This is a genomic window from Agrobacterium sp. CFBP2214, assembly GCF_030209895.1.
Taxonomy (GTDB): Bacteria; Pseudomonadota; Alphaproteobacteria; order Rhizobiales; family Rhizobiaceae; genus Agrobacterium; species Agrobacterium radiobacter.
The window spans coordinates 54546-169888 of record NZ_JARVRC010000008.1; the positions used below are offsets into that span (position 1 = coordinate 54546).

At 57.9% G+C, this 115343-nt stretch carries 104 protein-coding genes and 4 pseudogenes (2 of these 108 cut by a window edge); 69 read left to right on the plus strand and 39 right to left on the minus strand.

The window, feature by feature from the left end; genetic code table 11:
* A protein-coding gene (locus QRN60_RS20720) for a hypothetical protein (RefSeq protein ID WP_080865387.1) crosses the window boundary here: on the plus strand, window positions 1-85 show its end. It extends 131 nt beyond the left edge of the window; 85 of the gene's 216 nt are visible here — the last part of the coding sequence; the start codon falls outside the window, past its left edge; the stop codon is at window positions 83-85.
* A 284-nt stretch (window positions 86-369) separates the two neighbouring features.
* Here the strand turns inward: QRN60_RS20720 and QRN60_RS20725 are convergent, their stop codons facing one another.
* From QRN60_RS20725 to QRN60_RS20740, 4 genes are all read right to left on the minus strand, one after another.
* Window positions 370-621, minus strand: coding sequence for a YMGG-like glycine zipper-containing protein (locus tag QRN60_RS20725; protein WP_111785170.1), 252 nt, complete (start codon window positions 619-621; stop codon window positions 370-372).
* A 330-nt stretch (window positions 622-951) separates the two neighbouring features.
* Window positions 952-2019 carry a lipocalin-like domain-containing protein gene (locus tag QRN60_RS20730; protein WP_111785169.1) on the minus strand — a complete coding sequence of 356 codons (1068 nt, stop codon included), beginning with the start codon at window positions 2017-2019 and terminating at the stop codon, window positions 952-954.
* Complete coding sequence (locus QRN60_RS20735) at window positions 2009-4417, minus strand: ABC transporter permease (protein ID WP_111785168.1); 2409 nt, start codon at window positions 4415-4417, stop codon at window positions 2009-2011. Before QRN60_RS20735 ends, QRN60_RS20730 begins: the two co-directional genes overlap by 11 nt.
* A complete protein-coding gene (locus tag QRN60_RS20740) occupies window positions 4414-5073 on the minus strand; it encodes an ABC transporter ATP-binding protein (RefSeq protein WP_087747312.1) in 660 nt (219 codons plus the stop codon). Before QRN60_RS20740 ends, QRN60_RS20735 begins: the two co-directional genes overlap by 4 nt.
* Before the next feature lie 300 nt (window positions 5074-5373).
* Between QRN60_RS20740 and QRN60_RS20745 the strand changes: the two genes are divergently transcribed.
* Window positions 5374-6525: a glucoamylase family protein gene (locus QRN60_RS20745; protein WP_111785167.1), complete on the plus strand. Its 1152-nt coding sequence runs from the start codon at window positions 5374-5376 to the stop codon at window positions 6523-6525.
* 245 nt (window positions 6526-6770) lie between these two features.
* Here the strand turns inward: QRN60_RS20745 and QRN60_RS20750 are convergent, their stop codons facing one another.
* Complete coding sequence (locus QRN60_RS20750; protein WP_111785166.1) at window positions 6771-7754, minus strand: alpha/beta fold hydrolase; 984 nt, start codon at window positions 7752-7754, stop codon at window positions 6771-6773.
* Between the two features lie 81 nt (window positions 7755-7835).
* On the opposite strand from QRN60_RS20750, the gene QRN60_RS20755 reads away from it, so the two are divergent.
* The 3 genes from QRN60_RS20755 (at window position 7836) to QRN60_RS20765 (ending at window position 9361) form a co-directional block, all read left to right on the plus strand.
* On the plus strand, window positions 7836-8243 hold the full coding sequence (locus QRN60_RS20755; RefSeq protein WP_020808177.1) for an RrF2 family transcriptional regulator: 408 nt from the start codon (window positions 7836-7838) through the stop codon (window positions 8241-8243).
* A 231-nt stretch (window positions 8244-8474) separates the two neighbouring features.
* Window positions 8475-8927, plus strand: coding sequence for a GNAT family N-acetyltransferase (locus QRN60_RS20760; protein ID WP_111785165.1), 453 nt, complete (start codon window positions 8475-8477; stop codon window positions 8925-8927).
* Between the two features lie 338 nt (window positions 8928-9265).
* The gene (locus QRN60_RS20765; RefSeq protein ID WP_111785164.1) at window positions 9266-9361 is read left to right on the plus strand and encodes a phosphoribosylamine-glycine ligase; all 96 of its coding nucleotides are present in this window, start codon (window positions 9266-9268) and stop codon (window positions 9359-9361) included.
* A gap of 614 nt (window positions 9362-9975) precedes the next feature.
* Here QRN60_RS20765 and QRN60_RS20770 read toward each other — a convergent pair.
* Complete coding sequence (locus QRN60_RS20770; RefSeq protein WP_111785263.1) at window positions 9976-10974, minus strand: LysR family transcriptional regulator; 999 nt, start codon at window positions 10972-10974, stop codon at window positions 9976-9978.
* Window positions 10975-11059: 85 nt separating this feature from the next.
* On the opposite strand from QRN60_RS20770, the gene QRN60_RS20775 reads away from it, so the two are divergent.
* From QRN60_RS20775 to QRN60_RS20795, 5 genes are all read left to right on the plus strand, one after another.
* Window positions 11060-11554, plus strand: coding sequence for a DMT family transporter (locus QRN60_RS20775; protein ID WP_111792139.1), 495 nt, complete (start codon window positions 11060-11062; stop codon window positions 11552-11554).
* A 17-nt stretch (window positions 11555-11571) separates the two neighbouring features.
* Window positions 11572-12012 (plus strand): VOC family protein, encoded by a 441-nt coding sequence (locus tag QRN60_RS20780; RefSeq protein ID WP_020808182.1) that lies wholly within the window; start codon window positions 11572-11574, stop codon window positions 12010-12012.
* A 350-nt stretch (window positions 12013-12362) separates the two neighbouring features.
* Window positions 12363-13013 carry a LysE family translocator gene (locus QRN60_RS20785; RefSeq protein WP_020808183.1) on the plus strand — a complete coding sequence of 217 codons (651 nt, stop codon included), beginning with the start codon at window positions 12363-12365 and terminating at the stop codon, window positions 13011-13013.
* A 512-nt stretch (window positions 13014-13525) separates the two neighbouring features.
* Window positions 13526-14002: an Hsp20 family protein gene (locus QRN60_RS20790; RefSeq protein ID WP_020808184.1), complete on the plus strand. Its 477-nt coding sequence runs from the start codon at window positions 13526-13528 to the stop codon at window positions 14000-14002.
* Between the two features lie 69 nt (window positions 14003-14071).
* Window positions 14072-14371: a DUF982 domain-containing protein gene (locus QRN60_RS20795; RefSeq protein WP_020808185.1), complete on the plus strand. Its 300-nt coding sequence runs from the start codon at window positions 14072-14074 to the stop codon at window positions 14369-14371.
* A gap of 71 nt (window positions 14372-14442) precedes the next feature.
* Here QRN60_RS20795 and QRN60_RS20800 read toward each other — a convergent pair whose 3' ends face one another.
* The 9 genes from QRN60_RS20800 to QRN60_RS20840 form a co-directional block, all read right to left on the minus strand.
* Window positions 14443-15282, minus strand: coding sequence for a MurR/RpiR family transcriptional regulator (locus QRN60_RS20800; protein WP_020808186.1), 840 nt, complete (start codon window positions 15280-15282; stop codon window positions 14443-14445).
* A gap of 101 nt (window positions 15283-15383) precedes the next feature.
* On the minus strand, window positions 15384-16061 hold the full coding sequence (locus QRN60_RS20805; protein WP_111785265.1) for an aspartate/glutamate racemase family protein: 678 nt from the start codon (window positions 16059-16061) through the stop codon (window positions 15384-15386).
* Window positions 16062-16133: 72 nt separating this feature from the next.
* Window positions 16134-17105 (minus strand): ABC transporter ATP-binding protein, encoded by a 972-nt coding sequence (locus QRN60_RS20810; RefSeq protein WP_111785266.1) that lies wholly within the window; start codon window positions 17103-17105, stop codon window positions 16134-16136.
* Window positions 17102-18163 (minus strand): ABC transporter ATP-binding protein, encoded by a 1062-nt coding sequence (locus QRN60_RS20815; RefSeq protein WP_087747322.1) that lies wholly within the window; start codon window positions 18161-18163, stop codon window positions 17102-17104. The genes QRN60_RS20810 and QRN60_RS20815 overlap by 4 nt, the downstream gene beginning before the upstream one ends.
* Window positions 18160-19050, minus strand: coding sequence for an ABC transporter permease (locus tag QRN60_RS20820; protein ID WP_087747324.1), 891 nt, complete (start codon window positions 19048-19050; stop codon window positions 18160-18162). Before QRN60_RS20820 ends, QRN60_RS20815 begins: the two co-directional genes overlap by 4 nt.
* Before the next feature lie 2 nt (window positions 19051-19052).
* Entirely contained in the window at window positions 19053-20006 is a 954-nt protein-coding gene (locus tag QRN60_RS20825) for an ABC transporter permease (RefSeq protein WP_020808191.1), read from the minus strand.
* Window positions 20007-20082: 76 nt separating this feature from the next.
* Entirely contained in the window at window positions 20083-21645 is a 1563-nt protein-coding gene (locus tag QRN60_RS20830) for an ABC transporter substrate-binding protein (RefSeq protein WP_236760611.1), read from the minus strand.
* Window positions 21646-22132: 487 nt separating this feature from the next.
* Complete coding sequence (locus tag QRN60_RS20835) at window positions 22133-22552, minus strand: DUF736 domain-containing protein (RefSeq protein ID WP_236760601.1); 420 nt, start codon at window positions 22550-22552, stop codon at window positions 22133-22135.
* A gap of 219 nt (window positions 22553-22771) precedes the next feature.
* Entirely contained in the window at window positions 22772-23698 is a 927-nt protein-coding gene (locus tag QRN60_RS20840) for a DMT family transporter (RefSeq protein ID WP_284766577.1), read from the minus strand.
* 63 nt (window positions 23699-23761) lie between these two features.
* Between QRN60_RS20840 and QRN60_RS20845 the strand changes: the two genes are divergently transcribed.
* The 3 genes from QRN60_RS20845 to QRN60_RS20855 all read left to right on the plus strand — a co-directional run bounded on the left by QRN60_RS20845 (window position 23762) and on the right by QRN60_RS20855 (window position 26668).
* A complete protein-coding gene (locus tag QRN60_RS20845) occupies window positions 23762-24343 on the plus strand; it encodes a TetR/AcrR family transcriptional regulator (RefSeq protein WP_111785270.1) in 582 nt (193 codons plus the stop codon).
* 152 nt (window positions 24344-24495) lie between these two features.
* A protein-coding gene (locus QRN60_RS20850) for an IS3 family transposase (RefSeq protein ID WP_111817888.1) occupies window positions 24496-26033 on the plus strand; the annotation gives its coding sequence in 2 pieces (ribosomal slippage) (window positions 24496-25132 and window positions 25132-26033; 1539 coding nt in all).
* Window positions 26034-26272: 239 nt separating this feature from the next.
* Window positions 26273-26668, plus strand: a complete 396-nt coding sequence (locus QRN60_RS20855) for a YybH family protein (protein WP_111785272.1) — start codon at window positions 26273-26275, stop codon at window positions 26666-26668.
* Between the two features lie 176 nt (window positions 26669-26844).
* Here QRN60_RS20855 and QRN60_RS20860 read toward each other — a convergent pair whose 3' ends face one another.
* Window positions 26845-27528 carry a DAPG hydrolase family protein gene (locus QRN60_RS20860; protein ID WP_111785273.1) on the minus strand — a complete coding sequence of 228 codons (684 nt, stop codon included), beginning with the start codon at window positions 27526-27528 and terminating at the stop codon, window positions 26845-26847.
* Window positions 27529-27617: 89 nt separating this feature from the next.
* Here QRN60_RS20860 and QRN60_RS20865 point away from each other — a divergent pair, with 89 nt between their 5' ends.
* From QRN60_RS20865 to QRN60_RS20875, 3 genes and pseudogenes are all read left to right on the plus strand, one after another.
* Window positions 27618-28262: a TetR/AcrR family transcriptional regulator gene (locus tag QRN60_RS20865; RefSeq protein ID WP_111785274.1), complete on the plus strand. Its 645-nt coding sequence runs from the start codon at window positions 27618-27620 to the stop codon at window positions 28260-28262.
* Between the two features lie 642 nt (window positions 28263-28904).
* Window positions 28905-29956, plus strand: a pseudogene (locus tag QRN60_RS20870) (sensor histidine kinase).
* A 66-nt stretch (window positions 29957-30022) separates the two neighbouring features.
* The gene (locus QRN60_RS20875) at window positions 30023-30415 is read left to right on the plus strand and encodes a response regulator (protein WP_111785275.1); all 393 of its coding nucleotides are present in this window, start codon (window positions 30023-30025) and stop codon (window positions 30413-30415) included.
* Window positions 30416-30575: 160 nt separating this feature from the next.
* Here the strand turns inward: QRN60_RS20875 and QRN60_RS20880 are convergent, their stop codons facing one another.
* Window positions 30576-32123 carry an MFS transporter gene (locus tag QRN60_RS20880; protein ID WP_502871954.1) on the minus strand — a complete coding sequence of 516 codons (1548 nt, stop codon included), beginning with the start codon at window positions 32121-32123 and terminating at the stop codon, window positions 30576-30578.
* Window positions 32124-32254: 131 nt separating this feature from the next.
* On the opposite strand from QRN60_RS20880, the gene QRN60_RS20885 reads away from it, so the two are divergent.
* Complete coding sequence (locus QRN60_RS20885) at window positions 32255-33151, plus strand: LysR family transcriptional regulator (RefSeq protein WP_111785276.1); 897 nt, start codon at window positions 32255-32257, stop codon at window positions 33149-33151.
* 180 nt (window positions 33152-33331) lie between these two features.
* Here QRN60_RS20885 and QRN60_RS20890 read toward each other — a convergent pair whose 3' ends face one another.
* Window positions 33332-34711, minus strand: a complete 1380-nt coding sequence (locus QRN60_RS20890) for an enoyl ACP reductase FabMG family protein (RefSeq protein ID WP_111785277.1) — start codon at window positions 34709-34711, stop codon at window positions 33332-33334.
* A gap of 420 nt (window positions 34712-35131) precedes the next feature.
* Window positions 35132-35488, minus strand: a complete 357-nt coding sequence (locus tag QRN60_RS20895) for a cupin domain-containing protein (RefSeq protein ID WP_020808200.1) — start codon at window positions 35486-35488, stop codon at window positions 35132-35134.
* 446 nt (window positions 35489-35934) lie between these two features.
* Here QRN60_RS20895 and QRN60_RS20900 point away from each other — a divergent pair, with 446 nt between their 5' ends.
* The 3 genes from QRN60_RS20900 (at window position 35935) to QRN60_RS20910 (ending at window position 39105) form a co-directional block, all read left to right on the plus strand.
* A complete protein-coding gene (locus tag QRN60_RS20900; protein WP_111785278.1) occupies window positions 35935-36264 on the plus strand; it encodes an ArsR/SmtB family transcription factor in 330 nt (109 codons plus the stop codon).
* Window positions 36265-36320: 56 nt separating this feature from the next.
* Complete coding sequence (locus tag QRN60_RS20905) at window positions 36321-37616, plus strand: FAD-dependent oxidoreductase (RefSeq protein WP_334427701.1); 1296 nt, start codon at window positions 36321-36323, stop codon at window positions 37614-37616.
* Between the two features lie 667 nt (window positions 37617-38283).
* Window positions 38284-39105 (plus strand): alpha/beta hydrolase family protein, encoded by an 822-nt coding sequence (locus QRN60_RS20910; protein WP_209687815.1) that lies wholly within the window; start codon window positions 38284-38286, stop codon window positions 39103-39105.
* Window positions 39106-39283: 178 nt separating this feature from the next.
* On the opposite strand, the gene QRN60_RS20915 is transcribed toward QRN60_RS20910, so the two are convergent.
* Window positions 39284-39850, minus strand: a complete 567-nt coding sequence (locus QRN60_RS20915) for an ATP-binding protein (RefSeq protein ID WP_111785279.1) — start codon at window positions 39848-39850, stop codon at window positions 39284-39286.
* Between the two features lie 724 nt (window positions 39851-40574).
* Window positions 40575-42269, minus strand: a complete 1695-nt coding sequence (locus tag QRN60_RS20920) for an IclR family transcriptional regulator (RefSeq protein WP_111785280.1) — start codon at window positions 42267-42269, stop codon at window positions 40575-40577.
* Window positions 42270-42553: 284 nt separating this feature from the next.
* On the opposite strand from QRN60_RS20920, the gene QRN60_RS20925 reads away from it, so the two are divergent.
* The 8 genes from QRN60_RS20925 to QRN60_RS20960 all read left to right on the plus strand — a co-directional run bounded on the left by QRN60_RS20925 (window position 42554) and on the right by QRN60_RS20960 (window position 53098).
* Window positions 42554-44164 carry an ABC transporter substrate-binding protein gene (locus QRN60_RS20925; protein ID WP_111785281.1) on the plus strand — a complete coding sequence of 537 codons (1611 nt, stop codon included), beginning with the start codon at window positions 42554-42556 and terminating at the stop codon, window positions 44162-44164.
* Between the two features lie 72 nt (window positions 44165-44236).
* Window positions 44237-45178 carry an ABC transporter permease gene (locus QRN60_RS20930; RefSeq protein ID WP_111785282.1) on the plus strand — a complete coding sequence of 314 codons (942 nt, stop codon included), beginning with the start codon at window positions 44237-44239 and terminating at the stop codon, window positions 45176-45178.
* Window positions 45179-45207: 29 nt separating this feature from the next.
* Window positions 45208-46065, plus strand: coding sequence for an ABC transporter permease (locus tag QRN60_RS20935; RefSeq protein ID WP_162686301.1), 858 nt, complete (start codon window positions 45208-45210; stop codon window positions 46063-46065).
* Window positions 46062-47732 carry an ABC transporter ATP-binding protein gene (locus QRN60_RS20940; protein WP_129567472.1) on the plus strand — a complete coding sequence of 557 codons (1671 nt, stop codon included), beginning with the start codon at window positions 46062-46064 and terminating at the stop codon, window positions 47730-47732. Before QRN60_RS20935 ends, QRN60_RS20940 begins: the two co-directional genes overlap by 4 nt.
* An 18-nt stretch (window positions 47733-47750) precedes the next feature.
* Complete coding sequence (locus QRN60_RS20945; protein WP_111792145.1) at window positions 47751-49253, plus strand: M81 family metallopeptidase; 1503 nt, start codon at window positions 47751-47753, stop codon at window positions 49251-49253.
* Window positions 49254-49286: 33 nt separating this feature from the next.
* Complete coding sequence (locus QRN60_RS20950; protein ID WP_080865340.1) at window positions 49287-50447, plus strand: M20 aminoacylase family protein; 1161 nt, start codon at window positions 49287-49289, stop codon at window positions 50445-50447.
* Window positions 50448-50532: 85 nt separating this feature from the next.
* On the plus strand, window positions 50533-51663 hold the full coding sequence (locus QRN60_RS20955; RefSeq protein WP_111785286.1) for a M20/M25/M40 family metallo-hydrolase: 1131 nt from the start codon (window positions 50533-50535) through the stop codon (window positions 51661-51663).
* A gap of 10 nt (window positions 51664-51673) precedes the next feature.
* On the plus strand, window positions 51674-53098 hold the full coding sequence (locus QRN60_RS20960; protein ID WP_111785287.1) for an amidase: 1425 nt from the start codon (window positions 51674-51676) through the stop codon (window positions 53096-53098).
* A 629-nt stretch (window positions 53099-53727) separates the two neighbouring features.
* Here the strand turns inward: QRN60_RS20960 and QRN60_RS20965 are convergent.
* Window positions 53728-54384, minus strand: coding sequence for a hypothetical protein (locus tag QRN60_RS20965; RefSeq protein WP_162686297.1), 657 nt, complete (start codon window positions 54382-54384; stop codon window positions 53728-53730).
* A gap of 262 nt (window positions 54385-54646) precedes the next feature.
* On the opposite strand from QRN60_RS20965, the gene QRN60_RS20970 reads away from it, so the two are divergent.
* Window positions 54647-56080, plus strand: coding sequence for a sensor histidine kinase (locus QRN60_RS20970; protein WP_111785289.1), 1434 nt, complete (start codon window positions 54647-54649; stop codon window positions 56078-56080).
* The gene (locus QRN60_RS20975; RefSeq protein WP_080865335.1) at window positions 56077-56721 is read left to right on the plus strand and encodes a response regulator; all 645 of its coding nucleotides are present in this window, start codon (window positions 56077-56079) and stop codon (window positions 56719-56721) included. The genes QRN60_RS20970 and QRN60_RS20975 overlap by 4 nt, the downstream gene beginning before the upstream one ends.
* On the opposite strand, the gene QRN60_RS20980 is transcribed toward QRN60_RS20975, so the two are convergent.
* Entirely contained in the window at window positions 56718-57212 is a 495-nt protein-coding gene (locus QRN60_RS20980) for a hypothetical protein (RefSeq protein ID WP_162686298.1), read from the minus strand. The genes QRN60_RS20975 and QRN60_RS20980 overlap by 4 nt on opposite strands.
* Window positions 57213-57826: 614 nt before the next feature.
* On the opposite strand from QRN60_RS20980, the gene QRN60_RS20985 reads away from it, so the two are divergent.
* On the plus strand, window positions 57827-58234 hold the full coding sequence (locus tag QRN60_RS20985) for a lysozyme inhibitor LprI family protein (protein WP_020808206.1): 408 nt from the start codon (window positions 57827-57829) through the stop codon (window positions 58232-58234).
* A 129-nt stretch (window positions 58235-58363) separates the two neighbouring features.
* Here QRN60_RS20985 and QRN60_RS20990 read toward each other — a convergent pair.
* Window positions 58364-58810 (minus strand): annotated as a pseudogene (locus QRN60_RS20990) (P-loop NTPase family protein); the annotation flags it as partial.
* Window positions 58746-59444, minus strand: a complete 699-nt coding sequence (gene traI, locus QRN60_RS20995) for an acyl-homoserine-lactone synthase (RefSeq protein WP_111785292.1) — start codon at window positions 59442-59444, stop codon at window positions 58746-58748. The gene traI and the pseudogene QRN60_RS20990, both read right to left, overlap by 65 nt.
* Window positions 59445-59817: 373 nt before the next feature.
* Between traI and repA the strand changes: the two genes are divergently transcribed.
* The 3 genes from repA (at window position 59818) to repC (ending at window position 63478) form a co-directional block, all read left to right on the plus strand.
* The gene (gene repA / locus QRN60_RS21000) at window positions 59818-61041 is read left to right on the plus strand and encodes a plasmid partitioning protein RepA (RefSeq protein ID WP_162686299.1); all 1224 of its coding nucleotides are present in this window, start codon (window positions 59818-59820) and stop codon (window positions 61039-61041) included.
* Complete coding sequence (gene repB, locus QRN60_RS21005) at window positions 61038-62066, plus strand: plasmid partitioning protein RepB (protein WP_111785294.1); 1029 nt, start codon at window positions 61038-61040, stop codon at window positions 62064-62066. The genes repA and repB overlap by 4 nt, the downstream gene beginning before the upstream one ends.
* A gap of 197 nt (window positions 62067-62263) precedes the next feature.
* Complete coding sequence (gene repC, locus QRN60_RS21010) at window positions 62264-63478, plus strand: plasmid replication protein RepC (protein WP_111785295.1); 1215 nt, start codon at window positions 62264-62266, stop codon at window positions 63476-63478.
* 968 nt (window positions 63479-64446) lie between these two features.
* Here repC and QRN60_RS21015 read toward each other — a convergent pair.
* The 4 genes from QRN60_RS21015 to QRN60_RS21030 are packed head-to-tail and all read right to left on the minus strand — an operon-like array spanning window position 64447 to window position 69048.
* Window positions 64447-65574 (minus strand): NAD(P)/FAD-dependent oxidoreductase, encoded by a 1128-nt coding sequence (locus tag QRN60_RS21015; RefSeq protein ID WP_111817886.1) that lies wholly within the window; start codon window positions 65572-65574, stop codon window positions 64447-64449.
* 44 nt (window positions 65575-65618) lie between these two features.
* Window positions 65619-66626 (minus strand): Gfo/Idh/MocA family protein, encoded by a 1008-nt coding sequence (locus QRN60_RS21020; protein WP_284766594.1) that lies wholly within the window; start codon window positions 66624-66626, stop codon window positions 65619-65621.
* Between the two features lie 19 nt (window positions 66627-66645).
* The gene (locus QRN60_RS21025) at window positions 66646-68154 is read right to left on the minus strand and encodes an amino acid ABC transporter permease/ATP-binding protein (protein ID WP_060723580.1); all 1509 of its coding nucleotides are present in this window, start codon (window positions 68152-68154) and stop codon (window positions 66646-66648) included.
* 60 nt (window positions 68155-68214) lie between these two features.
* Entirely contained in the window at window positions 68215-69048 is an 834-nt protein-coding gene (locus tag QRN60_RS21030; RefSeq protein ID WP_087747355.1) for an ABC transporter substrate-binding protein, read from the minus strand.
* A 228-nt stretch (window positions 69049-69276) separates the two neighbouring features.
* On the opposite strand from QRN60_RS21030, the gene QRN60_RS21035 reads away from it, so the two are divergent.
* On the plus strand, window positions 69277-70341 hold the full coding sequence (locus tag QRN60_RS21035) for a LacI family DNA-binding transcriptional regulator (protein WP_111785298.1): 1065 nt from the start codon (window positions 69277-69279) through the stop codon (window positions 70339-70341).
* Between the two features lie 679 nt (window positions 70342-71020).
* Here QRN60_RS21035 and QRN60_RS21045 read toward each other — a convergent pair.
* A complete protein-coding gene (locus tag QRN60_RS21045) occupies window positions 71021-71512 on the minus strand; it encodes a DUF72 domain-containing protein (RefSeq protein WP_236760599.1) in 492 nt (163 codons plus the stop codon).
* Between the two features lie 762 nt (window positions 71513-72274).
* On the opposite strand from QRN60_RS21045, the gene QRN60_RS21050 reads away from it, so the two are divergent.
* From QRN60_RS21050 to QRN60_RS21060, 3 genes are all read left to right on the plus strand, one after another.
* Window positions 72275-72727: a hypothetical protein gene (locus QRN60_RS21050; protein ID WP_111785299.1), complete on the plus strand. Its 453-nt coding sequence runs from the start codon at window positions 72275-72277 to the stop codon at window positions 72725-72727.
* A gap of 797 nt (window positions 72728-73524) precedes the next feature.
* On the plus strand, window positions 73525-73782 hold the full coding sequence (locus QRN60_RS21055) for a hypothetical protein (protein WP_020808218.1): 258 nt from the start codon (window positions 73525-73527) through the stop codon (window positions 73780-73782).
* 739 nt (window positions 73783-74521) lie between these two features.
* Window positions 74522-74896 carry a VOC family protein gene (locus tag QRN60_RS21060; protein WP_080865324.1) on the plus strand — a complete coding sequence of 125 codons (375 nt, stop codon included), beginning with the start codon at window positions 74522-74524 and terminating at the stop codon, window positions 74894-74896.
* A 12-nt stretch (window positions 74897-74908) separates the two neighbouring features.
* On the opposite strand, the gene QRN60_RS21065 is transcribed toward QRN60_RS21060, so the two are convergent.
* Window positions 74909-76057, minus strand: coding sequence for a site-specific integrase (locus tag QRN60_RS21065; RefSeq protein ID WP_162686925.1), 1149 nt, complete (start codon window positions 76055-76057; stop codon window positions 74909-74911).
* Window positions 76058-76247: 190 nt separating this feature from the next.
* Here QRN60_RS21065 and QRN60_RS21070 point away from each other — a divergent pair, with 190 nt between their 5' ends.
* The 5 genes from QRN60_RS21070 to QRN60_RS21090 all read left to right on the plus strand — a co-directional run bounded on the left by QRN60_RS21070 (window position 76248) and on the right by QRN60_RS21090 (window position 85804).
* Entirely contained in the window at window positions 76248-77393 is a 1146-nt protein-coding gene (locus QRN60_RS21070) for an RHE_PE00001 family protein (RefSeq protein ID WP_129567338.1), read from the plus strand.
* Between the two features lie 122 nt (window positions 77394-77515).
* A complete protein-coding gene (locus QRN60_RS21075; protein WP_284766602.1) occupies window positions 77516-79477 on the plus strand; it encodes a toll/interleukin-1 receptor domain-containing protein in 1962 nt (653 codons plus the stop codon).
* A complete protein-coding gene (locus tag QRN60_RS21080) occupies window positions 79474-81027 on the plus strand; it encodes an argonaute/piwi family protein (protein WP_129567339.1) in 1554 nt (517 codons plus the stop codon). The genes QRN60_RS21075 and QRN60_RS21080 overlap by 4 nt, the downstream gene beginning before the upstream one ends.
* A 248-nt stretch (window positions 81028-81275) precedes the next feature.
* Entirely contained in the window at window positions 81276-82100 is an 825-nt protein-coding gene (locus tag QRN60_RS21085) for an aminotransferase (protein WP_350225279.1), read from the plus strand.
* A gap of 272 nt (window positions 82101-82372) precedes the next feature.
* Window positions 82373-85804, plus strand: a complete 3432-nt coding sequence (locus QRN60_RS21090; protein WP_284766603.1) for a DEAD/DEAH box helicase — start codon at window positions 82373-82375, stop codon at window positions 85802-85804.
* A gap of 25 nt (window positions 85805-85829) precedes the next feature.
* Here QRN60_RS21090 and QRN60_RS21095 read toward each other — a convergent pair whose 3' ends face one another.
* Genes QRN60_RS21095 through QRN60_RS21105 form a run of 3 tightly spaced genes read right to left on the minus strand, consistent with a single transcriptional unit; the run spans window position 85830 to window position 88785 of the window.
* The gene (locus QRN60_RS21095) at window positions 85830-86702 is read right to left on the minus strand and encodes a hypothetical protein (protein WP_129567341.1); all 873 of its coding nucleotides are present in this window, start codon (window positions 86700-86702) and stop codon (window positions 85830-85832) included.
* Between the two features lie 9 nt (window positions 86703-86711).
* Window positions 86712-87584, minus strand: coding sequence for a restriction endonuclease (locus QRN60_RS21100; RefSeq protein WP_284766608.1), 873 nt, complete (start codon window positions 87582-87584; stop codon window positions 86712-86714).
* Window positions 87523-88785, minus strand: coding sequence for an NAD(P)/FAD-dependent oxidoreductase (locus tag QRN60_RS21105; protein WP_129567343.1), 1263 nt, complete (start codon window positions 88783-88785; stop codon window positions 87523-87525). Before QRN60_RS21105 ends, QRN60_RS21100 begins: the two co-directional genes overlap by 62 nt.
* Window positions 88786-89343: 558 nt before the next feature.
* On the opposite strand from QRN60_RS21105, the gene QRN60_RS21110 reads away from it, so the two are divergent.
* The 3 genes from QRN60_RS21110 (at window position 89344) to QRN60_RS21120 (ending at window position 91540) form a co-directional block, all read left to right on the plus strand.
* Complete coding sequence (locus QRN60_RS21110; RefSeq protein ID WP_129567344.1) at window positions 89344-90180, plus strand: alpha/beta fold hydrolase; 837 nt, start codon at window positions 89344-89346, stop codon at window positions 90178-90180.
* 98 nt (window positions 90181-90278) lie between these two features.
* A complete protein-coding gene (locus QRN60_RS21115; RefSeq protein WP_063947574.1) occupies window positions 90279-90740 on the plus strand; it encodes a Rid family hydrolase in 462 nt (153 codons plus the stop codon).
* Between the two features lie 68 nt (window positions 90741-90808).
* A complete protein-coding gene (locus QRN60_RS21120) occupies window positions 90809-91540 on the plus strand; it encodes a gamma-glutamylcyclotransferase (protein WP_129567345.1) in 732 nt (243 codons plus the stop codon).
* Here the strand turns inward: QRN60_RS21120 and QRN60_RS21125 are convergent.
* Window positions 91527-92426, minus strand: coding sequence for a LysR family transcriptional regulator (locus QRN60_RS21125; protein WP_129567346.1), 900 nt, complete (start codon window positions 92424-92426; stop codon window positions 91527-91529). The two genes, QRN60_RS21120 and QRN60_RS21125, sit on opposite strands and share 14 nt — an antisense overlap.
* 116 nt (window positions 92427-92542) lie before the next feature.
* On the opposite strand from QRN60_RS21125, the gene QRN60_RS21130 reads away from it, so the two are divergent.
* The 8 genes and pseudogenes from QRN60_RS21130 to QRN60_RS21165 all read left to right on the plus strand — a co-directional run bounded on the left by QRN60_RS21130 (window position 92543) and on the right by QRN60_RS21165 (window position 100248).
* Window positions 92543-93475 carry a VOC family protein gene (locus QRN60_RS21130; RefSeq protein WP_129567347.1) on the plus strand — a complete coding sequence of 311 codons (933 nt, stop codon included), beginning with the start codon at window positions 92543-92545 and terminating at the stop codon, window positions 93473-93475.
* A 278-nt stretch (window positions 93476-93753) separates the two neighbouring features.
* Entirely contained in the window at window positions 93754-94443 is a 690-nt protein-coding gene (locus QRN60_RS21135) for a hydrolase (protein ID WP_129567348.1), read from the plus strand.
* 77 nt (window positions 94444-94520) lie between these two features.
* On the plus strand, window positions 94521-94808 hold the full coding sequence (locus QRN60_RS21140; RefSeq protein ID WP_129567349.1) for a XapX domain-containing protein: 288 nt from the start codon (window positions 94521-94523) through the stop codon (window positions 94806-94808).
* A gap of 98 nt (window positions 94809-94906) precedes the next feature.
* A pseudogene (locus QRN60_RS21145) lies at window positions 94907-96778 on the plus strand (amidohydrolase).
* A 250-nt stretch (window positions 96779-97028) separates the two neighbouring features.
* Window positions 97029-97361, plus strand: a pseudogene (locus tag QRN60_RS21150) (DoxX family protein); the annotation flags it as partial.
* Complete coding sequence (locus tag QRN60_RS21155; RefSeq protein WP_129567350.1) at window positions 97358-98956, plus strand: MFS transporter; 1599 nt, start codon at window positions 97358-97360, stop codon at window positions 98954-98956. The pseudogene QRN60_RS21150 and the gene QRN60_RS21155, both read left to right, overlap by 4 nt.
* A 193-nt stretch (window positions 98957-99149) precedes the next feature.
* Window positions 99150-99830, plus strand: coding sequence for a YoaK family protein (locus QRN60_RS21160; RefSeq protein WP_129567351.1), 681 nt, complete (start codon window positions 99150-99152; stop codon window positions 99828-99830).
* A 22-nt stretch (window positions 99831-99852) separates the two neighbouring features.
* On the plus strand, window positions 99853-100248 hold the full coding sequence (locus tag QRN60_RS21165) for a DUF1622 domain-containing protein (RefSeq protein ID WP_129567352.1): 396 nt from the start codon (window positions 99853-99855) through the stop codon (window positions 100246-100248).
* Between the two features lie 341 nt (window positions 100249-100589).
* Here QRN60_RS21165 and QRN60_RS21170 read toward each other — a convergent pair whose 3' ends face one another.
* Window positions 100590-101027, minus strand: coding sequence for a MarR family winged helix-turn-helix transcriptional regulator (locus QRN60_RS21170; protein WP_129567353.1), 438 nt, complete (start codon window positions 101025-101027; stop codon window positions 100590-100592).
* A 38-nt stretch (window positions 101028-101065) separates the two neighbouring features.
* Between QRN60_RS21170 and QRN60_RS21175 the strand changes: the two genes are divergently transcribed.
* A complete protein-coding gene (locus QRN60_RS21175; RefSeq protein ID WP_284766620.1) occupies window positions 101066-101464 on the plus strand; it encodes an SDR family NAD(P)-dependent oxidoreductase in 399 nt (132 codons plus the stop codon).
* Window positions 101465-101628: 164 nt separating this feature from the next.
* Window positions 101629-102003: a Rossmann-fold NAD(P)-binding domain-containing protein gene (locus tag QRN60_RS21180; protein ID WP_284766622.1), complete on the plus strand. Its 375-nt coding sequence runs from the start codon at window positions 101629-101631 to the stop codon at window positions 102001-102003.
* A 335-nt stretch (window positions 102004-102338) separates the two neighbouring features.
* On the opposite strand, the gene QRN60_RS21185 is transcribed toward QRN60_RS21180, so the two are convergent.
* Complete coding sequence (locus tag QRN60_RS21185) at window positions 102339-103124, minus strand: alpha/beta fold hydrolase (RefSeq protein WP_129567354.1); 786 nt, start codon at window positions 103122-103124, stop codon at window positions 102339-102341.
* Between the two features lie 192 nt (window positions 103125-103316).
* Here QRN60_RS21185 and QRN60_RS21190 point away from each other — a divergent pair, with 192 nt between their 5' ends.
* The 3 genes from QRN60_RS21190 (at window position 103317) to QRN60_RS21200 (ending at window position 105669) form a co-directional block, all read left to right on the plus strand.
* Window positions 103317-103856 (plus strand): sigma-70 family RNA polymerase sigma factor, encoded by a 540-nt coding sequence (locus QRN60_RS21190; protein ID WP_236760597.1) that lies wholly within the window; start codon window positions 103317-103319, stop codon window positions 103854-103856.
* Complete coding sequence (locus tag QRN60_RS21195) at window positions 103849-104496, plus strand: NrsF family protein (RefSeq protein ID WP_087747378.1); 648 nt, start codon at window positions 103849-103851, stop codon at window positions 104494-104496. Before QRN60_RS21190 ends, QRN60_RS21195 begins: the two co-directional genes overlap by 8 nt.
* Window positions 104497-104682: 186 nt before the next feature.
* Window positions 104683-105669 carry an alpha/beta hydrolase gene (locus tag QRN60_RS21200; RefSeq protein WP_087747380.1) on the plus strand — a complete coding sequence of 329 codons (987 nt, stop codon included), beginning with the start codon at window positions 104683-104685 and terminating at the stop codon, window positions 105667-105669.
* Window positions 105670-105714: 45 nt separating this feature from the next.
* On the opposite strand, the gene QRN60_RS21205 is transcribed toward QRN60_RS21200, so the two are convergent.
* Entirely contained in the window at window positions 105715-106524 is an 810-nt protein-coding gene (locus tag QRN60_RS21205) for an SDR family NAD(P)-dependent oxidoreductase (RefSeq protein ID WP_129567355.1), read from the minus strand.
* A 46-nt stretch (window positions 106525-106570) separates the two neighbouring features.
* Between QRN60_RS21205 and QRN60_RS21210 the strand changes: the two genes are divergently transcribed.
* The 5 genes from QRN60_RS21210 (at window position 106571) to QRN60_RS21230 (ending at window position 110940) form a co-directional block, all read left to right on the plus strand.
* Entirely contained in the window at window positions 106571-106951 is a 381-nt protein-coding gene (locus QRN60_RS21210) for a winged helix-turn-helix transcriptional regulator (RefSeq protein ID WP_034499614.1), read from the plus strand.
* Window positions 106952-106960: 9 nt separating this feature from the next.
* The gene (locus QRN60_RS21215; protein ID WP_284766629.1) at window positions 106961-107641 is read left to right on the plus strand and encodes a TetR family transcriptional regulator C-terminal domain-containing protein; all 681 of its coding nucleotides are present in this window, start codon (window positions 106961-106963) and stop codon (window positions 107639-107641) included.
* A gap of 80 nt (window positions 107642-107721) precedes the next feature.
* A complete protein-coding gene (locus QRN60_RS21220) occupies window positions 107722-109140 on the plus strand; it encodes an MFS transporter (protein ID WP_129567356.1) in 1419 nt (472 codons plus the stop codon).
* A gap of 88 nt (window positions 109141-109228) precedes the next feature.
* The gene (locus tag QRN60_RS21225; RefSeq protein WP_013637163.1) at window positions 109229-109984 is read left to right on the plus strand and encodes an SDR family oxidoreductase; all 756 of its coding nucleotides are present in this window, start codon (window positions 109229-109231) and stop codon (window positions 109982-109984) included.
* Window positions 109985-110250: 266 nt separating this feature from the next.
* Complete coding sequence (locus QRN60_RS21230) at window positions 110251-110940, plus strand: aspartate/glutamate racemase family protein (protein WP_022557128.1); 690 nt, start codon at window positions 110251-110253, stop codon at window positions 110938-110940.
* Window positions 110941-110991: 51 nt separating this feature from the next.
* Here the strand turns inward: QRN60_RS21230 and QRN60_RS21235 are convergent, their stop codons facing one another.
* Window positions 110992-111903 (minus strand): AraC family transcriptional regulator, encoded by a 912-nt coding sequence (locus QRN60_RS21235; RefSeq protein WP_087747385.1) that lies wholly within the window; start codon window positions 111901-111903, stop codon window positions 110992-110994.
* Window positions 111904-111996: 93 nt separating this feature from the next.
* Between QRN60_RS21235 and QRN60_RS21240 the strand changes: the two genes are divergently transcribed.
* From QRN60_RS21240 to QRN60_RS21260, 5 genes are all read left to right on the plus strand, one after another.
* A complete protein-coding gene (locus tag QRN60_RS21240; RefSeq protein ID WP_111792152.1) occupies window positions 111997-112824 on the plus strand; it encodes an oxidoreductase in 828 nt (275 codons plus the stop codon).
* Window positions 112825-112879: 55 nt separating this feature from the next.
* Window positions 112880-113470: a TetR/AcrR family transcriptional regulator gene (locus QRN60_RS21245; protein ID WP_020808320.1), complete on the plus strand. Its 591-nt coding sequence runs from the start codon at window positions 112880-112882 to the stop codon at window positions 113468-113470.
* 66 nt (window positions 113471-113536) lie between these two features.
* Window positions 113537-114163 carry a hypothetical protein gene (locus tag QRN60_RS21250; protein ID WP_020808321.1) on the plus strand — a complete coding sequence of 209 codons (627 nt, stop codon included), beginning with the start codon at window positions 113537-113539 and terminating at the stop codon, window positions 114161-114163.
* Window positions 114164-114273: 110 nt separating this feature from the next.
* Window positions 114274-115128 carry a cytochrome b/b6 domain-containing protein gene (locus QRN60_RS21255; protein ID WP_031233276.1) on the plus strand — a complete coding sequence of 285 codons (855 nt, stop codon included), beginning with the start codon at window positions 114274-114276 and terminating at the stop codon, window positions 115126-115128.
* On the plus strand, window positions 115125-115343 hold the beginning of the coding sequence (locus QRN60_RS21260; protein WP_020808323.1) for a molybdopterin-binding protein. Its footprint extends 558 nt past the window's final position; only the first 219 of its 777 coding nucleotides appear in the window; it begins with the start codon at window positions 115125-115127; its stop codon lies beyond the right edge, outside the window. Before QRN60_RS21255 ends, QRN60_RS21260 begins: the two co-directional genes overlap by 4 nt.

The following is a 115343-nucleotide window of genomic DNA, read 5'->3' on the forward strand; positions in this document are numbered from 1 at the left end:
GATGCGGCTTAGCGAACTGGATGAGGATTTGACAAATCTGAGGAGCAAGGAGAATGGTTCAGCAGAGAATCTTGCCGCCAGCTGAACCTTTGTCAGACGATCCAGCAAGCATTCACCGAAAGACAGCGATGCGTCCTTTGCCGTCACAGCGCATGCGGGTCACTGGCACGCTCTATGGCGTTGCCCCCGGGCCGGTCGATTGGTGCCATTCCGGTATCGACGAGCACGCCCACACTAGCTTACTCCGAAGCACCCATCAGGCCGGGGATTGAAGCCAACAGATATAAAAATCAAGGCTACAAGCCGCTGTCATACGGCGCGGCTTCGTAGCCGACCGTCAGCTATGTTCGATGATAGAGGCCGGACAGATCAGCATCGATCAACGTAGCGGTTTCCGTCGCTGTCGCGATAGTAACAACGGCCGGGCTGTCCTGCTACGTTTCCGATCAAGGCGCCGGATACGCCACCGATAGCAGCACCGACTGCGGCGCCGCGAACGTTGCCTGTGGCTACGCCACCGACGACGGCGCCTGTTGCAGCGCCAATCCCGGCACCTTTTTCTGTCGATGCGCAAGCTGTCAGACACAGTCCTACGCATCCGATGACGAGAAATTTGTTCAATTCAACCTCCGTTAAAGTTTGCTCCCGGCAGAGACTTCCCCGGCCTGACCATGTTTGGGCTTTGACCGGATCGCCATGCGGGAATCATCTAACCAGCATCGGCGCCCAATGTTCCGAAAACAATGAAAAGCGGGCTGAAACGTGTCGGACTTTTCCGCGGGGCCGGGAACCGGTGCACGCGCTGGACGCGGGCCTGGCGGCGACCAACGAACCTCCCCACACAACACTTTTCCCTTTTTCTGGCCCCGCCGCTATCTGTCCCGCATACGGCATTCGCACCGGAGGCATCGCTCAAAACGAAGACCATCATCTCCCGGGAGGTCGTGAGGTTTAATAACCGGTCATCTCCAGATAGCCTTGTCCCGAAATGCTCCCTTTAAACTCTATCGGTCCTTCCCAGTAGGGTGTCGATGTCGCCATCCATGCCTGCTCGTTAAGGGGCAGTGTTTTAATGTCGAGGCCGCGCCCCGGTATCCTGATGCTCCACTCGACCGGGACTGCCTTGCCCTTCACGTCAGCGGTCCGCAAAGGGGTGAGGATGATGTCCCCCGGATCGATGGTTGTCGTCTTGCCATCTGCTGAAATCCAGTTGGCGGAAATATAGCCGCCATTGTCATCGCGCAGCCGGAATGCCATGAGTTTTTCGCCTGACGTCAGGTGGAGCGAAAACCAGTCCCAGCCCGTCTGATTGGCAGCAAGTGGCTGGGACGACCACTCCCGATCGAGCCATGCCTTGCCGGTTACCTTTTGAATATCGCCGTCGACACGAACGCTGCCGCTGACATCGTAGAAGGGTTGAGAATAATAATAGCTTGCCTGCCCTTCCGCCGATTTCACGGAGTATCCACCGTCTCCCTGGCGTATCAGCGGCCCGAGCGCCCGAAGCTTCAGGTTATATTGGAAGTGGTTGCCGTCAGCGTTGAGTTCCAGTTGGTCGAGTGGGTCGTGGAGATCCGTACCCGTCGATTTCATTTGCCAGTTGTCAATCCAGGCTTCGAAGGGTTCAACGTCGACACCCGCCTGGCCGACCCCTCCCCTTGCCAGCCTTTCGGTAAGGTAGTGACCACTGGCAGTGGTGACGGCTGCGTGCCCGATCCATATGTGCGGATCGGTCCACCCCGCGCGTTCGGTTGGTTGAAGCGCGGAACGAAAGAGCGTCCATTGAGCGCCCATCCGTTGTCCATCTGCCTTCTGGAGATTTGCGGTAACATACCACCATTCGATCCTGAAATCAGGATGCGCCCCGTGATCTCCTGGAAAAACAAGCGGCACCCCGCGTTTCGGAATACTGAAGCCTTCGGCATTCGACCCCAGGCCCGCAAAGCCTTGGGCCAGTATGCCGGTCGGCGCCAAAATGCAGTTTGCGGAAAGGAGCAGAAGGAGAATTTTAGCGTTCACTGGCGAATATCCTCAGAAGGTCGGCCGGTTCCGTCTTGGCCAGCCGGCGGACCGGTATCAGAACCGAAACAAAGGCCGCAAGCAGAGCGGTGAAGCCGAGCCTGAGCCAGTCCAGCGGAAACAGGATCAGGGGCAATCGCCATCCGAAGGCCTCTACATTAATGATCGCCAGCAGAACCCAGGCCAGTCCCAGCCCGACCGGGATGGACGCGACAAAGGTGGCCAGCCACAAGGCAAGCGTTCGCAGGACCTCAAGCATGGCAAGATGGCGACGACGAAGGCCAAGCGCCCAGACAGGGGCAAGCTGGGGCAGGCGGAGCGAGGCAAGCGTCAGCAGGCTCGAAAACATGGCGAAACCCGCCACCGCAAGCGTCAGGACGTTGAGCGCGCCGGTAACCGCAAATGTCTGTTCGAAGATCGCGGCTGACTGACGTTTCAGCGAAGCCTGATCGACAATGTTCGCGTCCGGCAGGCCGAAATCCTTCATCAGGCGGCGCCTGAAATCCTCGACCATTCCCGGTTCCATGCGGAGGCCGTATCGAAGTTTTTCGATGTCCGGATAATGCTGAACCAAAGCATCGATACCGATGATAACCTGGCCTGTCGGGTTGCCGTAGTCGGAAAAGATACCAACGACCGTAGCGCTCCAGCCTCCGGGCAATTCGATTTGTTCGCCGAGCGAGGCCTTCCCTGTCCTCCAGAACTGCTCGTTGACCAGTGCGCCTCGTCCTGCCGCGATTTCGTCCCAGGTCGCGGCGGAGCCCAGGATCAACGGCCAGTGATCCCTGTATGTAGCGTCATCAGCCACGCCGAAAATCTGGACCTGTTGCCCGGAGATTTCACCTTTCGTGCTCCAGACAGGCAAAACCGCTCTTGTGTGGTCCGGAAACCATTGCCGCAGGCGTGCCGCTTCGCCCTCGTCGCGCGCCGTCACATAGACTTCCGCCGCCAGGCGCTGGTCGAGCCAGCCCAGGAATGTTTGCCGGAAACTGGAAACCATGGTCCCGACGCCGATATTGGCTGACAACGCCAGCAGCAATGCCATCAGGGCGAGAGAAAGCCCGGGCAGTTGCTGGCGTGTATCGGCAAAAAACCACCCCGCCAACACATGTCGGGATACATCTTCGCCGACTTTCAGTCCGAGCGCCAAAAGGGCCGGAAGAATGAATGCTGCGCCGAGAAGCAGTGTCCCCAATACCGCAAAACCTGAAACGAGCCCGTGTCCCAGCGATGCAAGCACGCCGGACAAAATAAGCAGCAACATTCCAGCGCCTGCCTGAAACGTCAGCCCTCGGGTAGATGCCATGGTCCAGGCCCTGCTCTGTGCCGCCGACAAAAGCGGCATGCGCCAGACGTGCCAGAAATGTTGAAGCGAGGATAGCAGCGTCCCGATCAATGCAATGACAATTCCCGCCAGCCACCATTCCGGACGGAATGACAATGAGCCGGCGACAGTTGCGCCGTAAAGGCCGCGCAAGCTCGCGGCAACACCCGGCAAAAGTGCCGACGCAACGACATAACCGAGCACAACACCAAGGGCACCCGACACCAGCGCAAAAAACGTTGTCTCGATCACGAGCATCACCATGAGGGAACTGTGCGAAACCCCAAGCGATCTCATGGTTCTGAATGTACCGCGCCGCTGTTCGAACGAGAGGCCTGTCGCGGAATAGACGATGAAAAGACCGACAACAAAGGCAAGAAATCCAAATGCTGTGAGACTGAGATGAAAGCTGTCGGTCAGCCTTGCGATATCGGACCGGCTGCCGGCTTTTCTCAGGGAAAGGTCGGGCGGAAGGGGCCCGGGCGTCTGATAATCGGCGTTTCGCGAAGCGACAATGACGATCCTGCTCAGGTCGCCATTTCGTTTCAACAGTCGGTCCGCCGTTGAAATATCGACAAAAGCTGCATCGTCCGGGATGTCTTTCGCCGTCCTGATTAAAAGGCCGGAGGTATCGTTGAGTCTGGCAGCCGTTGCCGGCGAGACAATCATCTGGCCGGGCTCCCGCATGAAATCAATCAGAGCCGACGGGTCGGAGGGCGGAAGAACGATTTGCCCCGAGGGCATTGTCAATGGATCGATACCGACGAGCCTGAGACGCGTCGTACCAAACCTGTACTCGCCTTCGATCACCGGGGAGACATCCAGACCCGCCCTGCGAAGCCGGACATATGTCTGCAACGGAATCTTCCCGCCGTCCTTCGCCACAAGCTGATCAAGCTGGTTCTGTGCCAGGACCGAGGCTGCCCGGTCATAACTTGCCCGCGCTTCGGCGTTGATTGCCTGGACGGCCGACCAAAGGCCGGTCGCCAGCGCAACACCCAGAATGAGGGTGAAAAACTGGAGCGGCCTGTAGCGCCAGTGGGAGAGCAGCGCCCGGAAGGCGGTATGGTTCATGGCAAAACCTTCCCGCCGCTGAGGATGATGCGCCGATCGAGTTTTGCCGCCAGGCGATTTGAATGGGTAACGAGGAGAAGCGCGATCCTTGCTGATCTTGTCAGGCTCAGCATGATTTCTATGACGAGGTCAGCCGTCGCCTCATCGAGATTGCCGGTCGGCTCATCGGCGAGGATGAGGGACGGTCTTGCCGCAAGTGTGCGTGCGATTGCAACCCGCTGCTGCTGACCGCCGGAGAGTTGCTCGGGGTAACGCCCGAGCAACTCTCCGATTCCCAGTACCCCGACGAGTTCTTCCTGCCATGACGGGTCGAACCGCCCTGCCAGTCTCGCGTGGAACGAGACGTTCGAGCTGACATTAAGGCTCGGGATGAGATTAAACTGCTGGAAGATAAGCCCGACCTCCCGGCGCCGGAAACTTGCGCGACCTGCATCATCGAGGCCGCTGACAGACCTGCCGCTCACCGCAATAGTGCCGCTGTCCGGCAGATCGAGTCCGCCGGCCAGATGCAGAAGTGTACTCTTGCCGCTGCCGGATTCTCCTGTCAGGGCCAGGCTTTCGCCGGCCTGTAGCGAAAGATCAACGCCCTTCAGCACCGGGACGTTGCCTTCCGCTGTCTGATAGGACTTCCTGATGTTGGACATTGAGAGGATCATTGGTCTTCTGTCTCTTGTTCGCCCTGCCCATTTCACCACGCAAAATTTCCGGTGTTCCCGTGGAGCTGCCAAGGTTCTCCCAGGTTCTATTCCGATGTGCATACCCGCTCAATCTGCCTCCGGTTGGAAACAGAGGCCGAGTCGGATAAGCCTTGGCCGAGTATTGCCCTCGATCACAGGGTTCTCCCGAGGTCGGAAGTGACAGACGAATTATCCAGTCAACTTGACAGCTTGCATCGCAGTACCTTCGACTATTTCTGGTCCGGAAGCCATCCCGAAAGCGGGCTGCCAAGGGACCGGATGCGAGCCGACGGTTTGCCGATCCATGAGATCACATCAATCTCCGGGGTGGGGTTTGGTTTCCTGTCGCTCATCGTTGGCGTTCATCGTACCTGGATAACACGCCGGGATGCTATTGCGCGGGCCGGCCGCATGCTGGAATCGCTGGCTGCGGTCAAGCGGTTCCATGGCGCTTTTCCTCACTTCGTCAACGCGTCCAGCGGAAAGACGCTTCCCTTCGCGAAATTCGACGACGGCGGTGATCTCGTTGAAACCGCGCTTCTGGTTCAGGCGCTGATCTGCGTGCGTGAGTTCTTTGGCGGGCAGACATCCGCCGAGATCAAGCTTCGCCGATCCATTGAAGAAATCGTCGAAACGGTGGAGTGGAGCTGGTTTACCAGGGGTAAGACCGGGCCGCTTTTCTGGCACTGGAGCCCGCGATATGCATGGTCGAAAAATCTGCCGATCGCCGGCTGGAACGAGGCTCTGGTTTGTTATGTGCTGGCGGCAGGTTCAACGGCGCATCCGGTCGGCCGGGAAACTTATCATTCCGGGTGGGCACGCGATGGCGCAATCAGGAACGGATCGTCATATTTCGGTGTGCGGCTCCCGCTTGGCGAGCCTTTTGGAGGTCCGCTCTTCCTGTCGCACTATTCGTTCTGCACGCTTGATCCGAGAGGTCTCGGTGATGCCTATTGCAGCGACTATCTGGAACAGGTTCACGCACATTGCCTGATCAATTACCGGTACTGTCGCACGCGCTATGCAGGTGAAGCAGGATGGGGCTTGTCCGCCTGTGACGGGCCGAAAGGTTATCTCGTGAACTCTCCAACCGATGATCATGGCATCATCGCAACAACGGCTGCCCTCTCAAGCATGCCGTTCCTGCCGCAGCGTGCACGCCAGGCGGCGCTGCGCTTTCTGCGATGGCATGGCGGGGCGCTCGTCGGCCGCTTTGGCCTGATGGATTCTTTTCAGCCATCAACAGGCTGGGTCTCCAAAACGCATCTTGCGATCAATCAGGGGCCAGTCGTCGCCATGATGGAGAACGACCGGAGCGGTCTGATTTGGGAACTGTTCATGAACGCGCCGGAAGTCATAGCCGGACTGAACCGGCTGGGTTTCCACCGCGACAGATCGCACGAAAGGACGAAGCAGCAAGAGGCCGGATGAGTGACCGGACACAGCATCGTGCCATCTTCGGGCGGGGTGTTCCTGGTCACGGGCGTTAACCCCGACCGGTCATATTGCGATCGGCTGAGGGGTGCCGGCGCGTGGGTTTAGCGAGCCGTCGGAAGAACTGGTGACGGCCAGCGTCTCCCACCCAATCCCTCCGCGCTTTGCTGGCGGCTGCAGTCATCACCTGTTGCACCGGGTGAGGTCCTGGCGCAAAGGGCCAACGGGTTTGGGCGGCATCGTTATTTGCAATTTTGCAAGGACCTCGCAAATGCAATGATCGCTTCACTAACCTCATGCGGTTTCTCCTGAGGTGCCCAGTGTCCGCAATCCGGTATTATGAAGCTCCGCGTCAGGTTGGGAACAAGCTCGGGCATGGCGTCAATGATCTGTCGCATGGCAGGCATGCTCAATCCCGGATCCTGCTCTCCCACCATATAGACCGCCGGAACCTCCACTTTCAGACCGTGAAGCGAACGTTGCAGGTTCCAGTTGGCGTCGAGGTTGCGATAGTAGTTAAGCCCGCCGCTGAAACCGGTTTGGCCAAAGGCGTCGACATAATGGGCGAAATCAGTCTCGCTCAACCATTGCGGCAGGATGTCGGGCGCCGGCAAGGGCGCGAGCATCCCCTTCATGGGCGATACCATGCCGAACGGATCAGGCGTCCCGTCGCCTTCCTCGCGTGCTCCCGCCTCCCGCGATGCGGAAAACAAAATCTTGCGAAGCGTCGCGCCGATATCCCGCTCAAATTCAGCTTCGGCGATCCCGGGCTCCTGAAAATAAAGGGTGTAGAACAATTCGGTGTCGGATTGTGGAAAGAGACTTGTCGGCGGTACCGGCGGGGAGCCCATCATGGGAACGCCTATTGCAACAACGCCTCTGAAGCGGTCCGGGCGCATAAGGGCTGCCTGCCAGGCCACTGTACTTCCCCAGTCGTTGCCCACAATGACAGCCCTGTCGCAGTTCAGTGCATCGAGCAGGCCCACAAGATCGCCCACCAGGTCAAAAATGGAATACCTGCTGAGTGACGTTGGACTTTCTGTTTCTCCATAGCCCCGCATATCAGGTGCGACGGCGCGAAAGCCAGCTCTTGCCAGTGCGACAAGCTGGTGTCTCCAGGCGTAGGAGGTTTCGGGAAATCCGTGAGCCAAAAGGACAACCGGTCCTTCCCCCTCCTCCTCAACATGCATCCTGAGTCCGTTGGCGACCAGCTTGCGAGACGGCATGGCGAGCTCCTCTGTTATTCCGAAACAATTTATGTTACGGAAAACTTCACGTCAAGTTTCCGAAACAAGGAAAGTTACGAAATGTCAGACACCCGACTTTCCCGCATGCTTCACGTACTTGTTCACATGCATCTGCTCGGCGGGAGTGAAACTTCCGAAACAATCGCGAAAATGCTGAACACCAATCCGGTCGTGGTGCGCAGGACAATGGCTGCCCTGAAGGAGTACGGGATCGTGAAATCAGCGGGAGGGCGAAGCGGTGGCTGGCGGTTTGCAAGGGGAGCCGACCAGATTACCGTCGAGCAGGTCCACGATGCGCTGACGATCGGATCGGCGTTTTCGATTGCCCTTTCGAACGACCATAGCGCCTGTCCTGTCGAGGGTGCTGTGAATATGTTTCTGGGCGAGGCGATGACAGACGCCGAACACACCCTTCGAACCCGTTTTGCGGCGACAACGATTGTTGATCTGGCCAGTGCCTTCGCCTGATATTGTCGGTTCTCCCCGGCCCGGGTTGTGGTGACTCATCACGAGGACTGCTGGCGGTGTCGATCCGGCGACCCGACATGGAAATTGACCATCATCTTTCAGGGCTCTAGAAGAGCTCATCAGCAGAAGGAGGATTATGCGCAGAGGCAGCCATTGTAGCCGCACGTAGCGGTCTTGCCCGGCACCGTAGAGGTTGCCGGACCTCTTGGCATATTTTTCTTCGGAGTTCTCATGAAGAACCATGATGTATTGATCCGGCCTTATGCGCCGGCAAAGGACACACAAGAGCTCTCACTCATCTGGCTGGAGGCGTCACGCGTGGTCCATCCGTTTATAGGCGAAGCGCGTTTGGTCGAGCAGCGAGCGCTCATTGAAAATCAATATCTGCCCAGCGCCGAAACCTGGGTGGCGACCATTCACGATCTGCCCTGCGGCTTCATCAGCCTGCTCGACACATTCGTCGGAGGAATATTTGTTTCTCCAAACCGTCAGGGCCGTGGAATCGGACGCCGGCTCATTGCTCATGCTCTCGGTCTCAGGGGAGAACTTTCTCTCGATGTTTACATCGAAAACCGGCAGGCAATGTCCTTCTATACCGGACTGGGTTTCAGGGAGCTCTCACGCCGTCCTGTCGACGATGATGGCTATCCGTTTGAAAACGCGCGTCTGCGTCTGACGGGCTAATGGATTGCCGGGCGGCCCAAGGCCGCCCTGATTGCCGCGTTTGAACAGGACTGCCCAGGCCGTCCATCCCACAAGGCGCATTGCCCATTCCTGTCTTCCCGCCCTACGATGCTCGGTTGATCTCGCCAATGGGCAAGCAGGCTCGCGCCTGTCCGTTCATCATAAAACCGGTTTTCAGTCGCCGGACCCACGACCAGCCCCACCGATCACCGGGGAGCGGACTTCGCCCTCCCCCTTCGTTCCGGAGGATGTGAGAGCACATCCACCGGAACGGTGGGTAAAGGCTTCACCCACTGCGGGGCTTGCTCCTGAACTGTGGCAACAACGGAGAGCCTGTCATGACCGTATACCCCAGCACCGCATGTTTCGACACCGGCCGCGCCTTGACCGAAGACGAACTGCGCAAGACCGCGCCATCGATCTTCGCAACGTAGGCACACGAAAGCAGATCAGAGCGCTTCCGGCCAATTCATGGCCGCCGCCGGCGTGTCACATCCCGCGCCGTTTACCGGCATCGATCAGGACATCAAGCTCAACAAGGCGCTCTGGCTCCTTGGAGCCGAGAAGGCCAGGCTGAAGGGTGCACATTGATGCGCCCCGCCTCGTCACTCTTTTCGGCGGAGCTGTTCAATTGCTGCACGGCTTTGAAGGAGACGGATTGGAGCAGGTTCACAACTCTTGAAGCTGCTGACGAGGGTGCGGACTGTATCGAGGGCGGATATTCTCCCAAAGAGGCTTCGTTCTTCACAATTTATGGGCGCCTCAAAGAGGGTGGTTGCGAAGCCATCACGGATTGCCCTGATTCTAACAGCGCCAGTCGTGTTGCCTCACAACTTTGCGCCCTGAGTGGATTGACGCTTGAAATTGTTTGCTAGATGCCACCAATGGCAACGCCGGGAGATGCGGTGAAACCACAGACCGGATTTTGCGAGGAACCTGGCCACCTTCGAGGTGGCTCCCCTGACGCCCCGCCCCTCGAACTCCCGCCCCACCCTTCACTCAGAACTTATATGCGCCGACGTCCTTTCGGGGTCGGAACAACAGTAGTTCAATCGCACGTCAAGGTCGAACGGACATCTCGGATCGCCAGAAATCTGGCTCTAGGTCGACTTCTTTGATTATTGCCCGGCGAAACTGGATGCGCAATCGCACTGATCGCGGCCCGGATCCATCGGAGTGCGGGATCGGCCTGTCGCCTCTTGTGCGAGATCAGCGTGAACGGGACCGGAGGGAACTCGATTGGCGAAGGCAGTATGACCAATCTCTTGTGGCGCCGAAGCGTCTCCAGGCTTTTCGCGGCGACTGTGAGAATGAGGTCGGTCCCGATAATTGTATTTGGCGCGACGCTCCAGTGCGGGAGCACCAGCGCCACCCGGCGACTGAATCCTGCCGTGTGAATGGTCTCATCAATCTCTGTCGATGCCTCACCATGAACGGCGACCAGCGCATGGGGGCGGGCGAGATAGGCATCCAGGTCAATCCGGTCGGCCAATGGCGGAAGAGTAGCGCGATCTACAAGGCAGACATACTGGTCCGAAAACAATAACTCGGAGTGAATCTGGGCAGGCAGGTGCGGAAACACGCCAAGGCCCAGATCTATATCTCCGTCGACCACCCCGGCGACCATTCCTTCCCGGCTCAGCTGAGTGATTGACAGATCTATGCCCGGCGCCGATCGCCCTATCAGCGACATCAGTTCGGGCAGGATGATGCTGGCGCCGTAATCCGACATTGCCAACCTGAAAACGTGCCGGCCTCGCGCCGGATCGAACCCGCCGGGCCCAAGCACCGCGCGTATCTGGGCAAGCGCTTCCTTCACCGGCTGTGAGAGTTCGAGCGCGCGGATGGTCGGTGACAGACCGCCGCTGTGGCGCGTAAAGAGAGGATCTTCAAGAAGCACGCGCAATCTCGCCAGCGCGTGGCTGACCGCCGGCTGACTCATGTTCAGCCGCAGCGCCGCGCGTGATACGTGGCGCTCGGATAGCAACGCATCGAGTACTACCAGAAGGTTGAGGTCCACACCGCGAAGATTATTCATGCTGTGCATGATACCCGCCGTAATCTGAATTTCACATAGTCCAGATGCATAATTAGAAGAAGAGCCTGTTCAAGTCGCGAAAGGACATCTTCTCATGCAGCCTTTGGCTTTCCTCGTTGCAGCGCTGATCTCTGGCGCTCTTGTCCCCTTCCAGGCCGGCGCGAATGCGGCGCTCGGCCGCGCTCTTGGCCACCCCCTCTGGGCGACAGTGGTATCGCTTGTGACAAGCGCCATCCTCGTCGTACCCTTGATGATTGCGTTGCGCGTTTCCGCGCCGACGATCGCAAATCTCTCCGTCCAGCCGAAGTGGATCTGGATCGGAGGCATTGCCGGAGTGACCTACATCACGGTGGCGCTCCTTCTTGCCACGAAGCTCGGGGCTGCGGGCTTCATGACGGCAGTCATTGCGGGCCAGATCCTCGCTTCGATCACGATCGACTATTTCGGTATTGTCGGTTTTACGGCAAGGCCGATTTCCGGATATCGTCTCGCAGGAGCGCTGCTGGTTGTCGCCGGTGTCCTGGTCATGCAGAGCCCAGTTCTTTGGCGAACGGTGTGCCAGGTGTCGCAACTTCCCACTCAATCCTGACCAGCAGGAGAAATACCATGGATAATCACGACAGAACCTTCCCGAGCGTATATTCGCTGGGCGGTGACGCTGTACCGGTGCAGGTGCGCATTGCCAGGCCGACCGACAAGCTTGAGGACGTAGTCGCGTTTTATCGCGGTGGCCTGGGCCTGCCGGAGCTCGCCCGATTCGAAGCTCACGCCGGCTACGATGGCATCATGCTCGGCCTACCCGGCAAGTCTGTGCATCTTGAATTTACCCGACACGCAGAGGGCAGTTCGTGTCCCGCTCCAAGCTTCGATAATCTGCTGGTGCTATACATCACCGAGCCTGATGCTTATGATCGCCTCAACGAGCGGATGCAAGGAATGGGTTATGCGCCCCTGGAACCGGAAAATCCATACTGGCTCGAGCGCAGCTTCACCTATCAGGATCCTGACGGCTGGCGTGTGGTGATATGCCGCGAGACCGGTATTTGACGCCGGCGGCACACCGATACGTCGTTGTGGATCCTCACGCTGATGTTGCAGCGAGACGTTGCCAGTAGCGTGTCGAACCCATCAGCTCCATTAAAAGGGATGGTGCGTTCCTCCGGATAAGGAAGCGGGACGTTCCATCCGCGAAGGCCTGGGCGCCATAGCGCCAGGTCCCGCCAACGCGCCGGAAGATCCGGACAATTCTCTGGACGGGGTTGGCGAGACCCAGCTACAGTGAAAAAATCCAGGCGGCTCGATCGCGGAAATTCCCGGCGACGACACAGCAAGCTGATCTCGCATCGGACACGGTCCGATGCTATCTCTATTGTAGCAAAGAGGGGAGTAGGACAACCATGGACTTGATAATTCCCAGCACCGCCAATCTCAGCCTGTTCGTCAGCGCCACGCTGGTGCTGCTTCTCGTGCCGGGACCGGCGGTTCTTTACATCTTCGCGCGCTCCGTCGAGCAAGGTCGTTCCGCCGGTCTCGTTTCGATTCTCGGCATACATTCGGCCACGCTGGTTCATGTCGTCGCAGCCGCTGTGGGGCTGTCGGCGCTTCTGGCGTCGTCTGCTCTCGCCTTCAGCGTGGTAAAGTATGCGGGCGCGGCCTATCTGATCTGGCTTGGTCTCAAGAAGCTCTTCGGCCCATCGGATCTTCCGGACATAGAAGGGATGGTGCCAGCGCGTAGCCGCATGCGCATCTTTCGTGAGGGTTTCATAGTCAACCTCCTCAATCCGAAGACCGCGCTGTTCTTTCTGGCATTCCTGCCGCAGTTCGTTGAGGTCGACCGTGGCCATGTGGCAATGCAGGTCGCATTCCTCGGGATTCTCTACACAGCGATCGGCGTGCTCACGGATGGCGCCTATGCACTTGCTGCCGGCACGGCGGGCAACTGGCTGAAGCGTAGTCCTGTCTACCTGAAAGCTGAACGCTGGGTCAGTGGTTTCGTGTATATCGGTCTTGGCATGACGGCTGCTCTTTCGGGCAACCACAAAAAATAGGTCATCATACGGTCGGGAAAGCTCCGTGGGAATGACAAGGGCCGAGCGAGAACGTGCTTCCCGTTGCGTCGTAGCCATTGCGGAGGCTCTGAGGTCGCGATCACGGCCGTCCTCAGGCCGCTCTTGGTGTTTCAGTATCCCGATGATCTGCTCGTCCGTGAACCGTGCATGCTCCATTCCGTCCGTCTCACTGATACGACGGGCTCTACCAACACCTGGAAGAAGTTAAGTGTCCCAGATTACCGCGCGCCGGCGCTTCGATTCTACGCCATTCCCTCTCTTGGGAACGGAAACCTCACAGCCCGCTGGCCGCTAGTCGTCATTTTTCGAGCGCTTTATGACGCCGAGATGCGCGCTCATTCGCCCGGCTCGGATTTTTTTATTTTCCCTCTTGAACAACGGGATCTGAAAACCAAATCGTTATGCGCCGGTTGCTGAAAGTTGGACCGGCCGAATGGAGGCGCTGTCTTACGGCGCTTCCATGCCCATGTTGCTTCAAGGAGAATATGGCTATGACGACCTCTTTTGACTATGCACCGTTATTCCGGTCGACGATCGGCTTCGACAGGGTGTTCAATCTGCTTGAAAATGCACAGCGCGCGCGCCAGCTCAACGACTGGCCGCCCTACGACATTCTAAAGACTGGCGAAGAAACCTACAGCATCGCACTTGCGGTAGCCGGTTTTTCACCCGATGAGCTCGAAATTACCTTTCAGTCAAATCTCTTGAAGGTCAGCGGGAGGAGGCAGGAAAACGCCGGGAACGGCTATCTGCACCGCGGCATCGCAGGCCGTCCGTTCGAGCATCGCTTTGAGCTTGCCGACCATGTCAGGGTCAGCAGCGCCGATCTCCGAAACGGTCTCCTGACAATCAGTCTTGTCAGGGAGATACCGGAAGCGCTCAAGCCGCGAAAAATCGAGATCCGAGCGGACTCACCCGCGCTTGCATCGCCTGCATCAGTCCAGATCGACGCGCAGGAGGCAGCTTAAACGGACCTTGTCCAGGAGACCCGCTCAGACGGCTCTCCATAATGTGTCAGGATTGGGAAGGAGAGAAAAATGAAACCAGGAATGTTTCATGAACCGGTCACCGTTCTTGTGGGGCTGGGTTTTCCGGTCGAGATACGCGGGGTGACGGAGGCGTACCGGCATCTGTGCGAGTGGCCGCAGGCCCTCAGAGACAGAGCGCACGCTGTCGCTGTCAACGCGTGCCGGGCAGCGTTGTCCGATGAAATTGAAGCCGAGACCGCGCGGAGCCTTTTTGTCGCTTTTGCCGAGAAACATGACCTACTTGCCCCTGACTGCAATTCTCTTGTTGCATTCAGGAAGCCTCGCGACAAAAATCCAAACGTGCGGTAGGTGGCGACGCCACCGACCAAGTCGGTGACGGATAGCCACGCCTGTTCGATCTGTGCCAAGAGGCAAGTCACTCACAGTTCGTCCAGTGTTTCGTTAAGGGCCTCTATATTGCGCAGGCGGGTGCGACCGGTCGCCCCCGCCTTTTCAAGGCAACGGGTTATGAGAAGATGGCAGAGAGCCATCACCGCCGTATGATTAAAGAGCGGTCCTGGCGCGAGCGTCTGGCACTGAAAGTGCCACGTCGCCTTCGTCTCAAAGGGAGCGCCCTCGTCGGTCACGTAAAGAAGCTTTGCCTTCGAGTGTCTCACCTGATCGACGATCCCATCGGATTGGCTGGTTCTTCGACGCAGTCCGAAGAAAATCACGACGTCATTTTCACCAATGCTGACCAGATGCTCGCCCATGGTCTGCCCGGCACCCGGGATAACGATAATGCTTTCGATGACCTGAGTAAGCTGCCATTGGAGATAGGCTGCAAAGGGGTAGCTGCTGCGGAAGCCTATCACCCAGACCTTGCGTGCAAGAAGTAGTGCTGTGACGGCACCGTCGATCTGGTTTTCCGAAATTCCGAAAAATGTGGCTTCGATATTGAGGAGAGCCTGTGCGACATGCGCCTTGATCGATTGTCTGGCTCCAGCATCGGCAGCCCGCGCCAGAAAGAGCCTCGAACCCGTCTGCTTCTCCGCCCTGGCGTGTCGTCTGGCTTCCTCATAATTTTCGTAGCCAAGCCGCCGGATGAAACGTGTCACGGTTGCCTTGGAAACATGCGCCAGTGCTGCAAGCTCCTGGGCAGAATAACTGGCGAGTTCGCCGGGAAAATCGCAAACGAATTCTCCAATCCGCTTTTCTGCGGGGTGAAGATCCGGCAGGGATTGCCTAACGCGGAACAGGAATGATCTTTCCTTGGGCACACGATGCTCCGGTGAAATCTCAACGCCACAATCTTCAGTCGCCCTGGTGCGGCTTGCAATAGAAAAAGCGACAGTTTGCATGACTGGCAAGCCGATATGCGTTACCGTTGCGCGGGGTTTGTCCCTCCATCAAGCTCCATTGTGCGGATGAGCAGCTCCACAGCTGACCGGATTGGTGCAATAATTGGCATGGACACGATACGCTGCAGGTTGTCAGCCGCTTGTCCCAGTGGGCCACCACCTATGATGACGACATCGGCGCCGTCTCGCTCGAAACACTCCCGAACAGCGATTTCCAGCGCTGTCTGCAATGCTGCCGGGTCTGAAGCCAGGTGCTGTGGATCTCCCCTGGTTAGTCGTGTACCGGTAAAAAGCGACACCACGCCGAGTGTTTGCGCCTTTGCAGCAAAACTACCCACCAAATCGGGGGTCACGGTGGCGATCCCGAAACGACGATCACCGGCCGCGGCTTCCATCATGCTGGCCTGACAGATGCCGACGGTGGGAACGCCGGATGTAACAGCGAGGCGCTCCAGCCCTGGATCGCCGAAAGCGCAGACAATGAGGCCGTCGTTCCGGCGGGCCAGCTTGCGCCCTGTCTCCACGACGCTGTCGGCGGCAGCGGCCAGTTCGACGTCGTTGAGGATCATGGGTACACCATGTGCCGCGGTGTGCCCTTCGATTGCAAACCCCTCCGGAAGGTAGCTACGGGCGATATCTGTCATCATCGCGGTCGTCGCTTGCGAGGTATTCGGGTTGATCAATCCTATGCGTTTCATCGTTCCTGCATGACCACGAGGGTTTGTTTGTCCTGCTCGGTTGTTATGGGTAGCGCCTGGATTCAAGGGTGTTCAATCGGGAAAAAGGCAGGCAACACCCGCACCGCCGGAAAGCGGAAGGAGTGGCGGGATTTGCTTTTGGCAAAGATCGCTCACCTGCACGCATCGCGGCGCGAAAGCGCAACCCGGTGGCATTGCCGCCAGATCGGGTGGGGCGCCTGGAATGGTGACCAGTCGGTCGCGTCCTTCGGCCAGTTCGACGCGCGCGCCAAGCAAGCCTTTTGTATAGGGATGACGCGGATTCCGGATGATATCGCCAACCAGCCCCTCCTCGACGATACGACCTGCATACATGACTGCAATACGGTCAGCCACCTCGGCCGCCACGCCGATGTCATGGGTGATAAAGATGACTGACAGACCATATTCCCGCTGCAGCTCGCGAATGAGCAGCAGGATCTGAATCTGGACTGTGGCATCCAGTGCTGTCGTCGGTTCGTCGGCCAATAAAACTTTGGGATTGCACGCAAGCGCCATCGCGATCATGGCGCGCTGAAGCATACCGCCCGACATTTCGTGAGGATAATTGGAAAGGCGTCGCTCTGGCGAGGGAATACGGACTTTCTGGAACAAGGCAAGCGCCCGTTCGGCAGCTAAACCGCGCGACACCTTTTCATGCCGCATGATGGTTTCCTCGATTTGCCGACCAACGGTATAGACGGGATCAAGCGCCAGACGCGGCTCCTGAAAAACCATGGAGACGACAGCCCCGCGCAGATCGGAAAGCGCACGGTTGGAAAGCGACATGATATCATGCCCGTCAACCGTCATGCCGCCTTCGATCAAGGTTCCCTTGGGGTGAAGCCGCAACAATGAGCGCATCGTCACGCTTTTGCCCGAACCGGATTCACCGAGCAGGGCGACCACTTCTCCAGGCTTCACGGAAAGGCTGACACCGTTGACGGCCTTTACCGCCTTTCCGCCACGCCGAAACGTTACCGAAAGATTGCTGATATCGATCATCGCATCATTCTGCATGGTCATGCCTCCATCATTACAGGGGCGCGGCTATGGCCGGAACCAGGTACCGCCATGAGACAGGCTGCGGCCTGATCACTGGAAATGCCGGTCAACGGTGGCAATGTCCGGTGGCAGACATCCTCCGCAAAACTGCAGCGGGTGTGGAAGCGACAACCGGAGGGCGGATCGATCGGGTTTGGCGGATCACCCGTCAACGGCGGCGCTTCGGTTCGCTCGGCCGGGTCCATCTTCGGCATAGAGGCCAAAAGTGCCGCCGAATAGGGGTGAATCGTATTGCCGTAAATCGCATCGCGACTGCCCACTTCCGCTACCTTGCCGAGATACATGACCATGACCCTGTCGCACATGAAGCGCACGACATTGAGATCGTGTGAGATGAACAGATAGGTCAGGCCGAAATCGCGTTTGAGGTCGAGAAGCAGGTTGAGAACCTGCGCCTCCACAGACTTGTCGAGGGCCGAGACCGCCTCGTCCAGAATGACCAGCCTTGGCTCAAGCGCCAGCGCCCGGGCAATATTGACGCGCTGCCTCTGGCCGCCGGACAATTCATGAGGATAACGGCCTGCAAAACGCGACGGCTCCAGACCTACGCGTTGAAGCAGATCATGTGCTCTCGCAATGGCCTTTGCGGCTGGCGTTCCATGAACCTGTGGAGCAAATGCTATGGATTGCTCGATCGTCAGTCTCGGATTGAGGGAAGCATAACTATCCTGAAAAACCATCTGCACCTGACGGCGATAGGCCGAAAGCGGCAGTGCGCCTCCAACCGTTTCACCGTCGAAGAGAATTTCGCCCTGGTCCGGTTCGATCAGTTGCATCAAAAGTCGTGCCGTCGTCGACTTGCCGCAGCCGCTTTCACCGACCACACCCAACGTCTCTCCTTTCAGAATATCGAAATCGACCCCGTCTACAGCGCGCACCACTTTCTTCGGCTTGAGAAAGCCGCTGCCCTTGACCGGGAAATGCTTGAGCAGCCCGCGAGCGGAGATCAACGGCTGGGCAGGGCCACCCCGTTCACCAACAGGCAGTTCGAAAGCCGGTTTTCCAACGATGTTGATCATGACTTCACGTCCATGGCTGTGCGCAGCCCGTCTGAGAAAAGGTTGAAGCAGATCGAAGTGATGAAGATCATCGCGCCGGGCAGAGCCGCGACGAAGGGATTGGTGTAAATCGCCGTGCGCAGCGTATTGAGCATCAGCCCCCATTCTGCGTCGGGCGGGCGTACACCCAGCCCCAGGAACGACAGGCCTGATGCAAGGATCATCGACACCGAAATCAGGCTTGTGGCGAAGACAAAAATCGGGCCAAGCACGTTTCCAAGGATATGAACACGAATGATGGTGAAGGCCGGGGCACCCGATGCGCGTGCCGCATCAACGTAATCCAGCTTTCGCACCTGCGTTGTCACGCTTTCGGCGATACGGGCGATCTGCGGAATGAACACCACCGTCAAAGACACCAGCGCGTTGGTGAGGCCGGACCCAAGTGCTCCCGACAGCGCGACGGCAAGCAGAACCGACGGAAAAGCGTAGAAAACATCGACCGTGCGCATAATCAGGGTGTTGATTAAGCCGCCGGTATAACCGGCAATGATGCCGATTGCCGAGCCGATAACAAACGCGATAGGCACCGGCACGACCCCCATGATCAGCGACAGCCGTGCCCCATAGATCAAACGTGACAGCATATCGCGACCGAGTTCGTCGGTTCCGAGAATATATCCTTCCGTTCCAATCGGTTTCAGGCGGCGGATCACACTGCCCTTTGCCGGGTCGTAAGGCGCAAGATAAGGGGCGAAAATGGCAATAAGGATGAGAAGAACGAGGAGTGCCAGCGCCACCATCGCGACCGGATCGCGACTGAGACGTCTCAAAACGCCGCTCCAGAAGCCGGGAGACTTGGTAATTTTCTCGATGGGAATTTCGGACGCTATGGTGATGGCAGCCATTGTCAGCTCCTCTGGATGCGGGGATCGATGGCGCTCTGCAACACGTCGACCAAAAGATTGAGGACAACGAAGAACATCGCGAGCACCAGGATGGTGCCTTGCAGGATCGGCAAATCACGGGTGAAGATTGCACCGTTCAGAAGAAAGCCGGTACCAGGCCAGGAAAATACCGTCTCGATCAGAATTGACCCGCCGAGAAGATATCCCAGTTGCAGGCCCATGACGGAAAGTGCAGTGGGCGCGGCGTTGCGCACGACATGGCGCAGGATATGACCTCGCATCAGCCCCTTGGCCGCAAGCGCCTGGGTGAAATCCTGGGCAAGAATGTCTGCTACCAGCGAACGGATCGTGCGGGCGATAATCCCCATCGGAATGACCGACATCGTGACTGCCGGCAGAACAAGATACTGGAGATATTCCCAGCCGAAGCTTCGACCGGAAGACCCTCCAGGGCCGCCCCCCATCGCCGGCAACCAGCCCAGCGTGACCGAAAAGGTGATGACCAGCACCATGCCGAGCCAGTAATGCGGCACGCTGACGCCAAGCATCGATATTCCCGATGACAGACGATCGACCCATCCACCGCGAAAGACACCGGCAAGAAATCCCAATGTTGCTCCGCCAACAAAACCGATCACCGCCGCAGACAGGGCAAGAATGATCGAATTGATCGACGCATCAATGATATCGGCGAGAACGGGACGCCCTGTCGCTATCGACGTCCCAAGATCACCCTGCACGGCATGCCACACCCAAAGGGCATATTGCGCCGGCAAGGGACGGTCGAGGCCGTAAAACGCCCGCATCTGGGCCTGCATTTCCGCAGAGGCATCCGAGGGCAAAATCGCGGCAAGCGGATCACCAGGGGCGATATGGATCAGCATGAAGCACACAATGCTCACGCCGATCGCGACGGGAATGACATGCAACAGTCGTTTTATGGCGTAGAGCAGCATGATGTCCTCGTGAGAGTCAGATCGGGCATCGGCAATGACAGGGCGGGGTCATTCCCGCCCTGTCGCTGTGCAAAAATCAGGGATCCATGGAGATCGTCGAAAAGTCCTGGAACCAGTTCTGTGCCTGAACAAAGCCCTTGACCTTGGTGGACATGGCGCGCGGGTTGACGTCATGCGTCACCATCAGGAAGAGCGCGTCATTGACATATTTCTCATGAATCTTCTGGAGTACCTTGTCTTGCTCAGCCGCATCGAAGGTGTTGCGCACCTGACTGAACAGGGCATCCATTTCCTGGTCACAGTAAAAACCCCAGTTGGTGCCGTTTGGCGGCGCCAGATTGCACTGTGACTGGCGGATCAATGCCGTAAAAGGGTCCTGGATGAAGTAGCTGTAGTTGATGGCGCTGGCACCCTTTGCGCTCGGGTCTTTGGCACCGGCGCGCCAGATGTTGATAACCGTGTTCCAGTCGGCAACCTCATATTCGACATTGATGCCGATTTCCGACAGGGTCTGCTGGATGTATTCGTTCATGGCGAGCGGCAGCATCTGACCCGAACCGGATGAAGAGATCACAACCTTTGTGGTGATGGGCTTGTCCGGGCCGTATCCAGCTTCGGCCATCAGCTTTTTTGCTTCCTCGACATTATACTCAAGCTTGAAAGTCGGCTTGCCGAACCATTGATGCCCGGGTGGCAGATAACCCTGAGCCGGGACGGAGAGACCGCCGAGCAGTTCATTGAGGCCTTCGCGGTCAACCGCAAGGTTGGCAGCCTTGCGAACGCGGATATCGTTCCACGGTGAGCCTTCGACGCGCGACAGATGCCACGTCCAGTTATGCGGATAGGAATTGGTGACGATACTGAAACCGGCATCCTTCAAAGACTTGACCGAATCCGGCGCCGGTGCCTCGATCCAGTCCACCTGACCGGACCGCAGGGCTGCCACGCGTGTATTGGGTTCGGGAAGCGGCACAAGAACCAGCTTGTCGAGCTTCGGCACCCGCGCCTTGTCCCAATAGTCCTTGTTGGCCGTCAGCTCAGCCCGTTCACGCGGTGTAAAACCGCTTTCCATTTTCCATGGGCCTGTGCCGGAAGGCTTCTGGGCAACTGCATCCCAGTTCTTGCCTTGCGCTTCCCAATTCGCCGGGGAGGACATCAGAACCCAGCTCAACTGGTAGGGAAGTGTAGCGTCGGGGGTCTTGGTGACGATCTCTACCGTCAACGGATCGATGACCTTGTAGGAGGCAACTGCCGGAATGCGCGACTTGCCCTGTGCCGACTGGCGCTTGTCGAACTGCGGTGCATCGCTCACCAGCAACTTGTCGAGGTTCCAGACCACTGCGGCGGCATCGAATGTGCTGCCGTCATGGAATTTGACGCCATCACGCAGTTTGAACGTCCACTTTGTCTTGTCGGCGGGATCGACCTCCCAGGAGGTCGCAAGCGCCGGGATCAGTGCCGAGGGTTTGTCTGCGCTCGAGAGGTCCCATTCGATCAATGCATTGTAAAGCGTATAGCCCATGAAACGCTGGCCTTCGCCACCCTGATCCGTTTGACCTGTGGTGAGCGGTATATCGGAGGCGGTCATGCCGATACGAAGCGTCCCGACTGCCAGGGCTTCTGACGCATTCCCCGCCATCAGCGAGACTATGGCGACGCCCGCCAGCGTTGCTATCCGCAGGCCTTTGAGCATCGGAGGCGTCTTCCCGGATATCTGCATCATGCTGTTCCCTCTTCTTGTTTGCCGCCAGGTCTCTGCCCGGCAAAAAAGAAGAAGCAGATTTCATGCCAGTTTCCGTGAAACTGGAATTTCACTTTGTTATCAGTCCCATGAAAGAGCGTAGTGCCGCGAGCCGTGAGAGACCGAACAAATGCAGTGCAAAATTTCCGGGCTACCCGTTGCAATCGTGCATCCGGGTGAGGACGACCCGCCGCTTCGAGATCGACACAAGGCGTCTGCTTCGAACGTGCTGGCCACGCGGGATCACAGTGGAGACATCACTTGCGTGCTGGCCGCACGATCGTTGCCGGGGTCGGATGGCGCGCGCGCTTGTCAATGTCGCATAGACGGAGATAGCGGATATTCTTTGACGAAGCCGCATGGAAGTTTCAATGGCCCCCGCCTGTCAACCATCCGCAATGCGCTCGGAGCAATCGCAGCGTCGATTGCTGAGGATGGATATTCTCGCAACGACGCTTCGTTCTTCACAATTTATGGACACTTGAGAGAAGGCGGGTGTGAAGCCATCGCCGATTGTGCCGACTTCGACAGCGCAAAGCGTGTTGCCCCCGTGTTTGCGCCCTGAGTGGGTTGACGCTTGAAACTGTTTGTTAGATGACACGAATGGCAACGCCAGAGATGCGGCGGAACCACAGGCCGGGTTTTGCGAGGAACCCGGCCGCTTCGCGCTGACGCGGTAGTCGGGTGCCTTGTCGTTGTCGCGGTCGCAGGGCTTGATGGTGGCCTTGACGCTGAGTGCGAGGGTTCGGATGGTCCCGGCGAAGTTGCCGTTTTCGTCGCGGGTGAAGGTGCCGATCTGAGCCATTCTGGTATCTCCTGACTGTTTGTCCGAAGCCGCCCCTTGCGAGCAAGGGGAAGAAGGTCGGCGAAGCCGTTGCAGGCGAAGGCCGGCCCGGCGTCAGACCAGCCCGGAGGAGAGGCCGCGTGGGTGCTTCACCGGCATTGTCGTCGGTGAGCGGATGGCAGCAGACACCTTATGAGCGCCTCGGTCACAGGGAGGGGGCCGACCTCATACGCGTCTCCACTAGGCTCGCAGTAGGCGCGGCAGCGTGAGGTAGCCCACCACGGCCAGCAGCACGAGCGCGCCACCGATCAGGGCCGGCGTGCCAGGTGCTTCGGCGAAGACCAGCCACACCCAAAGCGGCCCTAGAACGACGTCGAGCAAAGCTATCAGCCCCGCTTCCGCTGACGGCACATGGCGGCTGCCCAACAGGAAGAACAGATAGCTGAGGCTCTGCGTAGCCAGACTGAACAGGAAGAGAATGCCGAATTGTGGCAGGCTCGGAACGGGCAACGTCGGCAATAAGGCGAATGCTACTGCGAAGCAGGCCAGCGCACAGAGCCCGCTGGCCAGCCCCGTCACCAATGTCGCGTCGTAGCTGGTCCAGCGCCGGGCGATAACGACGGAGGCAGCAAACCCCATCGTCATCAACAGCGCAAAGCCGTTGCCGGCAATATCCGTCGCGGCGGTGGCCGAGCCAGCCATGATGTTCACCCCGAGAAAGGCCACGCCGGCGGCGCAGAGCGCACGCAGGCCGGGCCGTTCGCTTAGCAGCAGGAAGGCCAGACCGGCTGCAAGGAAGGGCACGGTGGCATAGACGACCATGACGTTGGCGACGCTGGTCAGCTTCAGTGCTGCGACGTAGCTGAACATGGCCACGGCCATGACGGGCATCGCTACCGCCCCGCCGGTTCCGACGCTCCGGCGCAATTGGAGAAGCGCTCTCCCGCGCAGCATGAAAGCCAGTGGCACCAGGGAGAGGCAGGCGAACAGCGAGCGCCAGGCCACCATGGTCCAGACGTCGAGGTCAAGCGCCCGGACAAAGAAGCCGGCGCTGCTCCACATCAGAGTCGAGGCGGTGATGAGCAGCGCCCCGTACAGCCATCGTTCCTTGTGCCGTAGAGGGCCTTCGCCCGCATCCATTCGGTCCTCACTTACACTGGCGTCCATGTTGCTCTCCTGTCATCCAGTCCGGTCTTGACCGCGCTAGACGACCGGTCTACTCTGAACTGTATGGTAGAAAACGAAACGCGTAAAGAGCTGATCAAGGTGGGGCTAAAAGCCCTGCTAGCGAACGGCTACGATGGTGTAGGTATCGGTCCGATCCTGGCCGAGGCCGGCGTGCCCAAGGGGTCCTTTTATCATTTCTTCCCCAGCAAGGAGGCATTCGCCTGTGCCGTGCTGGACGCCTATTCCGAACACTATCGCCAGACTCTGGTTATCCTTCTGACTGATCAGACGCAACGCCCTCTGCAGCGGTTGGAAACTTACTTCGCCACGCTGGAGCAGGAGTTGCGTCGCGAGCAGCCGCTCGGTGGCTGCCTCTATGGCGTTGTGGCGCAGACCCTTGCCACCCGCAGCCCGGCGCTTCGCATGGCACTGCAAAAATGCTTTGCACTTTGGGAGTCCAGCCTGCGCGGAGTTCTTCGCGAGGCCGAGGATGCCGATGCGCTGGCTCCTGGTGTCACGGCTGATGCGGCCGCTGCCTTCCTGATCGAAGCCTACGAAGGTGCCCTGGTCCGCATGAAGGCGGAGGACAGCTTTGCACCTTATGACAGGTTCAAAGAATATGGCCTGCGGCGGTTGTTCCGATAGGTGACGGTACTGCTTCGCCGCGCATTGTGAGAGCGTCCGCGTACAACAAAAACACTCCAATCACATGGAATATGTTGGTTTCCGCGCGGAACTGAGCCGGTTAGGCGCGTAAGGGGATGCGGACGAAAACTTGGGCCACCAGGAGGTAGTTCATGTATTCCTACGCAGACAGACTTCGAGCCGTTGAGCTTTATATCCGCCTTGGCAAGCGGCTTAACGCGACCATTCGCCAGTTGGGTTATCCCACCAAGAATGCGCTGAGGGGCTGGTACCGTGAGTACTTACAGCATCTCGACCTGCGTGTTCAGTCGGCTGCCCGAGCGCCAAAATATTCCGAGGCTGAAAAGCAGGCGGCACTTGAGCACTTTCGTACCCATGATCGTTGCATCTCTGCGACGATGCGGGCACTTGGCTATCCTGGACGAGGGACTCTGACCGCCTGGGTCCGGGAGGCCTTTCCAGAAACGCGAACATCGATGGTCGGTCGATCGTGGCACCCTGGTTATTGCGAGGAGATCCGGAAGACGGGCGTTATCGGACTATGCGGTGGAGATGAAAGCGCTCAACAGGTGGCTGACCGGCTAGGCGTCTCAAGGCCGACATTGTACGCTTGGAAAGATCAGCTTCTCGGTCATGAGGCCCCGTCATCCATGAAACGCCGCAAAGCCCATCCCAAGGTGCCTGAACGTGAAGAGCTCGAGCGACAACTTGAAGCCCTTCAGCGTGATGTCCGCCAGTTACAACTCGAACATGATCTCCTGAAGAAGGCCAATGAACTCATAAAAAAGACCTGGGCGTCGATCTGCAGATCCTGAGTAATCGGGAGAAGACACAACTGATTGACGCCCTTAAGGACACCTATTGCTTGCCGGAACTGCTCACCCAGATGCGAATAGCCCGAAGCTCCTACTTCTACCACCGCGCCCGCTTGTGTCTGGCAGACAAGTATGCCGCCGTCCGCCACAGCCTTGCGGAAATCTTTGAGGCGAACCGTCGTTGCTATGGTTATCGCAGACTACAGGCGTCGCTGGCCAGGCAGAGTGTGACAATCTCGGAAAAGGTTGTGCAGCGGTTGATGAAGCAGGAGCAGTTAGTCGTCGCCAGACCGCGTCGACGGCGTTTTGGATCATATCTGGGAGAAATCAGTCCGGCACCCGAGAACCTGATCAATCGCGACTTCCATGCTGAGGCGCCGAATGTGAAATGGCTGACAGATATCACCGAGTTCCAGATCCCAGCCGGGAAGGTGTACCTTTCGCCTATCATCGACTGCTTCGACGGCATGGTCATCAGTTGGTCGATTGGAACGCAACCAGATGCGGGGCTAGTCAATACAATGCTGGACGCCGCCATCGAAACGGTGACCGACGACGAGGAACGGCCAATCGTCCATTCCGATCGCGGAGCTCATTATCGCTGGCTTGGCTGGCTTACCCGGATCAGTGAAGCCAAACTGGTTCGCTCGATGTCCCGAAAGGGGTGCTCGCAAGATAATGCCGCGTGCGAAGGCTTCTTCGGCCGGTTGAAAACGGAACTCTTTTATCCACGAGACTGGAAGACCATCACAGTCGAACAGTTCGTCGCTGAGGTAGATGCTTATATTCGCTGGTACAACGAGAAGCGTATCAAGATATCGCTGGGATCGCTAAGCCCAGTCGAATATCGTAAGAGCCTCGGCCTGAACTTATAGAGCAGTCCAACTTTTTATCCGCACCCCCACCGGCTCAGTTCCGCGCGGAAACCAACAGTGATCATTTGCCAGTCGCCGACGCTGGTGATAAAGACGCGCTATGGAATTTGTTCGCGCTTTCACTTTGATTATTAGCACCATTCATCGAGTGGTGGGTTAAGCACGTCAACTTTCCAGACAAAGCAACCCGCCGCGAGGCGGGTTTTGTTTTTCCGCTCGCGGCCATTTTGGAGTCCAGAATGTCCGGCCATCCCTTGAAAGCCCTCATCGAGTCTGCAGACCGCTCCATATCGGCCAAAGACTTCGACGGCTTGATGCAATTTTACACTGATGATGCCACCTTGGTGGTCAACGCAGGCATGTACGCCAAAGGCAAAGACCAGATCAGGAAAGCGTTCGAAGCAATCTCTGCCTATTTCCAAGGTAAATTGGAAGTCCGCCAAGGGAGGATCGAGGTGATCGAGGGCGGGGACACAGCGTTGGTCATCATGGAAACCTGGTTGGATGCAGTCGACGAAAGCGGCATTGCGACATCGACGGTACGACGTGCCACCTATGTGTTTCGTAGAGACTCGTCTGGGAACTGGTTATGCGCTGTAGACAATTCCTACGGCACGGCTCTCCTCGATAGTTGACAAGGCTCCCCGGCCCAATGCCCATATTGGGTCGGGGGACAGCATTCCGATTGGCGCAGATTACGTCGCCGCATACTTCCACGATAGGAGTTCTTTAATCCGGCTTTGCTTGTGACCGTTGACAATGGCGGTCACCGTGCTGGTCAGGTATCTTGTGTTATTCCAGTCGGGCGAAGCTACCAGTTGTCGGCAGGTCTAGAATTTGCGAGATCACCGTAATATGCAGACGGAAGTGCCTTCGCGAGGAACGAGAACTCCGAATGGCAATGGCGCATCAGCCCCAGTCCGATCTCGTCCGGGACAGCGTGGCCGCCCTTGTCGCTATCGAGACCCAGAACGAATCTGCTTCGCAGAACGAGGCCACCGGGCGTGTCCCGTGTGACGTGCATCATCCGGCCGCCTATTGGAATTCCATGCTCGTCAATCTCAACATCATCGCCAAAGCCAATGCCGGCGTAGAAAAGTGCGGATACGCCGCCGGCTTGCTTTGCCGCATCGATGTCCGTGGCACTGAAATATGCGGCTGGGCTTAGGAATTTGATGGTTGCATTGACCGCAGGAACCTCTCCTAGCGACTCCGTCGCCCTGATTGTCGCGCCGATGTAGTTCTCACCTTTTTTCCAAAGCTCGTCCCAACCGAAATGGCGCTTGTGATCAATCGGATGCCACCAGCGAAGATGTTCGTCGGTTTCAAAATACTTAAACCACCATTCCAGCATCGCTCCATTGCACCCTGGCATTATCGTTCTGCAGGCGACCGTGAGGGTGCCGGAGCCCAAGCGCTCGATCCCCATCTCCAGTCTAATTGGGTCGGCGTGCAGCAGTGCGACAGGAATTGCTGCTTCCAAATCATATTGCATTTTCAATCTCCTATATTTAGGAAACGCATTGCGTTTCCTAAATATAGTCGGTACACCGTTCGTACGACGTTAGTCAAGGAGATCAAGAGTTGGTAAAGCGAGCGAGAGGGCGTCCGGCCAGTAATCGGCTTGAGGTGGAACGCAAAATTCTCCAAGCCTCAACACAGCTTCTCTTTGACCAGGGATTTGCCAAGTTCAGCATCGATGCGGTGTCGCGTAACGCAGGAGTTGCCAAAAAGACTGTTTACGCTATGGCGGCCAATCGTGAGGAACTGGTCGGGAAAATCGTAGCGTCCTGGACTGAGCAACTCCAAACCAGTGGAGATCACCGGCCAGGCGAGGCGCGTCGTGATCCGGGGAGCCTGAGGGCGCTATTGGGCAGGATTTACCGGATCGCCCTGTCCAAGGAAGCTGTAGCCCTTTTCCGTCTCATTTGTGCTGACAAGGACGGTCGAGAACGGCTCGCAGAAATTTATAATCGAAACGGGGTCGAGCGAGGGGTGCTGGCCGTGGCGACCTGGCTGCGCGAGTACCAAGCCGATGTTCCATCATTGGATGTCAACCGATCTGCCCGGATGATCCTTGCCGCTCTTGTTGCTGAGCCCTTGCGCAGGGCCGCTATTGGCCTTGAAACACCATGGAACGATAGCGATGAGGAGGTCACCGTACGGGTTGGAGAATGCGTGGATTTCTACGCACGTGTATTGTTCAAAGAGTCGGGCACGCCACCATAGCGGCCATCGTAGCGCATCTGGTGATAAAGTTTCGTCTCCGATCGACTGGGATGAGTCGATATCGACGGGCACGACCTTGACCTCGTCTTGCCCCATAACGCTGCCGGTCTGGAAGCCGGGGCGTATGACATCGCCGCGCAGCATCGACCGCATGGGCAGCAGCCGCCTCTTGGGATGACAAATACGCGACACAGCGACTTGCCGAAGTTTGAGCGGTCTAGCCGATGGCTGCCCATGGCGTATTGATGCCGTCGAAGCTTAGCTCCGCTTTCGGGAAGGCGCTATCGGGGGCCCTCCGACCAAAACGCGGGCGCAAAGCGGAAATAGTTTCCGCAACGGGGCCGTGTGGTGACTAGCGGCTTTTGCGGACGCCTTAGGCAAAAGTGGTTGTGGCAGCAAGGCCTCCCGAAGTCCGTCATCGATCGGAGATCCTGACTCATAACAGTGTCCGCGCAGTAAGCGCCCCAATGAGTCATTGCAAATTCAGATAAACGCGATCAGACCCGCCCGGCAGAATTAATGCAGCTCCACGAATGATATCTGTTACAGTGCTTATGTCGGACATGGCTTTCAGCGCCTTGTCCCACACTCCTGCCGAGTCATGACTTGCGCCGTGAGTCTTCGGCCCATGAGGGCCTCATTATGTCACAGACACCGATCGTGCATTTCGAAGCGCCAAGCACACTTGCCATGGTGATGTCATCCAACGAACCGTTGCTATTCCTGTCCGATGATCTGAAGATCATCGCAGCGAGTGCATCCTTCTGCCGGGCATTCGAGATCCCCCGGCCTCCGTAAGAGGCAAGCGTCTCGCAGAACTCGGGCACGGCGAATGGGCAATGGCCAAGCTCGAGTCCCTGTTGACGGCGACCGTCACCGACAGTGCCAACATCGATGCCTATGAGATCGACCTGAAGCGACCGGACCAGAAAACGCGACAGTTGATTATCAACGCGCGAACGCTCGACGACGGCGACCTCGAGCATATTCGCCTGCTTGTCGCCATAACCGACGTCACCGACATGCGCGCGGAGGCTCGTCTGAAAGACGACCTGGTTCGCGACAAGGCCATCCTTCTGCAGGAGGTCCAACACCGGGTTGCCAACAGCCTGCAGATCATTGCCAGCGTGCTGATGCAAAGCGCCCGCCGCGTTCAATCGGAAGAGGCACGTGGGCATCTGCATGACGCCCGCCACCGCATCATGTCGATCGCAGCGCTGCAACGACAACTTTCAACATCTGCCGGCGGAAACGTCGAGCTGCGTACCTATCTTACGCAGCTCTGCCAAAGTCTCGGTGCATCGATGATCGCGGACCCCGAGAGGTTATCGATCCGGGTGACGGTGGATGACAGCTCGGTCCCTGCAGATGTGTCCATCAGCTTGGGTCTCATCGTCACAGAACTCGTGATCAATGCCCTCAAGCACGCCTTTACCGATGAGCGAACCGGGTTGATCGAGATCGACTATCAATCCTCGGGTCAAGACTGGACGCTTTCAATTACGGATAATGGAATTGGAATGCCAGTCGGCAGCGACGCGCCTAAGGCAGGCTTGGGCACCGGCATCGTGGAAGCACTCGTGAAGAACCTCGAAGGCGAGATCACGCTGACTGACGCTGACCCGGGTACGGTGGTGACGGTCACCCGCAGGCAAACGCCCGGTCTGCTGACCGAAGTTTCGCCGGCGGCTTAAGAAACGAACCGGCCCCCGAAGCCCTGCGGCGCGTTTTTGCAGCCATACTCATACAGGGAGTGAATAATGAAGAACGGCAAACCGGTCGTCCTGATCGTGGAAGACAATCCACTAATACGTATGAGCGCAGTCGATCTCGTCCTGTCGGCGGGTTATCAAGCGCTGGAAGCTGGCGACGCCGACGAGGCGGTCCGCATCCTTGAAGCACGAGATGACATCGATCTCGTGTTTACCGATGTCCAGATGCCAGGAACGATGGACGGTATCAAGCTGTCCCACTACATCCGCGACCGATGGCCACCACTGAAGCTGATCGTCGCATCCGGTGCGGCCATTGTCGAAGAAAGCATGTTGCCGGTTGGAAGCCGCTACTTTTCGAAGCCCTATGACGACCTCACCATCACCGACGCGATGGCACGCCTGCTTGCGAGCGACAACCCGAAGGCCAGCACGATCTGAGGCAGAAACAGTTACGATCCATTTTTCGCCTCCACCGGAACTGATCAGCTTGCTCTAACGGATGTCCGCTTCTGATTAGGGGTGGCAGCAAGATGGATGACAGAAATAAAGGCGCGAAGTGGACATCCTTTCCGCTGTAGTCCGTTCAGGACAAGATAGCCTACTTCGACAAACCGCCTTCAAACCTTGCCGCCTCCTGTTGGACCGCATTACCCGTGATACCGGGACGTCTGGGCAATAGAACAGCGATCGTGATGGCACAAATCGATGTTATGGCGGCAAGCCACCAGCACAGCGTCGTGAATGCGGCCTGATAAGCATTCTGCAGAGTGCTCGTCCGTATTTCCGGAGATAAAGCGCCTGCCGAAACAAGGTCGCCGATGGCTAACCGCTGTCCTATATCTTTCAAAACCTCGGACGACAGACCCGTCGCTCGACCAAGCTCTGTCGCGATGAGCCCGGACAACGTCGCGCTAACAATCGCGAGAGCGACACCCTCTCCGGCAACCCGCACGGTGCTGAATATGCCGGTTGCCATTCCTGCGCGCTCCACGGGCACGACACTGACTGACAAGCCATCCATCAGTCCCCATGGCAGTCCAGCACCGATGCCGATCATAATCATTGGCAGAACAAGCAGACTTCCGTCGTTTCCGGCGATGTGGGCAAGCCAGACAAGGCCAGCGGCGGCGATCAGGAGACCGGCGGCAGAAAGGATGCCAGGCGATATCTGGCGAGCCAATATTGTTGCCATGAAAGGCATAATCAACATCGGGGCTGACAAGCCAAGCATCAGGACGCCTGCCGTGATCACGTCGTACTTTTCAATGCCGATCAGGCGCAGCGGAATAATCACCAGCAGAACAACGAAACAGGCGCAGGTGGCTACGGGCAACAGTTGCACACCGATAAAACGCGGATACCGGAAGAGGGACAAGTCCAGCATCGGCCGAGGGGCCCGGATTTCAACTAGAATAAACGCTGCAAGCGAGATGACGAATCCCAAGCTGAAGATCGCAAGTTCGGCCGCGTCGAGGGAAGGCAATTCTATCATCGCGACGGTGAACAGCGTCAGCATCAGGGTAAAGCAGGCCGTGCCCATCCAGTCGAGGGATGCCGCTTCGGGGTCGACCGTTTCGCGCATACGCGGCGGTCCGAGGACAAGTGCCAGGAGACCGATCAGTCCTCCGGCGAGAAATATCGAGCGCCATCCTACGGTCTCGATCAAGACACCCGTGACGAGTGGACCCAATGCAAGACCGGCGCCGAACGTTGTTCCAAGCAGGCCAAAGGCTCGTGTTCTGGCGTGGCCGTCGAACTCCTGGGCAAGGGCGGCAGTCCCGCCTGCCAGGGCTGCGGCTGCTCCCACACCCTGACACGCGCGGAGAGTGTCTATGAGCCAGACCGCATTCGCCAACCCAAGGGCGCATGAAAATCCGACGAAGACCAACAAGCCGGTCAAAAAGACACGACGTCTTCCAAATTTGTCGGCCAGAGCGCCTGCAGCCATGAGCAGACTGCCGAACGTCAGCATGAAAGCGTTCGTTATCCAGGTCAAAGCCTCAGGCGAGCCGCCGAGGTCTTGCGCGATTGCGGGTGTTGCGACTGCGCCAGCGGAGAAGCTGAGAGGCAACGTCAACGCTGCCAGACAAACTGCCGCCAGTACCGAGTGGCGGGAGGTCGGTGTTTTTCGGGATATATCGGTCATGGAAGCTCCAGTGCAAAAAATGCCGCCGGTGATCGGGCACCGTGTTGGCCAAGCTTGCAGCAAAAGCGTATGGGTCGATAATTCCTCTTTCTGTCGTTTCATTGCGGACCAAAATTCTCTAATCTGCGTGAATGGATAAATTGAGCGAAATCGAGGCTTTCGTCCGGGTGGCGGAACGCCTGAACTTTGCCAAGGCTGGCCAGAGTCTCGGGCTATCCCCGTCTGCGGTTGGAAAAAGCGTTGGTCGACTGGAAGCCTCCCTGAATGTACGGCTTTTTCAGAGAACAACACGGCAAGTCTCGCTGACGGAAGAAGGCGCGATGTTGTTCGAGCGTTATCGAGCCATACTGGCTGACCTGCGCGACACGCATGAGGCGGTCAAGGCTGATCGCGATTCGCCAAGTGGCAGTTTGTATGTGACACTGCCAACAATCGGCTACCGCTTTCTCCTTCCTATTCTCCCCGAATTTCGCAAACGCTATCCACGTATCGATCTTGAGCTCGATTTCAATGACAGGCAGGTCAATCTGATCGAAGGTGGATTTGATGTGGCCATTCGCAGCGGTGACCTGAGCGACTCCAGCCTGATGGCCAGACGACTGGGGCCATTTCGCTTCCTGGTCTGCGGATCGCCGGATTACTTCAGGCGAATGGGAAAACCTTCACATTCCGACGATCTGCGAAAGCACGAGGCGTTACGTTTTCGGTTTCCGACATCGGGCAAGTTCCAGGAATGGCGTCTCAAAGACGGAAGCGATCGCCTGCAAAACATGTCGGTTGCGCTCACATGTGGAAACATGGAGGCGATCAGAGCCGCCGCGATTGATGGCATGGGGCTCGCATATATGCCCGAATTCCTGGCTGCCGACGCCATTCGCGATGGTCTGCTGGAAACGGTGCTGAGCGAGAGCCTGGCGGCACCTGGCCATTTCTCGATACTTTGGCCATCGGCGCGGTTCGTTGCGCCGAGGCTACGCGTCTTCATCGATTTCCTGACTGAGAGGCTGTTTGCGGAAGCTGACCCATGAGCGGCAGCCACCATGTCTCCTGTCGGCGCACAGGCGACGGGGGGCCTCGCCGCAAGCCACATCCGCTCTCCGATATGGGGCGCTTTCGCTCACATGACCTCACTGGAGGTCAGTTCCTGTAACAGGATTTTGTCGCTCCGTGGCCAAAACAACCGGCTTCGAAGCCAGGCTTGGAAGCCGTCACGCCGTCTCAAGGTGTGAGGATTCCTTCCCCTGCGCGACAAGCGGCGCAGAAGATCTTGAAGGCGGATGTGAAGCGTTCAGTCGCCGGGCCACAATATCGTGGTTGAGCCACAGTACGGGACCCGCGGGTTCCGACGATTCACCAAAGATCAGCTCCCCTGTCGCCGTCACAACGAGACTGCTGAGAAGGTCACTGATCATCACCTTGCCATCCCGATGCATCCGGGTGATCTCGTTTGACGTGCCAATGGTCAGATCGGCCTGTGCCTGGCTGTTTGCCATGGGCCACGCCGAAAAGTCATAGAACGGACGCATGACCTCGCTGGCCTGCATGTCGGTGATCTTCCTGAAAACATCCTTCATGGTTAAGCCATCGGCCAGAAGCTGCTGGCAGGCCTGCCACTGTTCGTCTGCCCATTGGCCACCGTTTTCTTTCTTCAACGCAAGCAGCAGCGGTATGAGGGGCAGCTCGATACCCGTGAACACATCGGACGAGTTGGTCCGGATTTCGGGACAGTTATAGACAGTTGCCTTGATCCCTGTCGCCCAGGCTTCCTCCGCGATACCCTCAAGCCGCATCTTCGCATATCCCTGGGTGTAGTTGGTATAGGTCTGCCAACGATAGCTCCCGTCGATCAGGACCGCCGATCCGTGATAACCATAGGCCGTATATCGCACTTGTCCGCCCGAGGCTTCGACGCGCTCGCGGATCGCCGTGCTGAAATCAATGAGATGGCGAAAGGTGTTTGCGGAGACGTCTTCAAAATTCTGCAGAATGAGTTTTCCCATGTCGCTGTCGAGCAGGGTCTGCGACGACATGTGGCGAGTGCCGGTTCCCTTGTAGATGCGATTGGCGACGACCAGGAATGCCTTCGTCTTCGGAATGCCGCCAGCCATTGTGTGCGCGAAGAAAACATTGCGGCCATCTGCGATCATTCCGTCAAGAACGGTCATGACCTTCGAAAGCGACGCCTTGAAACGTTCAGTGGCGATGTCGCGGCATTGCCCGACATAATCCCAGTCGAGCTTGTCATGTTGCCATCTCTCAAGCGTCATTGTTGCCAGGAGATCGGTGGGAGTTGGGCCGCCTGCGGGCGCATCGAGATCGAATCCCGCCATAAGAGGGATGTTGATGATCCGGCCGCCCAGCCGGGCCTCCGCCAAAGACAGTTCCTCGGTGTCGAGTGGCCGCAGCGCGTTATTCTCGTCGCGCCGCCCGACGGTGATCCCCACAATCTCCATTCCAGCCCGTCTGGCTTCGTCTAGCAAGCCGGTGGCATATCCGCGACCGAACAGTTCGCCGAAGAGTACAAAAACATCGCCCTCACGGAAGACCGTGTTTTCGGAAAGGCGATTCAGTGCAACCGGATTTTCCATACTGTCAACTCTTTGCTTCGCGTATCGTCGAGCAATGGCTCATACGATCTGAACGAAGACATGACCGCATAGTCGCCTGATGGGAACTCATTTTCGGTGACCGCTCATTTCAAAACGTGAAGTGAACCACCTGTCGTCATTACACTGCTGCGAAATGCGGAAGTCGATGGGGACAGGCGCACCGATGCCAAAACGACTGGTGCGAAACGCTCGTCCCACGGATGCTTGCGAGGCAATTGGCTTTTCCCAAGGCGCAAGGATTGGCGTTATATCATGCCGAAGTCACCAATCCTCGCGGTCCGGGCGTGACCGCTCGAACACCAGACCGGCAACTTTCAGGAGCGACTGCGGGTGGCGTGAACGACCGGTATGGAAGTACAGAGCGGAAACGTTTTCCGCTGTTGGCTCAAAGCAGACCTGTCAGATGCGCGGCTTGGGACCTGGTTCACGATCTGAGTCACCCGAATTTGGTTCGCCTTTCGGTTCGATCAGGAGCACTTTGACTTCATTTCTGGCCCGAGGACGATGCACAACACCTTTAGGAACGATAAACAATTCGCCAGCTTTGACGGTGCGAGGCGGCTCTCCTTCAATATCCATTTCCATTTCACCCTCGAGGACGTAGAAGAAGTCATCAGTCGTGTCATGCTTGTGGAAAGGATATTCACCAATAAACCGGACAACCATCACGTCATTTTCGTTGTAGTCCGCGATGACGTGAGGGTCCCAGTGGCTCGAAAACTGGTTGAGTTTCTCAGCGAGATTGATTGATTTCATCAGTGATTCCTCATTGTTCGACCGCGAAGAAGAAGCGAAATTACGGCAGCCGCGAAATTGTTGTGACACAGCAGATGACGCCGCGTCTTGAACGATCGTGCACGGGTGACCTGTTCCGCTCTGCCTTGGCAAGTTATCCAGCGGGTCGAAGCCTTCCTTTCAAGCGAAACATACGCCTGATGCGGCTGACACAGCTACGGTCCGCTTGCGGCCCGTTGCGGACATCATCATTTACCCGCTGGACAATCGACGTTTGCTAGTAACTGGCGAGCCCACCTGGCTCGCCGGCGATGCCTCCTCTTATCCCACCGGCCACTACAGTGAGCGGAAGGAAAGCGCCGCGAAGCTGCAGTCGCGGGTGAACTTCAAGACGGCCACACGATCGTATTTCTAATATTGTCGAAATATGGATTGACAGAAAGTTGTGAAATGCATAGCTTATTTCCATGATTATCGAAAAAGCAGCAACACAACTTGAAGCGCTCGGCAATGCTTCCCGACTCAAGATTTACCGCGTGCTGGTTAGAGCAGGCCGGAAGGGAATTCCGGTTGGCCAGCTCCAGGAGCGCGTCGGCATCCCGTCGTCGACGCTATCGCACCACCTCAAGAAGCTCGTCGAAACTGGGTTGGCTTCACAGGAAAGGCAGTCGACGACGCTGATTTGTCGGGCGGACTATCCGAGCATGCAGTCGCTGATCGGCTTCCTCGCCGACGAGTGTTGCGCTGAGGAGGAATGCGTGGCGGCGAACGACGAAGACGGAGAAGCTGCGGCCTGAAGCCACTTTTTTTCATCTTATAATTCGATATTTCTGGAAATACGAAAGGAAATGAAGTGACACAGAATGCAGAGCTTCCTGTCGCCGTCATAGGGGCTGGGCCCGTCGGTCTCGCCGCGGCTGCGCGCCTGATTGAGCGCGGCATTGAGCCACTCGTGTTCGAGAGGGGCACGTTCGTGGGATCGGCGCTCCTCGAATGGGGCCACGTGAGGGTCTTCTCTCCCTGGAAATACAACATCGATGACGCGGCCCGGGTGCTGCTCGAAGAAACGGGATGGTCGGAACCCGATCCTGACTATCACCCCAACGGACGCGAAATCGTGGCCTCCTATCTCGCTCCGCTCTCCAAGGTTCCGGGCGTCGCCAAGGGCCTCAAGCTCGGCGCGACCGTGACGGCAATTACCCGTAAGGGTCTCAGCAAAGTTGGCTCCAAGGGGCGCGACGCCGCTCCCTTCCTCGTCCGCTTCGTATTGGACGGTATCGAACAGGACGTCTTCGTCCGGGCCGTCATTGACGCCTCCGGAACCTGGGGCCAGCCAAACCCGCTTGGTGTCAATGGTCTGCCGATCCCCGGCGAGGTGCCGTCCAGCTACCTGTCCTACGGCATCCCTGACGTCGTCGGCACACGCCGGAACGACTTCATCGGCAAACGGACGCTGGTCGTCGGCAGCGGTCATTCCGCCATCTATGTTGCGATTGCGCTGATGGAACTCCAGGACGCCGATTCCGCCACTGAAATCTTCTGGGCGCTCAGGCATAACGGCGTCGACCGCCTGCTCGGCGGCGGTTTGAACGACCAGTTGCCGGAACGCGGCGCGCTCGGCCTTGCAGCCAAGAAGGCGATGGACGACGGCCGCCTGAACATGCTCACCTCGTTCTCTGCGGAGTCAATCTTGACCACCGACGGACCGTTGGTGCTCGCGGAAGCGAATGGAGGGCCCATCCATCTATCAGTCGACCAGATCGTGGTCACGACCGGCTTCCGACCCGACTTTTCTTTCCTGCGCGAGCTTCGCGTCAAGGTCGATCCGATCGTCGAGGCTCCGCCCGCGCTCGCGCCGCTCATCGATCCGAACCTGCATTCCTGCGGCACCGTGCCACCGCACGGCGTCGAGGAGCTGTCGCATCCCGAAAAGGACTTCTACATCGTCGGCATGAAATCCTATGGCCGTGCGCCGACCTTCCTGATGAAGACCGGATACGAGCAGGTGCGCTCGGTCGTCGCCGAGATTGCCGGAGACCATGTCGCGGCGCGGCGTGTCGAACTGGTGCTGCCGGAGACCGGGGTCTGCTCGATCACCAGCACGTCCAAAGCGTCGCCGGAATGCTGCCGGGCCGTCCTCGACGCATGACGACGCCTGCTGTGTCGCCGACGCCAAGGACAAGTCCGGATGCGGCTGTAACGTAAAGGCGGCACCTGAAAAGATTGCAGAAAGCGTGTAACGATGCCGGAGGCGAAGCTGCCCGCATGGGCGCTGCCGGACTGGGTGCGACCCAGAGGTGACGTTAGCTTTGGCTCCGTTCGCCATGTCGATGTCGATGACGGGGATGGGAGTGCCCGCGTCACTCTGGGTGGTGGTGGCGGCCGGGCTTGCGGGGGCTGCGGCGTTCGCGGCCATCTCTGTAACCCAGCGGCGGCAGAACGTCCACGAGTTGGCACTGGGTCACGAATGATGCCCAACCTGGTCCCGATGTCTGCTTCTGGCGCTGAGCGGCAGACGTCTCTCGGCCCGAAGCTGATTGTCAAGACCGCTTTGCAAGTCTCCGCGATGGGGTGGCAGCCGAACGACGACTTTCGTCTCGCGGACAAATAAGGAAGACATCTCAGGCCGAGGCTTATTGACTCTTGAGCCTTCAAAATGGAAGTTGCTTGTATGGATGAGAAAGCATTTGTTCAGTGCATTGTTCGCACTGCCTTCGGGTGGTGTAGTTGTGATAAGCAGTAGTTAGTTCGCTCACCAACACCCCGCCTAGTTGCTGCGGGGTTCTCTAGCCTGTTCCTCACTCAGATTACCGAGGATGAATCCAGTGGCAGTAGAGAAAATAGTTTCATTCAAATCTGGTGCGCATACCATCGTTGGAACAGTTCGTGATGCGAAAGGCCACAAAAACTCAACGTTTTTGCTCCTTCACGGTTTCGGCGGTACTCGAAATGAACTCGCGATCCCCTCTCTAGGAATGGGGATATTTGAATACGTCGCTGCCAGGTTGGCTGATCTCGGCCACTCTTCGCTTCGAATAGACTTTCATGGCTGGGGAGACAGTGATGGTTCCATCGAAGAATCTAGCTATTCCACGCAGATTGATGATTGTTTGGCTGCGATGGATTTTATCGCCACCCAGCCCGATCTTGGAAATGGCGAGGTCATCCTACTCGGCTGGAGCCAGGGCGGACTGGTTGCAGCAGCCGCTGCTGGTCGAACTAACCGGCCATCAGGGGTGGCACTTTGGGCCGCCGTGGGAGAACCTAAGGTGTCTTTCCCCGGTTTGGTCGGCAAAAATGCCTATCTCTATGGCCTGAACAGCCCGGAACCAACGACGCTGACCTTGCCTTGGGGAGCGTCCGTGACTTTGGGGCAGCGATTCTTCTTAGAAGTGTCGGGTTTCGATCCTCTTACAGAGCTGTCTCAATATGCCGGACCCGCTTTTATTGCAGAGGGTACGGTTGACGACGTCATACCACATGGTACGGCGAAAAAGTTCGCCGCAGCTCATCGAGGCGAGCACATTGTTTGGGAGGCTGCCATGGATCATGCGTTTAACACCTCCTCTGGTGTGGAAACCTTGAGCAGACTAATTGACGCTACCGTCAGCTACCTCAAACGCCATAACAAAGTATAATTACGCATGTGCACTGCTGGACCCCTATGTCAGCTATTGGAGTTCAACACTCAGCGTTTGAACGTCCAGAATGAGGTCGGAAAATGCTGACATCGAGTTATGCAATCATGTCTGCTATTGGCGCTTCTGCGGCCATGACGGCCGTCGGCGTTGCCGGGCATTGGCAACATCCTGCCGATCAGGCTCCACAGGGTGAAAGACGTAAAAGTTCTTCCGCCACACGGTGCATCAGTTCCGCAGTGGATTGCTGGCCTTGAAGACGAAGAACTGGAGCGGATTGATTGCTCAACCAACTCTCATGCTGCGCCAGATTACGTCCCGTGAACAACGGGTCATCATAGCACGAGGCCCAATCCCGGAACGCCAGATGCGCCTCGTGCATGTCGCCGCCCGGCAAAATGCGCGCGCCGTATCGGGCGGCCTCGCGCTGATCAAGACGTTGGAGCCGGATGATCGTAGGTGTTTGAAGAAATACGATCAGATCAACTTTCTGGATCAGAGGTTCGCCCCAGCCGATGAAGGACCCCGTCAGGATCCAGCCTTCGGTTTCGCTTTGTCGGACCTTGATCAAGCGGACACGTTCTTCAGGTGGACGCTTTATGCTGTACGGGGGCTCAGTCGGCATCCAGTAGAAGTCGTCGACATCCAGTTGTGGAACGCCGAAGCGCCTGGACAACACTCTGCCAAGTGTGGAAACGCCTGAGCAGGACGCGCCCGTTAGGTATACTCGCGGCTGATATGTCATGCGGTTCCCTCCACCAATAAGAGCCGCCTTTATCGTGTTGTGCCGCAATGCTCAATGAAAGGTTTTGGCGCTCGGCGGCAGACGCCCCTGGCTCGAAGCGACCGCAGGTGAACAAACCACTCGTGGGTGCTATACCTTAAACATGGACCAGATCGCCACACGCCCCTATCGAAAAAAAGGATGCCAACGCATGCTTGGCCATCTTCGATGGCAACCTGCCAAGGTTCTTTGCCTCGGAAGAGCGTGTCGAGTTTGCCAAATTCCTCGATGAGGTGGGTACCTCGATGTGCCTATCTCGTTCTCACGCTAGACGGCCGTATCGTCGCGTGTGGCGGGTTGAGCATCGGTCCAGAACCTGCAACAGTATCTCATTTCTGGCGTATGGTCCCTGTCGCCGATACCTTGCTCGCTTCGCCCTTCGTTTGAGGTGGCCCCGGGTTCCTGCTTCCGGGATTTCTGTAACCGGGCGATGGTCGTAACGACGTTGATGGCCTTTCAGTTACTCCGGTCAGTCAGAGACAAATCGGCAATCACTGCTGCCGTCCTGCCGGTTCCTCTATTTTCGGTTGAAGCAGTCATCCTCGCAGCGAGTTTGCTCAAGGTTCACGACGGCAGATGGGTGCTCGCAAACTGCGCACGAACGGCCCTGCGGCGCGAAAGCAGTTTCGGAGCCTGCGCGACCACGTGCGGTCGTCCTCGACGCGACGCATCGGGCGACACAATCTTATCCGCCGCGGGCGTGGGACACCAGCAAAGGCACAACTTCGCGCTCAAGCCGCTCCACAGACCAACTGTGCACAGGAGCGGATACGACGATGGCTCCTGCCGGACGACCGTCTGGTCCTGGTACCGCCGCGGCAACATTCACCTCGTCGCGAATCGACTGGCGATCCGTGAAAGCCACACCTCGAACGCTCGCTTCCAGAATCTCCTTCCGGATTTCCTCCTTGTTCGTAACGGTAAAGGGCGTACCGGGCTGGATGGGGCTTTCCGAAAGAACTCCCTCAATCTCTTCCGGTGGCAGCCATGACAGGATCGCCCGACCACCGGAGGATGATACGGCCGGAAGGCGTCTGCCGGGATAGGCGGTTCTGAAAGCCGGTTGCGGTCGGCTTTGAACATGCAGCAGGTGGATGATTTCCGTGCCGTCCAGAATGCAGAAGGAACAACGCAGCCCGCACTCTTCCCGTAGCCTGATAAGCCGAGGCCATACAGACCGGAGCAACGCGTTTCCCATCTGGAAACGATAAAGAAGATCAAGCGCTCGTTCGGAGACATGGAAAGCGCGCTTGGGCCGGTCTTTCTTCAGATAGCCCAGGCCTGTCAGCGTATCTGTAATGCGCTGGACGGTCGGCACCGGAAAGCCCGTTAGCTGTGAAAGTTGGGTCAGGGTAAGCAGCGGCGTTTGCGGATGGAAAAACTGCAATAAATGCAGGCTTTTGGAAACTGCGGTTACCGCGAGCGGATCATTCTCGTCGTCGACCAGCGGCCAAAGCGTGCGCGGGTTTGGCTCGAGGTTGGCCGGGCGTACCGCCCGTGTCACCATCAACTCCCCCATGCGTGACACTGTCTCGCAAAGTTGCCCGGTTACCGTGTCCGCCGCCTCCCTGTTTACAAGACCGGAAAGTGAGACCGCAGCGAGCGGTTGGCCGGATGCGTCGCGAAAAGCGGTCGCAATGACATGGCGGGATCCGCCTTCGCCGGTACTGTCAAAGGAAAACCCCACGCTGCGCTCAGAGGCTATGCCCTCGCGCAACGATTCCGCGTCACCTGTCCATGTTGCCAGAAATGTATCGAGTGTTGCCTCATCCATAAGAGATAACAGCGCCCGGCCCGGCGCGGTCTCCGCAAGTGCGAGGCGGCTGCCTACCGGGGCAAGTGCCAGGGAAGCGGCGGGTGACGGGACCCGGGCCAGCGTCACTGCGGTTTTCCCGTCGAGGAGCCAGAGATCGGTACTGAGGCCGGTGCGTGCATTCAATTCCACGACCAGCGGCATCACAAGATCGATCAACTGGTTGCTGTAAAGATAGACATGAGCGGGATAACACGCCCGGTGCCCGAGAGAAAGGACGCCGCTTTGTGCGTCGCGTTCAAGCCAGCGGGATTTAACAAGTGTATGAACCAGACGCTGGGCGCTGGAGCGGTTCATCGCGCCTCGCCTCGCAACATCGGCAATTCTCAGTTCAGGCGTATCCGGCCCGAACATCTCAAGCACGGCAAACGCCTTTTCCAGCGCGGCAATGCGGGCCCGGTGATCGGTCACCTCTGGAGGTTCGGTAAAATTCATTTTGCGACGCAGCAAGATCGTTGACAAGGCTTTCAACGACCCTATAATCGATGGTCGAGAATAGCAATCGCATCGCGGTAAAATAATCCTAAGGGGAACGCCTTGCACACCATGCTTCAATCGGAATGACATTATAGTCAGCTATGCCCACATGCCCGCCATGTGACGGCACCGCTGTACCTTGCCGGCCTGTCCCGTTGCGGTTTTTCAGCCGCAGTTGCGGAAGGTATGGCGGTCGTATGTTTCGCCGTACCTTTGCGGCGGCACAAGTGCCCTCCGCTGCGCAAACTTTCAGGTGATCGCGGCGACATTATCAGAAACGGTCCGGACAAGACGGGTGCCGTGCGCTTGCGTGCGGGCCACCGCATGCGCCTTCCGGTCGCCACCTGCCAACCAGAAAAGGGAACAGCGAAATCATGCAAGCACCGTTGATCAGAAAAGCAAACCGGGCAAAAAGCCGGCTCGTTGCAGCAATCATTGCCCTTTCAGCCTGTGTCACGGGCTTTGCAGCGAATGCCTCAGCCACAACAATGATGGCCGTACCGCATTCGGGCTTGCGTATTCTCGATCCCATCATCACGACCGCTCACATCGTGCGCAATCATGGCTACATGATCTATGACACGCTGCTGGCGCTTGATGCCGATTTCAAGCCGCAGCCCCAGATGGCTGACTACACCGTTTCAGATGACAAGCTGTCCTATACATTCACGCTGCGCGACGGTCTGAAATGGCATGACGGCACGCCTGTGACAGCGGAAGACTGCATAGCCTCGCTTCAGCGCTGGGGCAAGCGGGATACTTCCGGTCAGATCCTCTTCGACAAGACCGAAAGCCTGACGGCCACGGATGACAAGACCTTTGTTTTCAAGCTGAAAGAACCCTTCGGCTTTTTGCCCGACGTTCTGGCTAAACCATCGTCGGTTGTGCCGTTTATGATGCCGAAGCGCATTGCCGCTACCCCGGCTGATACCGCAATTACCGAATTCATCGGTTCCGGCCCCTTCAGGTTCGTCACGGCTGAGTACCAGCCGGGCGTCAAGTCGGTCTATGAAAAATTTGCCGATTACGTGCCGCGCAGTGAGCCTGCCAGCTGGCTGGCCGGCGGCAAGGTGGTCAAGGTTGACCGTGTGGAATGGCTGAGCATGCCCGATGCCCAGACGGCAATCAACGCTATCCAGTCCGGGGAGATCGACTATATCGAAGCTCCGCCAGTTGATCTTCTGCCGCTTGTCGAGAGCAATGACGAACTGACCGTCAAGACGCTTAACACGCTTGGCTCGCAGACCATGGGCCGCATGAATTTCCTGTACCCGCCGTTTGACAACAAGAAGATCCGCCAGGCCGCTCTTAAAGCGATGAACCAGAAGGATGTTCTCGACGCGCTGATCGGCAATCCGGACTACTACACCATTTGTGGTTCCGTCTTCGGCTGCGGTACGCCCCTTGAAGCACTGGCCGGTTCTGAAACCCTGACCGGCGCGGGCGACATGGAAAGCGCCAAGGCACTCCTCAAGGAGGCCGGGTACGACGGAACTCCGGTTGTCATCCTCCAGCCTACCGACGTCGTGACCGTTAAAGCCCAGCCGGTCGTGGCCGCGGCTGCACTGAGGGCCGCGGGCTTCAACGTCGAACTTCAGCCCATGGACTGGCAGACGCTCGTCACTCGTCGCGCCTCGCAGAAGCCGGTGGCTGAGGGTGGCTGGAACATGTTCTTCACCAACTGGATTGTGCCGGAAATCATGACGCCGCTTAACAACCCGATGTTGAACGGTCGCGGCGCCAAGGGGTTTTTTGGCTGGCAGACAGACGAGAAGCTGGAAGCGTTGCGCGCCAAATACATCGCCGCAGCGACACCAGGCGAGCAGAAGACTGCAGCCGCCGAGCTCCAGGCCCACGCCATGGACGAGGTCAGCTACATCCCGCTTGGCCAGTACAAGAACCCCTCCGTGTGGCGCAACCAGCTCTCCGGGTTCCTGGAATCACCGGTTCCCGTGTTCTGGAACATCGAGAAAACGGAAGACTGAGCCCCGTGGAGGAACATGGCGGCATCCTGCAGATGCCGCTTCCCTGCCTGCCCAACCGACGTGAGGATGCTTATGCTCGCCTATACGTTCCGCCGAATTCTGGCCTCCGTTCCGGTGATGATCACGGTTGCCGTTTTCGTTTTCCTTCTGCTGCGACTGACGCCCGGCGATCCGGCCGCCATCATCGCCGGCGACATGGCCACGCCCGAGCAGCTTGAGAAAATTCGCGCAGCCCTCGGCCTCGACAAACCGATCGTCGTGCAGTTCCTCTCATGGTTCTGGCTGCTTCTCCAGGGTGACCTTGGCGTGTCGCTGATTTCCAATACACCGGTTACCGCGATGATCGGCAAGCACATCGAACCGACTGTGAGCCTCGCGCTCGTCACGATCGTCCTGTCAGTGCTGATCGCCGTTCCACTCGGGGTCATTGCTGCGTGGCGCCACGGCACATGGATCGATTATGCCGTCATGACGATTTCGGTCGTCGGCTTCTCTGTCCCGGTTTTCGTGATCGGCTATATCCTCATCCAGGTCTTCGCCATCGATCTCAAATGGTTTCCGGTGCAGGGCTTCCGGAGCATCACGAAGGGCGTCGGTCCTTTTGCGGAACGTGCCATTCTGCCCGCCCTCACACTTGCTTCCATTTATATCGCGCTGATCGCCCGCATGACGCGCGCCTCCGTGCTCGAAGTACTGGGCGAGGATTATGTGCGAACCGCCCGCGCCAAAGGGCTGAAGGAAAACACCGTCCTTTTCCGCCACGCGCTGCGCAATGCCGCAGTTCCTGTGCTGACCATTATCGGGACCGGTTTTGCATTGCTTGTGTCCGGTGTGGTGGTGACGGAAAGCGTATTCAACATTCCCGGTATTGGCCGGCTCACTGTCGATGCTATTCTTGCCCGCGATTACCCCGTCATTCAGGGCATGATCCTGCTGACAAGCGGTATCTATGTGCTGGTCAATCTCCTTATCGACCTCTCCTACTCCTTCTTCGATCCGAGGATACGGTACTGATGGCCAATTCCACGCTTTTTGGCGCCGCCATGCGGCTGCCCGTCTTCGCCAGCAGGAAAAAACGCGGACAAGTTATCGTCGTTCCGGCCATCGCGCTTGCCATCCTCATCCTGATCATTCTCATGGCTGTTCTCGCGCCATGGCTTGCTCCGCACGACCCCGTGGCCATGACGCCTTCTGCCCGCCTCAAGCCCGCGGGCGAGATCTATCCGCTCGGTTCCGATGCCTACGGACGGGATCTGCTGTCGCGTGTCCTGTACGGGGCTCGCATCTCCCTTTTTATTGGTATCGGAGCGACTGTCATCTCGGTGGCTGTCGGCCTTGGAGTCGGCCTCGTCTCCGGTTTCTTCCGGCTCCTCGATGCCGTGGTCATGCGCATCATGGACGCACTGATGGCAATTCCGAGCCTGCTGCTCGCCATCGCCGTGGTTTCGCTGACCGGGGCTAATATCTGGACCGTGATGTTCGCCATTACCGTCCCGGAAATTCCTCGCGTCGTGCGTCTCGTTCGCTCGGTGGTGCTGACTGCGCGCGAAGAGCCCTACGTCGAAGCCGCGATCGCTGCCGGCTCCGGCCTGCCGAAAATCCTCTGGCGGCATCTGATGCCGAATACCCTGGCACCGCTCATCGTGCAGGCCACCTATGTCTGCGCCTCGGCCATTCTTACAGAAGCGATCCTGTCTTTCCTCGGGGCGGGTGTCTCCACCGAAATCCCGACCTGGGGAAATATCATGGCCGAGGGACGTGCCTATTTCCAGATCAATCCGCAATTGATCTTCTGGCCAGGCCTGGTGCTCTCGCTCTGCATTCTCTCCATCAACCTTCTCGGCGATACGGCGCGCGATCTGCTCGATCCGCGCATGAAGAAAAGGGAGGCCACGAAATGACGGCTGTTGCGTTCGATCCTGCTACCGCGTCCGAAGTATTGCGCGTCGATGACCTCGTCGTCCGCCTGAGCGGAGACGACGACAGCGCCCCGGTCCTCAACGGCATTTCAGTCACCATTCGCGCTGGCGAAACAGTTTGCCTCGTGGGAGAGAGCGGTTCAGGCAAATCGGTGACCTCGCTCGCTACAATGGGGCTCCTGCCGCGAAATTCACTTGAACCTGTGAGCGGTGCGATCCTGTTCGAAGGTGAGGACCTGCTCAAGGCCGACGCTGGCCGCATGCGGGCACTGCGCTCGAAAAGCATTGCCATGATCTTTCAGGAACCGATGACAGCACTCAATCCGGTGCTGACGGTTGGCCGGCAGATTTGCGAGGTGCTTCAGGAGCACACGATGCTTTCAGCCAGGGAACAGAAGATGGCCGTTCTTGACATGATGCGGGAAGTGCATCTGCCTGATGTCGAGCGCATCTTCGCAGCGTATCCCCACCAGCTCTCGGGCGGTCAGCGCCAGCGTATCATGATCGCCATGGCACTGATCCTGAAACCCAAATTGCTGATCGCCGACGAGCCGACCACTGCACTTGATGTGACGACCCAGAAGCAGATCCTCAAGCTCATCGATGAACTTCAGGAAAAGCAGGGCACCGCCGTTCTCTTTATCACCCACGACATGGGGGTAGTGGCGGAGATTGCTGACACCGTCTATGTCATGAACCGAGGCAACCTGGTCGAGAATGGTCCGGTCGACAGGATTTTGAGCGCGCCGGAAATGGACTATACCCGCGCGCTTCTTTCCTCCGTGCCAAGCCTTGTACCACGCGCGCCGCGCCCGGCTCTTTCGGAAGAGGTAGTGCTCTCGGCCTCGGAACTTGAGAAGGTGTATGGCAAGAAAGGCTTTTTCGGCAAAACCCCGGCAGGAACAAAGGCAGCGACGGATGTATCCTTCACACTGAAGAAGGGTCGTACGCTCGGTATCGTCGGTGAAAGCGGCTCGGGCAAGTCGACCGTCGCCCGCTGCATCATGCGGCTGATCGATCCCACCTCCGGCTCGATCCGCATTTCCGGCCAGGAAATTGCCGATTTCTCCCGCCGTACCCTGCAGCCGTATCGCCAGCATATCCAGATGGTGTTCCAGGATCCTTATCGCTCGCTCAACCCGCGCATCACGGTGGGGGAAAGTATTACCGAAGGGCCAATAAACTACGGTACGCCCAAGGCGGAGGCCCTGAAGCGGGCGCGCGAACTTCTTGCAATCGTCGGTCTGCCCCCGGATGCGGTGAGCCGCTATCCTCACCAGTTCTCAGGCGGCCAGCGCCAGCGCATCGCGATCGCCCGTGCCGTGGCCATGAACCCCAAGGTTCTCGTGGCCGACGAGGCAGTGTCGGCACTCGACGTGTCGGTTCAGGCACAGGTACTCGACCTCCTTGCGGGCTTGCAGGAAAGGCTCGGTATTTCCATCCTGTTCATCACCCATGATCTGCGCGTTGCCGCCCAGATATGTGACGACGTGATCGTGATGCAGAAAGGCCGCATCGTGGAATATGCCAGCGGCTACGAGGTGCTGACCAATCCGGTTCATGCATACACCCGTCAGCTTATCGATGCCGCCCCGGGGCGGCATTGGGATTTCGCCAATTTCCGGCCACTCGCCCCCGAAGCTGCATAATTACCAGGAGAATGATTGATGACATCCCGGCGTGTCGCCTTTGCCGGTTTCATTCATGAGACCAATACATTTGCCCCAACCAAAGCCACTTATGATGCCTTTCTAAAGGGGTCCGGCCATCTGCCGCTCTGCCGTGGAGGGGAGATGATCGCTCTCGTCAGGGGCGCCAATACCGGTATCGAGGGCGCGCTCGATTATGCCCGGCAAGCGAAATGGGAGGTGGTTCCGGTACTGCGGGCCAGCGCCGTTCCTTCTGCTCACGTTACCGAGGATGCCTTTGAGCGTATTGCCTGTGAGATCGTTGCGGGCATCGTGGCAGCGCTGCCCCTCGACGGCATCTATCTCGATCTTCATGGGGCAATGGTCTGTGAACATCTGGACGATGGTGAGGGCGAACTTCTCGCCCGCATCAAAAGCGCAGTCGGCAACGACATACCTGTCGCTGTCAGTCTCGACCTGCACGGTAACATAACCCGGCAATCAGTGCGCGACGCCGATGTCATGATCGGCTACCGAACCTATCCGCATGTGGACATGGCCCTGACCGGCAAACGGGCCGCAGGTTTGCTTGACCGTCTGATGGACGGTGAGCGTTTTGCGAAATCCTATCGTCAGATCGACTACCTGATCCCGATATCGTGGCAATGTACGGAGATGGAGCCGGCGCAATCGATCTACGCCCGGCTCGCAGGACTGGAAGAAGAGCAAACAACTGTCTCGCTCTCCTTCTTTCCCGGCTTCCCGGCTGCCGATTTCAGCGATTGCGGCGCGACTGTTCTCTCCTATGGAACGACGCAGGAAGCAGCAGACCTTGCCGCCGATGAGCTAAAGGTCCTGATCGATGCCAGTGAGCCCGCCTTTGCCGGCCGCGTCTATAGTGCCGATGAGGGCGTGAAGGAGGCAATGCGTCTTGCCGCAACCGCTGTAAAGCCGGTCGTGCTTGCGGATACGCAGGATAATCCCGGGGCCGGTGGTGATTCCGATACGACCGGAATGTTGCGGGCTCTCATCGACAACGGTGCACAGAACGCGGCGCTTGGCCTGCTTTACGACCCTGAGGCTGCCCAGGCAGCACAGGCAGCGGGCGTCGGCGCAACAATCCGCATCGCGCTCGGTGGAAAATCCGGCATCCCCGGTGATGAGCCGCTTGAGGCCGAATTCGTCGTTGAAGCATTGTCCGACGGATTGACGCGCGTCACCGGTCCCTACTACGGCGACACCCTGATGCGGCTGGGACCTTCGGCGTGCCTCAGGATCGGTGGCGTTCGCGTAGCCGTTGCCTCGCACAAGGTGCAGATGGCCGACCGTGGCCTGTTCCGCTATCTCGGCATCGAGCCGGAAACGTCGAGCATTCTCGTCAACAAGAGCTCGGTGCATTTCCGCGCAGATTTCGAACCGTTTGCCGAGACAATTCTTGTTTGTGCCGCACCCGGTCCAATGGCCGTGGACCCGGCGGCCCTCCCGTGGAGGAGGCTTCGCCCGGGCATCCGTCTTTCCCCCCTCTCTACCGCCCTCTCCTGATCCGTCGCTTTTTTGATCTCAAGGATATCAGCAATGCCCGTTATTGAGAAAATTGCCTCCTGGCACGATGAAATGACCGCCCTTCGCCATGACATCCACGCTAATCCGGAAATCGGTTTCGAAGAGATACGCACTTCCGGCATCGTTGCCGAGAAGCTTGCGAGCTACGGCATCGAGGTGCATCGCGGCATCGGCAAGACCGGCGTTGTTGGCGTCCTCAAGGGAGCGAAGGGGAACGGGCGTACCATCGGCCTGCGGGCCGACATGGACGCGCTGCCGATGGAGGAGCGCACCAACCTGCCTTACGCGTCGAAAATCACGAACCGCTTCCACGGCTGCGGCCACGACGGTCACACGACAATGTTACTTGGTGCGGCACGTTACCTTGCCGAAACCCGCAATTTTGCCGGCACGGCCGTATTCATCTTTCAGCCTGGCGAAGAAGGCTGCGGTGGAGCCCGCGCCATGCTGGCAGACGGCCTGTTCGAACGTTTCCCCTGTGATGAACTCTACGGGTTGCACAATATGCCGAACGAGGAGCCAAACAAGATCGGCATTAAACCGGGCACCGCCATGGCGGGTGCGGATTTCTTCGATTTCCACATCAGGGGACGCGGCAGCCACGGTGCCCGTCCGGAAGGTTCCAAGGATCCCGTCATTGTCGCAACTCATCTGGTCTCGGCCCTGCAATCGATTGTGTCGCGCAACATTTCTCCACTTCGGGCGGCCGTGCTGTCGGTCACGCAGATTCATGCCGGTTCCGCATATAATGTTGTTCCGGAAGAAGCGACAGTCTCTGGCACAGTGCGTTATCTCGACCGCGAGGTGAATGAACAGATCCGTGAGCGCATGCGCACCATCGCAGCCGGCCTTGCCGCGTCTTTCGATGTCGAGATTGTAACGGACATTCGCAATGTCTTCGACGTCCTCATCAATACGGAAGAACTCGTAGAGGGGTTCGCTGATGCCGCCCGCGACATCGTGGGTGCAGACCTTGTCTATACAAAGGACGAGCCCGTCATGGGCAGCGAGGACTTTGCCGATATGCTCTACAAGGTTCCTGGCGTCTACTGCACGGTTGGCCATGCCGGATCGGTACAGTTGCACAATCCAGGTTTTGTTCTGGATGACAACATTCTGCCGGTTGGTGCGAGCCTTCTGGCGCGTGTCGTCGAAAAACGTCTCGCTGCCTGATTCCCCCCTGCTCTGCCACGAGATCGGGATTGCTTCCTCCCTTGAGGGTTGGACGTCCCGTTACGACGAAACGAGACCGCGTACCATGGATTTCACCCAACTTCCCTTTGAAGCAGACGCGATGCTGAAGCGTCTGAAGCCCTGGATAGAATGCGAAAGCCCGACTTTCGATGCTGCTGCCGTGGATCGCATGATGGATCTTGCTGCCACCGATTTCGCAACGGTTGGTGCCACAATAGAACGAATTCCCGGCCGTATGGGGCTTGGCGGCAGTCTGCGTGCACGTTTTGGCGACACGCACACCACCCCGGGAATTCTTGTCTCCGGACATCTTGATACGGTTCACCCGGTTGGCACCCTGAACGCACTGCCCTTTCGCATCGATGACAAACGTGCCTATGGCCCGGGCATACTCGACATGAAGGGTGGAAATTTTCTGGTATTCGAAGCAATGAGGCAGCTTCTGCACACGGGCATCGGCACCCGCCTCCCCGTCACTGTGTTGCTGACTCCCGACGAAGAGATCGGCACACCCTCAACCCGCGATCTGATCGAGGCTGAGGCCCGGCGTAACAAATACGTGCTGGTACCCGAACCCGCTCGCGAGGAGAACGGGGTGGTCACCGGTCGCTATGCCATTGCCCGCTACAACCTGGTGGCGCGTGGCAGACCCTCGCATGCCGGCGTATCGCCGAAATCTGGCCGGTCCGCAATTCGCGAAATGGCCCGCAAAGTAATTGAGATAGATGCAATGAGCGACGACGACTGCACTTTTTCCGTCGGCGTCATTCATGGCGGGCAATGGGTCAATTGCGTCTCTTCGCTGTGCACGGCCGAAGCGTTGTCTATGGCGAAAACCGATGACGATCTTGCGTCCGGGATCGCCCGAATGCTCAATTTGTCAGGGATCGAAAACGAGGTGGAGTTCTCGGTCACCTGCGGCGTCACCAGACCGGTCTGGCCGCCGGCTCGACCTGAAACCATGGCGCTGTACGAAAAGGCTCGTATGCTTGCCGACAGTCTTGGCGTTTGCCTTCCCCACGGCAGTTCAGGCGGCGGTTCCGATGGCAATTTTACGGGCGCGCTTGGCATTGCCACGCTTTGTGGTCTGGGGCTGCGTGGCGCAGGTTATCACACTCTCGAAGAGCACATCGAAATTGACAGCCTGGTCGATCGCGGCAGGCTGATGGCCGGCCTTCTGGCGACACTGGATTGAGGACAGATTGATGACAGGCGACATCACCCGGCTTTCCGCAGCTGCGCTTTCCAGGGCAATCCACTCGCGGCAGGTTTCCTGCCTTTCCGTAATGGAAGCCTACCTCGATCGCATCGATACTCTCAATCCGGCCGTGAACGCGATCGTCTTTCGTCGATCAAGCACAGAGTTGCTGGACGAAGCGCGCGCCTGTGACCGGGAACTTGGGGAGGGGCGCTCGCGGGGCTGGATGCACGGGTTCCCCCAGGCGATAAAAGATCTCTCCGAAGTTCAGGGCCTGCCATGTTCTTGGGGGTCCCCGCTCTTTGATAATTTCGTTTCCAGCGCAGACAGTCTCCATGTGGAACGCGTCCGCGCCGCAGGCGCGATTTTCATCGGCAAGACCAACACTCCCGAATTTGGCCTCGGGTCCCATACGACCAACCCCGTTCACGGCCCAACCCGAAATCCTTATGACGCGACCAGAAGCGCCGGCGGTTCTTCGGGTGGCGCGGCGGCGGCGCTCGCCTGCCGAATGCTGCCGGTCGCAGATGGCTCTGACATGATGGGCTCGCTGCGCAATCCTGCTGCCTTCAACAACGTAATCGGCTTCCGGCCGAGCTTCGGTAGAGTGCCAGGCGCAAAAGGGAACGAGCTCTTTCTCGGCCAGCTTGCCACTTCTGGCGCAATGGGCAAGACGGTGGAGGATGCCGCCCTGCTTCTCGCAACGCAGGCGGGTTATGACCGGCGCGACCCTCTTTCCCTGGCGGACGAAAGCCTGGCAATCCGCAGTCCTGCAATAACCCAGGGAATGAAAGTCGCCTGGTTCGGTGATTTCGGCGGATATCTTCCCTTTGAAGCCGGCGTTCTGGATGTTGATCGCAAGGCTCTCGCCGTTCTGGCGAACATGGGTTGCGATATCGATGAACTTGTGCCGGATTTTGAACTGCCGAAGCTGTGGGAAGCGTGGATGATATTGCGCAGCTTCAACGTGACCCACGGTCTGCGCACCTTCTATGACCAGGCAGAAACAAGGTTGCTTCTTAATCGGCAACAGATGTTTGAATTCGACATCGCGCTTTCCTGCAGTGCCACCGATATCTTCAATGCGTCCGTCGTCCGGACGGCCTGGTACCAGTATCTCTGCAAACTGTTTGAACAGTATGATTTCATTTTGATGCCGAGCGCACAGGTATTCCCTTTCGATATCGACCTCTCTTGGCCGACCGAAATCGACGGCAAATCCATGGACTCCTATCATCGCTGGATGGAGGTGGTGATCGGTCCCACGCTGGCTGGACTTCCCGTGGCAGCCGTTCCTGCGGGTTTCGGGGTGAATGGCCTGCCTACTGGTATACAGTTGGTGGGACCACCACGCCGTGACCGGGAAACGCTGGAATTTGCGCTGGCGTATGAACAGTCCGCTGAAATCCGGACAGGCGATGCAGTCGCCTGAAGGTCTGGCACGCTCCAGGCCGTCTTTTGAAACGTGAGCCGGTCTGAAGAAACTGGCGAAACACCAGATCCAGGCTTCGATTATTTTCGTCGCGATGAGTCGGGAAGCTCGCAGTCAAGGCGCCGCAGCCGCCTAATGGCGCCTTGGAAAGCTGCGGGCCGTTTCTCCAACTTTCTATTCCCGGGAAACGGAGTTTGAAGGCGTTGATAAATGCAGGACTGCCGTGGCGGTCGTTACTCGCCCGACGCCGGGCGTTTGCCGCTTTCGGGTACACGGCGCGATCGACATTGGTTTGAGTGTCGGCAAGTGCGCGGCATAACGACGGACGGAGGTTAGTAGCCGCAGCCACTTTCCGGGATACAGCCGGTCCATTCGGGCTCGACATAATCGGTTCTGCAGGCAATTGATTGGGAGGTATCCGCCTCCCACTCACGCACACGACATGCGTCTCGCCCACATGATATCGCCGGATCAAGCCCGCGGCGGGCGGCTTGATCCGGCGATAATGCCGGTTATTGCTCCGGCAATTCAATAGCATTGGTCGACGCCGAATTCCCCAGGGGCCTGGCAGAAAACTCGCCGCCGACCGGGCCTCGTCCTGGCGTCGCCGTTCCCTCTCCGGCTGTCTCTCAGTTTCCGGCTTCTTGTTCGAGAGCATCGCGAACTTCTGCAATTTTCCCTGTGTCTGTTCCGGCGCCCAGAATGCTCTTCGCCTCGGCAAGCTCCTCGTCGGTCACCGGCCTGTTTGCCAACTGTTCCAGCGCCGAAACCAGCGCAGTCTCGCTAAGCGCGGGATCCGTGGGCACGGCCGTCACCCCGTACTGAATTTCGAATTCCGCATATGCCTTCACGTAGGCGGCAAGCGCTGCCATCTTGGGATCCTTGGAATTCAGATAGGCATGGTAATTTCTCTTCATCGAATTAAGGCTGCCAGTGCCGGGCTTTGCGCTGTGCGTTTTCGATTTCTCGCCGTGGTTTTTTGAGGGCTTGTTTGAATCATGCGATTTCAATGATGTCGAAGAGCCCTTGTGCGCGGATGAGTTCGAGGAAGCCCGGCTTTCGCCGGCGCCGGATTTGCCTCCACCATGGCCTCCCCCGTTGCCACTGCCGTTTCCGCCGCCATTGCCACCACCATTGCCGCCGCCACTACCACCGCCGTTTCCGTCCTTGGCAAAAGCAGCATGCATGAGGCCGACGGTATTTCCTGCCATGGGGGCAACGGCGAGGACAAGGCCAAGGCTTGCGGTACCGATCACAGAGCGGATTTTCATGAGAACGTCCTTCATAAAATTTGCCGCCGCTTCAGTTCGAGCCGCGGTGCCAGCAGTTGTTGCGCACTACAATATTGCCGAAATTTCAGGTTTCTACTCCGCTCGGACCTATGCCTTGGGCATTCGGACCATAGTCCGATTGATCGCGCCCGATGGTCCCTGATTGTATGGAGTGAGAACGGGCTCATCTTCGGGGCAAACCCGCGCCTCCCCGAGGCAACGGTTGACAATCCGCTTTGCCAGGATAGCTATAAAGGTTGGGAGATGAGTGCTGATAATGCGTGTTCTGCCGACAGGCCGTAAATACAAAGTGCCTCTGACAAATCTCGTCGCACGCTGGAATTCTCAATCCCTTGCTAGGCAATTCCTGCTTGCGGGTGGTTTTGTCGCGGTCTGTGCGATGGTTATCGTGGGTTACTTCGTTGCCAGCCTGATCGAAAACGCCGTGACGCGTAACTCCGCAGCGACGACAGCGCTTTATGTCGACAGCGTGATCGCCCCTCTTCTGCCTGATATGCAAACCACCCATGCTCTGGACGATTCGATAACGCGGGCCCTGGATGAGACACTTGGTCAGGGCGCACTTGGAAAGCGCCTTTTTTCATTCCGGCTCTGGCGCAGCGATGGAACAATTCTCTATTCCAGCGACAAGAATCTTTCCGGCAAGCAGTTCCCGCTTTCTGATGACCTCAGAACGGCCTTTTCCGGCCGAATGGCAGCAAGGTTCAATCGGATCGGTGACATCGAGAGCGAGGCCGAACGCGACAGTGAAAATCCACTTCTGCAAATCTACAATCCTGTCCTGCAGCCCTGGTCTGGCAAAGTCGTCGCCGTCTCTGAATTTTTCGAGGTAGCCCATGATTTCGAGTGGAGCCTCAATCAGGCTCGGCTGTTGAGCTGGTTCATGGTTGCTGCATTTACGATGACATTTTTTGTCCTCCTGTCGATTATCGTCTTGCGTGGAAGCCGTACTATTGACAGCCAGCGCAAGGCGCTCAGTGATCGCGTCGCTGAACTGTCCGCCCTGCTGCGGCAGAACGAAGCTTTACGTGCACGTGTTCAGCGCGCCACGCAAAGGGCCACCTCGCTTAACGAGAGCTATCTGCGCCGCATCGGTGCTGACCTGCATGACGGTCCCGCACAATTGGTCGCCTATGCCTCGTTACGCCTTGACAGCCCGATGCTCACCGATCCTTGCACTCCTGCCGAAGATCGCGAAGCATCCTTGACGAACATCAAGACAAGCCTCGATGACGCTATGGCGGAAATCCGTGGTATTTGCAGCGGGCTGATGTTGCCCCACATAGAAACGGATAGCCTTGCTGACCTGCTGAAACGTGCGATCCTCGCGCACGGGCAGCGCACGGGCGCTTCTGCCGAACTCTCGATGAACAAGACGCCTGCAAGCCTCTCGACCTCGGCAAAGATATGCATCTATCGCTTTGTACAGGAGGCACTGAACAACGGATATCGCCATGCCGGCGGCCTCGGGCAAAAGGTTGCGCAAACATCTGAAGACGGACTGATTATCATCGAAGTTATCGATAAAGGACAGGGCTTCCGCGTGAGCGATGTTTCACCCCAGAAACTCGGCCTTGCCGGCCTGAGGGATCGTGTTGAAAGCCTGGGTGGCGTCTTCCATCTTTTTTCATCCGAGCGTGGGACCACCGTGCGAATGTCCCTTAATATCGAGGAAATGGAGCAGGCATGACGGCGCAGCAAATCAGCCTGGCAGTTGTGGATGATCACCCCCTCTTCAGGGAAGGTGTCATCCGAAGCCTGATGGAAATGGACGGGTTCAACGTCGTCGGAGAAGGAGGCAGCAAGGAAGACGCGCTACGCATAGCGGCAGAGCACCGACCGGATGTCCTGCTGCTCGATATCTCCATGCCTGGAGGCGGGCTCGAGGCTATCCCGCTTATACTTGACCAGGTGCCCGGCCAGAAGATCGTGATGCTGACGGTTTCCGAGGCAGGCGATGACGTCATGGCAGCGGTGAAGAGTGGAGCGAAGGGCTACGTCCTGAAAGGGGTTGGGTCACGTGCACTTGCTGATATCATTCGAAGCGTCGCGGCAGGCGACAGCTACGTTGCGCCGACCCTGTCTGCACGCCTGATTTCGGAAAGCGGATCAGGCGCAGGGGCCAATCCCTTTACCGCGTTGACGGATCGGGAGCAGGAGGTACTGGCGCTTGCATCTGCCGGATTAAGCAACAAGCATATCGGTCTCAAGCTGGACCTGCACGAAAAGACGATCAAACACCATATGACGCAGATCTTCACCAAGCTTGGCGTGAGCAACCGGACGGAAGCCGCGATGGCGTTTCGCGACGAGATTGACAGACGCCGTTAACGAAGGAACGATCTGAGCCGCTGCTCGTCTGCGGTCGTTGCATCGCGGTTGACGATTGTTCGGCCTTTCGCGTCCTTCATCACGTATCGTCCGCGCTGGACACTTTCGCTGATGCCATCCCTATGGCGAACAGTCAGGGCACCGCGACCTGAATTCGCCGCGTCATTAACATCGGTTTGGCTTTTCGCAGCATTTCCGGTGCCCGACGATTGGCCGTTATTGCTTCCCTTGCCGCCCGAATTGCCGTTGCTGCCACTGTTACCATTGCCGCCACTGTTGCCGCTACTTCCTCCGTTCCCGCTACCTCCTCCGCTGCCTCCGCCTCCGCTGCCTCCACCGCCACCATTCCCGTTGCCATCCTTGGCATCGGCCACCTGTTCAGCAACGGTCGCCGAGACACCGTGAACTTTTATTGTGTAGGGAGCAGCCGTGTTGAAGAGGGTTAGCACCAGGCAAGGGAAGATGGCGATCAGCTTGCGACGCAATAACACCTCTTGTCTCCTGACGTTTGAATTTGACGGCAGCATGCGATTTATAGCAGACGCCAGTTGGCAATTACTCAATTTCATACAAGTCGTCACTACGCCTTGAGTGGTCAAGCCCAATCGAACGGTTACGACTTAAGCAATCGCTTGAGCAACCCTTTGTCTTCAAAAATCTCAGACCAACGTCGCAGGCGAGACAGACTGAAGTCAAAAAGCGCGCTGCCAGGCAACGGAAACGAGCGGGAAATCGAAATCGACGCTGTAATGCTATGGAACTTCAAGGCCCGGCGACAGCACCTTCACGAACTGCGACCTTGTCAACTTCGGCAAAGCCGAGACAGTTTCTTCAGGTTCCTGAGGAACACTTTGTTGGAAATCTGAATAGATGGCAAACTGCTGGGAATATGGACAAATTTGCTTGGCGTACGATTTCACCCTGATCTTGTTCTGACCCCTGACGGCGCCTTCGCCTGTGCTGCCCTGCTTAGATAACGAAGAGCTTGCCAATCTATCGAAAAGATCGACCATGAGAACCGGTGGTCGCAAAAAACAACCAATAGGATAAGCTCCGTCTCGGCGTATGGTATTCGAACGCACATCTAAAGGGAGAGAGGTTCACCATGAAAGCTTTGCTGCTGTCCGTCACATTTGTTCTGGCGGCGTCAACCTTCGCGTTTGCGGATGAAAGTTGTGGCGACAAAACCAACCAGACTGAAATGAACGTCTGCGCATCTGAATCGCTGAAGAAATCGGATGCAGAAATGAACAAGGTCTACAAGGAGATCGAAGGGCGACTGAAGGACGATGCCGATACTACCAAGCTACTCGTTGCAACACAGAGGGCATGGATCGCGTTTCGCGATGCCGAATGCAATTTTCAAACCTCAAACGTTCGTACTGGGACCGTATATCCGTTCGTCAACAGCTCATGCCACGAAGGTCTCACCCAAAGCCGCACAGAAGACCTCAAAGGTTACCTGCAGTGCACCGAGGGCGATTTGGACTGCCCGGTCCCGGCAGCAAACTGAACATCTGAAATCCACACCGCCCGCTCAACTCAGGTTGGTCGGGCCTTATGCTTAAAACACCCCGAAGCGCGTAGCAAAAGCTGGCCATGGCCAACTTGTATCGCTACGCCATCGGAGATGGCAGGTTGGCAGGGTCTGCGACATTGCCGACGCGGCAGCCAGCGTCCTGTAAGTGTCAAGCTCTGCCACTTCGTCGAGCGCTATGAGACGCGAAGTCCGCCGGCGGATCGAAAAGGCTGGATTTGCGACGACCGGTGGAAGCAGGCCTTCAAATCGATGACCGCCGATGGGCAACTCGCCCGAGATGACTGGTTGGTTCATGCCGACTTCCGAGCGAAGAGCGTGCGCAACGGTCCCGATCAACATTTCTGCTGCCGACGCCGACATCTCCCCGGCCGCCGCAATACCCCGACCGATATACTCGATGAACAGTCTGCCGTCGGGATTGAGCATCACTTCGACCACCGCGCCGTCATCAAGGGCCGAGCAAAGCTGGTCGCCGAGCGCCTCCTTAAGCTTTCTGACAAGCCTGGCATGGGACGAGGCAAGCCTGGCATGGGACGAGGGATGAGCCACAAGCCGCTCCTTTGGACGTGTTGGGACGAAATTCCATCATTGAGCAGTAATTTGCCGGCTGAAGTTTTTCGAAGATCAATGAGGAGACCGGGAGAATCCCCGCGACAGCTGTTGTGGTGCCTATTTTCTTGACGGGACCTATGCGCCGCAGTGGCCATTCGACACGGGAGAGCATGCGTTCGAAGCGCAAATCGGTCACGGTTACAATCTCGGTATAGCCGGCGAGTAAGGACCACTCGACGATCCCCGCAAACATGGCGAGCGTCGTCTCGTGAGCCCTGTTTGATCGCCCGGCCACTTCGTGAGAGGTGTCTACGCAGAAGCGCGAACTTTCGATCATGGCATCGTGGGGGTGGAGATTACCGTCGGGAAGGAGCGATGAGAAAACATCGCCAACCATCGTGGGGCCAACTGCCGGAAGAAGGCGCGCGCAGCCGAGCACGTGATCGCCCTCGGAGACGGCGAGTATGTATGTCGGTCCCAGATCGTCAAAAGCGTCGCGTTCGTGTCCGCCGTGGACGTGTACGTCCCATCCCAGGCGTCCTGAAAATACCCGCGCACGAAGTTTATGGTGCTCTTCCAGCAGTTTTTTCTCGCCTTCGTTGCGAGGTGCGGCGATAGCCATGATGTGCATGAAGTTCCCCGTTTTTCTTTGGATGGAAATCAGCACATTCGGGAATCGGGCGGCAGTTGGTGAATTCTACAAATCCGGGTTCTTTCACATCGCGGCCCTGGGAGGCTGTACAGAGATCCCGGACCGGTTCCAAACGGCGGGCGCTTGCATAGTTGACCCTGGGCCGAACGACAATCAAAGCTGCCCGTATTAAAGTGTTAAGGCATTGGAAAGCCAATAAAATAACGTAATAGCAGCGCCGCCTTTGTTCAGGACGTACGTGGTTACGTTAAGAGTTCATTAACTTTTAATCTCTGGACGCGACGCGAGAATCGTGTTGTACCTTTGGCGGGCTTTGGGCGGCAAACCGAACTTTGTCCGCCAAGGGGGCGATATGGCGATAGCGAACAAGATTGAAGCAACAATTGCTCGGAAGGAAGATGCAGGCGGCAAGATTGCCCGCCATGCAAGCCTTTTGTCGCAGCAGTTGCAGGAACTGCGCACACGCATGTATCCGCCGAAGTCGGAGAAAAGCCTGCGCCCCTTCCTGACCAATGAAGTTTCAAAGCTGACGTCCATACCTGATTCCACCCTGAAACTCTTGTCGAGTGAAGGGCGTGGCCCGAATCCCGGACGTCTGGAAAACAATCATCGGGTCTACACCCTGGCCCAGATCAACGAGTTGCGGGAACTCTTCGCTAGCCAGAAGCCGGCAGACGCGTTGAGATTCCTACCGAGGCGCCGCGAGGGAGAACACCTCCAGGTCGTGGCCATTGCCAACTTCAAGGGTGGCAGTGCCAAGACCACGACCTGTGTTCACCTTGCACACTATCTCGCCTTGCAGGGCTATCGTGTCCTTGCACTTGATCTCGATCCGCAGGCCTCGCTTTCTGCTCTTTTCGGTGCGCAGCCCGAGTTTGACGTCGGCGCCAACGAGACCATCTATGCGGCGTTGCGCTATGACGACGCCGAGCGTCGATCGATCCGCGACATTATTCGCAAGACCTATTTCGACGGCATCGACCTGATCCCGGGCAACCTCGAGCTCATGGAATATGAGCACGAGACGCCAAGGGTACTGGCGCAGAAATCCGGTTCTGGGGCAATTTTCTTCGAGCGACTGAAGCTGGCGCTGGCCGAGGTCGATCGGGATTATGACGTGGTTATCCTCGATACGCCGCCGTCCCTCGGATTCCTGACGCTCAGCGCAATCTACGCTGCCACAAGCATGATCATCACCGTCCATCCGGCGATGCTTGACGTGGCTTCCATGAGCCAGTTCCTGTTGATGATGGGAGACCTGATCAGCGTGCTGAATGAAAACGGCGCGCAACTCGATCAGGATTTCATTCGCTATCTCGTCACCCGTCATGATCCCAACGATGCGCCCCAGTCTCAGGTTGTCGCCATGATGCGCCATCTGTTTGGTACCGATGTGCTTCTTCCAACCCTGATCGAAAGCACAGCCGTCGAGGCAGCGGGACTTGCAAAACGCTCCATCTACGAACTCGAAATGGGCCAGATCGGCCGTGACACACACAAGCGAGCCCGCGAGGCGGTCGACGCCGTCAATGAAGCCATTGTGAAACTGATCAACACCAGTTGGGGGCGCACATGACCAGCAAGTCATCGCGTAAATCCATCGTAGCAAATTTTGGGTTGCTCTCTGCGGAACTGGAAAACCGGCTGTCGACGGAGAACCCTGCCGCCGCTCCCCAACCCGGTCCATCCGCTCGTGTCGGTGCGGGTGTGATTGGTGCGGCGCACCGGGCGATCGACGACATCAAATCGGAACGCGATCGCCTGAAGGCGCTGGTCGAGGCCGGCGGAGGCGCCATCCGTGAACTCGATACGTCCAAAATCGATCCCTCGCCCTTTCCCGATCGTCTTCCTGACGATGATGCCTCCGATTTCGAGGCGTTCAGGAATTCAATCCGCTCCGAAGGCCAAAAGGTTCCCATCCAGGTCCGAAAATCACCGTCCTCACCTGACCGCTATCAGGTGATCTACGGCCACCGCCGGCTCCAGGCCGCCCGGGACCTCGGAATTCCGGTTAAGGCGATCGAGGTAGAGATTTCGGACGTTGAACTGGTCATCGCACAGGGCATTGAAAACGCCGATCGCCAGGATCTGACCTGGATTGAGCGCGCCCTGTTTGCCCGCCGTATGGACGATGCCAATGTGAAGCCTCGCGATATCAAGGCTGCCCTGTCCATCGACGATCCTGAACTGGCACGCATGCGGTCCGTTTACCGCGCCGTCCCGTCCGGAATCATCGAAGCAATCGGGCGGGCGGCGAAGGTTGGCCGTCCGAGATGGGCCGACTTTGCAAAGGCTTTTTCCGAAAGGCCGGATCTGCACGATGCAGTGAGCAAGGCTTTATCCGTCAGCGCCGAAAAGCGCCTGGGATCAGACCAGAAGTTTCTGGCAGCATTTAATGCTCTGAAACCGAAAGCTCCCTTGAAGGAGACTGGCAAAGTCATTGCTGGCCCCGCAGGCGAGCAACTGGGCAGGCTTGTGCGTACGGCCAAGGAGGTTCGTATTTCAGCGTACACGCCGGCCTCGGTGGAATTCCTGAGCTTTATTGAATCAGAGTTGCCAGCGCTGGCCGAGCGCTTCAGTCGTGAGAAATCGAAGAACTGATCGAAACCGCAAGCGGATTTTGGCACGAATTAAGGAAGGAAAGCGCGCAAAAGAAAAAGGCCCCCGAAACGTTGCCGTCATGGAAGCCCTTCTCGTTGTGTGAGAGCTTGAGAATCGCATTTCCATGAAACCTAGTCAAGAGTCTTTGGCGCCGTTTCGGTGAGCGTTCTTCTTTTGCCTTTTTGAGAGGCGAAGACATGGAAGGTGGACAAGTGACGACGCCCTTTGGGCGACGACAGGTTACCCTTGCGCTTGTGAGGCGGCAGATCGCCACCAGCAGGATCGAGGAAGGTAAATCGGCAAACAAGTGGAAGGTTTTCCGCGACGCATCGGAAGCTCGGGAGGTGCTTGGTCTGCAGGATCGCAGCCTCGCGGTTCTCGACGCGCTCTTGAGCTTCTATCCTGAGAACGAACTGCGCCAGGACGCGCAACTCATCGTCTTTCCCTCGAACATTCAGCTGTCAATTCGTGCACATGGCATTGCGGGCGCTACCTTGCGTCGGCATCTTGCGCTCCTCGTCGAGGCCGGCTTGATCATCCGCAAGGATAGCGCCAACGGTAAACGCTATGCCAGAAAAGATAACGATGGATCGATCGAACACGCCTTCGGTTTCGACATATCGCCGCTTCTTATGCGCGCTGAGGAGCTTGCATGCCTCGCCCAGCAGGTTGCGGCCGATCGAATTGCCTTTAGACGGGCAAAGGAAAACCTGACAATCTGCCGGCGTGATATCCGCAAGCTCATCACGGCAGCTGTTGAAGAAGGGGCTGCAGGCGATTGGGACGAAATCGAGGAACGCTATATTGCTCTCGTGAGAGAAATCCCGCGCAGCCCCAGCCTGGCTGAACTTGGCGATCTCGGAGTCAGGATGAGCAGTTTGCGTGAGGATATCGTCAAACTCCTGAATTCCGGAGACTTTTCATCAAAAATGAACACCAGTGATGCCCAAATTGAGCGGCACATACAGAATTCAAATACCAACCCTCCTAATGAACTTGAACCAAGCTCTCGAAACGAGCTGGAAGCGAAGCCGAGTGAAAATGGGCGGGCCGTGCATGTGCCGATAAAGGCTTTCCCGATTGGACTTGTCTTGCGTGCTTGCCCGGAAATTTCGAACTATGGGCCTGGAGGGGAGATCAGAAACTGGCGGGAGCTTATGACGGCTGCCGTGGCGGTTCGATCAATGTTGGGTGTCAGCCCGTCGGCATATCAGGAGGCCTGTGAGGTGATGGGTCCGGAAAATGCGGCGGTGACCATCGCTTGCATTCTTGAGCGCGGCGGTCACATCAACTCAGCGGGCGGATATCTGCGGGATTTGACAAGCAAGGCGAAGCGCGGTGAATTTTCACTTGGTCCGGTCCTTATGGCTCTGCTGCGTGCCGGCGGCCACAACGTCAAAGCCGCTGGGTGATATTGGGCTCGCACAGGTGATACCTCCAGGGCGCTCTTAGCTAGTGGTTGGTAACGTTGACCAAAGTGGCGAGGCGTTTACACGGCAAAAGACGCTGCCCTACCCTGCCGTGGATTGCCGCTACGTTCGTTTGCCCGACCTTGCGAATGATGAGATATGGCCACCATGGTCCGTCAACACTGAACCTCTTCTGAACCCAGCGCGAAGATTGAAGATCGGCTGGTTGCATCTGGGTCGTCATCCGGTCGACGTTGCGCCATTCAAGATCGGCGCGAAAAGCCTGATACAGTCGTCGACTCGTCGATACGCTTCCTTGTCTGGGAATTCGTAAGGGACTTCGAGGCCCAGAGCAGCGCCGCAGAGACTCACCCAATCAGCGAGGCAAGGATTGCTCGGGCTGTGCCGGTTATCTTCGTCGTCACTTGCCGAACCGTCACGCCGGGCTACAATGGCGTCATGCTTGACTGGTGCTTTCAAGTATTTGGAAACCGGGGAGCATTTGCTCTGGTGGCATCCAAACGATCGCAAACGCCATCCTGTCTGGAACGAAAACGGGAAAATGGGCAACAGCTACATCGGAGCGCTCGGAGAATCCCCGAGGCGACAACGTGGTTCAGGATTCCGATGGTGTGCTGGTCTCGGGCCGAACGATGCATGTGGCAGAGATACGCTTGACGGGCTGGTTTTGCGCAGCAGGTTCGCACTCGGTCTGTATACCACCGAGAAGGGACACAGATGCCAGACGAGATCGGGCTTGGACTCATGATGTACTGCCACTCTGAGTTCAGTTATCTTGCCAAGTTACTTTCATCCTTTTATTTCGACGTCATAACCAGTCCTCGTCCGGCCGATAACTGGTAAGTGGCTTGCTCCCTTACCTTCCGAAACACAATTCTGCAGCGCCTTGCGGCAAAGTATGCCCGCCACGATCGGACGGGCTTACCTTCCATAGGTTTTCCCGATGCTGGTTATTTCGAGAAACGCTCCGGTCGGAAGGTCGCGAGCATGGGATGTTCGGTTCCAGTGGCAATCTCGAAAGCAAGCAACTCGCCCACGATCAGGCCAAGCGTTGCACCGCTGTGGCTGAACGCGACATAATAACCGGGGATGGCTCCGATGGCTCCAATTACTGGCTCGCCGTCTCCCGGAATCGGTTTTCCACCGACGCTGATCGAAGCGACTTCGAGTCGCGGATTGCCCTCCAACACCTTGGCAGCCTCCGTCAGAAGTTCGGCAACAATTTCGTCATCGATCTCACAAGTGCCGTCGGCGCGCACTGTCACGCCCTCCTCTGCTGCCCAGTCAGCATCCAGCGAAAAAGTACCGCCCGGCGCTGGTCGGATAGCGACACGTGGCGTGTTGAGGACAGCACGCAGGGGATGGGCGATCGGCTTGGTCTGCACGAGAAGGGCGATCGGGGTCCCGTCCCCGATGGTCTGTCCGCTTTCTGCAGCCATCTTTGGCACGGCCGGCCCGGTGGCGAGCACGACAGCGTCCGCCCGATGGAGGTAACCTTTTGCGGTTTCGGCGCCAACGGCACGACCACCCTCGATCACGACCCGCGCAGCCCCCTGGTCCGTCACCAGAACGCCCCCGAGCTCGGAAAATTCCTTGAGAAGCACACCGATCAGTGTCGGCAGATCGACCCAGCCCTCCCCGGCATTGAAGATCGCACCCTGCGGGGTGATTGCGCCTGCGTCGAGACCCGGCGCGACACGGGCGACTTCGGCTGCGGAAAGCCGCTGCGCGTCATAGGCGAGTGAAACCTCGTGGCGATAGGCCGCGTCGATCTCGTTGCGCTCGTCATCCGCATCCCAGGTCAGGCCGCCATCGAAGCGCAGCCATTCCGCATCCGGGTTCTGTGCCGCGAGCGTGCGATAACGGTCGATGCCGGCCATACGCAGCCGATGATAGGGTTCAGAGCGCATGCGCGCCGAGTTCAGCCAGGAGAGCGAGCGGCCGGAAGCACCGTTGGCGGGCGGGCCATCATTGAGGATCGTGACCTGGATGCCGCGCCGCGCAAGCTGCACGCCGGTGGAAACGCCGAAGATACCGGCACCGATGATGACGGCCGAAGAGATGGTGTTGTCGGTCATGGGGTTGGCTTTCAATCAATTGTCATACGGATTGGGTGAAGCGATCAGGGTTCTTCCCAGTGGCCGCTGGTGGTGGAGCGGAAAAGTGCGTCGATCGCCTTCATGTTCGCGATCGCATCGCCAAGCCCTGTCTCGAGTGGCTTGCCGGAGAGAACGGCCTCGGCAAATGCATCGACCTGTTCGCGATACTGATCGACCGGCCCTATCGTAATTTCCTCGCGCCCACCGCCGGCCAGATCGCGGCCATCGTCGAAGATGAGGATGGTCGGCTCATCGGCCGGTGCATTGAAGGGAATGGAGATTTCCAGACGCCCGCGCGTTCCAAGCACCGTAACCTTCTGCGTGAGGGAGAGTTGCGTGGAACAGATGAAGGCAAGCTGCCTTCCCTCCGGAAACGCCAGCAGCCCGCTCGTCAGCCGGTCGGTGCCGAAGACGGGATCGCGCTCCATGAGCGCGATCGCCCGCACCGGTTCCGCGTCGAACAGGAAACGGGCCGTATTGATGGCATAACAACCGACATCGAACAGACCGCCGCCGCCAATATCCACCTGATTGCGCACATTTGCGGGGTCATCGAGATAATAGGAAAAGATCGTCTGGATGGCTCTGACCTCGCCGAGGCGCCCCTCGGCGATCATCGCGCGCACCTTCTTCCATTGCGGATGGTGGCGCACCATAAAGGCTTCCGCGACCGGCAGGCCCGCCACTTTTTGTGCGGCCGCCAGTTCCATCGCCTGCGCAGCATCAAGAGCGATCGGCTTCTCGCAGAGGACGGGTTTGCCCTGTGCCAGCGCCTTGATCGTCAGGGGCACATGCAGGTGATTGGGCAAAGGGTTGTAGATTGCGTCTATTTCCGGATCGGCAAGCAGATCCTCGTAGCTGCCATAGGATTTGGCGATGCCGAAGCGGGCCGCCATTTCCTTCGCCTTGGCGGCATCGCGCGAGGCGATTGCCGCAACGCGCCCCAGGCGGCTGGACTGAATGGCGGGAATGACCGCCTTGGCGGCGATGCCCGCGCAACCGAGCACGCCCCATCGTATCGTTCGTGTCATCTTTTTCTCCTCTCGACGCTCAGAGCACTTCCGCAAGGAAACGCTGAAGACGCGGACTCTGCGGATTGTCGAATATCGCCTCCGGCGTGCCGGCTTCCACCACGCGACCCTCGTCCATAAAGACGACCTGATCGGCCACCCGGCGGGCAAAACCCATTTCATGCGTGACGACGACCATGGTCATGCCGCGCGTGCCGAGTTCTGCCATCAAGTTGAGCACGCCCTTGACCAATTCCGGATCGAGCGCACTCGTCACCTCATCGAAGAGGATGACTTCCGGTTCCATCGCAAGCGCACGGGCAATGGCGACGCGCTGCTGCTGCCCGCCGGAAAGACCGCCGGGACGGTGATGCTGGCGGCTCGCAAGACCAACATCGGCAAGCCTTGCCTTGGCAATGCGCTCGGCCTCGGCTGCCGGCAGCCCCTTGATCTTCGTCAGTGACAGCATGACGTTTTCCAGCGCCGTGTGATCCGGAAAGAGGTTGAAATGCTGGAAGACCATGCCGACCCGGCGGCGCAGCGTTTCCGGCTTCATGGCGAGAATGCTTTCACCATCGATGAGAATATCGCCGCTCTTCGGCTCGACCAGACGGTTTAGCCCACGCAACAGGGTCGACTTGCCGGAACCGGACGGGCCGATGATGCAGGTGACGCTGCCCGGTTTCACCGAGAGGTCGACACCCTTCAGCACGTCTAGATCGCCATAGGCCATGCCGAGACGGCGCACGTCGAGGCTGCCGCCCTTGAAGGAGACACCGGTGGCGCGGGCTGCACTGTCGAGTTCACTAACCTCCTCCAGCCCACTGGTGATGGTCGAGGGGCGCTGCTTGCCAATCCGCAGGCGATTGTCGATCGCATTGACGACATGGGTGAGCGGCACGGTGACGATGAGATAAAATACGCCCGCCAGCAGCAGCGGTGAAAGATTGCCCGTCACCACCGCCTGATCCTGTCCTACGCGAAAAATCTCACGCTCGGAGGCCAGAAGCCCAAGGAAATAGACAAGGCTCGAATCCTTGACGTTGCCGATGAACTGGTTGACGAGGGCCGGCAGCACACGCCGCACGCCCTGCGGCACGACGATAAGGCGCATGCCCTGGCCGTAGCTCATCGACAGCGCCCGGCAGGCCTCCATCTGGCCACGGTCGACGCTCTGGATACCAGAGCGGAAAATTTCACCGATATAGGCGCCGGCAATCAGGCTGAGTGCCATAATGCCGAGTGGATAAGGCGACGGGCCAAAGAGTTCGCGGCCGATGCGGGCAAAGCCCTGACCGATCAGGAGGATTGTAACGATGGCCGGCAGGCCGCGGAAAATATCGGTATAAAGGCGGGCGGGGATGCGCAGCCAGGGCGAGCGGGAAATGCCCATGATGGCGAGCATCATGCCGATGGCGACGCCAAGCACCGTCGAGGTCGCAGCCAGGATCAGCGTATTCTTCAGGCCAACCGTGATCATGGTCGGCAGCACTTCGGCCATGGCGTTCCAGTCGAGGAAGCTGCGGCGCAGGTTTTCAAGCCAGTTCATCAGGATATCCCTTGAAAGAAAGGCCGGTCCGACCGGTAAGGGCCGGACCGGAAGGCGGCATCACTGCTTGGGAAGATATGCCTGCGGCATCGGCGTGCCGGGGAACCATTTTTCGTGCAGCTTTTTCCAGGTGCCGTCCTGCATGGCCTCTTTCAGGCTCTTGTTGAGCGCCTCGCGCAATGCATCGTTACCCTTGCGGATGACGAAGCCGGCCGGTGCATCGAAGCTCGGAATATTGACTGCAACCTTCAGCGCCGGGTAACGGGCGGAATAGTCCTTTGCCGCCTCGAAATCGAGGAAATGGGCATCGACCGTGCCGTTGTTGAGGGCGGAAACGGCAGAGTTGTTGTCCGGGAACTTCACGAGATCGGTGCCGGCAAAGTTCTTTTCGGCATAGATTTCCTGCAGCGTGCCCTGCACGACACCGAGACGCTTGCCCTTGAGGCCCGCTGCATCGGTGATGCCGGCCTCCGAAGTAAGGACGCTCAGGAAACCTGCGAGATAACCATCGGAGAAATCAACGGTCTCCTTGCGCTTGGCCGTCGTGCCGATTGCGGCGGCTGCAACATCGAAGCGGCCGTTGGCGACCGAGGGCATCAGGGCCGAGAATTCCTGGCCGGTGAAGACCACCTGCTCCTTCTTGAAGCCAAGGCGTCCGGCGACATTGAGGAAAAGCTCGATGTCGAAGCCGGTAAAGTTACCGTCGGCGGTGGTGAAGGCATAGGGCTTGGCATCGCCCATCGTGCCGACACTGATGGTGGCGGGATCAATGAGGCCAAGCGGATTGTCGGCAAGTGCCGGCGTCGCCGCGCCTGCAAGGACACCGAGCGTGACCGCGATGGCGGTGGCGCGGATTTTGGCAAAGGGGCAAGTGAAGGCTTCGGTAAATCGCATTGGTTTCGTCTCCTCTGGTGTCGTTGTCTGCGATGTATTCAAGGCGCACGGGTCCCATCCGGACGGCGGCATGACCTCACCAGCCCGGCCCATGCAGTTCGCATGTCGGAAGTCTTTTTCTTTAAATGAGACCGGTCTCAATTGGATATGAGACCGGTCTCTTTTGATTTTGACAATTGTTATCTTCGCGTTTGCCAGTCGTCAAGTTCTCTTGTAAGCCTATCGTTTATGGACAAGAGCCTATCAAAAACTCCTTCCGTGACCGTGGCTGACGTTGCGCGCAGCGCGGGCGTCTCAAAGGCCACCGCAGCACGTGTGCTCGGCGGCTACGGAACCGTTAGCGACCGGGTGCGTGAGGCCGTCACAGCCGCCGCAGCTTTCCTGGATTATCGTCCCAATGAGCTTGCCCGCAGCATGACGACGGGCCGCTCCGGCACAATTGGTGTCGTGGTGGGCGATATCGAAAACCCGTTCTTCAGCCTTGGCGTTCGCGGTATCACGGATGTCGCCCGACAAGCGGGATTTACTGTCATCCTCATCAATTCGGGTGAAGATGTTTTGGTCGAAAAAGCGGCCATCCGTAACTTGCTTGCCAGGCGTGTAGACGGCTTCATCGTTTCTCCAGCTAAGGAAAATGATGTCGAGCACCTGCACGAGGTTATTCGTTCAGGATTGCCGCTAGCCCTGCTTGATCGTGGGAGTGACACCCTCGAAGTGGACACGGTCCTTGCAGATGACCGTCATGCTGCAGAGAACGTCACTCGCCGACTGATCGGGCTTGGCCACCGGCGCATTGCCTATATCACCGCCTGCGACACGCCAGATCATTGCTTTCACACGTCAAAGGACATCAACACCGGCTCAGTCCGGCGTCGTATCGAGGGATATCTTGATGCCTGCCGTAAGGCGGGCCTCCCGGGCATGGAGAAATGGGTGAAGGTTGGCGCTGTGACGCCGGAACGCACACACGGGATAGTCACCGAAATGCTCCAATCGCCAAACCGTCCGACCGCGATTATCGCATCAGACAGCATCATCGGTATCGAGGTATTCAAGGCTCATCGCGATTTGGGAGTAAATATTCCGGGCGATGTGTCATTGGTGTCGTTCCACGATGCAGACTGGACATCCGTAACCACGCCTCCGATAACCGTTGTTAGGCAGCCCGTGTATGAACTGGGAGCGAGTGCGGCCAAACTTCTTGTGGATCGGTTGAATGGCGGAGATCAAGCTGCCCGCAAAGTTGTCCTGAAAACCGAAGTCGTTGAGCGCGCCTCAATACAGGCCGTTTAATATTCGCTGCCTGGACCGTTTTTTGCTATCCGCCGTGCCCCTCCCCCTTGGGAGCTCCATCAAGTTCGTCGTGTCGGGTCCATCCGGGATCGGCAGCTTAAACTGCGTCCTGTTTCGTTTCCTGGAGAGACTTGAGCGCCGCATCACAGCGGGGATTGGAAGCGAAGCGCTCCGTGTTGGGAATCTCAAAAGTTTGAAAAAGACCGCTTTTCAAGGCGAGGCCAAACTTGAGGCAGTCGAAAGGGAAAAAGAGAACGGGCCAGCCGTGGCGTCATACGGCAAGTGCCCCGGAAGACAATACCCGGGTCCTGGTGACGAGCCGCCCCTTGGAGGAGGGGCCAGCACAGTCGGAGCTCATATATTGGACCGATGGCGAACCGCTTGGAACAGACGGCTGGTGAGCTTCGATCTCTTCACCAGGCCAGATAATCGTATACGCGGAACCGGAATTGAAGGTTGCCATTACCGGCGGCTGGCGCGCTTGGGCCCTCGGCTGGCTCCCCGTGAGAGCGGGAGGATGACCGCGAGCTTTTTGGTGCCGGGAAGTGATGCTTCGCATTGCAACGGATTTGCGGAAACTCTGTACTTAATGATCAAGCACGTGAGGTCTCCCCTCCCCTCCCCTCCCCTCCCCTCCCCTCCCCTCTTCCGCGGAAACGGCATCGCAAGTGTGCCTGCCTCATCCCGGTGTCTTTCGCACAGGATGGCCTGCGGGCATGCATTTCATCGTTAGAGCATTTTCGATCGCCGCACTCGAGGCGGTGTTGTCGGAGACGCACCAGCCCTCAGGCGCCACGAGTTTGGAAAAGAATCTGATCTCATCGTCACCATAGGCGTAATAGTAGCTTTCAGGATTTCCGTGTAGACGAACACATCGTGGGGGCTCGCTGAAGGTTTCGGCAGGCCACACGGGCGCGGGATCGGCGAAAACGTGGTCAATCTTGTGTGTCTCCAGCAGATCAGCTGCCTCTTGCGACGACCAGCTTCGGTGTCGAGCTTCAATGATAATCTTGCCTTTATCGGCCACAAGCATTGTCCTGAGTGCGTGATCCAACGTTCGGACATCGAAAGTCAACGATGGCGGAAGTTGATACAAGAGCGGTCCGCGCTTTTGGCCTGGTGGCCCAGGGTCGTCTGTGAGAGTCTCAAACGGTTCTGAGATGTCCTTCATTACGCGCAGATGCGAAATCTCTCTGGGCACCTTTGCGGAGGATTGAAAGGTCCGGGCACAGCGTCAGCCCGTCGGGCTAAAGTCGACGCTTTGTGCGGACGGTAGAAAGTGGAGCTGATTTCGACGCCGTCAAGGTTGCAGGCGTACCGTTGAAGAGCTGCCCCCTCCCCCGGGAACCTTTCCGCCGCCTTCCTGGGTATGAACCAGGCTGCCGTAGCGACTGCGATTGTCAGCAAATCGCGTCTTCTCTGCCTTGCGTTGCTGGGTCCAGTTCAACTGATGAGGAGCCTAGGCTCAGCTCGAAATCAGTTTCAGCTATGTTCACTTGGAAACCTTGTCAGCTGACAAGGTTCCACCGCGGTAATCTGGTCCCTAAGTCAGGTGGATTATTAAAATGTCGCGTCACTAGGAATCGGTGGATGCTTCGATCCGGAAAAACCTTGTCAGCTGACAAGGTTTTAGTGCTGCGCATTTCCCGCATCCGATCTGCGACCGCCACCGTCTATGGCAGGGGGTCATGGCAGACCGGCGTGCCGCCCGCCATTTATCACTTTATTTCCTGTTACGCAGCCATCCTTGGCAGCCAACCGTTCTCGAATGTAAAGATGGCGCCGAGCAGGCAGGCGTAGTTTATCTCTCACGAGGATGAGCAACAACAACTCGTGGCGGTTATGCCGGTGCGTGAACTTTGGGCCACACTGGAACATTTCGGCAAGGTCCATGATTTGAAAGGCAGGTGAAGCCGTGAAGGGAGAGGATGTCATGTCTAACGCGAAATCAACGGGCGGTGAGCGTATCGAAAACACCGGCACGACCGATAACCGCCTTGGCTATTCGGTTAAAAGCCGGGCCCAGTTTGACAATGCAACCGAGATAGCGCGCAGAACGGACATCGATGAAAGCCTCAACGTTTATCGTCTTGAACCTATCGCTGCACCGGACGACCCACGTTGGCAGAATGCCCCCGCCCCCGGAACCGTCGTTGTCGCCGCACGGACTGCGGGCGACGCAAGAGGTGTCGCCGCAGGTGCCGAACTGGATTTTATGGAAGTCGACTCGCTTCTCGCAGAAGACGTTTTGACGTTGAATGCGAGTGCCTTCAGAAATGAGAAGCTCTATACGGTGATTGAGGTGGAACACGGCAGACAAGGTTTGTTGAGTGGAGTGATGGACGGCGAAGTCCGTGTCGATACCATCAAATCAACGCAGCTCTGAGGCATTCCCACGCTGAGGGCGGGGAAATGCGCCGGCCCCACCGCTTTCATTGGCGCCTCAAGGCCGTGATCCAGCAGCTTTCAGTGATCGCTGCTCTGCCCCAGCGCATTGAGGCACCCCGCTCCTGTCTCGGTTGGATGGCTGTTGCCTCGATCGGTGGGGCAATTGTTTGGCACCATTGGCACCGCTGCGGTCCGCCGCAGGGTTAGATATGACCGATGACGTACGATGCGAATTTTTCGCCTTTTCGAGACGGTTGCGGTCGAAGCCGTCCGGAATGGGAAGGAGAGGATCACCTTGCACAGTTTCGACGGTGACAACCTTCTCCTGCCGCTTGGTGCGGATGGCGCGTCGCATTGAAGGGTGCCTGCAGCGACCTGTCCGGCTCCCTGCCGTCGCCCCACGACCATTTGAGGATGAATTTCTCGGTTGTTGGCGTTGGCGGATGGCGAGCCATTACTCCAGCCCGCTCCGACAGGTTGAGAACTGGATATGCGGCGCTTCGGGAGCCTCGAAGCCGCATCTCCTTAGCCATGACGTCCCAACCGAACAGTCCGCAACCCGTTTAGGGGCGCTTGCCTGTCGCCTGAGGCACGCAGATGTGGAGCAACTGTCTCTGCCAAATACCGGGTGCAGCAGGGCGTCATTCGTGAGCGATCCCGTGCATTGAGGCACTTGTCCGGCATGCCTGGACGAGGATGCCGAGGAGGGGAGGGATCACTGCTGCCGACGGTCCTGGGCATGCGTAGAAGTCGTGGTCTGCCCCCGGCACGAGACTGGCCTCGAGATCAACTGCGATGATTGTTTCCGCAGTGGACTGTTTCAGTTCCGGTTTACGTCTGATGGCGTCGCAGACTGTTTTGCTGCAACTGCGATGCGGTTGTCTCGGCGCGATCACAGACTTGCTGCAGACCGCCTCCTTGAGGGGCGAGGCCATCGGCAAGGGCGGGTCGGAGTTTGAACGAATCGAGACGGCAAGCCGCTTCCTCTGGTTACGAGGTCAGGAAGGCATGCCATACATCGCCACGCTTGGTCTACCACTGCCTTATGGGTAACGGCCACTGGCCACTGCAGGTACCGCAACGTTGATCAGCCTTCGACCGGCATGGCGAGGCGTGACTATAACGGCCATTGCAGACCTTATCTTTGAGGACATTTGCAATACGGCTCGACTCTCTGCCTCTGTTCGCGAGGCTTATTTGCAATTCGAGCGTGGATCAGTCCCTGATATCATCATGTGTCTCTACCAACTCGGGCGGCGTCAGTCCCCAATCTCCGTGCTGAAACCGAGTATCGGCAGTTGGCCCGCGGCATTGTCGACAGCCAAGACTGGCTGGGCACCGCTGGTCTGAGCGGCCGGCGAATTTCTGCCTGCCGGATTCGAGGTAAGGTTCCTGAGAGAGTCCGATGGAATCGTCGCCAAAGATTTCTCCTTTACTGTCGGCAGCTGCTGTTGATCAAACGCTTTCCGTCCTTCAAAACATGCGCGATTGACCGCATCTTCGAATCGCGTGCATCGTCGGAGCAGTCCAACCGTTATTTGACGACTGAAATGGTCGATTGAACGATCCTGCAGGACGGCGGGTTTATTTTGGGGGCCCAGAGCGGGACCCGGGATATCCGACCTATTTGCCACCAACGGTGGAGGCGAAACGGTGAACCTTGGTTTCTCGGCGGTACGGGTCGGGTTTTGCCCATGACCGCAATTGCCGAGATCTGAATTTAGAAGTTGGTTGTAGCAGCCAGCGAAAACTACACGGCTGATGACCAGGGGAACTTTATTGGAGATTTAGCATGTTTACCCACGTGATGATCGGTAGCAACGACTTGGAGCGAAGCAAAGCCTTCTACGATGCCACGTTTGCTGCACTGGGCGGCGAGCCCGGCAAAATGGACGCAAGAGGCAGGCTGATCTACGTTCACGAGGGCGGGCGGCTAATGGTCACGAAGCCAATAGACGGTGAGCCGGCGACTGCGGCAAACGGTGGGACGATAGGTATCGCCGCGGCGAGCCAGGATCATGTTTTAGCGTGGCACAAGGCTGGTGTCACGTATGGCGGCACAGCGATCGAGAGCCTGCCTGCGGAACGTCCGAACGGCGCCTTTGTCGCCTACCTCCGCGATCCGGACGGGAATAAACTCACCGCACGGACACAACCGACGAGATGAGTGTGTATGGCCTTACAGCATGCGGGCGGCCTTGCCGGTCCGGCGCGCGGCACTGTTGTAGTAACTGGAAGCCTGCTGAACCGATCGATGCCGTGACTGCTCCATGGCCTCTGGCAGAGGGATGCCGCGATTGGCGGCCTCGGTCAGGTAACCCGAACGCAGTCCGTGCGCCGAAAACTCCCCACTGTCCAACCCCGCCATCTCCGCCCGCTGCTTGAGGATCGCATTGACCGATTGCGGATCGAGCGCCCGCCGGGACACAGTACCCCAGCGCCCGATTCCCCTGAAGACGCTACCCTTGTCGATCCTGGCCGCCGCCAGCCAGGCATTCAACGCCTCGACCGGCCGCCCGGTGAGATAAACGACGTCGTCCTGCTCGCCGGTCGTTGTTTTGGTTCGACCAAGATGGATGGCAAGTGAGGGGAGGGGAGGACCGTCGGTCACCTCGATCGGTGGCTCGACTGTCAGCTGCTCGACGCGTAGCCCGGCGATCTCGCTGCGTCGACGGCCGCCGGAAGCAAAGGCGACCATCAGGATTGCCTTGTCGCGTAGATCGCGCAGGCTGTCTGCCTCGCACGTCGCCAGCAGCTTTGCCAGAACGTCGCCAGTGACGGCCTTTGCGCTCTTGCGCGCACGGGTTCGCGGAACGGCGCGCACGGCCAGACGAATGGCTGATTTAAGGGCAGGGGAGGCGAAGGCACCCGAAAGGCCGCGCCACTTAGTCAATGTTGACCAGCTGGCCAGCCGGCGTCGCACCGTGTCAGGCGCGTGCGGGCCGACGGATTTCAGGAAACCCTGACGCCTTAGATTTTCGTCGACATCATCAGGCATGCCGTGGTTGGGGTCGCTGGCGCGCTTTTCCGGATCCCACAGATGATGGGCGACGAATTTGAGCAGCAACGCCTCGGGCGCCGGCCAGGGCAGGGACTGTCCGGTGGCAGCGAGACCCCAGGCCTCGAGATAGGCAAGATCAGACGTCAGGGCCCGGAGCGTATTGTCGCCCATGCCCTGATTAACGAGATGCCGCAGCGTCTCGATGTCATCATCGGTCAACAGCTCGGCAAGCTCGTCGCGGCGTTCGAGCGGCAAAACGGACGCGATGGTATCGAGCTCTTCGGCGCGCCGCTCGACGGACGTGTGTGATGTCTTCGCTTTCGTCACGAGAGGCTCCGGAATCGCGGGTTTCGGCGGCCGACGGGACCGTGATTTGCCCCGATTTTCCTCGATTTGCGCCGCGAAATCAACTACCATCGATAAGAGGTACTTATCGATGGTTAGAACATCAACCGGCAACCATACTATGTGGCGAACTGCAATATTTAGATAGAGTTCCTTTAAGAAATCATTTACCATGATTTCAATGGTTTACGATCTCGCGAAAATCGGCATGACAGCCCTGATGGAGCCGGCATTTCGCGCCTGCATCGCGCTCACGCGTTTGGACGAGCGCATCGCCCGTTCGCCGGTCGGGCAAGGGTGGATCGAACGATCCCATTTTACCGATGCGTGCGCTTCACTCTGGATCGACGGCGAGCTCGTCCATCTCGAAGACCTCGTCCTCCACGACGCCACCCGCGATATCCGCACCCCGACCCACGAGCTCACCATCGCCCGCGACGTGTTGCGAACCCGTCGACGCATCGCAACCCAAATACCCGACTGGGCGCTTTCCCCCGACGGTTTGCGCACGCTGCGGAAAACCGCGGAGATCGGGTCGGGCGGCGGGGACGAGGCGACGACGGCCGGCGTCATTCGGGCCGCGGCCGCGATCAATCCGGAAGGGGGAGGGGAGGGGGATGACGGTGACGACGTCGAAAATCTCCCCGGCGTCGACTATGCGGCCATCGATGCGGTGCTGGCCCGCTCCGAAGCTGCGATCGCAAACGCGACCCGGCCCGGCCGTGGCGGCGCGGCGGAAAAAGATCCGCTCGTCTATGATCTCGACTGGGACGAGGATTCCAGGCTCGACGAATGGCGGGGCGTGGTGCGCCAGGCTGAAAACTTGCCGGCGGTGCTGCAGGCCATCGTTGCCATCGATGCCTGGAACGAGCTTTCGGTCCTGCAGCACGCGCCCTGGCTTGGCCGGCTGCTGGCCGCCTCGATCCTGCGCCAGGCCGGCATCACGTCAAGCACCCATCTCGCGGCCATCAATCTCGGCCTGAAAGCCGTTCCCGTCGATCGGCGACGGCATCGCGATCGGGAGACGAGGATGCTTGCCATTGCTCACGGCCTGATCGCGGCCGCCGAGCTCGGTCTGAAAGAGCATGACCGGTTGGCGTTGGCGCGCACGATGTTTGTGCGAAAGCTGGAAGGACGGCGGACGTCGTCAAAACTGCCGGAACTGGTCGATCTGGTGATGGCGAAACCGCTGGTGTCGGCCGCGATGGTGGCGAAGACGCTCGACATGACGCCGCAGGCGGCGCGGCGGATCGTTTTGGAGCTGGGGTTGCGGGAGATGACGGGCAGGGGGAGGTTTCGGGCATGGGGTGTAATCTAAAAATCCAATATTATTGCAAGTTCTTCCTCCTTAAGTCAGAGGTTGCAACCTCCTCACTAGCTCATGTCTTAGCAAGAGTTGTTGGTAACTCTTTGGGAGCCGCAGCGCTATGACTTGAGTGCTTGACGGATACCTATAGCACAACCCATCCTCGCAAAATGAAGTATGATTTCGCGACTCTTTCTCCTGACGACTTCGAAGATCTGAGCCGCGACCTTGTAGGCGCCGAAATTCGTATGCGGTTTGAAGCGTTCACCGCCGGCGCCGACGACGGGATGGATGGACGCCATGCCAAGGCTGATGGCGCTGTTATCCTGCAATCCAAGCATTACTTTCGCTCCGGCTTTCCAAAGCTTAAATCGAAGATGCGGGAGGAACGTGCTTCGATCGATGCGCTCGCGCCCAAGCGATACATCCTTACGACCTCGGTTGCCCTGACTCCGGCAAACAAGGAGGCCTTGGCCGAGATCATCGGGCCTGCACTTTGGACCCCAGGTGACATCTATGGCGTTGACGATCTCAACGCCTTGTTGAGATCCTTCCCGGCCATTCTGAAGGCACACCAAAAGCTCTGGGCGCACAACACTGCCGTGCTTGAGGAGGTCCTGTCTTCAGTCGTTAAGAAGGCCATGGCCCCAGCGGAAATCCCGCCACCGCTGACACGGCTGATGCCATCGGCTCCCGCCGACAATGCTGGTGAGAACCTCCAGGCCGATCGGGACACGATCTTTATCATCAAAGATTCTCTTGCCGACGACGAGTTCACGCTCTGGCTGGCACCCAAACTCGAAGCGGAGGGATATTCAGTTTTTGCTGACATCCTCACGCTCCACCCCGGCGATCGCTGGCGGAGAGAAATAACCGCCGCACTTCGCAGCCGAGCAGTGAAGGTTTTGCTTCTGTGCCGAGATTCCACCCTCGCCGATCAGAACGTCGAGGAGGACCTCGACATTGCGTTGGAATTGGCGAAGGAACTCGGCGACCAACGCTTCGTGATCCCGTTGCGAATGGAGACATTCAGGAAGATCAAAGGGCTTGGAGACACAGTTCCGGTCGATTTCGTCAGAAACTGGGGAGATGGCCTCGCGAAACTCCTTGACACCTTGCAGCGGCAGAAGGTCCCGCGCCGCATCGACAAGATCGATATCAATCCGAACTGGGAGATATTCCGCCGGCGGGGGGCTGTCCCGATTGTAGATGAGCCGGAACGCCTGACTTCAAACTGGCTGCGAGTGGCTGAAGCGCCTGATGTAATCCGGTACTATGAGGGATCTGGCGCCATCGACGCAAAACGTTTGCAACGGGCTGTAGACGTGTATGACCATCCTTGCGCTTTAGCCGGCGCTGCGGGCTTTTTGGCTTTCGGTGAACCACCCGAGATCGACATGGCTTTCGAAACTGCCGGCCGGTTCAAGCTTAAATACGAAATTCCGCTGCTTGAATTCACGGAGAGCGGCTTTTCCAAGCTCCGGATAGATCGTCAGACCGCGTCCAATCTGGTGATCACGATGCTCAAAAAAGCCTGGTTCAACTACTGCAGGCGCAATGGGTTCATCGAATTCACTTATTCGAACTCTATTGGCTTTCATGCTTCGCCTGATCAAGCGCCGACCGGCAAACGCATTGCTTGGGGCAATCAGGCAGAGAAGCGCTCATCCATGTTGCGCAATCTCGCAAAAGGCCACATCTGGCAGTTCGGGGTCACGGCACTTCCGGCCTTTTGGCCATTCTGGCACGTCAAGCTGAAATCGAGGGTTCTGTTTTCACAGGACAATGGAACGCCGGCAGGTGTTGATATCGATGATGCGAAGAAACTTCATCGCTTGAGGCGTTCAGTCTGCAAGGGTTGGCGCAACAAGCAGTGGTATGGACGCATGCTTGCCTTCCTCGAACTGCTTTCGGGGGAATCCGCTTATGTGCGTCTCCCCCTCTGCGAAACCAATGCGATCGTTCTTGAGGCGTCGCCAATATTGTTTTCATCCCCGGTAAGCACCGTGCTTCCGAATAACCTCGACGACGAGGACGAGGAAACGGATGTAAGCACGCTCGGCCGACCTGACAGTGATGATGAGGTCGACGAATGAAGTTTCCGGAACAGTCGCTCGAGGTTGTGCATATCCACGAACCGGAGCTTGAGTTCGCCTTTGAGCAAAGGAGCGCCCATCCAAAGGATGGGTTGCATCTCTACGGGCCTCACGCGAAGGCAAAAAAGGTGCGGGAAGTCCGTGTAGGCGTCATCGGTACAAGTGACGGGATTGCCCATTTCCGCACGTGGAGCCGAGAGCTGCAGTCGGTTGTTCAGGTGCCGCCACCGGGGAAAGGTGAAAAGGTGAACCGGCTTCATCTGGCTAACTTTCCAGGGCTGGAGGAGACGTTCGGCATCTCCTACGATCCCGACGAACTCAGCGCCCTGTCGATCCCGCTTGCGGATATCGACCGGGCCACGCGCGTCGTCAACCAGCATGAAGCAGTAGATAGGGTTTCGCGCCTCTATATCGATCGCGTGAACAAACACCTCCACAATGAGGAACGCACAGTCGATATCTGGGTGCTTGTTCTTCCGGAGATCGTCTACGAACGGTGTAGGCCGAACTCGAAGCGAACCAGCCTGCCGACCGAAAAGGGCCAGTTTGCGAAGCGGCAGAAAAAGCGGGAAAATCTGCCTCTCTTCGCCGGCGTGATCGATCAAAGCGATGAGACGATTTTCGACGACGTGCCCGATTTCCATCGCCGCATCAAGGCTGACTTTCTTAACATAGCGCCGACGCAGCTGATCCGGGAGACCACTCTTGCACCGGGGGCTTTTCTCAACAAGGCTGGTTATCCGACACGGAAGACACAGGATCGGGCGACTGTTGCGTGGAATCTTGCAACCGGGCTTTATTATAAAACCCAGCCACGGCCCCCATGGCGCCTGTCGACCATCAGGCCCGGTGTCTGCTACCTCGGCATGGTCTACAAGAGCCTCCCGAACGATCCCGAAGGCCACGCGTGTTGCGCGGCGCAGATGTTCCTGAACGAAGGTGATGGGGTAGTCTTCAGGGGTGCCAACGGCCCATGGAAGACCGGTGACTACGACTACCACCTGAAGGGGCCGGCGGCCAAAGATCTGCTGAAGCTCGTTCTTGATAGCTACGTTGACACTCATGGAGAGGCTCCCAAGGAACTGTTCATCCACGGGCAGACCTACTTCAACGACGAGGAATGGAGCGCGTTTTCTGATGCGGCTCCGAAGGGAACGAATGTTGTAGGGGTCCGGATACGCTCGACGGGTGGTGAAACGAAGCTCTTCCGCGATGGGGACTATCCCGTGCTACGTGGCACAGCCTTAATCCTCGATCCGCAGACGGCTTACATCTGGACCACCGGATATGTCCCGCAGCTTGACACATATATCGGGCCGGAAACGCCAAATCCACTGCATGTCACGGTGACCCGCAGCAAAGAAAGGAAGCCGGATATTCGCAACGTCCTCGCCGACATCATGGGACTAACGAAAATCAACTATAACTCGTGCAACTTTAACGATGGCCTTCCCGTGACCGTCAGGTTTGCACGGATGGTTGGTGATGTGCTGACGATGGGCTCAGCCGCCAAAGGTGAGAAGAAGCAACCTTTCAAATTCTACATCTGATTTCGTAGAGGGAACGATCCTTGTGGTCTGCTTGACTATCTCAGACCGTGAATACAATAAGTTGCATGGTCGAGTAATTCGATGTGTTGGGCTACGGGATGTCCAGCTGGGGGTGGTTTTCAGAAATGTTGCATAACTGCGTTCCTCCGATGGAGGCATTGGGCCGATGGCTCCTGGGGGCGACCAGGGAGAACGGCACCTACGGTCATATACTTTTTGAGCAGCGGACACTGCCGGATGATGCTCTCGTGGAGGCCCTCAGGCCATATTTCGAATCGGCGCACCTCGATGCGAGAGACGTTTTTCATCAGACTGCTCGTATTGATCTTCATCCCGATGCAGACGGCCCGGGCGGCAATGCGCGCTATCCGAATTGCCTTCCTCCGACGGCCAAAAAAGGTCTCTTCGGCGAGGTCATGGCAGGGATGCTTGTCCAAGCCTACCAATTCATCGGTCGCCACCAGTGGTCCATTCCGATCTTTCTCTTCCGATACCATGCGGAGGTCGAAGCCTATATCTTCGATCTTGCGCGCGACCCAGCACGCGTCCGCGAGGTCTCCGGCAGGCACGGAAATGACTTCATCGGTCTCGGGATTGATCCTGCGACTGGAGAGGTGGTTCGGTTCATTGCCGGCGAAGCGAAGTGGCGGGCGTCGCTCACCCCTGCGGTCATGAACGATTTGATGCTGGGCGAGTGGGATGGCCCTGCTGCGAACGGAGTTCGAACAGGCGACGGCATCTGGAATGAGATGAATACCGGCCTTCCTGCTCCGCAAGGGCTTGAACAGATAAATCGCCTACTCCGTGAGAAGGCACGAGACGAGTATGCTGAGGCAATCGTGTCGCTTGATCGTGCCCTACTTCTAGGCGCGGCGCCGCTTGCACGCACCGACTATGTATTTATCGCCGGGAACAGGGCCGCGAGGCGGGCTGCCGGCCAGGCTTACCTTCCGACTGATGCGGCTCCTCCTGAATACACTGCCGGTCGACCTATTCAAATCGTAGAAATGGTCATCTCCAATGGTGTCGAGTTGATCGAACGCCTCTATGATAGCCTTTGGAACCCTCGATAATGGCCAGATTGGACGAACAACGCCGCGCGCTTGCCGCTACAGTTCGCCTCAATCGCGCGGCGGAAAACGAGCTGACGGCAGCTCAAGCTCGGTTGTTTGTTCGCAGCCTTCAAAATTCGTGGCAAGTTCCAACAATTGCGTGGGGTTTGCAGGAATCGCACGATCAGTTTGGAGACGCACGCCGTCTCCTGCACGCCGCCGGCATTTTCACCGAGATTGATGGACGAACTTCAGTCGACGCTAGCGGGTGCTACCGACGCGCCGGCGAGCTCTTGGAATGGCTCGCGCGATCATCCGACCCGGTTACCAGGGATGTGCCGGTCGCACTACTTTCAGCAGCTGCTTATCAAATGGCCGGGCTGCCCGCGATGGCGACAAGCATACTTCGCAGAGGAGAGTTTGGCGGCGATGCTGCGGCAATCTTCGCGGCATTTTTGGCCTCGGATTTCGAGGCGGTTCTCGCAGGAGTCTCTAGGTTCTGGGCCAATCATCTACATCTTACCGGCCGCAACGGATCTGAACAACTATTGGAAGAAGTCATAGCGGATCATGAAACAGATGAGCCCGCCGACGAGGCGTTAGACGACCGCCGAGAAGCCGCTGGGCCCGCGCGAGGCTCACCCAGCCGGATGGGCGAATACGTTGTCGCCGAAACGGTCCGCGCAATCGGAATGTTTGCTGACGCCGTCCGGCGGGGCAATGGCAATCGCGTCGAGCTCGCGACAAGGAAATTGAGCGGCTTGATTGGGACGGTGTCCCGTTTTTCAAGCGACGAACTCTGGATTCTGCTGACGCTTATGGAGGCGACAGCAAATAGATTTGCCACCGACAGCATCCATGTGAAAGTAGCCCATCTTTCTCAACGCCTTCCGGCTCAACAACAGCGCATGTGGAGATTTGCCAGAGAGCAATTTGCGCGCGGACGCGGTATCCTGTGGCCGTCGCAGGTCCAAGGACTTGAACGGCTCATCGAACGAGACAGTTTTGCGCTTTGCACACCGACCGGTTCTGGCAAAACCCTCGTGGCCAATCTCGCCCTGGTCAAGGAGCTTCTGCTTGTTGAAGGGCAAGAACATGCGCCTTTGGCTCTGTACATCGTGCCGTCGCGAGCTCTTGCAAGCGAGGTTGAGAGTAAACTGACCGCAGAGCTCGGTGGAGACATTATCGTTACCGGCCTCTATGGCGGTGCTGACTGGGGGATCACCGACTATTGGTTGACCGCAGACAGACCCGCCGTTTTGATCGCTACGGTCGAGAAAGCCGAGGCACTGATCCGCTACATTGGTCATCTGCTCGTGCGGCGGCTGCGTCTCATGATTATTGACGAGGCTCATCAGATAGTCGGTGAGGCGGACGCAAGGGCCATGAGAGAATTGGCCGCACACAACAGCCGGCCAATGCGCCTAGAGTCCATGGTCTCTCGTCTATTCGCGTTAAAGCCTGACATGCCGAGGATCGCGTTAACGGCGGTGGCCGGCGGTGCGGCTCTACCGGTGTCGCGCTGGATTGAGAACTCTGCGCTCGCTGAACCTGTGGGTCTAGGCTATCGTAGCAGCAGGCAAGTGATTGGCTCCCTACAGTGTGACGCCTTCCGCGCTCCGCAAGCGACTATTGAGTTTATGAACGGGCAGCCTTTGTATGTCCGCGGTCGAGACGCTCCCGTCTATCTGCCGTTGCGAATTCCGGTCATGCCTCAGCCGGCGGCGCCAATACGAAACAGCCTCCCGCACTTTACGGAGATTTACACGCTCTGGACCGCTCTCCATCTTCTCGAAGGGGGGCGAAGAATTCTTGTATCAATCACACAATCGCCAGAGCGGGTAATGCGGCGATTTGCCGAGGCATTTGATCTTCCCGGTTGGGCGAACGTTTACAGGTTTGCCGTCCCCGTAGGCGACGGCGACCGGGGACTCTTCTTCGAGGCTCGAGCTGCTTGCATCGACTATTGCGGTATAGAATCGTTCGAGCTGCGTCTCCTCGATCGAGGTATAGCAACCAGCCATGGACAAATGCCGCAGCGCTTGCGTCGGCTTATGACCGCGTTGATTGAGCGGCGCATATGTCCGATCACGGTCGCGACTGCGACATTAACCGAGGGCGTGAATCTTCCGTTCGATATCATTTTCTTGACGAGCTTGCTGAGGCGCAGCTTTGATACGGTGGCCGGCGAGGCTGACGTCCAGCCAATGTCGGCCGCTGAATTTCGCAATCTTGCCGGCCGAGCTGGCCGGCCGGGCGCAGCCGAAGCGATAGAGGGCATGACGCTGGTGGTCCTTCCTCAGTCGCCTTCGACAACATCACAAAGCATGGCCAGAGGATCGACGCGGCAGACCCAACTGCAGCAAGTTCGTCAAGCCGATGCAGACTTCACCAACCTCATCCAACGGTTGACAGCTGATGAGCGCGCTGAGGGGGCGGTGCATAGCCCCCTGGTTACTCTCCTCACATCCATCATCAGCAAATGTGTCCAACATCTTGGACTGCAAACACAACAACAGGTTTTGGATTGGCTCGAAGCGACACTCCCCGAACACGTCGGGGGTAACCTCGCATCCGAATCGCGTCAGCCCCTTGACCAGCTGGGGGACACGCTGGATGAGTTGGACGGGTTTGTCCTTGCGGCAACGCAGGAGCTTGCGCTGATAAGCGAGGAACAGTTGGATGGAGCTGCTGCTGAAGTCTATTTGCGGCGCCTGTGGCAGCGGACGTTTGCTCATATTGCCGCTGTCGAGGAGGACTTTCTTGAGCGCGCTTTCGTCCAACGGGGTCGCGCCTTTGTCGAACGGCTATATCCCAACGCCGAGCAGAGAAAGCGGCTTTATCACTTCGGCTTCACACCTTTTATCGGCCGCCGCTTTGAAGCCATTTCGCCAGCCATCATCGGAGATTTAGCCGATGCGGCCGAATACGGCCTCTGGGGCGATGAACAGCGGTTTCAACTTTTTTTTGGATTGGGAGAGCGCGTTAGGTCCGAACCTGGCTTCGGCTATCGCGTCCGAAATACTGTTACCGACACCGCAATCTTGGCCAATTGGGGAGATGTGCTGGGTTGGTGGATGAAACGACCAGCAGCAGCAGAGCCCGCTCCTGAGGCGCTCCGCACCTGGCAGAGGTTCGTTGCCGACAACCTTGAGTTTCGTCTCGGAGTGGCGGTCGGGGCGTCGGTAGCACAGCTGTGGTCTGCAAATGCTGGCGACCTGGAGTCGCCAACTCTTGCGACCTGGCGTGCAACGACAGGACTTCCATGGATTGGCTTCTGGTTTCGAGAGTTGCTTCGGTGGGGAACTTTGGATCCGTTCGTCGCTTTTGCCCTTGCCCAAGGTCTCGCCGGCACTCGTGAGGATGCGAATGCTCTTCGACCGGAATTCCAAGCCTGGATGGATGCCAATGCGGTCGCCAAAGATGCTGAGGCACTTATCGATCCGCAAAACTTCCGGGCATGGCAACTAAGCCGCGAGGGTGCGATCCAAAACGCAGATATTGCAGTTCGCAACGTTCTTGGTCAGTACACTGGGGTAGACGGCCGTCGGCCGAGCTATGATGTCCTTCCTATTGTCTTCCGTGATGTTGTAGAATGGATTGATCCGGCTGGATTTGCGGTTGCCCGATCCGCTCGTTCCGACGCAATGGTGACCGACAAACCTGCATATCACGATTTCAGCGTCTCTGCTGCTTTCGGCGTGCAGATTTCCAGGACATTTTAGCGGAAATATCTGCAACTTCATAGCCTTAGGCTCGCTTCGTGTGCCCACGAACGACATCGACAAAGGCCTGTTGCCAAGCTGAGTCCAATTCACTTCGAAGGCAGTGAACGCGCTCATACCCTCTGCGGTTGTCGACCAGCAGTTCAAGGATTCGCTGTTCCATGGCGTATGCGGTATCGCGGCTCATCATGCGTTGGCGTAGCGCGACACTCCAGTGCTCTAGCCCGAGCTCGGTTGGAATATGTTGATTAATGTCGTCGCATCGACCGTCGACATCAGTTGCCCAGCCAATCTTCCAGACATTGCGTTTTCCAAATCGCAAGCCGTAGGTCCAGGCCGTTCCTTCAGCCGGTTCGGCGACGACGTAGCCTTCACTGCGCGGCTTGGGCCCCGTCGAATTTCTTAGCGCGTCATTCAGTCGGCGCATTGCGTCCAACTCTGGCAACAATGGCAAAGAAATTTCGATTGCCGGGAGCGCCAGGATCGATGCGATTTCATATGGATCCTCAATTTCTTGAACCCCGGATGTCGCGACCATCGTTAGTTGTCTGGAAATGGTTTCGACAAGCCTTGGCGCTGGATCGAACCGCCATGCACGGGTTAGAGCCACGGCATGAGGGAATTTGAAGTTTCCGGCAGCGTCGAAGTCGCGCGCGTCGAGATCGGCCCGCCCAACAAGATCAAGTGTTCGCAGAGGTTCAAATCCGATCTCGGCCATCCCAAGGAGCCGACCCCTATTTATCTCGTCGGTCCTCTCGGTCTGAGTTCCAACGAAAAGCAAGCGATCGCCGCGACCTGCAAGCCGGAGAAGGCGATCGACATGTCCTTTCATTCCGAAAGTGGCGATAGGAACACGTTCGAAGCCCATGCCCCAGATCCGGGTGGCAAACAACTTCATCATCGATCCTCAGGCAGGAAACAGGTCGGTCACGCGCGCGAATGGCCGGCGCCGCTCAGAATGGTAACGAACTTTTTTTCGAACGACCTCGCCAAGATCAAGCCGCCGGTTGAGCGCGTGATAGATGTCTGCACCATCCATCATGATCAAACGGCGGGCGGTAAATGCGTCGAAGCTTTCGCCGGAGAAGCTGCCATATGAGACGTAAAGGCCCCTCGTCCAATCCGGACGCTCGAGTAGCTTGCCTTGGAAGCTGTGAAGCATGGCGGCATCCGCTGGCCGCGAGTGCCACTTGGCTTCTACTAGGTAGGTGTTTCCTTCGTGCTGGAACGAACCATCGACCTGTTCGCCGACCGTGCGAAATGACGCGTGGGCGTCCAATCCCCAAACATCAAACCAGCGTTTCAGGAAGCGTTCAAATGCAAAACCACGTTGTTGCGGCGCTTCGTTCATTGTCGTCAGGGCCAAGAACTCTTGCTCCAATGACACAAGATCGCTTCGGCTCGGTCCTTTTGTTTCAGGGGCTACCTTTGGCTGGCCCGGTTCGGCATCCAGATCGATCGGTATTGGTTTCCCACCGAGCTTCTGCAGCACGGCGCTCAAGCGTTGCCGAGCATTGGGAACGTCTTCTTCTTCTCCACGATCAAGTCTTCCAGCTTCTCGGTATTCCCAAAGTGCACTGAGTGCGCGAACCACGTCGGTGTCCGGAGATACCTCTAAAAACGCGCGAAAATGCTTCCCCTTGGATGACCCGTGTAAAGCGTAACGTTCGTGATATATATCGATCTTGAGGTCGCGGTTGAAAAAGGCCGCGAAGCGATCATTGCTGAAATCCAGAACGTATCCGCCGTACATCCCGAAGATCTTGTCGATCAAAGCCATGTCGGTCGTGGTTAGTTGCGCCATCTGTTTGCCTGCTCGATAATGTCGCGCTCATTTGATGCAACATACGACTGGCGCGCAATCTCGGAAACGGGAATCCTAACAGGGGGAGGCGTTCCGCGACAGGTGTTATTGACCATGCGTGTGTGAACTTGACGTCTTGCAACTGGGGGAAAGTTTGAGCGAAATAGCCTGCCAGGACTTCGTAAGTACTAATTTTATGGTCCTGCTCGGGGTCTGTATTGTCGTTGAAGTAATAGCCGACACGACCACCAAAGATGATGCGGTTATCCTTCGTAAGCCGCGTGTAGTTCAACTGCGTGCGAGTGTCATACACCCCTTGGCGGTTCTTCCATCCCAGCCTTTCCATCTGTTCGGCGGTCAGAGGCTCTGTTGCAAGTACCCTGTCTCGCACCGCGGCAACCCGGCGCTTGATGTGCGGATGCCCCGCCGCCCACGCGTTGGTTGCGAACAAGACTCTACGCGCCCTGATCAACCCGTCGTGCGTGCGCACAGTTAGCGTGGCCTGGTTATCTTCCACGCCGGTCATAGGAGTATGTTCGAACAAGACCACACCAAGTTCGAGCGCGGCGCGCTTCAGGCCCCACGCGAGTTTCGCGGGATGAACGGTACCGCTTCGCTTTCGTGACCATATTGCGCCCTGGAAGAGTGGTGAGGCGAGCTCCATTCGAGTACTCGTGCTATCGAGGCGGACGATGTCGTGCCCATGCTGCTTCGCCAGGCTAAATTCGCTATCGAGTTCGGCGAGGCCAGCCTTGTCGATCGCGACCGTCATCTCGCCAGTCCATTCGAGGTCAGCATCGATTCCAAACGCCTCGATCGTTTGTCGCCAGGCATCCAGGTTGTCCTTCCCGAGGCGCTCGAGTACATCGAGGTCAACCGGGAATATTCGAGCAGCATTCGACAGACCGTGCATTACAGAGGTAGATACAATCCCGCCTGGCCTGCCCGACGCGCCGTGGGCTACTTTACCGGCTTCAATAACAATGACGTCTCTGTTTGGTTCGGTTTGTTTAGCGAGAATAGCCGCCCAAAGCCCGGTAAAGCCTCCGCCGACAATGAGGAGGTCAGCATCTTGGCGACCAATAAGGTGCGGCTCGGTGTTGGGAGCTGCCGGATTATCCAGCCAGAACGGATAGAGCGTTGCATCAGCAAGCGACTTCCTTAAGCGGTCCTTCAAAGCACACCTCGACAGAGCTCATGACTGCGCCGAGATTTCGGTGCGTTCCAAGTCTGCCATTGTCAGGGCTGTTGAACATCCTGGATTCTGCGTCCTTAACTTCGGACAATCGCAAACCAAGCATGTTAGCGTGATCAGAGGTTTCTACCACGATCCTGGTTCAACGCTGGTCGCTGGTTCATATCTGTTCAAGGCGAAGACGCCCATTTTGAAGGTTAGCGTCCTGATCACTCAAGGGGCATGCTCCCATCTATATCTAGACGCTGCCCTTTAGCCGTCCAGCTATTTCATAAACAGCAATAAACTCGAAATTATTCCCGCAATTGTGAGCGGACGCGTCTGACGGCAATATCAATACGTCAGACGAACACAGCGTCGCCTGAAGTTTTCAATATGGAAATCGCAGGACGCGAGATGACCGAGAACATTTCTTCCATGACCCGCAGAGGCGCGCTGCTTTCCGCAGGCGCGGCCGCCGCGGCCGTCGCAATCTTTCCCACATTCAGCTTTGCAGCCGATGCTGCTCCCTCCACAACTTCAATCGAAGGAAACATAACAATGGCATATGTTACCACCAAGGACGGCGTCGAAATCTTCTACAGGGACTGGGGTCCGAAGGACGCGCATCCTATCGTATTTCACCATGGCTGGCCGCTGTCTTCCGACGATTGGGACGCGCAGATGCTGTTCTTCCTCTCCAAGGGTTACCGCGTCGTTGCACATGACCGCCGCGGTCACGGGCGCTCGGCTCAGGTGTCAGAAGGTCACGACATGGACCACTTTGCCGCTGACGCCTTCGCCGTCGTCGAAGCGCTCGATCTGAAAAACGCCGTCCATATCGGCCATTCCACGGGTGGCGGTGAAGTTGCCCGTTATGTCGCAAAGCATGGTGAACCATCCGGTCGTGTCGCCAAGGCGGTTCTGGTTTCCGCCGTCCCGCCGCTGATGCTCAAGACCGCGGCCAATCCAGAAGGTCTGCCAATCGAAGTGTTCGACGGCTTCCGCTCAGCGCTTGCCGCCAACCGTGCGCAGTTCTTCCGCGATGTTCCCGCTGGCCCTTTCTACGGCTTCAACCGCGATGGTGCGACCGTGCATGAAGGTGTGATCCAGAACTGGTGGCGTCAGGGCATGATGGGCGGCGCAAAAGCGCATTACGATGGCATCAAGGCCTTCTCGGAAACCGATCAGACCGACGACCTGAAGAACATCAGCGTTCCGACACTCGTTCTGCACGGCGAAGACGATCAGATCGTGCCAATCGCCGACTCGGCTCACAAGTCGGTTAAGCTGCTGAAAAACGGCACGCTCAAGACCTATCCCGGCTTCTCGCATGGCATGCTGACCGTCAACGCCGATGTGCTGAATGCTGATCTTCTGGCGTTCGTCCAATCCTAAGGACGTTTTCCGAGGGTGCGGTTCACCCGCATCCACTCTCTTCCTGCAATTCAATTTCCGCACGCGCGTACAGCGCTTCTCAAAATTGGAGACTAATCATGACCAGCAACACCCCTTTCAAGAAAATCGCAAACCTCGGCGTCGCCTGGGAGAAGGCTTTCGGCTACGCTCAAGCCGTCCAGGTCAAGGACACAATCTATATTTCTGGACAGTTGAGCCACGACGGCGACGGTAAACTCATCGCGCCAGCCACACTCGATGCCGAAGGCCGACCGGTCGACTTTGCGCCGATGGAAGCGCAGATCCGTCAGACATACGTCAACGCAAAGAAGCTGCTCGCCGAGTTTGGCGCCACTCTCGACGACGTTGTCGAAGAGACCCTCTTTGTCCTCGATGTGCCGAGCGCATTCGCAGCCGGATCTAAGGTCCGCAAGGAGATGTACGGCACAGACACGCCACCGGTTGCAAGCAACCTGATCGGAGTGAGCGCGCTGGCCTTTCCCGAACAGATCGTTGAGATCACGTTCCGGGCAGTGATCGACGTCCCGGCCGCCTCTTAAAAATGTGTGCCTCAAGAACCGCCGGTGCCAGAGCGCTCCGGCGGCTCTTCAACAAAACGAGTTCCCCGATGCCGAGAACGTCCTCCTACAAAACGAGATTACCAGCGACTTTGTATCTTACGTCGGAACTCGTTGCCAGAACGCTGAGGGTGGTGGAAGAGGAAGGCCCCGAGCCGAATTGGACGCCCATCTCGCCAACGCAGCTGGACGAACTTGTCCGTCGAGTCGAGGAGGGGGCTGGCGACGAGGAGATCTGGATATTCGCTTATGGATCCCTGATGTGGAACCCCGAATTTGAGGTGGAGGCAACAGAAAATGCGGTCGCCTATGGATGGCATCGTGCTTTCTCGCTGAGGATCGAGCGATTTCGCGCGACGTCCGAAGCGCCGGGTCTGATGCTTGCACTTCAGAGAGGCGGAAGCTGTTCCGGTCTGATACTCAAACTTCCCTGCAAAACGAAGAGGCAAGACCTTCGCAAGCTTCTGGCGCGCGAAATCCGCTATGCGGAAGTCTGTGACATGGTGCGTTGGATAACAGTCAAGACACCTGCGGGAACCCGAAGAGCGTTGACATTCTGGGCAAGCCCTAAGCAGTCTCTCCTTACAGAAAAAGTGCCCCTCGATACCGCCGCCGGATTGATTGCCCAGGCATGCGGCCCGGCGGGATCCTGCGCGGAATATCTGCATCGCACGGTTGTTGATCTGGCGGAGCGCCAAATCTTCGACCGGAACCTATGGCAGTTGCAAAAACTTGTGGCGGAAAGGCTTGAAGCTATCCCGCAACCCGTCAATCCAGCATGACCATATGTGCCGCCACCTGTTCCTCAAAGAATTTTGAGAAGGAAGCGATCCGCGGCGGCAGGGCCTGATAAGGCGGGTAGTAGAGGGTCAGCCACAGATCTGGCGGAGCCCATCCCTTGAACACATGCACCAGTCTTCCGCTGCGAATATGTTCCGCGATGTTAAAACCTGGAAGCAAGGCAACACCAGCGCCATCTGCGGCCATGTCCGCGAGAACCTCGCCGCTGTTGGCGCTGAACGCTCGACCAGCGGAGATTGCAATGCTTGAGCCGCCATCCGACAGGACCCAGCTCTCCCGCCGGCTTTCTCCACTATAGGCAAGGCAGTCGTCCGGCGTCAGCTCGTTCGGATGCGACATGTCCACAAATCGGCTACCGGGTGCGGCAACGAGGATGCGTGGGACGACGCGGATCTTCCTCCAGATCGTGAACTTGTCGGAAGGCTGCGACGAGATGCGGATCGCCAGGTCGTAGTCGTCGTCCACGATGTTGACCAAGCCGTCAGACAGGGAGATTTCGAAGCTGATCTTCGGGTAGCGTTCCCTGAAGCCGGATAGGATAGGCGGCAGTACGACCTTGCCGAACCAGGTCGGCGCGCTGATCCGGAGGCGTCCCTCGTCGGCCTTATGGGCGTTCATCACCTCGCGCCGGGCATCCTCCAGCGTTTTTACCGCCGGCTGAATCTGCGCCGCGAAGATTGCACCATCCGTCGTGAGAGACACCTGCCTTGTGGTACGCACAAACAGCTGCACACCGAGCTCAGCCTCCAGTGCCGCGATGGCGCGCGTTACGGCCGCAGGCGTCATGTCGAGTTCGCGGGCGACCTGGGCGAAATTCCGCTTTTCGGCAGCGAGAAGAAAAGTGCGGAGAGCTTTATAGTCGTTCATAGCATTGTTTCAAAAATTACAATTGGGTCGAAACAAGTATTGCAATTCCGCCAGGTGAGCAACGGGCCTACATCCACTCAGACAACAAACATCTGTGCTGACTGAAAGGCATCGACATGATCAAGGACATCAAGGGACTGCATCACGTGACGTCGATGGCGTCGGATGCGCGGCAGAACAACCACTTCTTTACCGAGACGCTTGGCCTGCGCCGGGTCAAACAGACGGTGAACTTCGACGACCCCAGCGTCTACCACCTATACTATGGCGATGAGACAGGATCTGCGGGAACGGTGATGACCTACTTCCCCTTCCAGAACATGATGCTTGGACGTCCCGGCGTCGGCGAGGTCGGCGAAACGCAATTCTCCGTGCCGAAGGGGTCGCTCAAGTTTTGGCAGGATCGCCTATCCTCGGAAGGGGCCGATGGACTGGAAGCAGACACCGTCTTCGGAGCCGGGCGGCTTCGCGTCATGGGTCCCGACGGCGACAGCCTCGCGCTGATCGAAACGTCTGACGACGCCCGTGCTCCCTGGCTAGCGAGCGGCATCCCGGACCACGCGGCGATCCGAGGTTTTGCAGGAGCCCGCTTCAGCCTGCATGATACGGCCGCGACCAAGGAACTGCTCGGCTTCATGGGCTACGAACGGGTGGAGAGGCGAGGCGATGTGACGCGCTTCATCATCCCCAATGGGAACGGCGCCGACACGATCGATCTGCAACGCCTGCCGAAGACGCCCTTCGCTCGGCAAGGGGCAGGATCCGTTCACCACATCGCCTTTGCCGTCGAAAACCGTGAGAAGCAGCTCGAAGTCCGCAAGGCGCTGATGGACACTGGCTACCGGGTCACGCCCGTCATCGACCGCGACTACTTCTGGGCGATCTATTTCCGGACACCGGGCGGCGTCTTGTTCGAGATCGCCACCAACGAGCCGGGTTTCAATCGAGATGAGGACACTGCGCATCTCGGACAGGCGCTCAAGCTGCCCAACCGTTATGAAGAATTTCGCGCCGAGATCGAGTCCAACCTCGTGCCCCTGGCTGCGTAGGAGGAATACCAGACATCTGACCATACGAAGGGCTGCGATCCAGAAGGATTGTGGCCCTTCTTGCCATGCGGGGAACTTACCGGCTGTGCCAGCCGATCGTTGCGCTTTTCGCAATTCAATCGAAAGACTTATTGCAATTCTCCGCCGGCCACCATGACGATAGGCTTGATTTCAGCAGCAAGACAGCGAGCGACACGGCCAGAAGGTCAGGAAGCTCCCGGACGCCGCTACCAATTTTCAGGCGCCCTTTGCGGGCCGCAACCAAGAGGAAGAGAACCATGTCCAAGCTCGAAGTCCTGACCCCGGCAAACAGCCAGCTCATTTTCATCGATCAGCAGCCGCAGATGGCGTTCGGTGTCCAGTCGATCGACCGCCAGACGCTGAAGAACAATGTCGTCGGCCTCGCCAAGGCGGCCAAAATTTTTGATATCCCGACGACCATCACCACCGTCGAAACTCTGTCCTTTTCGGGTCACACTTACCCCGAATTGCTCGCCGTCTACCCGCAGAACGACATTCTCGAACGCACGTCGATGAACTCCTGGGACGATCAGAATGTCCGTGACGCCCTGGCGAAGAATGCCGCGAACGGTCGCAAGAAGATCGTGGTCTCTGGCCTGTGGACCGAAGTCTGCAACACCACATTCGCGCTCTCTGCCCTCAACGACGTCCCGAACTACGAAATCTACATGGTTGCCGATGCCTCCGGCGGCACCTCGCTGGAAGCTCACAACCGCGCGATGGATCGCATGGTGCAGGCGGGCGTCATCCCCGTTACCTGGCAGCAGGTTCTGCTGGAATGGCAGCGCGACTGGGCACGCAAGGAAACCTACAACGCGGTCACCGCGCTAGTGAAGGAGCATTCTGGCGCCTACGGCATGGGCATCGACTATGCCTACACCATGGTTCACGGTGCGGACGAACGCGTCCAGCACGGCAAGCGCATCGGCCCTAACCCAGCCAAGTAATCAGCCATCACCGCCGCTTCCGCAGAACTGAATGTCCAAATGCGGAAGCGGCTTCATTCGCAGTCGAGGATGCCCCCATGAAGCTCTACCTTCTTTCCATCGGCGCCGGTCTTCTGGTCGGTATCGTCTACAGCCTGCTCAATGTCCGCTCTCCCGCGCCGCCGATCGTGGCCCTTGTCGGCCTGCTTGGCATTCTGGTTGGGGAACAGCTCATTCCCTTTGCCAAGACGCTGGTTGCTAGGGAGCCGGCGGCGGTCTCATGGATCAACCAGATCAAGCCGCACATGTTTGGCCATATGCCGAAGGGCGAGAGCCGTAATGACGTCGTCGTGTCTCGCCAAGATCAGCACAAGTCTGATAGCTGACACCGCAAGAGGAGGTTTGCTTGCCTTGGGCTCCAGCCCAGCCAATCCCGACGCAAAGCGCTGAATCAAAACCAGTAATGAAGCCAGGAGCTTTTCCCATGTTCGCCGATCTCATTCTCCACAACGGCCGCGTGACGACGCTCGACCGGACCAATCCGAATGCCACGGCAATCGCCATCAAGGATGGCCTGTTTCTGGAGGTTGGATCCGACCGCGAGATCATGGCGCTGGCCGGACCGGGCACGAAGATCGTCGATCTCAAGGGCAAGCGTGTCCTGCCCGGCCTGATCGACAACCACACCCACGTCGTGCGCGGCGGGCTGAACTACAATATGGAACTGCGCTGGGACGGTGTTCGTTCGCTGGCCGATGCCATGGACATGCTGCGCCGTCAGGTGGCCGTGACGCCTGCACCCCAATGGGTGCGCGTTGTCGGTGGATTTACCGAGCATCAGTTTGTGGAGAAGCGCCTCCCGACAATCGAGGAGATCAACGCAGTCGCCCGATACACCCGTCTTCCTGCTGCATCTCTATGACAGAGCACTGCTGAATGGTGCCGCTCTTCGCGCTGTCGGTTATACGCGCGATACGCCCAACCCGCCGGGCGGAGAGATCACCCGTGATGCCAACGGCAACCCGACGGGCCTGCTGCTGGCCAAGCCGAACGCCGGCATCCTCTACTCGACACTGGCCAAGGGCCCGAAACTGCCCTTCGACTATCAGGTCAATTCCACCCGCCACTTCATGCGCGAACTGAACCGCTTAGGGGTGACCGGCGTCATCGACGCAGGCGGTGGCAACCAGAACTATCCGGATAACTACAAGGTCATCCAGAAGCTCTCCGACGAAAACCAGATGACGGTGCGGCTGGCCTATAACCTCTTCACGCAGAAGCCGAAGCAGGAAAAGGAGGACTTCCTCAACTGGACGTCCTCGGTAAAATACAAGCAGGGCAACGATTACTTCCGCCACAATGGCGCGGGCGAGATGCTGGTCTTTTCCGCCGCCGACTTCGAGGACTTCCGCCAGCCACGCCCGGAGATGGCGCCGGAGATGGAAGGTGAACTGGAAGAGGTGGTGCGCATTCTGGCACAAAACCGTTGGCCATGGCGCCTGCATGCCACCTATGACGAGACGATCTCGCGCGCGCTCGACGTCTTCGAGAAGGTCGACAAGGATATCCCGCTCGAAGGTCTCAACTGGTTCTTCGATCACGCCGAAACCATCTCCGATCGATCGATCGACCGGATTGCGGCTCTCGGCGGCGGCATCGCCACCCAGCACCGCATGGCCTATCAGGGCGAGTACTTCGTCGAGCGCTACGGCCATGGCGTGGCAGAGGCAACGCCGCCCATCCGCAAGATGCTGGACAAGGGCGTCAACGTCTCGGCGGGCACCGATGCCACCCGCGTCGCCTCCTATAACCCTTGGGTCTCGCTGTCCTGGATGGTAACCGGCAAGACGATCGGTGGCATGCAGCTCTATCCGCGACAGAACTGCCTGGACCGGGAAACCGCCCTTCGCATGTGGACCGAAAAAGTCACCTGGTTCTCCAACGAGGTGGGCAAGAAGGGCCGCATCGGGAAAGGCCAGTTTGCCGATCTGGTGGTGCCGGACAAGGACTTCTTCTCCTGCCGCGAGGACGAGATCTCGTTCATCGTGTCGGAACTGACCATGGTCGGTGGCAAAATCGTCTATGACGCGGGCGACTTCCAATCGCTCGACGAGAACGACATTCCGCCTGCAATGCCCGACTGGTCGCCGGTTAGCACCTTCGGCGGATATGCCGCCTGGGGGGAGCCCCAGGGTGCTGGCGCCCGGTCACTGCGTCGCACGGCTATCTCCACCTGCGGCTGCGCCAGCGACTGCGGCGTACATGGCCACGACCATGCCGGTGCCTGGATAAACTGCCGATTGCTGATCTGAAGGGCTTCTTCGGCGCCCTCGGCTGCTCCTGCTGGGCCATTTGAGGCTGACGCGATAACCGAATGACGTTCTAAACTATGGGCAGCGGGGAGACCACTGCCCAAGCCTGTTTTGCAGAGTGGCAAGCTCAGCGGTATAATTACAGATAACGCAATTTAATCGAAACTATTGACGCAATTGTTGGGGGTAATGATCGCCGCCAATATGGCTCCATAAGACGAACACAGCGGCGCTTGAACCGACCGGCCAAGATCGCAGGAGCAACGATGACCACCCACTCTCCCACAACACCGCCAAGGGCCGCTCACCAAGATCTTCGATTTCGGCGGCGCGATCGCCGAGATGGAGCATTTCGGCCTTTCCCCGGCGCCCGTTTTCGCCGTCGTCGTCATCGCATTCGAGCTCACCGCATCGGCCATGGTGGTGTCGGGAAAGCTGCGGTGGCTGGGCGCTCTCGCGCTCGCGGGTTTCACTATCCTCGCGACCTTCATCGCGCTTCGTTTCTGGGAACTGCCCGCCGGCATGGAGCGGATGATGGCGACCAACGCCTTCTTCGAACATCTCGGCCTCGCGGGCGCCTTCGTTCTCGTCACCATTTTCGATATCACCAAGGGAGCTGAAAAATGAGCGCCGCAAAATTCTCCGGGAGCAGCTTCGCTCCGCTCGCTCAACCGGTATTCGCGGTCTTGTGGGCCGCCACCGTTCTCGGCAACACCGGGAGCTTCATGCGGGACGTCGCAAGCTCATGGCTGATGACGGATCTTTCCGCTTCGCCTGCGGCCGTTGCTATGGTTCAGGCGGCGGGCACGCTGCCGATCTTCCTTCTCGCCATTCCGGCAGGCGTGCTGACCGACATTCTCGACCGCCGCAAGTTCCTGATCGCCGTCCAGCTGCTGCTCGCCTCCGTCAGCATCAGCCTCATGGTTCTTGCCCAGACCGGCATGCTTTCGGTTAGCGCGCTCATCGGTCTCACCTTCCTCGGCGGCATCGGCGCAGCACTCATGGGCCCGACCTGGCAGGCGATCGTGCCTGAGCTCGTCAAACGCGAGGACGTCAAAAGCGCAGTTGCCCTGAACTCCCTCGGCATCAATATTGCCCGTTCGATTGGCCCGGCGGCTGGCGGCCTGCTGCTCGCAGCCTTCGGCGCGGGTCTTACCTATGGTGCCGACGTCGCCAGCTACATTATCGTCATTGCGGCGCTGGTCTGGTGGCCGCGTGCAAAGAACGCCAATGATGCGCTTCAGGAAAACTTCTTCGGCGCCTTTCGCGCCGGTCTGCGCTATACCCGTGCCAGCCGTCCGTTGCATGTCGTACTGCTGCGCGCCGCAATCTTCTTCGCCTTTGCCAGTGCTGTCTGGGCTCTGCTTCCGCTCGTTGCCCGTCAGCTTCTCGGTGGTGATGCCAGCTTCTACGGCATCCTGCTTGGCGCGGTCGGCGCCGGTGCGATCGGTGGCGCGCTTGTCATGCCCAAATTGCGTGAACGCCTGAGCGCCGACGGTCTTCTGCTTGGTGCCGCGATCATCACGGCCACCGTCATGGGTATCCTCTCGCTCGCTCCGCCGAAGTTCGTCGCGATCATCGTGCTGCTCTTCCTCGGCGCTGCCTGGATCACCGCGCTGACCACGCTGAACGGCGCAGCGCAGGCTGTCCTGCCGAATTGGGTACGAGGCCGCGGTCTTGCCGTCTACCTCACCGTCTTCAACGGCGCGATGACGGCCGGCAGCCTGGGATGGGGTGCCGTCGGCTCTGCTGTCGGAATCCAGCTTACGTTGATCATCGGAGCCGCCGGCCTTCTTGTTGCAGGATTCATCATGCACCGCATCAAGCTTCCCGCCGGCGACACAGACATGGTTCCGTCCAACCATTGGCCCGAGCCACTTGTTGCCGAACCGGTTGCCCATGACCGTGGCCCGGTCCTGATCCTGATCGAATACCATGTCGAAAAGCAGCACCGCAAAGCCTTCTTGCATGCGCTGGATTCGCTCTCCCAGGAACGTCGCCGCGATGGCGCCTATGGCTGGGGCGTGACGGAGGACTCCGCTGATCCTGAAAAGATCGTCGAGTGGTTCATGGTGGAATCCTGGGCCGAGCATCTTCGCCAGCACAGGCGCGTCTCCAATGCAGATGCCGACCTGCAGGGCAGGGTTCTTGCCTACCACTCAGGCCCGGAAAAGCCCGTCGTTCGTCACTTCCTGACGATCAACAGACCGGGCGCGGCATGATCAATCTTCGACGGGCGGCCTCCGGGTCGCCCATTATTTCGTTTGCGACAATTATATCCAAACTATTGATGCAATTGTTGGGTCAGGTCTTTCGAGCGAATATCGCCTCCAAATGGACATCAGGTTGGCGACTGCCCCCCTTACGCCTCAGACACCATGCTGATAACCCGCTGCAGATATCGAGAGAGATCCCATGAAATTCCCCTCCCTTCCCATGCTCCTGAGCTTCAATGGCGGCTATGTCGACACCCTCGGCTTCCTGTCTCTCTCAGGCCTCTTCACTGCCCATGTGACGGGAAATTTCGTTACGTTGGGCGCTACGGCAGCACTCGGCCTTGGCGGCGCGCTGTCCAAGCTTCTCGCGCTTCCGGTGTTCTGCCTCGTCGTCTTTCTGTCTCGTCTCGTTTGCCTGAAGCTTAAGGACACAGGCCACTCGCCGATCCGACCGATGCTCTTGGTGAAACTTGCGCTTTTTACTGGCGTAGCAATCTATGCGGTCTATCACGGGCCGTTTCACGCTGAGGAGAGCACGGTCACCCTTCTTGTCGGTATGGCGCTGGTTTCAGCGATGGCGATCCAGAACGGTCTCCACAAGTCCCACTTGGCCAAGGCGCCACCCTCGACCCTGATGACCGGCACCACCACGCAAATCATGCTCGATCTTGCCGATCTTCTGGCCGACCCGAAGGCCGAGGAAGTCGCGGCAGCCAAGGCGCGGATAAAAAAGATGGCCGGAGCGGTCGTCACCTTCGCGCTGGGCTGTGGTGTTGGCGCGGCTGGATACATGTTCGCGCCTGCCGCGGCCTTCAGCCTGCCCGCCATCATAGCCGTCGTCGCTCTTTTCGCCAGCACGGCCGGCGCTGAAGCCAACTAGATCAACCACAGGGAATAGTGCTATGGATATCGGTAACGAAGCCAGTGGGCTGGCCAGTCTGATCGCCCCCATCCTGAGGCCACTGGCGACTGGTCTGGAATTCTTCGGCGTCGGCGTCATCCTGATCGGTGTGTTTGTCGCGACTGCCGGCTATGTCCGCGACCTGACCAAGGATGACCGGCGCGGGGCCTATGACCGCTACCGCGCCAATCTCGGGCGCGGCATCCTTCTCGGCCTCGAAATCCTGATCGGGGCCGATATTATCGCCACGATCATCGCGCCTCTCACCTGGGAAAGTGTCGGTCTTCTTGGATTGATCGTTCTGATCCGGACGTTTCTGAGCTTCTCGCTTGAAGCCGAGATCGACGGCCAGTGGCCTTGGTTGCGCAACGCGCGGCGTAGCGCCAAGGACGGCTGACGTCTCTCATACATCCTATCGCAGCTGCAGATCGTTGTTCCGATTGGGAAAGCAGGCTGTTGGCCACCGGCGGCACGCCATGGGCCGAGCTTCCAAAGCTCGCGGGTGAAGGTGCCGCCGCGCTTAAGCCTGACGACGCTGTAGGGTCGGCAATTGTTTTCTCTCAGCAAGGTGACACCGAGTGGCCCAACGGCCATATGCCGTAGATGGCGGACGATGTAGGCGCGAACCGCCGACTGTTCTTCAGGAAAAATAACCTCAAGAAATCCGACATTTCTTCGTTGCTCAGAAAGACCTGCCTCGAAGTGTTGTCACATTCGTCTCGTTAGAGCCCGCACGTCCTACACGTGCCGGTTGAACTTGCGGAGCAATTCGGTGAGCTGGCTGAGCTCAGCGTCGCTCCACCCTTCGGTACGAGAGTAAAATGCCCCGATTTTCACTTCGATCGACGCTTCGACCCTCGATTGTCCTTCCTGAGTCAATCGGTAAATAGTCGATCTGCGGTCATCCGGGTCCGTTACGGGCTCAGCCAGCCCGAGATCGCACAGCGATTTAAGCAGTCTGCTGATTGCACTTTTGTCTGTCTCGAGCAGTTGCGAGAGCTGACTTCCTCTAGCAGCTCCAAGCATCGAGAGGACCATGGCGATCTGGTAGGCTGCTGGTTGAATCTGCGGATGAAAGCGTTCTGCCGATGCGGATGTGATGGCGCGCGAGGCAGCAAGCAGCGCGTTTAGCTCATGGCCAAGTTCCTTGAGATGTCTGGTGCGCTGCTTCTCCATGGTGATCCTTAGCGAAAATAGTGGACATATGTCAACTAATGGATACAGTTGATCATTATCAACCAAATGCGGTGTTGCATATGTCCGCGCGTTCGAAAGTTCTCATCACAGGTGCCACCGATGGGATTGGCCAGCTTGCAGCGATCGAGCTGGCGTGTCTTGGGGCCGATCTTATTCTGACGGCCAGAAACGAGAGGAAGGCCGAAGCAACACTTAAGCTGATCGAAGCTGCCGCACCAAACACCGCCGTCGATGTGGTCTACGCTGACTTCTCCGATCTCGGGTCCGTGGTCGCAGCCGGCAGAACGATTGCCGCGCGCCACCCTGATATCAATGTACTGATCAACAATGCAGGTCTGCATGCCTTTCAGCAGAGGGTGACCAAAGACGGCTTTGCTGAAATGATCGCTGTCAACTATTTCGCGCATGGCTCCTGACCATGACGTTGCGTGAAACTCTGGTACGGTCCCCTTATGCCAGGATCGTTACAGTCGCATCTGAAGCGTCTCGTCGGAGCGGTGCATTCGACTTCGAAGCAGATTTGCTCGACACAACACCATTCACTGCTCGGGGATCATCCAGAGTCTACGGCCGAAGCAAATTGCTGGACATCATGTTTTCGATGGAGCTGGCACGACAGCTCAAAGGTACAGGGGTGACCGTAAATTGCCTCGATCCCGGTTTTAATGTGACGAGTCTGGGCCGCGAACTTGGTTTCTCGGGCCCACTCGCCAGAATTCTGAAATGGCTACGGATAGGCGACCCGGTGCGAGGCGCAGGCATCATCGTGCGGCTAGCATCCGATCCGGAGTTCGGCGTGGAGACAGGCCTCTACATCTCCGTCAGAAACGCAAAAACGCTGACGCCCATTGCACCCGCGAATAGCGACGACAAATGTCGGCAGCTTTGGGTATTCACTGCTGCGATTCTCGATCGTTTTCTGGAGAATAACGAGGGGCGGGTTCGCAAATCATAGGCAATACGTTTCCGGGGCGAACGCGAAGGCTACGGTTGACTGATCGCGCACGCTATAAGGCCGCTATTTTTGGAATGGAGGTCGCAAGTTCGAATCTCTTCAAGAGCTAGATTGCTTGAGAGATAAATCTGAACAACCTGGCACACATATATTCATTGCCTAACAGCTCGGAGAAAGAACGACACCCCCAGTCTTGGCTGTCGTCCTCTCTCGACTGCGCTGCTTGCCTCGTTGCCTAGAAACCGTCCGCTTTGCAAAGAGGTCACTGGACGACTAGCGCAGGTTTAGGGGAGGTCACGCAGCGGTGTCTGACTGTCTGAATTTCGCGGATCGGGTTAGGCTTTCTGGCCTGCAGCTTCCAGGATAAGCTCCGCGACCTCGTCCGGGTGCGAGATCAGCGAGAGATGGCTGGCTTTCAATTCGATTGCCTTTGCGTCCATGCGTTTGGCGAGAAAGCGCTGCAGGTCCGGGTTGATCGTGCGGTCCTCGCTCGACACCGCGTAATAGCTGGGCTTGTGGCGCCAAGCGGCTTCGGAAACTTTGCCTGAGAGTAGCGTCTTCTGGAAAGGATACTGCGTTGCATACAGCACCTTCGCGCGGGCCGTGGGAATGTCACCGGCGAAGTCCTCGAGGAACGCCTTCTCGCTAAGTCTTCCTTCCTCACCGTCGAAAACAATCCCGGCAGAAGCGGGGGGAGTGGGGAAGGTTTTCGCCAAAGCGCCAAAATCCTCGTTTGCGTCGGGTGCACGGGCGGCGACGTACACGAGCGCCGACACATTAGGATGCATTCCTGCCTGAGTTACAATCATTCCCCCAAATGAGTGCCCGACCAATACTGTTGGCCCATCCTGCCGCGCCAATACTCGCTCCGCAGCAGCAATCGATTCAGAGAGAGTCGTCAGAGGGTTCTGCACGGATGTGATGTTCAAACCCTTTGGCTGCAGCCGCGATATCACTTCACTCCAGCAGGAACCATCTGCGAATAGCCCATGGACGAAGACAACGTTACGGGCCTTTTCTGGGCGGCCGGCTGCCGACGCGGCCATGCCTTTGGTTGAAATCATTGATGCTGCCGCGCCGGCAAGCATAGCAGTTGAAAATGTGCGCCTGTTCATGATCATTCCGGACTTCCTTTCATCGTAAAGCACATGCTTCGGAGGAGTCTTTCGTTGGGAATTCCCCAATCTTACATCGTCACGACTATGTGATCGGCGCGTAAATTCGAATAAATTCGCGATAGGTCGTAACAATGGGTTTCGTCCAACCGAAAGCATGGGTGCATGGACACACGGGAAGACAGATGGGCGAAAGCGATGCGCGCGGAACGCACTGGAGATAGCGCTGCCTACGAGGCGTTTCTCAGGGCTTTCGCCGCTTCGGTGCGGCGGATCGTCGAGGCGCATTTGCGATATATGGGTTTCAGTCTTTACGAGGCAGAGGATGTCGTCCAGGAAGTGCTCATAGCAGTGCATTCCCGTCGCCACCAATGGGATACGAAGCGGTCTCTGCTTCCGTGGCTGAACGCAATTACGCGCTACAAGATCATTGATGCCAGCCGGCGCTTGGGCCGTGACTCACGCACGCGCGTTGATTTGACCGAGGAGCAGTGGGCCGGCTTGTTCTCATTTGAGGTGTTCGATCCTGAACGCAATCCGGCAGATGTTGAAAAACTAATCTCCGCCTTGCCCCCTGGCGAACAGGCAGCTGTCCGAGCCATCGGGCTTGAGGGTGCCTCTACCAAAGAGGCCGCGGCGCGAATCGGTTCCACCGAGGGAGCGGTGCGCGTCGCTTTCCATCGCTCGTTGAAGAAACTGATGGCGGCAACACAGAGAAGAGGCCCCGGGCATGAATGACAATCGACAACCAACGGACGATCTTATTCGAGGGCTTGCAGCGCAAGCTGGTAAAGGCGCGTCACTTTCGCTCCGTTTCTCGATCGTCCTACCTGTCGCGCTGGTCTTTTCGATCCTGGCAGCGACTGGTGTCGTTGTGATGATCGCCGGACCTCGCTCCGACCTCATGCAGATACTCCCGACATGGACGTTCCTGTTCAAGGTCATCGGCATGGTTCTTGTAGCTGCCGGCGGGTTTCATCTTGTTTGGACAGTGGTCCAGCCGAGCCAGGTGCCTCGCACGGTTATCTTTCTTGCTCCGGCACTGGCCTTCCTGCTTACCGGAGCTCTGTTCGATCGGAGCGGCTTTCCCTTGCTTGGGGTTCACACCTACTCGGTGCTAAATTGTGCGGGTACTATCATCATGGCTTCCATCCCGGCGCTCGCCGCTATTCTTTCTGCGATGCGGGCCGGAACGCCCACGCGGCTCAGCCAGGCAGGCGCTATTGCAGGTTTCCTTGCAGGTTCCGTTGGTGGTCTCGCCTATACCATCGCCTGCCTCAACGATGGCGCTGCCTTTGTGGCGGTATGGTATTCGATCGCCATTGCATGTGTAGCGGCACTGGGAGCGTCAATCGGGCCCAAACTGTTGAGGTGGTAGCAAAATCAGTTTGGTAATAGGCTATTCTCCCTTCAAAGCAATGGGATACAGTCAGTCATCTGGCTGCGGACCCAAGTGCCAATCTGAAGCGATCTCATGTCTCGGGCAGAACATCTAAAATCGGCCAGACCGGCGCCCGGGTTCGAGAAAAAGTCATCGTCGCTTCGTTCCATTACAGAGCAAGAAATGAGCAATTCCTCACGCAGTGCAGCCGTCCCTTCACGGATGATTCAGGCCCCCCATTCCATCAGCGTCGAAGCACAAGCGGCACTGTCGCGCCTGGTCGACAAGGACGGGAGCCCTATGAATGCGCGGTTCGAAATGCCGTCCCCAGAGGATTTTTCAGGCTGGATGATGATGAAAGCCGCAGTAGATGCGCATTACGCCGCCGCGGCCAAAGATCTTGCCGGGAGTTTGCAGTCCACAGTCAAGACAATTGTAGTCGAACAAGCAACGATCCATGTCGCGACGCCGCACGGAGCATTTCATGAGCGTGGCGCACTCATCGACCTGCATGGCGGCGCATTGGTGTTCGGAGGCGGTGAGGCCTGTCGCGTCAGTGCGCGACGCCAAGCTCACCAGCACGCCGTGCGATGCTACGGCGTCGATTACCGGATGCCGCCTGAGCATCCCTATCCGGCCGCTCTTGATGACTGCTTAGCCACGTACCGTCATGTCTTGAGAGGTCACTCCCCCGACAAGGTAATCATCCTGGGGAGATCGGCAGGCGGCAATCTCGCGACTGCCATGCTGCTGCGGGCAAGAGATGAAGGCATGCCAATGCCTGGCAGATTAGTCTTGCTCTCGCCACAGGTTGACCTCACCGAATCCGGTGACAGCTTCCAGACCAACCAGATGATTGATCTCGTTCTGCCCCGCCCGCTACGATCAAACAACCTGCTCTACGCCGGTGGTGCCGATCTCTCCAATCCCTATCTATCGCCGCTCTTCGGTGATTTGGCGGGCTTTCCGCCGACATTCCTGCAGACCGGCACGCGTGACCTGTTCCTGTCAAACACGGTGAGGATGCATCGAGCCTTGCGAAAAGCTGGCGTGGAAACCGAATTGCACGTCTTCGAAGCTATGCCCCATGGTGGCTTCATGGGTGGGACGCCGGAAGACCAGGAACTCGAAGCGGAGATCCACCGTTTCGTCATGGCAAACTGGAACTGAGGCGGGGAACTTAGACAGGTTTGGCGCAGCTTCTCTGTTGTCCTGCTACATCCCTGGCCACATTCCTCCGTCAAGTCGGAGGTTTGCTCCTGTGATATAGCCAGCACGGGGGCTCGAGAGAAACGCAACGGCATCCGCAATCTCCTCGAGGGTTCCGACCCTTCCAACGGGCACCTGAGCAAACATTGGCAGGATTTCTCTCTCTATGTCGTCCCAGGGGGCGTCAATGGCCATCCCCCTCTCAATGGCTTTCTTACGGAATGCGGTATCCAGACTGATGCTATGCACCGTTCCAGGCGAAACGGTGTTCGCGGTGATGCCGTGTGCAGCAACGTCTTTTGCGAGCGACGCCGTCATCGCGATCATGGCTGCTTTGGCGGCAGAGTAGTCCGGTCGACTTGCAGGCGGCATAAGGGCCGCCAGGCTTGAGATGTTTATGATCCGACCCCACCGCGACGCTTTCATTGCGGGCAGAACGAGCGAGATGATCCTCACAGATGCGAGCACGTTCCTGTCATAGACAGCGGCCCACGTTTCAGAGCTTGTCGAGGTCCAATCCTCCGCCGCGGCAGATCCGCCGGCATTGTTGACCAGGATGTCGATCGAGCCTGCTGCAGCCTTTGAATCACGAACCAGACGATCGACCTGATCCGGCACTGTCAGATCGCCGAATACCGCGAAAGCATGACCTCCAGAGGATATGATGTCATGCGCGACCTCCTCTGTTTTCATTCTGTCGCGACCGTGGACAAGAACGGTTGCCCCTTCCTTTGCGAGGCCTCTGGCCACGCCCTCGCCAATCCCCTTACTGCTTCCCGTGACCAGTGCAACCTTGTTTTGGAGTTGTAAGTCCATGATATTTCATCCGTGTTATCGTCTCCTGCAGATATGAGGTTCGTTGATGAAACAGGCAATTACGCACTTTAAAGTGCCTGTCGAGGACAGGGCGACATGCCTCGGAGCCGACGGATCTGTCTCTCATGTGAGCAGGGTGCTTCGGATGATCACAGGACGTTGGAAACTGCCGATCCTTTTCCGATTGTTCGCCGAACCATCATTGCGGGCATCGCAGTTCATGAGAGACATACCTGGGATATCCCAGAAGATGCTAACGCAACATCTCAGGGAACTGGAAAATGACGGCCTCATAAGCCGACACGACTTTCAAGAGCAGCCTCCTCGAGTCGAATACTCGCTGAGTTCAGCAGGCCACGGGCTTATGCCGATTTTGATGGCGGTCAGGGAATTCTCTCGGGATTATCCTGTTGATCGGCGTCGATAACTAACTTGGGTGCCGACGCTTGGCGCGATCCCGAAAATATCGCTTGCATTGTGGACCGAATGGTTCCATATATTTGCCATGGTGAAGCGCACTCAAATATCCGCGTCCGTTGGTCGCCCTCGAGAATTCGAACTCGATGAAGTAGTTCGAAAAGCAGTGCACGTATTCTGGAATCGTGGATATCACGATGCATCCCTTCCCGACTTGCTTGAGGGTATGGGGCTTTCCAGAGGCAGCTTTTACAAGGCTTTCGTCGACAAGAGAGGCGTCTATCTGCGCGCCCTCGACGCTTACATCGAGGACGCCGTTCGCTCGGTCGGTGAAACGCTGCATTCCAATCCATCGCCCAAAGCCGCAATTCGAGAAGCTTTCTCTCAACAAGTGGATCAAGCATCCGGAACGGAAGGTTTGCGTGGCTGCTTTGTCGTCTTTGCAGCTGTCGAAATGCTTCCAGAGGATAAAGAGGTCGCACCACGTATTTCCCGGCTGTTCAGACGTCTGCAAGATCTTTATGCGGCGGCGATCATAAGAGGCCAGGCCTTGGGCGAGATCGATCCAGGGCTGGATGAACGAACGCTGGCGCGGTTCCTCGTGTGTCAGATCCAGGGTATGCGGGTCCTGGCCAAGGCAGGAGCGGATCGCGCTGAGACAAGGGACATGGTCGAACTGGCGCTGAAGGCGCTCGGCTGACTCCAATTTGGAACCAAAAGGTTCCAAATACTTAACATTGCAAACCGTCGATCGATTTTTTGGTCAATGTGGAGAGACTTATGAGAGACACGAGCAATCCCGATGACAAACTCGATCCACGTCGATGGATGGCGCTGGTCATCCTTTTGACCGGCGCCTTTTTGCCGCCGCTCGACTTCTTCATCGTCAATGTGGCGCTGCCCTCGATCCGGGAGGATTTCAGGGCCTCTGCGTCAACGATGCAGCTGATTATCTCCGGTTACGCCACCACCTATGCTGTGATGCTGATCACTGGGGGCAGGCTTGGAGATCTCTATGGTCGACGAAATGTCTTTCTGGCTGGAATGGTCGGGTTTGCAGCCGCATCTGCCTTATGCGGGTTTGCCTGGTCTCCAGCCGCGTTGGTCGCCGGCCGTATCCTTCAGGGGTTTGCAGCGGCAATCATGGCGCCGCAGGCCTTGGCTTCGATCAATGCCATTTTTCCAGACCAAGAAAAATCAAGAGCCCTCAGCTTTTATGCCCTGACATTCGGGATGGCATCGATGGTTGGTCTGTTTCTTGGTGGTGCGTTGATTGCGCTTGATGTTCTTGGTCTTGGATGGAGAGCCATCTTCCTCATCAACCTGCCGGTTATTGCAGTCGCTGCGCCGTCGGCCTTCATCATGTTGCGAGAAACCCGATCTGCGCACCCAAGCAAACTGGATCTTGGCGGAGCACTGTTGATCGCGATTGCGCTATTTGCACTGATTGCGCCGCTGATCGAGGGCCGGGAGCACGGGTGGCCGATCTGGCTTATCGTGATGCTTGCCACGTGTCTTCCGTTTTTCGTCTTGTTTTGGCGGCATGAGAAACATCTGGAATCGACGGGGAAAGATCCGATTCTTGCACCGAGCCTGCTGCAAAACCGTGGGCTACTGCGCGGGCTCCTGGCTGCCTTGTTCTTCTACGCCCTTGCGGCCTTCTGGCTGATATTCTCGGTCTATGAGCAGGGTGGCCTTGGTCGGACGCCTTTCGAGGCCGGGCTGGCGATCCTTCCTGCGGCTGTCGGCTTCGTCCTTGGTCCTTTTGCAAGCGAGCGCATCCTCAGCGTCTTCGGGAGATTTTCCGCTGGCGCCGGCATGGTGCTGCAGGCTGCAGGATTGTTTGGAACGGCGGCCTTGATTTCTACTGGCCTTCCGCAATTCCTTTTTGCTGCGCTCTTTCTTATCGGTGCGGGGCAGGGGATCGCCCTTCCAAACCTGGTGAAGAGCATCGTGCAAAGGGTAGACCGGACGCAGTCAGGATTGGCTTCTGGTCTGGTCAATTCGATGTTTCAGATTGGCGGTGCGTTGGCAGCCGCAATCGTTGGCGGCTTGTTCTTCTCGATCTTGGGGCCGGCCACAGACGTTCAATCCATTGGCCAAGCATACAGCGTTGCAGCGGTTGCAATTGCCATTTGTCTTCTCATCGCGGGATGGCTTTCCGTCAGCCTGACATCGACCCAACCGTTGCGTCGATAAGCGGCGCCATCGCAGCGCATCATCAGCCGATCGCGCGGAAACGGGGTAAAACTCCCCAGCAAAACAGAAACATTCAGAGGTAATCTCTATGAACAACATCTCCACACTACCTCTTGCCGGCAAGTGCGCGCTGGTCACCGGTGCGGCACGCGGTATCGGTGCGGCAATTGCGCTGAAACTGGCCGAGGACGGTGCCGACGTTGCGATCACCTATGAGAAGTCGGTCGAGAAAGCGGAAGCCCTCGTTGCTGAGATCCGCGCCATGGGTCGCAAAGCGATCGCCATCCATGCCGATGCCGCGCGTACAGAAGCGGCAAGGTCCACTGTCGAGCAGACCGTCGCCCGCCTCGGCAGCCTTGATATTCTGGTCAATAATGCCGGCGTCCTTTTCGCAAGTGATTTTTCCACGCAGCCACTTGAGGAGATTGATCTGCAGCTGAACGTCAATGTTCGCGGTGTCTTTCTGATCACCCAGGCAGCGCTGAAATATATTCCCAACGGAGGTCGCATCATCAGTACCGGCAGCAACGCGGGTCTGGCTGTGCCGTTCGCGGGGATCGCGGTCTATGCCGCGACCAAGTCTGCGCTGGAAAGCTTCACGCGCGGTCTCGCACGTGAGCTGGGCTCTCGGGAAATTACTGTCAATCTGGTTCGACCAGGTCCGATTGATACTGACATGAACCCTGCCGATGGCGCGCTCGCAGCCGCTATCCTGCCAAACCTCTCGATTGCTCGATACGGTAAAGCCAGTGAAGTCGCAGAGGCCGTCGCCTTTCTCGCGGGTCCCGGTGCAGCCTACATCACCGGCTCAGGCATTCTCGTCGATGGCGGCATCAGTGCCTGAGCATTGATACGAGGCGGTGCCTCGCCGCTCTGTCCTGTAGGTGATAATGCGGAATTTAAGCGCGAATGGGCTGCGGAGTTCCCTCCGCTGCACTGTGCGCGTAAATTTGGCGAAGCGGGCGGTGGCCATCATCCAGGAATTTCTCCACTCCGTTGGTGGTTTTCCTGCGTTGCGATCGTAGCAAAATAGCAAATATGGGTAGCCTGGTTTCTGCTCAAGCGCCCGTTGAGCGGTAACAGACCTAACGTATGAACATGGAGAAGAATTTGAAGACCATCGGCATACTTGGCGGAATGTCCGCGACGTCAACCCAGATTTATTACCGAGAACTCTGCAGGCTTACCCGCGAGAGCCTGGGAGGACTCCATTCTCCCGAGCTTCTCATACGGTCTGTCGACTTCGACGAAATCGAAAAGTTGCAGGCATCCTCCGATTGGGACGCGGCGGGCCGAATCCTCAATGAACATGCTATCGCGCTGCAGCGCGGAGGTGCCGACCTCCTCATTCTGGCGACGAATACCATGCACAAGGTGGCGGACAAGATCGTGGGCAGGGTGTCGATCCCGTTCGTGCACATTGCGGACGCGACTGCAACCGCTATCCTCGACCGCGGTTTCCGGAGACCGGGTTTGATGGCAACGGCCTTCACCATGGAGCAGACCTTCTACACCGACCGCCTCATCGCTCAGGGGCTGTCGCCAACGATCCCTGAAGCTGATGATCGAACAGAAACCCATCGTATTATCTATGAAGAGCTGTGCCGCGACATCGTTCGCGAGGAGAGCCGCTTGACCTATGAACGGATTGCGCAGCGTCTGGTCGACAAAGGCTGCGACTGTCTTATCCTCGGCTGTACCGAGGTGGGTATGCTGTTAAACCAGGATAACGTAGGCGTTCCCGTCTTCGACACGACCCTCATTCATTGCAAAGCCGCCCTTCAAACCGCTTTACAATGACATGTTGTGTTCTGACGGTCGATCGATCGTCATAACGGTGAGGGGCAATGGTCAAACCTGTTCGCCCAGGTGATGCCTGACCCACTTCGCTTCTTCCGATGCGGTACGCCCGAAATGCCGTCTGAAGTCGCGGCTGAATTGCGCCGGGCTGACATAGCCCACTGACGCCGCCACCTCTGCAATTGTCGCCGTCTGGCGGGCGATCATCAGTCTCGCTTCATGGAGCCGCATCGCCTTCACGTATTGCATCGGACTTGAGCCTGTCAGCTCCTTGAAATGGACATGGTATGAAGGAACGCTCATGCCCACCGCTCTGGCAAGGTCCGCGACGGTGATTTCAGAGCCGTAGTTTTTGCGCAGCCATGCCAGGCTCTCGATCAGTTTTCCCGACGTCCCTTTCCGCTGCAGGGCGGCGATCACTGCGCCGCCTTGCGGCCCTGACATGACCCGGTAATGCAACTCACGCAGGATGGAGCCGCCAAGGACGGCGACCTCAACCGGACTGCCGAGCACCGTCAGCAAGCGCAGCAGGACGTCTTCGATAGTGCTGTCCATCCTACTCGAGAAGAGCCCTTTTGGTTTGACGCTTGCAGGACCCGCGAGCTTTTCAAGCTGCGTGGCGATCTCGGCCGCCATCTGCATGTCGAACTCTAAATAGACCGCGAGCAGTGGCCGCCGTGGACTGGCTGTAGATGTCATCCTAAAGGGAACGGGCACCGAAACGGCAAGATAGTGGTGCTCGTCATAGAGGTAGATTTCCCCGTCCAGAATTCCGTGTTTGCTCCCCTGCAATACGAACACGGCGCCCGGCTTATAAAGAACCGGAATGTCGTACAGCACTGCTTCCGTGCGTAGGATACGGACACAACTGAGCCCGGTCTGGTTGTAGCCAAGACGAGGAGCGAGTTGTCCGGCCAAGGCGGCAGACTGGTCATGTGTAGAGGGCGGCATTTTATAGTTCATAGGAATTGGCAAAAATTTAAGAGGATTCGCAATCGAACCCGCGTTGTCTCCAGATTATCTGTCACATCAACGGGTAATCAAGGAGTTTCAGAAATGTCGAGCAAAACGTTTTTCATAACAGGGGCGAACTCGGGTTTTGGGCTGGCGATCGCCACTGCTGCAATCGAAGCCGGTCATACCGTCATCGGGACCATCCGCTCCGAAGCCTCGCGCGAAGCGCTGGCAAAGACCCTCCCGGAACTGCGCCCGGTCCTCTGCGACGTCACCGATTTTGATCGTATTCCGGTCGCGGTGCAGCGAGCGGAGGAAGAGCACGGCCCAGTCGATGTGCTGATCAACAATGCCGGATATGGGCACGAGGGTGTGCTTGAGGAATCGCCGATCGAGGAGATGCGCCGCCAGTTCGACGTGAATGTGTTTGGCGCCGTTGCAGTCGCCAAGGCGTTCCTCCCGAGGTTCCGTGAGCGCCGAAGCGGCTTTATCGTCAACGTCACGTCGATGGGAGGCATGATCACCATGCCCGGCATCGCCTATTACTGCGGCAGCAAGTTCGCGTTGCAGGGTATTTCAGAGGTCATGCGGTCGGAAATGGCGCCGTTTGGTGTGCACGTAACAACCCTTTGCCCCGGCTCGTTCCGGACGGACTGGGCAGGCCGTTCTATGGTCCGCACAGAGCGTTCCATTGCTGACTATGATACCCTGTTCGATCCGATCCGCGAGGCGCGTCAGGCAGTGAGCGGCAAGCAGCTCGGAAATCCGAAAAAGCTCGCCGACGCGGTGCTGACCCTCATCGAATCTGAAAATCCCCCGCCGCAACTTCTCCTTGGCAGCGATGCGCTTAGACATGTAACGGCGCGGATCGAACGCCTGACCCAGGAAATCGAAGCTTGGAAGAGCGTGACTGTTTCCACAAACGGCTAGCGCAAGCCCAAAATTTGCTATTGACGATCTGCCTACTAGAAGGTAGACAAGCTGCATGAGCAATCTTTCGACCACCTCGGACGACATTCTGGCGTCCACCCGACACCTTCTGATAAGCGGCGGCTACAATGGCTTCAGCTACGCCGATATCTCGGAGATTGTCGGTATCCGCAAGGCCAGCATCCATCATCACTTTCCCAGCAAGGTCGATCTGGTGCGTGAGCTGGTCAAGCGTTATCGAGAGGATGGCCAGGCAAGCGTGGCAATCCTTGAGCAGAAGGTTCCGAATGCTCTGGACATCCTCAAGGCTTATGCTAACCACTGGGCTGCGTGCATTGAGGATGCCAGCAGACCCTACTGTGTCTGTGCTATGCTTGCCAGTGAACTGCCATCCCTCCCCACGGAGGTCGCAACCGAGGTAACGAACTTTTTTCGCTTCATCTCCTCGTGGCTGGCTTCGGTCATGGAGCGAGGTTCCAAGCAGGGCGAGCTGAGTCTTACCAGTGCGCCGCATGTCGAAGCCGAAACATTTCTGGCAACCGTCTACGGGGCAATGCTTTCGGCGAGAGCCAATGGGAAGCCGGAAGTGTTCTCAATGATACTCGAACCTGCCCTCAATCGTCTCACGCCGACGGTTTCTCACTAATCCTGCGTGGCAAGGCTACTCGGGTGAATCGCGTCCATCGAAACTACCAACTAGTAGGAAGATAAAATGAGAAATACTTTCCCAGCCTTAGCCCTCGGGCTGACAAGCATCCTTTCTGTGACTGTCCTTTCGGCACCCGCATCTGCCGAGGATAAGAAAGCCGCGCCGATCCATGTCCGCGGGAGCATCGTCGACTACCAGGGGTCAACGCTCAAAGTGAAGACCCGCGAAGGGGAGACAATGGACGTCGCGCTTGCAGACGACTGGAAGCTGGCAGGCGTCGCGAATGCCAAGGTCACCGACATCAAGCCGGGCGATTTTGTCGGCATTGCATCCCTACCAAAGGCCGATGGTGGCGATGGCGCACTTGAGGTCCTGATTTTCCCTCCGGCAATGAAAGGCACAGGCGAGGGGAGCTACGGTTGGGATCTGAAGCCGGACAGCAGCATGACCAATGCGACGGTCGCGGATGCCGTTAAAGGCGTCGATGGCCGGACTGTCACCGTGACCTATCATGGCAAGGAAAAGAAGATCGCTATTCCGGATGGGACACCGGTCGTGACCATCGCCGCGGCCACCAAGGATGATCTCGTTCCTGGTGCCGTGGTCTTCATCACAGCTGAAAAAGCTGCAACAGGCCCGATCGCCCACCAGGTGGTCGTCGGCAGGAATGGCGTGGTTCCCCCTATGTGAAGAGCACGCCGCCACTGGCCGGAGCAGCCGCCTTACTGCTTCGGCCAGTGACTAGAAATCGGCGACGCCTGATCTGCAGCCGTAAAATGTCAACGATGAAAGACGCTGAGATGAGCGCAAACGCTTCCAACGACAATGTTGAATATCCACGGACGATCTTTATCCGCCGGCACTCGGTTGTGACCCGTGTCACGCACTGGCTGAACGTGCTTTGCCTGAGTTTCCTTCTTTTGAGCGGGCTGCAGATCTTCAATGCCCACCCAGAGCTTTATTGGGGTCATTATGGCGCGAACGGCGATCCCGCCGTTCTGACAATAGGCTCCGATGACGGCGGCCGTCAGCCGCGCGGTTTCGTACGTGTTGCCGGGTTGAAGATCCCCACGACGGGCGTGCTTGGCGTTTCTCAGGCTGATGGCGAACAGGTCTCACGCGCTTTTCCCTCCTGGGCAACCATCCCTTCATTCCAGGATCTTGCCGCCGGACGTCGCTGGCATTTCTTCTTCGCCTGGCTGCTTGTGATCAACGGCATTGTCTATCTCGGCTTCAGCGTGCTCAGCGGACATTTCCGCAAAGACCTGGCGCCAAAGCCCCATGAGATCTCGCCGCGCCACCTCGGCCGCGAAATCCTCGACCACGCTCGGCTCCGCTTTCCAGAAGGGGAGGAGGCCAGGCACTACAACGCGCTTCAAAAGCTCACCTATCTCACCGTTATTGTCGTCCTCCTGCCTCTGATGGTTTTGACAGGCCTGACCATGTCACCGGGCGTCGATGCCGCTCTGCCCGCCTTGATCGAGATTTTTGGCGGACGTCAGTCCGCGCGCACCATCCACTTCATCACAGCGTCGGCGCTTGTCATCTTCGTTGTCGTGCATGTGGCAATGGTGGTCCTGTCCGGGACCTGGAACAACATCCGCTCGATGATCACCGGACGCTATGCGATCCAGGAGAAAGGCCCGAAATCATGAGCAAGCTTTTCACCCGACGCCGCTTTCTCATCGGCGGCACGCTCGGGGCCAGCGCCCTTACTCTCTCGGGTTGCGACCTCTTGGACCAGAACGCAGACGTCGCAAAAGTCCTTCGCTCAGCTGAGCATCTGACCATAAAAGCCCAAAGACTGCTTCAGGGGCGCGATTCACTGGCGCGCGAGTTTGACGAAAAGGACATTTCCCCCTCCTTCCGT

Excerpts from the sequence above, each read along its gene's own strand:
- repA (WP_162686299.1), top strand. The coding sequence starts at position 59,818 with ATGGCGATAGCGAACAAGATTGAAGCAACAATTGCTCGGAAGGAAGAT.
- QRN60_RS20750 (WP_111785166.1), bottom strand. The coding sequence starts at position 7,754 with ATGCCGTCTCGCAAGCTGGTCGCCAACGGACTCAGGATGCATGTTGAG.
- QRN60_RS20935 (WP_162686301.1), top strand. The coding sequence starts at position 45,208 with ATGCGGCTGCCCGTCTTCGCCAGCAGGAAAAAACGCGGACAAGTTATC.
- QRN60_RS20755 (WP_020808177.1), top strand. The coding sequence starts at position 7,836 with ATGTCAGACACCCGACTTTCCCGCATGCTTCACGTACTTGTTCACATG.
- QRN60_RS20785 (WP_020808183.1), top strand. The coding sequence starts at position 12,363 with ATGGACTTGATAATTCCCAGCACCGCCAATCTCAGCCTGTTCGTCAGC.
- QRN60_RS20960 (WP_111785287.1), top strand. The coding sequence starts at position 51,674 with ATGACAGGCGACATCACCCGGCTTTCCGCAGCTGCGCTTTCCAGGGCA.
- repB (WP_111785294.1), top strand. The coding sequence starts at position 61,038 with ATGACCAGCAAGTCATCGCGTAAATCCATCGTAGCAAATTTTGGGTTG.
- QRN60_RS20975 (WP_080865335.1), top strand. The coding sequence starts at position 56,077 with ATGACGGCGCAGCAAATCAGCCTGGCAGTTGTGGATGATCACCCCCTC.
- QRN60_RS21095 (WP_129567341.1), bottom strand. The coding sequence starts at position 86,702 with ATGAAGTTGTTTGCCACCCGGATCTGGGGCATGGGCTTCGAACGTGTT.
- QRN60_RS21155 (WP_129567350.1), top strand. The coding sequence starts at position 97,358 with ATGAGCGCCGCAAAATTCTCCGGGAGCAGCTTCGCTCCGCTCGCTCAA.
- QRN60_RS20880 (WP_502871954.1), bottom strand. The coding sequence starts at position 32,123 with ATGACCGATATATCCCGAAAAACACCGACCTCCCGCCACTCGGTACTG.
- QRN60_RS21060 (WP_080865324.1), top strand. The coding sequence starts at position 74,522 with ATGTTTACCCACGTGATGATCGGTAGCAACGACTTGGAGCGAAGCAAA.
- QRN60_RS20945 (WP_111792145.1), top strand. The coding sequence starts at position 47,751 with ATGACATCCCGGCGTGTCGCCTTTGCCGGTTTCATTCATGAGACCAAT.
- QRN60_RS20955 (WP_111785286.1), top strand. The coding sequence starts at position 50,533 with ATGGATTTCACCCAACTTCCCTTTGAAGCAGACGCGATGCTGAAGCGT.
- QRN60_RS21185 (WP_129567354.1), bottom strand. The coding sequence starts at position 103,124 with ATGATCATGAACAGGCGCACATTTTCAACTGCTATGCTTGCCGGCGCG.
- repC (WP_111785295.1), top strand. The coding sequence starts at position 62,264 with ATGGAAGGTGGACAAGTGACGACGCCCTTTGGGCGACGACAGGTTACC.
- QRN60_RS20915 (WP_111785279.1), bottom strand. The coding sequence starts at position 39,850 with ATGACATATCAGCCGCGAGTATACCTAACGGGCGCGTCCTGCTCAGGC.
- QRN60_RS20795 (WP_020808185.1), top strand. The coding sequence starts at position 14,072 with ATGAAACCAGGAATGTTTCATGAACCGGTCACCGTTCTTGTGGGGCTG.
- QRN60_RS20940 (WP_129567472.1), top strand. The coding sequence starts at position 46,062 with ATGACGGCTGTTGCGTTCGATCCTGCTACCGCGTCCGAAGTATTGCGC.
- QRN60_RS20740 (WP_087747312.1), bottom strand. The coding sequence starts at position 5,073 with ATGATCCTCTCAATGTCCAACATCAGGAAGTCCTATCAGACAGCGGAA.
- QRN60_RS20920 (WP_111785280.1), bottom strand. The coding sequence starts at position 42,269 with ATGTCATTCCGATTGAAGCATGGTGTGCAAGGCGTTCCCCTTAGGATT.
- QRN60_RS21045 (WP_236760599.1), bottom strand. The coding sequence starts at position 71,512 with ATGAAGGACATCTCAGAACCGTTTGAGACTCTCACAGACGACCCTGGG.
- QRN60_RS21080 (WP_129567339.1), top strand. The coding sequence starts at position 79,474 with ATGAAGTTTCCGGAACAGTCGCTCGAGGTTGTGCATATCCACGAACCG.
- QRN60_RS21125 (WP_129567346.1), bottom strand. The coding sequence starts at position 92,426 with ATGAACGACTATAAAGCTCTCCGCACTTTTCTTCTCGCTGCCGAAAAG.
- QRN60_RS20985 (WP_020808206.1), top strand. The coding sequence starts at position 57,827 with ATGAAAGCTTTGCTGCTGTCCGTCACATTTGTTCTGGCGGCGTCAACC.
- traI (WP_111785292.1), bottom strand. The coding sequence starts at position 59,444 with ATGCACATCATGGCTATCGCCGCACCTCGCAACGAAGGCGAGAAAAAA.
- QRN60_RS20830 (WP_236760611.1), bottom strand. The coding sequence starts at position 21,645 with ATGGCGGGGAATGCGTCAGAAGCCCTGGCAGTCGGGACGCTTCGTATC.
- QRN60_RS21190 (WP_236760597.1), top strand. The coding sequence starts at position 103,317 with ATGCGCGCGGAACGCACTGGAGATAGCGCTGCCTACGAGGCGTTTCTC.
- QRN60_RS21025 (WP_060723580.1), bottom strand. The coding sequence starts at position 68,154 with ATGAACTGGCTTGAAAACCTGCGCCGCAGCTTCCTCGACTGGAACGCC.
- QRN60_RS21055 (WP_020808218.1), top strand. The coding sequence starts at position 73,525 with ATGATTGTTTCCGCAGTGGACTGTTTCAGTTCCGGTTTACGTCTGATG.
- QRN60_RS21050 (WP_111785299.1), top strand. The coding sequence starts at position 72,275 with ATGTCTAACGCGAAATCAACGGGCGGTGAGCGTATCGAAAACACCGGC.
- QRN60_RS21255 (WP_031233276.1), top strand. The coding sequence starts at position 114,274 with ATGAGCGCAAACGCTTCCAACGACAATGTTGAATATCCACGGACGATC.
- QRN60_RS21170 (WP_129567353.1), bottom strand. The coding sequence starts at position 101,027 with ATGGAGAAGCAGCGCACCAGACATCTCAAGGAACTTGGCCATGAGCTA.
- QRN60_RS20895 (WP_020808200.1), bottom strand. The coding sequence starts at position 35,488 with ATGAAATCAATCAATCTCGCTGAGAAACTCAACCAGTTTTCGAGCCAC.
- QRN60_RS21210 (WP_034499614.1), top strand. The coding sequence starts at position 106,571 with ATGAAACAGGCAATTACGCACTTTAAAGTGCCTGTCGAGGACAGGGCG.
- QRN60_RS21130 (WP_129567347.1), top strand. The coding sequence starts at position 92,543 with ATGATCAAGGACATCAAGGGACTGCATCACGTGACGTCGATGGCGTCG.
- QRN60_RS21120 (WP_129567345.1), top strand. The coding sequence starts at position 90,809 with ATGCCGAGAACGTCCTCCTACAAAACGAGATTACCAGCGACTTTGTAT.
- QRN60_RS20765 (WP_111785164.1), top strand. The coding sequence starts at position 9,266 with ATGACCGTATACCCCAGCACCGCATGTTTCGACACCGGCCGCGCCTTG.
- QRN60_RS21020 (WP_284766594.1), bottom strand. The coding sequence starts at position 66,626 with ATGACACGAACGATACGATGGGGCGTGCTCGGTTGCGCGGGCATCGCC.
- QRN60_RS20860 (WP_111785273.1), bottom strand. The coding sequence starts at position 27,528 with ATGCAATATGATTTGGAAGCAGCAATTCCTGTCGCACTGCTGCACGCC.
- QRN60_RS21070 (WP_129567338.1), top strand. The coding sequence starts at position 76,248 with ATGATTTCAATGGTTTACGATCTCGCGAAAATCGGCATGACAGCCCTG.
- QRN60_RS21240 (WP_111792152.1), top strand. The coding sequence starts at position 111,997 with ATGTCGAGCAAAACGTTTTTCATAACAGGGGCGAACTCGGGTTTTGGG.
- QRN60_RS21035 (WP_111785298.1), top strand. The coding sequence starts at position 69,277 with ATGGACAAGAGCCTATCAAAAACTCCTTCCGTGACCGTGGCTGACGTT.
- QRN60_RS20810 (WP_111785266.1), bottom strand. The coding sequence starts at position 17,105 with ATGACCATGCAGAATGATGCGATGATCGATATCAGCAATCTTTCGGTA.
- QRN60_RS21030 (WP_087747355.1), bottom strand. The coding sequence starts at position 69,048 with ATGCGATTTACCGAAGCCTTCACTTGCCCCTTTGCCAAAATCCGCGCC.
- QRN60_RS20735 (WP_111785168.1), bottom strand. The coding sequence starts at position 4,417 with ATGAACCATACCGCCTTCCGGGCGCTGCTCTCCCACTGGCGCTACAGG.
- QRN60_RS20885 (WP_111785276.1), top strand. The coding sequence starts at position 32,255 with ATGGATAAATTGAGCGAAATCGAGGCTTTCGTCCGGGTGGCGGAACGC.
- QRN60_RS20790 (WP_020808184.1), top strand. The coding sequence starts at position 13,526 with ATGACGACCTCTTTTGACTATGCACCGTTATTCCGGTCGACGATCGGC.
- QRN60_RS21140 (WP_129567349.1), top strand. The coding sequence starts at position 94,521 with ATGAAGCTCTACCTTCTTTCCATCGGCGCCGGTCTTCTGGTCGGTATC.
- QRN60_RS21100 (WP_284766608.1), bottom strand. The coding sequence starts at position 87,584 with ATGGCTTTGATCGACAAGATCTTCGGGATGTACGGCGGATACGTTCTG.
- QRN60_RS20890 (WP_111785277.1), bottom strand. The coding sequence starts at position 34,711 with ATGGAAAATCCGGTTGCACTGAATCGCCTTTCCGAAAACACGGTCTTC.
- QRN60_RS20930 (WP_111785282.1), top strand. The coding sequence starts at position 44,237 with ATGCTCGCCTATACGTTCCGCCGAATTCTGGCCTCCGTTCCGGTGATG.
- QRN60_RS21175 (WP_284766620.1), top strand. The coding sequence starts at position 101,066 with ATGGATACAGTTGATCATTATCAACCAAATGCGGTGTTGCATATGTCC.
- QRN60_RS21015 (WP_111817886.1), bottom strand. The coding sequence starts at position 65,574 with ATGACCGACAACACCATCTCTTCGGCCGTCATCATCGGTGCCGGTATC.
- QRN60_RS21205 (WP_129567355.1), bottom strand. The coding sequence starts at position 106,524 with ATGGACTTACAACTCCAAAACAAGGTTGCACTGGTCACGGGAAGCAGT.
- QRN60_RS21110 (WP_129567344.1), top strand. The coding sequence starts at position 89,344 with ATGGCATATGTTACCACCAAGGACGGCGTCGAAATCTTCTACAGGGAC.
- QRN60_RS20775 (WP_111792139.1), top strand. The coding sequence starts at position 11,060 with ATGCAGCCTTTGGCTTTCCTCGTTGCAGCGCTGATCTCTGGCGCTCTT.
- QRN60_RS20900 (WP_111785278.1), top strand. The coding sequence starts at position 35,935 with ATGATTATCGAAAAAGCAGCAACACAACTTGAAGCGCTCGGCAATGCT.
- QRN60_RS21195 (WP_087747378.1), top strand. The coding sequence starts at position 103,849 with ATGAATGACAATCGACAACCAACGGACGATCTTATTCGAGGGCTTGCA.
- QRN60_RS20825 (WP_020808191.1), bottom strand. The coding sequence starts at position 20,006 with ATGCTGCTCTACGCCATAAAACGACTGTTGCATGTCATTCCCGTCGCG.
- QRN60_RS20965 (WP_162686297.1), bottom strand. The coding sequence starts at position 54,384 with ATGAAGGACGTTCTCATGAAAATCCGCTCTGTGATCGGTACCGCAAGC.
- QRN60_RS21235 (WP_087747385.1), bottom strand. The coding sequence starts at position 111,903 with ATGAACTATAAAATGCCGCCCTCTACACATGACCAGTCTGCCGCCTTG.
- QRN60_RS20910 (WP_209687815.1), top strand. The coding sequence starts at position 38,284 with ATGAATCCAGTGGCAGTAGAGAAAATAGTTTCATTCAAATCTGGTGCG.
- QRN60_RS21220 (WP_129567356.1), top strand. The coding sequence starts at position 107,722 with ATGAGAGACACGAGCAATCCCGATGACAAACTCGATCCACGTCGATGG.
- QRN60_RS20845 (WP_111785270.1), top strand. The coding sequence starts at position 23,762 with ATGGTAGAAAACGAAACGCGTAAAGAGCTGATCAAGGTGGGGCTAAAA.
- QRN60_RS20970 (WP_111785289.1), top strand. The coding sequence starts at position 54,647 with ATGCGTGTTCTGCCGACAGGCCGTAAATACAAAGTGCCTCTGACAAAT.
- QRN60_RS21245 (WP_020808320.1), top strand. The coding sequence starts at position 112,880 with ATGAGCAATCTTTCGACCACCTCGGACGACATTCTGGCGTCCACCCGA.
- QRN60_RS20820 (WP_087747324.1), bottom strand. The coding sequence starts at position 19,050 with ATGGCTGCCATCACCATAGCGTCCGAAATTCCCATCGAGAAAATTACC.
- QRN60_RS21225 (WP_013637163.1), top strand. The coding sequence starts at position 109,229 with ATGAACAACATCTCCACACTACCTCTTGCCGGCAAGTGCGCGCTGGTC.
- QRN60_RS21135 (WP_129567348.1), top strand. The coding sequence starts at position 93,754 with ATGTCCAAGCTCGAAGTCCTGACCCCGGCAAACAGCCAGCTCATTTTC.
- QRN60_RS21250 (WP_020808321.1), top strand. The coding sequence starts at position 113,537 with ATGAGAAATACTTTCCCAGCCTTAGCCCTCGGGCTGACAAGCATCCTT.
- QRN60_RS20950 (WP_080865340.1), top strand. The coding sequence starts at position 49,287 with ATGCCCGTTATTGAGAAAATTGCCTCCTGGCACGATGAAATGACCGCC.
- QRN60_RS20770 (WP_111785263.1), bottom strand. The coding sequence starts at position 10,974 with ATGCACAGCATGAATAATCTTCGCGGTGTGGACCTCAACCTTCTGGTA.
- QRN60_RS21160 (WP_129567351.1), top strand. The coding sequence starts at position 99,150 with ATGAAATTCCCCTCCCTTCCCATGCTCCTGAGCTTCAATGGCGGCTAT.
- QRN60_RS20815 (WP_087747322.1), bottom strand. The coding sequence starts at position 18,163 with ATGATCAACATCGTTGGAAAACCGGCTTTCGAACTGCCTGTTGGTGAA.
- QRN60_RS20805 (WP_111785265.1), bottom strand. The coding sequence starts at position 16,061 with ATGAAACGCATAGGATTGATCAACCCGAATACCTCGCAAGCGACGACC.
- QRN60_RS20745 (WP_111785167.1), top strand. The coding sequence starts at position 5,374 with ATGCGAGCCGACGGTTTGCCGATCCATGAGATCACATCAATCTCCGGG.
- QRN60_RS20840 (WP_284766577.1), bottom strand. The coding sequence starts at position 23,698 with ATGGACGCCAGTGTAAGTGAGGACCGAATGGATGCGGGCGAAGGCCCT.
- QRN60_RS20925 (WP_111785281.1), top strand. The coding sequence starts at position 42,554 with ATGCAAGCACCGTTGATCAGAAAAGCAAACCGGGCAAAAAGCCGGCTC.
- QRN60_RS20780 (WP_020808182.1), top strand. The coding sequence starts at position 11,572 with ATGGATAATCACGACAGAACCTTCCCGAGCGTATATTCGCTGGGCGGT.
- QRN60_RS20835 (WP_236760601.1), bottom strand. The coding sequence starts at position 22,552 with ATGGCTCAGATCGGCACCTTCACCCGCGACGAAAACGGCAACTTCGCC.
- QRN60_RS20855 (WP_111785272.1), top strand. The coding sequence starts at position 26,273 with ATGTCCGGCCATCCCTTGAAAGCCCTCATCGAGTCTGCAGACCGCTCC.
- QRN60_RS21165 (WP_129567352.1), top strand. The coding sequence starts at position 99,853 with ATGGATATCGGTAACGAAGCCAGTGGGCTGGCCAGTCTGATCGCCCCC.
- QRN60_RS20760 (WP_111785165.1), top strand. The coding sequence starts at position 8,475 with ATGAAGAACCATGATGTATTGATCCGGCCTTATGCGCCGGCAAAGGAC.
- QRN60_RS21200 (WP_087747380.1), top strand. The coding sequence starts at position 104,683 with ATGAGCAATTCCTCACGCAGTGCAGCCGTCCCTTCACGGATGATTCAG.
- QRN60_RS21115 (WP_063947574.1), top strand. The coding sequence starts at position 90,279 with ATGACCAGCAACACCCCTTTCAAGAAAATCGCAAACCTCGGCGTCGCC.
- QRN60_RS20875 (WP_111785275.1), top strand. The coding sequence starts at position 30,023 with ATGAAGAACGGCAAACCGGTCGTCCTGATCGTGGAAGACAATCCACTA.